Source organism: Nitrosomonas sp. Is37, assembly GCF_033063275.1.
Taxonomy (GTDB): Bacteria; Pseudomonadota; Gammaproteobacteria; order Burkholderiales; family Nitrosomonadaceae; genus Nitrosomonas.
In genome coordinates this window covers 57,672-146,197 of sequence record NZ_JAWJYP010000004.1, presented here as the reverse complement: position 1 = coordinate 146,197, position 88,526 = coordinate 57,672, and the positions used below count along the sequence as shown (strand labels likewise).

Annotated in this window: 81 protein-coding genes and 1 other RNA gene; 56 read left to right on the top strand and 26 right to left on the bottom strand. The window is 42.5% G+C overall.

All coding sequences use genetic code 11. The annotated features are described in order from the left end of the window. Positions 1–128: 128 nt before the first annotated feature. Together R2Q26_RS03415 and R2Q26_RS03410 are read left to right on the top strand one after the other, a co-directional pair. Positions 129–671 carry a hypothetical protein gene (locus tag R2Q26_RS03415; protein ID WP_317534982.1) on the top strand — a complete coding sequence of 181 codons (543 nt, stop codon included), beginning with the start codon at positions 129–131 and terminating at the stop codon, positions 669–671. Between the two features lie 72 nt (positions 672–743). Continuing rightward, a complete protein-coding gene (locus tag R2Q26_RS03410) occupies positions 744–1,019 on the top strand; it encodes a hypothetical protein (RefSeq protein ID WP_317534981.1) in 276 nt (91 codons plus the stop codon). Between the two features lie 90 nt (positions 1,020–1,109). Here R2Q26_RS03410 and R2Q26_RS03405 read toward each other — a convergent pair whose 3' ends face one another. Next, the gene (locus R2Q26_RS03405; RefSeq protein ID WP_317534980.1) at positions 1,110–1,574 is read right to left on the bottom strand and encodes a helix-turn-helix domain-containing protein; all 465 of its coding nucleotides are present in this window, start codon (positions 1,572–1,574) and stop codon (positions 1,110–1,112) included. A 126-nt stretch (positions 1,575–1,700) separates the two neighbouring features. Here R2Q26_RS03405 and R2Q26_RS03400 point away from each other — a divergent pair, with 126 nt between their 5' ends. The 5 genes from R2Q26_RS03400 to R2Q26_RS03380 all read left to right on the top strand — a co-directional run bounded on the left by R2Q26_RS03400 (position 1,701) and on the right by R2Q26_RS03380 (position 6,610). Then, positions 1,701–1,970 (top strand): hypothetical protein, encoded by a 270-nt coding sequence (locus tag R2Q26_RS03400; RefSeq protein ID WP_218132407.1) that lies wholly within the window; start codon positions 1,701–1,703, stop codon positions 1,968–1,970. Between the two features lie 40 nt (positions 1,971–2,010). Continuing rightward, entirely contained in the window at positions 2,011–2,844 is an 834-nt protein-coding gene (locus R2Q26_RS03395; RefSeq protein ID WP_317534979.1) for an NYN domain-containing protein, read from the top strand. Positions 2,845–3,029: 185 nt separating this feature from the next. After that, complete coding sequence (locus R2Q26_RS03390; RefSeq protein ID WP_317534978.1) at positions 3,030–3,203, top strand: hypothetical protein; 174 nt, start codon at positions 3,030–3,032, stop codon at positions 3,201–3,203. A gap of 300 nt (positions 3,204–3,503) precedes the next feature. Next, positions 3,504–5,435 (top strand): AAA family ATPase, encoded by a 1,932-nt coding sequence (locus tag R2Q26_RS03385; protein ID WP_317534977.1) that lies wholly within the window; start codon positions 3,504–3,506, stop codon positions 5,433–5,435. A gap of 326 nt (positions 5,436–5,761) precedes the next feature. Next, positions 5,762–6,610, top strand: a complete 849-nt coding sequence (locus tag R2Q26_RS03380; RefSeq protein WP_317534976.1) for a transposase — start codon at positions 5,762–5,764, stop codon at positions 6,608–6,610. Between the two features lie 316 nt (positions 6,611–6,926). On the opposite strand, the gene metE is transcribed toward R2Q26_RS03380, so the two are convergent. Further along, positions 6,927–9,224 carry a 5-methyltetrahydropteroyltriglutamate--homocysteine S-methyltransferase gene (gene metE, locus R2Q26_RS03375; protein ID WP_317534975.1) on the bottom strand — a complete coding sequence of 766 codons (2,298 nt, stop codon included), beginning with the start codon at positions 9,222–9,224 and terminating at the stop codon, positions 6,927–6,929. Positions 9,225–9,336: 112 nt separating this feature from the next. Between metE and R2Q26_RS03370 the strand changes: the two genes are divergently transcribed. Together R2Q26_RS03370 and R2Q26_RS03360 are read left to right on the top strand one after the other, a co-directional pair. Continuing rightward, the gene (locus tag R2Q26_RS03370; protein ID WP_317534974.1) at positions 9,337–10,227 is read left to right on the top strand and encodes a LysR family transcriptional regulator; all 891 of its coding nucleotides are present in this window, start codon (positions 9,337–9,339) and stop codon (positions 10,225–10,227) included. Positions 10,228–10,687: 460 nt separating this feature from the next. Then, positions 10,688–11,029, top strand: coding sequence for a YnfA family protein (locus tag R2Q26_RS03360; protein WP_317534984.1), 342 nt, complete (start codon positions 10,688–10,690; stop codon positions 11,027–11,029). A 342-nt stretch (positions 11,030–11,371) separates the two neighbouring features. Here the strand turns inward: R2Q26_RS03360 and ssrA are convergent. The 5 genes from ssrA to R2Q26_RS03335 all read right to left on the bottom strand — a co-directional run bounded on the left by ssrA (position 11,372) and on the right by R2Q26_RS03335 (position 15,327). Then, positions 11,372–11,733, bottom strand: a transfer-messenger RNA (tmRNA) gene (ssrA, locus tag R2Q26_RS03355). Positions 11,734–11,834: 101 nt separating this feature from the next. After that, positions 11,835–12,482, bottom strand: a complete 648-nt coding sequence (locus tag R2Q26_RS03350) for an HAD-IA family hydrolase (protein WP_317534973.1) — start codon at positions 12,480–12,482, stop codon at positions 11,835–11,837. Positions 12,483–12,492: 10 nt separating this feature from the next. Further along, the gene (gene ubiG / locus R2Q26_RS03345) at positions 12,493–13,200 is read right to left on the bottom strand and encodes a bifunctional 2-polyprenyl-6-hydroxyphenol methylase/3-demethylubiquinol 3-O-methyltransferase UbiG (protein WP_317534972.1); all 708 of its coding nucleotides are present in this window, start codon (positions 13,198–13,200) and stop codon (positions 12,493–12,495) included. Positions 13,201–13,222: 22 nt separating this feature from the next. Then, the gene (locus tag R2Q26_RS03340; RefSeq protein WP_317534971.1) at positions 13,223–14,545 is read right to left on the bottom strand and encodes a TRZ/ATZ family hydrolase; all 1,323 of its coding nucleotides are present in this window, start codon (positions 14,543–14,545) and stop codon (positions 13,223–13,225) included. Between the two features lie 83 nt (positions 14,546–14,628). Continuing rightward, a complete protein-coding gene (locus R2Q26_RS03335; RefSeq protein ID WP_317534970.1) occupies positions 14,629–15,327 on the bottom strand; it encodes an OmpA family protein in 699 nt (232 codons plus the stop codon). Between the two features lie 444 nt (positions 15,328–15,771). Between R2Q26_RS03335 and R2Q26_RS03330 the strand changes: the two genes are divergently transcribed. The 13 genes from R2Q26_RS03330 (at position 15,772) to R2Q26_RS03270 (ending at position 28,075) form a co-directional block, all read left to right on the top strand. Continuing rightward, positions 15,772–16,524: an ABC transporter ATP-binding protein gene (locus tag R2Q26_RS03330; protein ID WP_317534969.1), complete on the top strand. Its 753-nt coding sequence runs from the start codon at positions 15,772–15,774 to the stop codon at positions 16,522–16,524. A gap of 4 nt (positions 16,525–16,528) precedes the next feature. After that, positions 16,529–17,272 carry an ABC transporter permease gene (locus tag R2Q26_RS03325; RefSeq protein WP_317534968.1) on the top strand — a complete coding sequence of 248 codons (744 nt, stop codon included), beginning with the start codon at positions 16,529–16,531 and terminating at the stop codon, positions 17,270–17,272. Positions 17,273–17,308: 36 nt separating this feature from the next. Further along, the gene (locus tag R2Q26_RS03320) at positions 17,309–18,664 is read left to right on the top strand and encodes a GldG family protein (protein ID WP_317534967.1); all 1,356 of its coding nucleotides are present in this window, start codon (positions 17,309–17,311) and stop codon (positions 18,662–18,664) included. A 4-nt stretch (positions 18,665–18,668) separates the two neighbouring features. After that, positions 18,669–19,532: a DUF4340 domain-containing protein gene (locus R2Q26_RS03315; protein ID WP_317534966.1), complete on the top strand. Its 864-nt coding sequence runs from the start codon at positions 18,669–18,671 to the stop codon at positions 19,530–19,532. Beyond that, positions 19,532–20,347 (top strand): bifunctional DNA-formamidopyrimidine glycosylase/DNA-(apurinic or apyrimidinic site) lyase, encoded by an 816-nt coding sequence (gene mutM / locus R2Q26_RS03310; RefSeq protein ID WP_317534965.1) that lies wholly within the window; start codon positions 19,532–19,534, stop codon positions 20,345–20,347. Before R2Q26_RS03315 ends, mutM begins: the two co-directional genes overlap by 1 nt. An 80-nt stretch (positions 20,348–20,427) precedes the next feature. Next, entirely contained in the window at positions 20,428–20,634 is a 207-nt protein-coding gene (locus R2Q26_RS03305; RefSeq protein WP_090572107.1) for a DUF2905 domain-containing protein, read from the top strand. Positions 20,635–20,753: 119 nt separating this feature from the next. Continuing rightward, positions 20,754–21,566, top strand: a complete 813-nt coding sequence (gene proC, locus R2Q26_RS03300; RefSeq protein WP_317534964.1) for a pyrroline-5-carboxylate reductase — start codon at positions 20,754–20,756, stop codon at positions 21,564–21,566. Between the two features lie 39 nt (positions 21,567–21,605). Next, complete coding sequence (locus R2Q26_RS03295; protein ID WP_317534963.1) at positions 21,606–22,181, top strand: YggT family protein; 576 nt, start codon at positions 21,606–21,608, stop codon at positions 22,179–22,181. Continuing rightward, entirely contained in the window at positions 22,178–22,477 is a 300-nt protein-coding gene (locus tag R2Q26_RS03290; RefSeq protein ID WP_317534962.1) for a DUF167 family protein, read from the top strand. Before R2Q26_RS03295 ends, R2Q26_RS03290 begins: the two co-directional genes overlap by 4 nt. Positions 22,478–22,504: 27 nt before the next feature. Further along, complete coding sequence (locus R2Q26_RS03285; protein WP_317534961.1) at positions 22,505–23,113, top strand: hypothetical protein; 609 nt, start codon at positions 22,505–22,507, stop codon at positions 23,111–23,113. Between the two features lie 287 nt (positions 23,114–23,400). Beyond that, positions 23,401–24,744: an NADP-specific glutamate dehydrogenase gene (gdhA, locus tag R2Q26_RS03280; protein WP_317534960.1), complete on the top strand. Its 1,344-nt coding sequence runs from the start codon at positions 23,401–23,403 to the stop codon at positions 24,742–24,744. 212 nt (positions 24,745–24,956) lie between these two features. Then, positions 24,957–26,831, top strand: a complete 1,875-nt coding sequence (locus R2Q26_RS03275) for a lytic transglycosylase domain-containing protein (RefSeq protein ID WP_317534959.1) — start codon at positions 24,957–24,959, stop codon at positions 26,829–26,831. An 11-nt stretch (positions 26,832–26,842) separates the two neighbouring features. Further along, positions 26,843–28,075, top strand: a complete 1,233-nt coding sequence (locus R2Q26_RS03270) for a multifunctional CCA addition/repair protein (protein ID WP_317534958.1) — start codon at positions 26,843–26,845, stop codon at positions 28,073–28,075. Between the two features lie 157 nt (positions 28,076–28,232). Here the strand turns inward: R2Q26_RS03270 and R2Q26_RS03265 are convergent, their stop codons facing one another. Together R2Q26_RS03265 and dapF are read right to left on the bottom strand one after the other, a co-directional pair. After that, positions 28,233–29,939 (bottom strand): ABC transporter ATP-binding protein, encoded by a 1,707-nt coding sequence (locus tag R2Q26_RS03265; RefSeq protein WP_317534957.1) that lies wholly within the window; start codon positions 29,937–29,939, stop codon positions 28,233–28,235. A gap of 242 nt (positions 29,940–30,181) precedes the next feature. Continuing rightward, a complete protein-coding gene (dapF, locus tag R2Q26_RS03260) occupies positions 30,182–31,036 on the bottom strand; it encodes a diaminopimelate epimerase (RefSeq protein ID WP_317534956.1) in 855 nt (284 codons plus the stop codon). A 341-nt stretch (positions 31,037–31,377) separates the two neighbouring features. Here dapF and R2Q26_RS03255 point away from each other — a divergent pair, with 341 nt between their 5' ends. From R2Q26_RS03255 to R2Q26_RS03215, 9 genes are all read left to right on the top strand, one after another. After that, complete coding sequence (locus tag R2Q26_RS03255) at positions 31,378–32,775, top strand: TIGR03013 family XrtA/PEP-CTERM system glycosyltransferase (RefSeq protein WP_317534955.1); 1,398 nt, start codon at positions 31,378–31,380, stop codon at positions 32,773–32,775. A gap of 21 nt (positions 32,776–32,796) precedes the next feature. Next, positions 32,797–34,875 carry an XrtA/PEP-CTERM system histidine kinase PrsK gene (gene prsK, locus R2Q26_RS03250; protein ID WP_317534954.1) on the top strand — a complete coding sequence of 693 codons (2,079 nt, stop codon included), beginning with the start codon at positions 32,797–32,799 and terminating at the stop codon, positions 34,873–34,875. 258 nt (positions 34,876–35,133) lie between these two features. Next, positions 35,134–36,492, top strand: a complete 1,359-nt coding sequence (gene prsR, locus R2Q26_RS03245) for a PEP-CTERM-box response regulator transcription factor (protein WP_317534953.1) — start codon at positions 35,134–35,136, stop codon at positions 36,490–36,492. 422 nt (positions 36,493–36,914) lie between these two features. Next, complete coding sequence (locus R2Q26_RS03240; RefSeq protein WP_317534952.1) at positions 36,915–38,501, top strand: acyl-CoA ligase (AMP-forming), exosortase A system-associated; 1,587 nt, start codon at positions 36,915–36,917, stop codon at positions 38,499–38,501. Positions 38,502–38,506: 5 nt separating this feature from the next. Further along, entirely contained in the window at positions 38,507–39,733 is a 1,227-nt protein-coding gene (locus R2Q26_RS03235; protein WP_317534951.1) for a pyridoxal-dependent decarboxylase, exosortase A system-associated, read from the top strand. A gap of 817 nt (positions 39,734–40,550) precedes the next feature. After that, positions 40,551–41,345, top strand: a complete 795-nt coding sequence (locus R2Q26_RS03230) for a PEP-CTERM/exosortase system-associated acyltransferase (protein ID WP_317534950.1) — start codon at positions 40,551–40,553, stop codon at positions 41,343–41,345. Between the two features lie 12 nt (positions 41,346–41,357). After that, the gene (locus R2Q26_RS03225) at positions 41,358–41,810 is read left to right on the top strand and encodes a hypothetical protein (protein ID WP_317534949.1); all 453 of its coding nucleotides are present in this window, start codon (positions 41,358–41,360) and stop codon (positions 41,808–41,810) included. Beyond that, positions 41,800–43,020 carry a hypothetical protein gene (locus tag R2Q26_RS03220; RefSeq protein ID WP_317534948.1) on the top strand — a complete coding sequence of 407 codons (1,221 nt, stop codon included), beginning with the start codon at positions 41,800–41,802 and terminating at the stop codon, positions 43,018–43,020. The genes R2Q26_RS03225 and R2Q26_RS03220 overlap by 11 nt, the downstream gene beginning before the upstream one ends. A gap of 12 nt (positions 43,021–43,032) precedes the next feature. Next, on the top strand, positions 43,033–45,960 hold the full coding sequence (locus R2Q26_RS03215; RefSeq protein ID WP_317534947.1) for an EAL domain-containing protein: 2,928 nt from the start codon (positions 43,033–43,035) through the stop codon (positions 45,958–45,960). A 149-nt stretch (positions 45,961–46,109) separates the two neighbouring features. Here R2Q26_RS03215 and R2Q26_RS03210 read toward each other — a convergent pair whose 3' ends face one another. From R2Q26_RS03210 to purM, 3 genes are all read right to left on the bottom strand, one after another. Next, positions 46,110–47,366, bottom strand: a complete 1,257-nt coding sequence (locus R2Q26_RS03210; protein WP_317534946.1) for an RsmB/NOP family class I SAM-dependent RNA methyltransferase — start codon at positions 47,364–47,366, stop codon at positions 46,110–46,112. A 145-nt stretch (positions 47,367–47,511) separates the two neighbouring features. Further along, positions 47,512–48,150: a phosphoribosylglycinamide formyltransferase gene (gene purN / locus R2Q26_RS03205; protein WP_317534945.1), complete on the bottom strand. Its 639-nt coding sequence runs from the start codon at positions 48,148–48,150 to the stop codon at positions 47,512–47,514. Between the two features lie 13 nt (positions 48,151–48,163). Continuing rightward, positions 48,164–49,222 (bottom strand): phosphoribosylformylglycinamidine cyclo-ligase, encoded by a 1,059-nt coding sequence (purM, locus tag R2Q26_RS03200; RefSeq protein ID WP_317534944.1) that lies wholly within the window; start codon positions 49,220–49,222, stop codon positions 48,164–48,166. A 62-nt stretch (positions 49,223–49,284) separates the two neighbouring features. On the opposite strand from purM, the gene R2Q26_RS03195 reads away from it, so the two are divergent. From R2Q26_RS03195 to R2Q26_RS03175, 5 genes are all read left to right on the top strand, one after another. Further along, positions 49,285–50,343, top strand: a complete 1,059-nt coding sequence (locus R2Q26_RS03195; protein WP_317534943.1) for an AI-2E family transporter — start codon at positions 49,285–49,287, stop codon at positions 50,341–50,343. Positions 50,344–50,452: 109 nt separating this feature from the next. Next, positions 50,453–51,274, top strand: a complete 822-nt coding sequence (gene amrB / locus R2Q26_RS03190; protein WP_317534942.1) for an AmmeMemoRadiSam system protein B — start codon at positions 50,453–50,455, stop codon at positions 51,272–51,274. Beyond that, positions 51,264–51,842 (top strand): AmmeMemoRadiSam system protein A, encoded by a 579-nt coding sequence (gene amrA / locus R2Q26_RS03185; RefSeq protein WP_317534941.1) that lies wholly within the window; start codon positions 51,264–51,266, stop codon positions 51,840–51,842. Before amrB ends, amrA begins: the two co-directional genes overlap by 11 nt. After that, positions 51,835–52,926, top strand: a complete 1,092-nt coding sequence (amrS, locus tag R2Q26_RS03180) for an AmmeMemoRadiSam system radical SAM enzyme (RefSeq protein WP_317534940.1) — start codon at positions 51,835–51,837, stop codon at positions 52,924–52,926. The genes amrA and amrS overlap by 8 nt, the downstream gene beginning before the upstream one ends. Before the next feature lies 1 nt (position 52,927). Then, positions 52,928–53,566, top strand: a complete 639-nt coding sequence (locus R2Q26_RS03175; protein WP_317534939.1) for a dienelactone hydrolase family protein — start codon at positions 52,928–52,930, stop codon at positions 53,564–53,566. Here R2Q26_RS03175 and R2Q26_RS03170 read toward each other — a convergent pair whose 3' ends face one another. Then, positions 53,567–54,196, bottom strand: coding sequence for a phosphoribosyltransferase (locus R2Q26_RS03170; RefSeq protein WP_317534938.1), 630 nt, complete (start codon positions 54,194–54,196; stop codon positions 53,567–53,569). Positions 54,197–54,447: 251 nt separating this feature from the next. Between R2Q26_RS03170 and R2Q26_RS03165 the strand changes: the two genes are divergently transcribed. The 10 genes from R2Q26_RS03165 to R2Q26_RS03120 all read left to right on the top strand — a co-directional run bounded on the left by R2Q26_RS03165 (position 54,448) and on the right by R2Q26_RS03120 (position 64,401). Beyond that, entirely contained in the window at positions 54,448–54,963 is a 516-nt protein-coding gene (locus R2Q26_RS03165; protein WP_317534937.1) for a BCAM0308 family protein, read from the top strand. Between the two features lie 63 nt (positions 54,964–55,026). Continuing rightward, on the top strand, positions 55,027–55,533 hold the full coding sequence (locus tag R2Q26_RS03160; RefSeq protein ID WP_090567769.1) for an Hsp20/alpha crystallin family protein: 507 nt from the start codon (positions 55,027–55,029) through the stop codon (positions 55,531–55,533). Between the two features lie 72 nt (positions 55,534–55,605). Beyond that, positions 55,606–56,286 carry a DnaA regulatory inactivator Hda gene (hda, locus tag R2Q26_RS03155; RefSeq protein WP_317534936.1) on the top strand — a complete coding sequence of 227 codons (681 nt, stop codon included), beginning with the start codon at positions 55,606–55,608 and terminating at the stop codon, positions 56,284–56,286. After that, positions 56,283–56,945, top strand: coding sequence for an HAD family hydrolase (locus R2Q26_RS03150; RefSeq protein WP_317534935.1), 663 nt, complete (start codon positions 56,283–56,285; stop codon positions 56,943–56,945). The genes hda and R2Q26_RS03150 overlap by 4 nt, the downstream gene beginning before the upstream one ends. A gap of 1,439 nt (positions 56,946–58,384) precedes the next feature. Further along, positions 58,385–60,214, top strand: coding sequence for a fatty acyl-AMP ligase (locus tag R2Q26_RS03145; protein WP_317534934.1), 1,830 nt, complete (start codon positions 58,385–58,387; stop codon positions 60,212–60,214). A gap of 6 nt (positions 60,215–60,220) precedes the next feature. Beyond that, positions 60,221–61,141, top strand: a complete 921-nt coding sequence (locus R2Q26_RS03140) for an NAD(P)-dependent oxidoreductase (protein ID WP_317534933.1) — start codon at positions 60,221–60,223, stop codon at positions 61,139–61,141. Between the two features lie 25 nt (positions 61,142–61,166). Beyond that, positions 61,167–61,415, top strand: coding sequence for an acyl carrier protein (locus R2Q26_RS03135; protein WP_317534932.1), 249 nt, complete (start codon positions 61,167–61,169; stop codon positions 61,413–61,415). Further along, complete coding sequence (gene spt, locus R2Q26_RS03130) at positions 61,412–62,599, top strand: serine palmitoyltransferase (RefSeq protein WP_317534931.1); 1,188 nt, start codon at positions 61,412–61,414, stop codon at positions 62,597–62,599. The genes R2Q26_RS03135 and spt overlap by 4 nt, the downstream gene beginning before the upstream one ends. Before the next feature lie 80 nt (positions 62,600–62,679). Further along, positions 62,680–63,426 (top strand): peptidoglycan editing factor PgeF, encoded by a 747-nt coding sequence (pgeF, locus tag R2Q26_RS03125; protein ID WP_317534930.1) that lies wholly within the window; start codon positions 62,680–62,682, stop codon positions 63,424–63,426. A gap of 180 nt (positions 63,427–63,606) precedes the next feature. After that, positions 63,607–64,401 (top strand): ZIP family metal transporter, encoded by a 795-nt coding sequence (locus tag R2Q26_RS03120; protein WP_317534929.1) that lies wholly within the window; start codon positions 63,607–63,609, stop codon positions 64,399–64,401. A 49-nt stretch (positions 64,402–64,450) separates the two neighbouring features. Here R2Q26_RS03120 and R2Q26_RS03115 read toward each other — a convergent pair whose 3' ends face one another. The 10 genes from R2Q26_RS03115 to R2Q26_RS03070 form a co-directional block, all read right to left on the bottom strand. Continuing rightward, positions 64,451–67,039, bottom strand: a complete 2,589-nt coding sequence (locus tag R2Q26_RS03115) for a glycosyltransferase family 39 protein (protein WP_317534928.1) — start codon at positions 67,037–67,039, stop codon at positions 64,451–64,453. Positions 67,040–67,092: 53 nt separating this feature from the next. Further along, complete coding sequence (gene mltG / locus R2Q26_RS03110; RefSeq protein ID WP_317534927.1) at positions 67,093–68,103, bottom strand: endolytic transglycosylase MltG; 1,011 nt, start codon at positions 68,101–68,103, stop codon at positions 67,093–67,095. A gap of 15 nt (positions 68,104–68,118) precedes the next feature. Continuing rightward, on the bottom strand, positions 68,119–69,360 hold the full coding sequence (gene fabF, locus R2Q26_RS03105) for a beta-ketoacyl-ACP synthase II (protein WP_317534926.1): 1,242 nt from the start codon (positions 69,358–69,360) through the stop codon (positions 68,119–68,121). 35 nt (positions 69,361–69,395) lie between these two features. Beyond that, positions 69,396–69,641 carry an acyl carrier protein gene (gene acpP, locus R2Q26_RS03100; RefSeq protein ID WP_090567808.1) on the bottom strand — a complete coding sequence of 82 codons (246 nt, stop codon included), beginning with the start codon at positions 69,639–69,641 and terminating at the stop codon, positions 69,396–69,398. Positions 69,642–69,822: 181 nt separating this feature from the next. Then, positions 69,823–70,563, bottom strand: a complete 741-nt coding sequence (gene fabG, locus R2Q26_RS03095) for a 3-oxoacyl-ACP reductase FabG (protein ID WP_176969655.1) — start codon at positions 70,561–70,563, stop codon at positions 69,823–69,825. A gap of 42 nt (positions 70,564–70,605) precedes the next feature. After that, on the bottom strand, positions 70,606–71,544 hold the full coding sequence (gene fabD / locus R2Q26_RS03090) for an ACP S-malonyltransferase (RefSeq protein ID WP_317534925.1): 939 nt from the start codon (positions 71,542–71,544) through the stop codon (positions 70,606–70,608). A 3-nt stretch (positions 71,545–71,547) separates the two neighbouring features. Further along, complete coding sequence (locus tag R2Q26_RS03085) at positions 71,548–72,507, bottom strand: beta-ketoacyl-ACP synthase III (RefSeq protein ID WP_317534924.1); 960 nt, start codon at positions 72,505–72,507, stop codon at positions 71,548–71,550. A gap of 3 nt (positions 72,508–72,510) precedes the next feature. Beyond that, the gene (plsX, locus tag R2Q26_RS03080; protein WP_317534923.1) at positions 72,511–73,557 is read right to left on the bottom strand and encodes a phosphate acyltransferase PlsX; all 1,047 of its coding nucleotides are present in this window, start codon (positions 73,555–73,557) and stop codon (positions 72,511–72,513) included. An 83-nt stretch (positions 73,558–73,640) separates the two neighbouring features. Then, positions 73,641–73,823 carry a 50S ribosomal protein L32 gene (gene rpmF / locus R2Q26_RS03075; RefSeq protein WP_090567821.1) on the bottom strand — a complete coding sequence of 61 codons (183 nt, stop codon included), beginning with the start codon at positions 73,821–73,823 and terminating at the stop codon, positions 73,641–73,643. Positions 73,824–73,849: 26 nt separating this feature from the next. Next, the gene (locus tag R2Q26_RS03070; RefSeq protein WP_317534922.1) at positions 73,850–74,365 is read right to left on the bottom strand and encodes a YceD family protein; all 516 of its coding nucleotides are present in this window, start codon (positions 74,363–74,365) and stop codon (positions 73,850–73,852) included. A gap of 63 nt (positions 74,366–74,428) precedes the next feature. Between R2Q26_RS03070 and R2Q26_RS03065 the strand changes: the two genes are divergently transcribed. The 6 genes from R2Q26_RS03065 to R2Q26_RS03040 all read left to right on the top strand — a co-directional run bounded on the left by R2Q26_RS03065 (position 74,429) and on the right by R2Q26_RS03040 (position 82,597). Further along, the gene (locus R2Q26_RS03065) at positions 74,429–75,025 is read left to right on the top strand and encodes a Maf family nucleotide pyrophosphatase (RefSeq protein WP_317534921.1); all 597 of its coding nucleotides are present in this window, start codon (positions 74,429–74,431) and stop codon (positions 75,023–75,025) included. Between the two features lie 148 nt (positions 75,026–75,173). Then, the gene (locus R2Q26_RS03060; RefSeq protein WP_317534920.1) at positions 75,174–75,506 is read left to right on the top strand and encodes a hypothetical protein; all 333 of its coding nucleotides are present in this window, start codon (positions 75,174–75,176) and stop codon (positions 75,504–75,506) included. Between the two features lie 197 nt (positions 75,507–75,703). Continuing rightward, complete coding sequence (locus R2Q26_RS03055; protein ID WP_317534919.1) at positions 75,704–77,143, top strand: TolC family protein; 1,440 nt, start codon at positions 75,704–75,706, stop codon at positions 77,141–77,143. Between the two features lie 3 nt (positions 77,144–77,146). Beyond that, complete coding sequence (locus R2Q26_RS03050; RefSeq protein WP_317534918.1) at positions 77,147–78,682, top strand: efflux RND transporter periplasmic adaptor subunit; 1,536 nt, start codon at positions 77,147–77,149, stop codon at positions 78,680–78,682. Between the two features lie 33 nt (positions 78,683–78,715). Beyond that, on the top strand, positions 78,716–81,895 hold the full coding sequence (locus R2Q26_RS03045) for a CusA/CzcA family heavy metal efflux RND transporter (RefSeq protein ID WP_317534917.1): 3,180 nt from the start codon (positions 78,716–78,718) through the stop codon (positions 81,893–81,895). Positions 81,896–82,189: 294 nt separating this feature from the next. Beyond that, positions 82,190–82,597, top strand: coding sequence for a surface-adhesin E family protein (locus R2Q26_RS03040; RefSeq protein ID WP_317534916.1), 408 nt, complete (start codon positions 82,190–82,192; stop codon positions 82,595–82,597). A gap of 702 nt (positions 82,598–83,299) precedes the next feature. Here the strand turns inward: R2Q26_RS03040 and R2Q26_RS15455 are convergent. Together R2Q26_RS15455 and R2Q26_RS03035 are read right to left on the bottom strand one after the other, a co-directional pair. Beyond that, positions 83,300–83,482 (bottom strand): magnesium transporter, encoded by a 183-nt coding sequence (locus tag R2Q26_RS15455; RefSeq protein WP_411182316.1) that lies wholly within the window; start codon positions 83,480–83,482, stop codon positions 83,300–83,302. Then, positions 83,464–83,619, bottom strand: coding sequence for a hypothetical protein (locus tag R2Q26_RS03035; RefSeq protein WP_317534915.1), 156 nt, complete (start codon positions 83,617–83,619; stop codon positions 83,464–83,466). The genes R2Q26_RS15455 and R2Q26_RS03035 overlap by 19 nt, the downstream gene beginning before the upstream one ends. Before the next feature lie 193 nt (positions 83,620–83,812). Here R2Q26_RS03035 and R2Q26_RS03030 point away from each other — a divergent pair, with 193 nt between their 5' ends. The 4 genes from R2Q26_RS03030 (at position 83,813) to R2Q26_RS03015 (ending at position 87,847) form a co-directional block, all read left to right on the top strand. After that, the gene (locus R2Q26_RS03030; RefSeq protein WP_317534914.1) at positions 83,813–84,742 is read left to right on the top strand and encodes a chromate resistance protein ChrB domain-containing protein; all 930 of its coding nucleotides are present in this window, start codon (positions 83,813–83,815) and stop codon (positions 84,740–84,742) included. 14 nt (positions 84,743–84,756) lie between these two features. Beyond that, positions 84,757–85,935 (top strand): chromate transporter, encoded by a 1,179-nt coding sequence (locus tag R2Q26_RS03025; protein ID WP_317534913.1) that lies wholly within the window; start codon positions 84,757–84,759, stop codon positions 85,933–85,935. A gap of 25 nt (positions 85,936–85,960) precedes the next feature. Beyond that, on the top strand, positions 85,961–86,545 hold the full coding sequence (locus R2Q26_RS03020; RefSeq protein WP_317534912.1) for a Fe-Mn family superoxide dismutase: 585 nt from the start codon (positions 85,961–85,963) through the stop codon (positions 86,543–86,545). 387 nt (positions 86,546–86,932) lie between these two features. Beyond that, positions 86,933–87,847 carry a DUF1259 domain-containing protein gene (locus R2Q26_RS03015; RefSeq protein WP_317534911.1) on the top strand — a complete coding sequence of 305 codons (915 nt, stop codon included), beginning with the start codon at positions 86,933–86,935 and terminating at the stop codon, positions 87,845–87,847. Positions 87,848–88,079: 232 nt separating this feature from the next. On the opposite strand, the gene R2Q26_RS03010 is transcribed toward R2Q26_RS03015, so the two are convergent. Next, positions 88,080–88,430, bottom strand: coding sequence for a DUF3147 family protein (locus R2Q26_RS03010; RefSeq protein WP_317534910.1), 351 nt, complete (start codon positions 88,428–88,430; stop codon positions 88,080–88,082). Positions 88,431–88,526: the final 96 nt, after the last annotated feature.

The window sequence follows — 88,526 nt, the reverse complement described above, 5'->3', positions numbered from 1 at the left end:
GCATCGATGCGCTCGAGAATCATTTGGTTGGCGCTTTATATGATCTCGAAAATGTTCCTGCTTTAATCAAAAGTATAGCCGGCTGGGATTGGATTATTAATGCAGTTTCTAGCGCAAATTAGAATTACATGCATAACGGTGTGTTTACTAGCTTAAGAGAAGTAGTTGATTTTTATAACACGCGGGATATTGATGGAAAATGGCCTAAACCAGAAATTGCAGCAACTATGAACACTGAGGAATTAGGTAATCTAGGTTTATCTGATCAAGAAGTAGATGATATTGTTGCTTTTATGAGGACCCTAAGCGATGGTTACGAATCAGGTGAACATGCAAAGATCGAGTCGGCAGGTGCCATAAACTTACCTTATGTGCGTATTGAAGGGCAAGATGTTGCTAGCAAGATATACTCTGTTCGAATGGAACAAATTACTGCAGAGCAAAACTCTCTCCTGTATCATGTGACTCAACTTAAGGAGTTATCTTTAGCTGATGATGTTTATCTTAATGACATTCCATACTATTCGTTAGATACAGGTATATTAGAAATTCCAGCTATTAAAAAAGAACATGAGAATGGTAAACAATCAACTTATGTCGCACAGTTTAAACAGACAACCCCTAATGGGAATTTAGTCTTTGAGCTAAACTATTATAAAGAGTGGCAGTGAAAAACTACGGCGCTAGTCTCTTCCAATATGAAATGAGATTATTCCATCACCGATAATCCGATGCGCTCTACCATGGTGCATGATTTCGAAAATATCCAACATCATATGTCTCTGGAAGGTATTGGCACTGTCATTAATCTTGGTTTGCGTGGCACATCTTCATCAGTCAGTCCTTTTCTGGAGAATTATCTTCCTGCGACCTATTTGCGGCACTATTTGCCGCTTTCGATCTTTGTTGGACATGAGCGTTCTGTACTTGGCCACCTCAGTTCTGCCGCTGGCCGCTTGCTTGAGAACGTTGCGTATCCACTCATCGTGGATCATATCAGTCCAGCGCGCCCGGTATAAATCCGTCAAAGCCAGTCGCATCAGGAAGTCGTGTAATGGTGCCGGATAAAGTACGCACGCGTCGTAGATGACAGTGAAGTGCGAACTCATTCATTCGTACCCCATCTTGAGCACTTGAGCTTGTTCGGCCAGCGCATCGAGGGTTTTGCTGCGTTCTGCATCGATTCGCTCTTTGTAAGCGATTACATCCTGGTAGCGGACGCGGCGGTGTGTGCCGATCTTGTGGAATGGGATCTTTCCATGTTCTAGCAACTGCACAAGGAACGGACGCGAAACGTTGAGTACATCTGCTGCTTCTTGAGTAGTGAGTTCAGCGTGAATCGGAATGATGCTGACCGCATTGCCTTCACCGATTTCGGTCAGAACATCTACGAGCAGTCGCAGCGCTAACACTGGCACACGAACTGGATGGGTGGCACCTTTGTCGTCGACGATTTCGATCTGTTGGGTTTCTGCCCGGGTCTGCAAGTAGGAAGATAGTGCCCGGCCGCTTTCGCGAGCGATAGCAACCTCTTCGGCTGTCGGCAACGAGTGTGGGGGTGAAAGTGTGGTCATAGCAGTCTCCTGATAGATTAGAGCAGCATCATCACTCAATCTGTTGTCAAGTCACCATAATGCTTGATTCATAAGCTGAGCAGTACCTTTATAGAACCTTGCTAGCCCATTGAGAAGGAAACTAAAATGGAAGTAGTTCATCTCAACCAGAAGCAATTGACTGCTTGTTGGCACAGCAGCGAGGCAATCCTCGAACACCGACGTAGCAGGGGAATCGGTCCAAAGTTCCTGAAGTTGGGCGGTCGCGTACTCTACCACCAGGTTGACATCGAGACTAATGAAGAATCGTGCTTGTCCATTTCAACTGGCGTCAGCTTGTCGCTGACGCCAGTTGAAATATATGCCGTATTGCCAGTAAACTTTCACCTTCAGATAACTTCAGGAATTCTCCCATGAACATGTTCACTCCAGGTCTTGATTACCTTCGAACAAACCTATGAGCAACGAGAGCAACAATTTGAGATTGGCAGTACTGATTGATGCAGATAACACCTTCAAGGTGATTGACCTCATTGATGAATTGTTCGAGGAAATATCAAAATTTGGAGATGCGAGTGTCAGACGTATTTATGGTGACTGGACACAAAATCAACTGAGCCGTTGGAAGGAAATTCTGCCTAAACACGCCATTCAACCCGTTCAGCAATATGCTAACACCAAAGGCAAGAATGCAACGGATAGCGCGTTGATTATTGACGCCATGGATCTGCTCTACACAGCTCCACTGGATGGTTTTTGCATCGTTTCCAGCGATAGCGATTTCACCAGACTAGCAATTCGATTCCGCGAATCCGGTAAACTGGTCTACGGATTTGGTGAGAAAAAAACACCAGAATCGCTGCAAGCCGCCTGCAATGAATTCAAATATTTCGAAATTCTCTCGCAAAACAAACAGGTCGAAAGTGAAAACAGCCTTTCGACACAAACGGAAGACATTTCTAGCAAATCCAAAGCAAGCTCGAAAAAGAAAACCACAAAATCTGTGACATCTTCGAGCGAAGCTGCAGCCACACCCGACACCAAGAAAAGCTCCAGGGAGCTGGCGATGGATACCAAACTGGTATCACTGATCCGTTCTGCAATTGAAGCGCTTTCCGATGAAGACGGTTTTGCTCACATGGGTGAGGTGAAAAAACATATTGTGAAGAACTTCTCGGCATTCGACTCGCGCAATTATAGTTACGCAAAATTCAGCGACCTCATCAAGGCCATTGGCTTGTTCGAAGTAGACACTCAGAATCAGCGTATTAAGGATAAAAGGAAAAAATGAGCGAGACCCTGGTTTTCTGTATCGCTCATAAGCTGTTTCCTTCGCCTACTAATACTAATAAAAAACTAATTGATTAGTCCGATTTTAACTTATTGATGTTTAACAATGTTATTTTAATCCATTGCGGATTTCACACATTTCTTGGTAGCGACACTAGAGAGAAAAATGGTGCTAAGAGAGAAAAAATGAGCGAATTTGGAGGATTTCTTGAAACTTTAAAATACGCAAGAACCCTTAAGAATCCCTGCGAACCCGCGAGAGAAGGCAAAAAAACCAACCGGATGAAGGGTTGGTTTTTGGTGTTGGTGGAGGCGGCGGGAATTGAACCTTCAGTTATTTCTAATAAATCAATCATATAACTTTTACCTGTGCTAATTTTGTGTCAATTTGCTGCATTTTCTAGGGTATTTGGGAGTTATTAATCAACTATGAGATTAAACCTATTCAATGAGACAATCAAGCGTTGATTAGGTTATGAAAATTAGTATCTTGTATAATATTGCTTCTTTATGCATATTCCATAATTTTTAACTATTATTTTGATAGTTCTCAATATAAATAATATATTTATATCTATATATTGTAGCTTTACATGTTATTTGAACGGTATATAAGATAGTTTTTAATTAAGCATTCCTAACTTTGGATTCTCAAGAATAATGAAGTTATATCTGAGTACTGCAGTATTTTATAATCGAGCACCGTTTAAGAGTCTTAAGCTAAATTTCGATAAAAACGAAATTGCGGTTTTGACTGCAATTAATGGTCGAGGTAAGACAACCATCCTATCTCATATCGTTGACGCCTTTCATGAGATAGCAAGACCATTCTTTCTAAATGAATATGAGGGAAAAGAGAACGACCTTTATCGGGTTTCATCATTTATTGAGAATCTTGACTTCACTAAACCATCGCTTGCATATCTAAGATTCATAACGTCGAGCGGAGATATCGTCGATTACGCTAACGTAAGAAATGCATTAACCGAGGTTGAGTACAACGCTTTCGAATTGCCAGATAATAAAATTCCTTTCAGTGAACTGAAAAATTACTTGGATCAATCGAATTTTGTGAGGATGATTTTTCCAAAACTTGACCAAAAAAAAATTGAAGAGATTTTTAGATATAACTTATTAACATATTTCCCAGCATATCGACACGAGTCTCCTGCCTATCTGAACGATCCTTATAAAATAGAACTAAATTTCACGAAAAGATCGAGGTTTAACGGATATCTAGCAAATCCGATTGAAGTTGTATCAGGACTACCACAGCTCGCAAATTGGATCATGGATATTGTACTTGACATGAGAATTGACAATGAAAATGCTAAGGATCAGTTATTATTTCATAATTTAAACAAAATATTAACCAATTCAATTGTCTCAAAGGACTGTGATTTCTTGAGATTTGGAGTTGGCCCACGGGGATTAGGCAGCGTTAGGATACAGGTAGTTAAAAACTGCGAAAATGACCAAGAAACTCTATACCCGTCAATTTTCAATATTTCCTCAGGCGAGTCTTCTATGCTGTGTTTATTCGGTGAATTAATCAGACAGGCTGATAATATTTCTAAAGACAAGCCACTTGAAGCAATTTCTGGAATTGTTCTTGTTGACGAAATTGATAAACATTTGCATATCAGGCTACAAAAAGAAATTCTACCAACGTTACTCACATTGTTTCCAAATATACAGTTTATCATAAGCTCTCATTCACCGTTTCTAAGCATGGGTCTCGCTGAGATTGCATCAGAACGTGCAAAAATTGTCGATTTAGAAACTTTTGGAATATCTAAAGATCCGACTACGAACGAGCTTTATACTGAAGTTTATAGAATGATGATTGGCGAGAACGATAGATTCAAAGAGCTGTATTCTTCTCTAGAAGAAAAAATAAGAAACGGAAATGTTCCTCTTGTCATTACTGAAGGTAAAACAGACGTACAACATTTAAAGTCTGCAATGAGTCGATTGAATATTAATGATCTTGAATTTCAATTCTTCGTTCTCACTGAGAGCTGGGGAGACTCGAAGTTGAAGTCGCTATTGGAACAATTGTCAAAAGTATCTCAATCTAGAAAAATAATTGGGATTTTTGATAGAGATGTGGAATCCATAGTTGCAGATATAGAAAAGGATGGGAGAGCATATAAGATATATGGAAACAATGTGTTCGCATTTTGCTTACCTGTTCCACCTGGGCGAGAACAATATACTCAAATTTCTATTGAGTTTTTTTATCAAGATAGCGACCTTAAGAAGGAAAAAAACGGAAAACGATTATATTTTGATAATGAGGTGTATATTCATCAGAGTGCAGCAAAACCGAGTGAAAGAAACCTAGTTAAACGGAATAATGTTAATTTAAGTGAAGAAAATTCAAAAAAAATCTATGATCAGAACATAGGTCAGCATGACTGGATTCATTCTAAAGCAGAGTTTGCTAATTTAGTTGAGAGCGATCCAGGGTTCGCTAATAATTTTGACTTTTCTAGTTTTCATTCAATTTTCAGAAGACTTAGAGAAATAATAACTTCTACAAATTTTAATCCCGCATTCGTGAGCCTACCTGAGAATATCACTAAATAGGAAATCAGGGTATAGGCTATTTATACTTATTTTGAGCTAACAACTATCTAGCTTAATTAATGTTACAAATATATCATTGATTTCCAGTGACCAAGGTTTGTCTTATATCGCGATATCGCTAGCAATTAGGAATAGAAATTTGATCTATCCTAACAATTGCGGAATTCCTGTTCATAAATTTTTCTTTCTTGCCTTTAGTCTTTATGAATCTTCTATTGGGCTACCCAGATGGAGTTTTCGCCACGTGAGAGCAGCGTGGATGTGAAGATGCACAAAGAATGGGGTCAGGTCGCGAATCAAGAAAAATAAGTGTATACATACAAACTATGTCAAGACCACTCCGTTTAGAATTTCCGAATGCGCTTTATCACGTGACATCGCGTGGAGATCGCCGCGAAAACATTTATGAAGACGATGATGACCGGCTAAGGTTTTTAGAAATCCTTGGAACGGTTGTTGTTGATTACAACTGGTTGTGTCATGGCTATTGTCTGATGGATAATCATTATCATCTCATCATTGAAACGCTTGACGGGAATTTGTCAAAGAGTATGCGGCAGCTCAATGGCGTTTATACCCAGGCGTCGAATCGACGACATGGACGTAGCGGCCATCTTTTTCAAGGACGATACAAAGCAATCCTGGTGAATAAAGATCGTTATTTGCTCGAGCTTTCCCGCTATGTCGTTTTGAATCCGCTAAGAGCCAAAGGTATGGTCAATCGGCTTGAAGACTGGCCGTGGAGCAGCTATCTGGCAATGGTAGGAGATGTACCAAGACCTGAATGGTTAACAACGGACTGGATATTATCTTTGTTTGGCAAGCAAAGAATAATTGCAATGGAGCAATATCGGCAATTTGTCCTGAAAGGCGTGCAGCATCAACCTGAAATATGGTCGAATTTGAAAGGTCAGATTTATTTAGGGGATGAAGCTTTCGTAACTGAAATGCAGAAAAGAATTGGGAAGGAAAAAGACGATTTAAATATACCTCAGCAGCAAAAGCGACCGATTGCAAAACCTTTGTCTGAAATTGCTGCGCAACACAAAGATCGCAAAACGGCGATTGTCGCTGCTTACAAAACAGGTGCATACAGCCAGCGAGAAATCGGAGAGTTTTATCAATTGCACCCAACGACGATTGGGGTTATTGTTCGCAAGAACAAGAATTCTTGATTCTGGACCTGGCCCTTTTGTGCGTGCGTAAAAAGATCTTTTTGCTGCTGTATAAAATTTCTGATAAGAATGATTTTTCGGTTGACTTGCGCAACATTCTAAACGATTTACCATGCAACCTATACACTACATTTGGAACTCTGCCGCATTAACACTTCAGGTACTGATTCCCGGAACCACTGCATGTCCATATACTCAGGGCTGCCGTGACCTACCCGAAGAAGCAAGGTTACTTTAAAAGAATGTGCTTCTGGGACAAAAAGCACGACGATATATAATATGTATCGTCGTGTCTGTGCTGATAAAGTCAGTTGATCTAAATTAATCCAGTCGCACGCAAGTTCTTGGCGGCGTTAACCATATTGGTTAACGCCTGGGTGACCTCTTCCCATTGCCGCGTCTTGAGACCGCAATCCGGATTCACCCATAGTCGTTTGGCCGGGATGCGCTCGCCAGCCTTCTTCATCAGATTAATGATGTGTGATTCGGTCGGAATGTTCGGAGAGTGGATGTCATACACGCCCGGTCCAATCTCATTGGGATATTTAAAGCTGTCAAATGCATCGAGCAGCTCCATGTCGGAGCGCGAGGTTTCAATCGTGATTACATCCGCATCCATGCCAGCGATCGACGCAATGATGTCATTGAACTCTGAGTAGCACATGTGAGTATGGATCTGGGTTTCATCAGAGACACCATTGGCCGCTATACGGAACGATTCTATTGCCCAGTCGAGGTACTGCTGCCATTCCTTTTTGCGCAGTGGCAGGCCTTCACGCAGAGCGGCTTCATCGATCTGAATGATCCGCACGCCGGCCTTTTCCAAGTCCAATACTTCCTCGCGAATTGCCAGAGCAAGTTGATAACAGGATGCCGAGCGTGGCTGGTCGTCCCGCACAAAGGACCAGTTCAACATGGTTACCGGGCCGGTCAGCATGCCTTTCATCGGTTTATCTGTCAGTGACTGTGCGTATTGGATCCATTCAACGGTCATAGCCTTTGGACGGCGGATATCGCCGAACAGGATCGGTGGTTTCACGCAGCGTGAGCCGTAAGACTGAACCCAGCCAAATTGGCTGAAGGCATACCCTTCAAGCTGTTCACCAAAATATTCCACCATATCATTGCGTTCGGCTTCGCCATGCACCAGCACATCCAGGCCAAGTGCCTCCTGCTCGCGCACAGCATGGGCGATTTCAGCACACATGGCTGCTTTGTAGTCGGCTTCATCCAGTTCACCGCTTTTGAACTGGCTTCGCGCCCGGCGAATTTCGGCGGTTTGCGGGAACGAACCAATCGTGGTGGTTGGGTAGACTGGCAGATTCAGCAGGGCAGCCTGTTTTGTTGTTCGTATCGCATACGGGCTCTTGCGCTTGCCCAGTTCCGGGGTAATGTTGGCAGCGGCGGCCTTGACTGCCGGGTTGTTTACCCGCTGAGAGGCACGGCGTGAATCAATGGCGGTCTGGTTGGCTGCCAGTTCTGCCTTGACCGCATCACGACCCTGATTTAGCGCGATCGCCAACACTTTGAGTTCATCTTGCTTTTGCAGCGCAAAGGAGAGCCAGGAACGAATCTCGGTGTCAAGCTTCTGCTCGCTGTCGAGGTCCACAGGTACGTGCAGCAGTGAGCATGACGGTGCGATCCAGAGGCGATCGCCCAGCGTATCATGTATGGGTTTTAACCAATCGAGCACGTCATTCAGGTCAGTCTTCCAGATGTTGCGACCGTTGATTACGCCCAGCGACAGGACTTTATAAGAAGACAGCAGGTTAAGTAGAGGAATAACTTCATCGCGTGCATTGATAGCGTCCAGGTGAAAGCCTGCGACTGGCAGCGTGCTGGCGAGATGTAGATTTTCCTGTAACTGTCCGAAATAACTGGCAATGAGTAGCTTGACGCGGTTGGTTTTGAGGTGATGATAGGCAAGGGTAAAAGCATGCTGCCAATCAGGATCGAGTTCAGTGACGAGTACCGGCTCATCCATTTGTATCCATTCCACGCCCTGTGCCGCCAGTTGATCCAGCAATTCGGCATAGACGGGCAATAGTTTTTCCAGTAGAGCAAGCTTGTTGGAATTGTCCTTCGCCTTACCGAGCCATAAATAGGTGACCGGGCCGATGAGTACGGGTTTGGCTTTGATCCCCTGGTTCCTGGCTTCTATGATTTGTGCCAGCAGACGCGAAGCATCTAAAGAGAAAGTGGTTTCGGCGGTAAACTCAGGGACAATATAATGATAATTGGTATCAAACCACTTTGTCATTTCTCCTGCCTGTACACTGCTGCAGCAAGCACCGTGCTCTTCTGTCGTTTGGGCTGAGCGTCCGCGTGCAACACGGAAATAGTTGTCAAGCGCATTGCCATGGAAGCTTTGCACGCGCTCGGGTAGATTGCCCAGTATAAAGCTCATGTCCAGTATGTGATCATAGAAAGCGAAATCGCCGATCGGGACCAAGTCCAGCTTGGATTGATTCTGCCAGTGGCGTTGGCGTAGCTGCGTACCGACCATCTCAAGTTCTTCTCGGGAGGATTGTCCATTCCAGTAGGACTCAAGGGCAAATTTCAATTCACGTTTAGCGCCAATGCGTGGAAAGCCTAAATTATGCGTGGTGACCATATTACCTTTACCTTTTCTTTGAATCATTTGAAAAAAAGAAACATGGTAGATGCGTTAATTGATGAAGTAAAATGATAATATTTCAATAATCAATTAATTTTATTCATATACTATGCTCGAAAGAATTCACTTGGCTATTATTCGAGAGGTTGATCGACAAGGTTCCCTTACAGAAGCTGCGCGCATGTTGTGCTTGACCCAATCCGCCTTGAGCCATGCAATGAAGAAACTCGAGCAGAAATTCGGCACGAATATATGGTTGCGAGAAGGGCATCGCCTCCGACTAACCCAGGCTGGCCAGTATCTGTTGGCAGTCGCAAACCGGCTGTTGCCACAACTGGACCATGCAGAAGAGCGCATGCGTCAATTTGCAAAGGGAGAACGCGGTACGTTACGCATCGGGATAGAATGTCATCCTTGCTATCAGTGGTTGCTCAAGGTGGTATCGCCTTATTTGACACAATGGCCGGATGTAGATGTAGATGTCAAACAGAAATTTCAATTTGGGGGCATCGGTGCGTTATTTGGTCATGAGATCGATTTACTAGTTACGCCAGATCCGCTATACAAGCGAGGACTACACTTTGAGCCAGTGTTCAACTACGAGCAGGTGCTCGTGGTGAGTCGCCAGCATTTGCTCGCTTTGGCAACATATGTCGAGCCGCAACAATTGAGTAGCGAGGTATTGATCACTTATCCGGTAGAAACTGATCGATTGGATATCTATACTCAATTTTTACAGCCCGTTGGCATTACTCCTAAACGTCATAAGATCATTGAAACGACAGACATTATGCTACAGATGGTGGCCAGCTGTAGAGGTGTAGCAGCCTTGCCGCGCTGGCTGGTAGAAGAGTATGCAAGTAAAATGGACATTGTTCCTGTGCGGCTAGGGCAGCAGGGTATCACCAAACAGATTTTTCTAGGTATACGAGAAACAGACGCCGGGATTGATTACTTAACTGCCTTTGTCGAGTTGGCTCGTCAGCCAGTGTACCTGTAGCGTTGAGCGAGAAGGAATAACATTTTCCTATTGAAATCTTCAGACATTCAAATCCAGACCAAAGGGTTCGTTATTCTGCCAAAACGGAGTATCGTTGAAAGAACATTCATATGGCTCGACATTAACAGAAGGTGGGTTGTATCTTTTGAGCGTTAGCTTTCCTTATATCATCGAGTGAATCTGGATCAAGCGGTCATGAGTGCTCGGCAAATGATAAGACAAGCATGTTGCCAAACTTACCCTCCGCAACTGCGTCCTGTTTGGGGAAAATCTCTACTATTCCAATTCACCGCAACTGGCGCGATTATGAAAAAATTAAAAAGAATAAACAGCTCTTATATAATCAGCAAGACCTCTCTGTCCGCACGCATATCGAACGCGTGCTTAAGGATTATGTTGGCCGATGCTGTACCATGCTCGGGAGAGTGCGCTGTGTATTAGCCGCCATCTTATAGAAAGCATGATTGTGGAATTTTTAAGAATATCGTTATTGTTCGCTGTTACTGCCGTGGCTGAGATCTTGGGCTGTTATCTGCCTTGGCTAGTTCTTAAGCAGAATAAGTCGGCATGGTTGCTGATTCCGGCTGCTCTTTCGCTGGCGTTGTTTGCGTGGCTGCTGACCCTGCATCCGACTGCGGCGGGGCGCACCTATGCAGCCTACGGTGGGATGTATATTACCGTTGCTTTAGTGTGGCTTCACTTCGTGGAGGGGGTGGCTCTGACGCGCTGGGACGTAGCGGGAGCCTGTGTCGCGCTGATGGGCATGGCTATCATTGCGCTACAAACAGTGGTAGAGGCATAATCTGTATGTGTGAGAAGTTGCCTTAGTTGACGTGGCCCAGAGTTCCATTATCCACTCTGTGAATCTAGAAGGTTTCCTCCGCCTACCAATGCTGAAAATCAACCGTTTGATTAGTCCGAGCGTAATTATTTGATTTTTATAATCAAAAAAATTAGAACTTGCGGACTTCGCACTTGTATGACGGGCAGAGGTGGAGAGAATAATGGCGCGAAGAGAGAAAAAATGAGCGTATCTGTGGGATTTCTTGAAACCTCGAAGTCCGCAAGAACCCTCAAGAATCCCCGCGAACACGCGAGAGTAGGCGAAAAAAAACCAACCGTATGAAGGGTTGGTTTTTGGTGTTGGTGGAGGCGGCGGGAATTGAACCCGCGTCCGCAAGCCCTCTACAGACAGTTCTACATACTTAGCCAAGTTTATTTGATTTAACCTGTCATCCGCCAACCGGCAGGCTGATGAAAGGCGAGTTACCTATTTTTTAGTACTTTGCAAAGTAACCCTACAAAATACGATCCTCGTTAGTGACTCCACTGCCTGTTGCCAGACCCGGCGTTGAGGCCCACCGGTGTGGAGTTCAGCCGGATTAAGCGGCTAAAGCGTAATTTTCGTCGTTTGCGACTATTTTTTTTCAGATGTATTTACGAGGTAACTGATCCTCGGTATGCCCTGCACTGCTTTGCAACCCACGTCGAAGCCGAATCGCCCCCAAGATAATTTATACTAAATAATAAGATTGTGTTGATACGAAAAAGTTCAGTTCAAGTATATGATTCTAACAGAATCTTTGAATTGATTCTAACAAAATGCCCTAAATATATTTGAGCAAATCTTCAGGATGATCAATGAGATGATCTGCACCCCAGGATTCGGGTGGCGCATCGTTGCCCAGATAACCATAGCGGGCAACAATTGGTTTTATTCCAGCAGCCACACTGGCCTTAACATCACGAATGTCGTCACCGAGATAAATACAATTCTGTGGGGAAACATTAATTTGGTGACATGCAGTAAGCAGTGGTTCCGGATGGGGCTTGGTATTAGTCGTCTCATCGCCACTAATAATGCAGGCTGCCCTGTGATGTAGCCCTAATGCCTGCACGAGGGGTTGAGTGAAGCGAGCAGGTTTGTTGGTCACGATTCCCCAAGGCAGATTTCGAATATCCAGTTGATCCAGCACGTTGGTCATACCTGGAAATAAACAGGTATCGTGACATAAACGTTCGGCGTAAAAGCGGAGAAACTCATCGCGCATCATTTCATACTCTGAGTCAGTTGGCGTGAGATTGAAGCCGAGATGCAGTAATCCACGTGATCCAGCCGATGCTTGACGGCGAATAAGTGTAATGGGCAAAGGAGATAATCCCCTTGCTATGCGTTGCCGATTGAGTGCATGACCCAGATCAGGCGCAGTATCGGCAATGGTGCCATCAAAATCGAAAAGAATTGCCTCAATCATTTATCAACTTTTAAGCTCGGAATGCCATGATATAGTTGACACTCGTATCGGCTTCAAGTGCATAAACTTTAGTAATGGGGTTGTAGGTCATACCAATAATTCTGGCTTCGTTTAATCCTGCAGTTCGCGCCATGCGCGCAATCTCAGAGGGTTTGAGAAATTTTGCGTATTCGTGAGTGCCTTTTGGTAATAGTTTAAGGATGTATTCGGCGCCAAGAATGGCAAAGAGATAGGATTTCGGGTTACGATTGATAGTCGAAAAAAAGACCCAGCCATCAGGTTTAGTTAGGTGAGCGCATGCTCGTATTACGCTGGCAGGATCAGGTACATGCTCCAGCATTTCCATACAAGTGACGATATCAAAATGGTGTGGTTGCTCTTTGGCAAGCATCTCGACAGTAATTTTTCGATAATTAACCTGCTGTCCACTTTCGAGCAAATGGAGTTTAGCGACTTTCAGTGCTTTATCGCTCAAATCGATACCAGTCGTGTTTGCTCCGCGTGCAGCCATTGCTTCAGACAATATGCCGCCACCACAGCCAACATCTACCACAGTTTTTCCTTTCAACCCTCCACTTAATTGATCGATGTAATCCAGTCGTAATGGATTAATGTCATGCAGTGGTTTAAATTCGCTATTAGGATCCCACCAACGATGGGCAAGCTGGCTGAATTTCTCCAGTTCTATCGGATCTGCATTGATACTATCATTTTCCATGCGATTTTTTTTATCCTATATTTTAGCTATTGAGGCGTTTCTGCCATTGTATTGCTCGATTGATCAATTCCTTTTCGTTCAGAGTAACAAGTTCTCCGTCATCCAGCAATAGCTTGCCATTGACCCAGACGTGGCTAACATGTTCTTGGCCAGCGACATAAACAAGATGTGAAACAGGATCAAAACAAGAGGAGAGCGTTAGTCCGGAGAAATCAACGGCGGTGATATCTGCAGCTTTGCCAATCGATAAAGAGCCCGTGATTTTATCGAGCCCCAATGCAATGGCGCCGTTCAGAGTAGCCATGCGTAGCGCCTGATGAGCAGGAAGCGTCTCTGCCTTGTGACTACTGGCCTTGGCAAGCAAAGCGGTAAGTCGCATTTCTTCAAACATGTCAAGGCGATTGTTACTGGCGGCGCCATCTGTACCAACACCGACATTGATTCCATGGGCTAATAAATCAGTAACCGGAGCAAATCCGCTCGCTAGTTTAAGATTGGAAGAAGGGCAATGTGCAACATTGCAATTTTGTTGTTTGAGTAGCTTAATTTCTTTTTCGATCAAATGCACCATATGCACTGCAATTAGCTTGGGGCCAAGCAAGCCAAGTTGGTGTAAACGTGCAAGCGGACGAAGCCCGCAGGTATTTAGGCTGTGCGTAATTTCATCATGAGTTTCATGCAGGTGAATATGCACAGGTAAATCGAGCTGATCAGCGTAGGTCATGATATTGGCTAAGACTCTATCATTGACGGTATAAGGTGCATGGGGTGCCAAACAGAACGATAGCTGTGGGTGCTGAGGATACTGGTCACGCAGTGCCAGCCCTTTAGCCAGATAATCATCAGCATCACTGGCATAGGAAGAAGGAAAATCAATGACAATTAATCCAATAGCTGCCCGCATACCGGTTTCAATGACAGCCTTAGCAGTAACTTCCGGAAAATAGTACATGTCATTAAAACAAGTAATCCCTCCTTTAAGCATTTCAGCACAAGCTAGCTTTACCCCATCCATCACAAAATTTGCATCAACAAATTGTTTTTCTGTTGGCCAGATATGATGATTGAGCCATTCCATTAGAGGCAAATCATCAGCTAAGCCACGCAGCAATGTCATAGCTGCATGCGTGTGCAAATTGATTAAGCCTGGAATGATCACATGACGATTAAGAGCAATATGATTAAGAGAAGTAAATTGTATTCGTGCCTGTGAACTTGGTAGGATAGCTTTGATAATACCATCGTCAATCACTATGGCATGATCGATCAAAACAGTTTTTTCTGGTTCGACTGGAATGATCCAATGCGCTTCAATGATTGTATCAACGGTTACAGGACTGGTCATTTTTATTGCATTTTAAAAAAAAGCCCTGCACACATTGTGCAGGGCTTTTTATCTTGAATTTGAATGGAACGTAGAAACTAATCTTAGTGACCTTCTCGTGTGCCTGCTACTTCAATTTCTACCCGGCGATCAGGTGCCAAGCAATCAATCAGCCCCTTGGTTTTTTTCTCACCTATGCAACTTCCGCCTGTTACCGGATTAGCTTCTCCTTTACCATCCGTAAAAATACGATCTGGACTAATTCCATTGGAAGTTACCAGGTAATGCTTGACTGCTTCAGCACGTCTCATGGAAAGGTTTTTATTATAGTCTTCCGAGCCAATACGGTCAGCATAGCCAACAGCAATGATGAGGTCGTATTTAATACCTCTTAGTTTACTTGCAAAGATATCCAGAGATTCCTTTCCTTCAGGTTTAAGGACAGCTTTGTCAAAATCAAATAGTGCATCCGCAGAAAAGGAGATTTTTTCTGGCTCGGTTAGAGCAGGTACGGGAGCTGGTGCTACTGGTTTTGCAGCAACCTTTTCTTCTGGTTTTTTGACTAAATCTGGATCACATTCATAAACTGCCATGGCTGGTGTCCAGTAGCCTGTACGCCAGCATAAGCCTGTAGAATTTCGGGTTACGACTCCACGATCATCTGTATTATAAGCTTCTGCTTTGTTTGCATCGCTTTCGCCTTGTTTATAACGTGTTTCAGCAAAAGCCATTGTTGAAAGTAAGAATAGTGATAAAACGACTGCTTCTATTAGGTATTTTCTGGTCGACGTTATCTTTTTCATGCTATTGTCCTTTTGATAATTTTGCTTCACTCAAAAATAACCCCACAAAATCATTTGTTGCTGATGCGATCTCGTGACACTCATCAAAAAATTGATAATTAATGCGCTACTTGAGCGGATTATGAGTCCAGCTTTTTATTTTTGTCAAACCAGTTTGTTGCTATTATGCAACACTGTGGCAATCAATTGAACTGACCTGATAGAATAAGTCGATACAATATTATTTTAGACAGTTTCTAAATAGAATGTTCTATAGCTGGAATTTAAATCGTACTCAGAATAATTGATGATAACGTCTCGCCTATTTTTCGATGACATCGAGATACCTATAAAATGTTTTATTTGATTCTGAAGAATCAAGAGATGCTTATTAACCTACTGTTGTTACAGGATGGGGCATGAGCGGCTCATCTATCTATTCGTTAACGAACTTTGAAACCGAGTGTGCCAGTGAATGATTTCCCCAATGTGACTATTTCTGCTTATAACCTGAGTCGTAGTTTTGGTAAGCATATTGCCGTGCACAGAGTTGATCTGGAATTAAAGCGAGGCGAGGTATTGGGCTTGTTGGGTCCTAATGGTGCGGGAAAAAGCACGACCATGCAGATGCTAACTGGTAACTTAGCGCCAACAAGTGGTAGTGTGCAAATCTGTGGTATTGATTTGCTTAAAAATCCTCGTGAGGCCAAACGCCATATTGGTTATTTGCCTGAAAATCCACCATTGTATAAAGAATTGACAGTGGATGAATATCTCCAATTTGCTGCTAGATTGCACCATATCGATTTATCAAGAATCGATTCTGTATTGACTGAGGTCAAACAACGCTGCGGACTCAGTAATATAGGGAAGCGACTGATCAGTACATTATCCAAGGGTTATCAACAACGTGTAGGAATTGCGCAGGCGATTATTCATCAGCCTGAGGTTATCATTCTTGATGAACCCTCTGTAGGGTTAGATCCCAATCAGATACGAGAAATTCGTATTCTAATTCGTGAACTTGGTAAATCTTCCAGTGTTCTTCTTTCCACTCATATACTGTCGGAACTCGAAAGTGTATGCGATCGAGTGCAAATCATGAATCAGGGCATTATGGTATTTAATGCTGCGCTAGCAGAACTTAAACAAAAGAATCTCAGCCTTGAGCGAATTTTTGAGCAATTTACTCTAAGAAACGAAAATACTGGAAATTAATAAGATGATTTTGACGATTGCCAGGAAGGAATTGAAATTACTGTTTGTTTCGCCACTGGCCTGGACCTTTCTTGCGCTGATCCAGTTAATGTTAACTTGGATTTTTTTGGGGCGACTCGATGCTTTTTTAGAGCTGCAATCACAATTCATGCAGATTGCCAATCCGCCTGGGGCGACAGAAGTTATCATAGTGCCGGTATTTGCGGTGGCATCATTGGTATTGTTAATGGCAACACCCTTATTTACGATGCGCCTAATGGCAGAAGAGTGGCGTAATCACACTATGACCTTGTTAATTTCTGCGCCGATTTCCATGACGGCTATTGTGCTGGGTAAATTCCTAGGGCTATTGATATTCTTTTTATTAGTTACGCTACTTGCTGTGATGTTGTCCCTTTCTTTACTCATTGGGGGAACAATGGATCTTGGCTTACTATTAAGCAATGCCATCGGTTTATTACTGCTGACTGCCTGTTTTGTTTCTGTTGGACTATATATATCCAGCTTGACTTCCCATCCAGCAATTGCCGCGGTAGGGACATTAGGTGTATTGCTAGCTTTATGGATAGCGGATATTGTGGCAAGTGATGCAAGTAGTGTTATACAGAATTTTTCATTGCTCAGGCATTATGAAAGCTTCAATCGTGGTTTGATTGATTCATTCAGTCTCGTTTTTTTGGTTCTTTTTACCGTTACTTTCCTCATATTGACTATTCGTCGTCTGGATGGAGAACGGCTTCATGGGTGAGTCTGGGTTGCCAGTATTTTTTGGTGCATGATCTGAATGATTACAGTTAATAGAAAATTGCGACTCCATCTGCTGCTGCAGAATGGGCTATTTGTTGTACTGCTCTTGATACTGGCTGGTATGCTGGGTTATCTAGCGTTTGAGTTTCGTACGCAATGGGATATCAGTCAGAATAGTCGTAATAGCTTGAGTGAGGCAAGCCTGGAGGTGTTGCGAAAACTCAATGGCCCAGTGAATGTCACGGTTTATGCCACTAACCAGGATCCTCAGCTAGGCGATATCAGAAAAATTATCAGCGATTTTGTAGTTGCCTACCAAAGAATAAAACCTGATCTTGTACTTAACTTTGTTGATCCAGTTGAGCAGCCTCATCTTGCTCAAGAAGTGGGCGTGAGAATGAATGGTGAGATGGTGATATCCTTGAATGATCGAAGTGAACATATTACGACTATTAATGAGCAAACATTTACCAATGCATTGATGCGATTGGCTCGATCTGACCAAAGGCAATTAATGATGCTTTCAGGTCATGGTGAACGTAAGCTAGATGGCATTGCCAATCGTGATATGGGAGACTTTGGCAAAAAATTGGCAGAAGCTGGCTTTAAAGGCGAAGCGCTTAATCTTGCCAGTACACTGGAAATTCCATCCAACATAAGTGCGCTCATCATCGCTTCCCCACAAACTGATTTACTGGCTGGTGAAGTGGATAAACTGCTTGATTACATTGAGCATGGCGGCAATTTGTTATGGTTGGTAGATCAGGGATCACTATACGGCCTGTTACCGCTAGCCGAAAAATTAGGTTTGACTTTTACACCCGGTGTGGTGGTTGATCCACAGGCTAAACGATTGAGGGTGCCTGTCACATTTGCATTGGGAACAATTTATGGCCAGCATGTTATTACTGAAAATTTTGATTTCATTACGGTATTTCCTTTTGCACGGCAGATTATTTTCAATGAAAACGAGGAATGGTATGGTGTTTCATTGGTTGAGGTGGCGCCAGAAGGATGGGTGGAGACTGGAGAGTTGAATGATGAGGCTACTTTTAATGAAACTGATGATGTGGCAGGTCCGGTTAGCGTGGCGGTAGCACTGAATCGTACTATCGATGATCGCGAGCAACGTATCGTTATTGTCGGAAGTGGGCATTTTCTTGCAAATGCCTATCTTGGGAATGGCGGTAATATTGATTTTGGAATTAATCTAGTTAATTGGCTTGCAGGTGATGAGGATTTGATTACCATTCAACCTCGGGCAGCCATCGATAGTCAATTAATGTTAGACGAGTCTGCATTAACCGTGATCGTAATTAGCTTTCTCATTGTCCTTCCTTTACTATTCCTAATGAGCGGATTAATTATTTGGTGGTATCGGAGGAGAAGGTAATACCATGCATTCCCATTCCTGGCTTAATTTGATTATGTTTGCCACAGTCGTTGCGCTTGCAACGTTTCTCTATATCAAACCTTCATTGCAGGAAGAGGTATCCTATAAAATTTCATCGCTCTCTGCGGAAGCAGTGCAGCATATCCGTGTCGCAAGACAAGGTACCTTGATTGAATTGAGTCGATCTGATAATCGCTGGCAGATGAGAAAGCCTGTGCAAGGCAGAGTGAATGGAGTAAAAGTTGAACGCATTCTCGAAATTCTATCTGCGACAAGCCAGCATCTTTTACCATCGACGAATTTGAGTCACTATGGTCTGGCATCACCAGTTATTGAGTTGCAAGTTGATCAAGAATCGTTCAATTTTGGTGACCTGGCACCTATTACCAACGAGCAATATGTAGCAATTAAGCAGCAGGTATTTCTGATTTCACCACACTACGCAGCTACGCTGCCAGTATTACCCATCGATTTGTTAGATTCGAGATTATTTGCGGAAGATGAGATTCCAGTCGAGTTTGTATTGATGCATATTCATTTGAAGCATGGGGAGCATTGGCAAGTGAGTTCGCAGCATCAGGAACAAGCCTTAAGTCAGGATGAGTTGAATCAATGGATTCAGGATTGGCAATTGGCTCAAGCAACCTATTTGACACTGGATTCTGGTAAAGCAGATACGGATGGAGAAGAAATCAGTATTATGCTGCGAGATGGAAGAAAGATTAAGTTGATCGCTGAGCAGAATGAATCTGAGCTAACCTTACTGCGCGAAGACGAAGGTATACGCTACCATTTTCCGAGTAGTATCGGTAAGCGATTACTGGATCCCTTTTCGATTAATAAGGAACAAGCAGTCTTTGCTGAATAATGCCGGAATTACCTGAAGTCGAAGTCACCCGGCGAGGTATTGAACCTTATTTGTTAAATCAGCGTATCGCGCACGCTACAGTTAGAAATCCTCGTTTACGTTGGCCGATTCAGAGTAATCTTGAAGAGATTCTGGTGGGGCAGGAAATAACCGCAATAGTACGACGTGCAAAATATCTCCTGTTCATTTGCAACAAAGGGACATTGATTGTGCATTTGGGCATGTCTGGAAGCTTGCGCTTAGTATTTGCTCGAGTTCCCTCAGAGAAACATGATCATTTTGATCTGGAACTTACCAATGGTGTAATTCTTCGTTTCAGAGATCCTCGTCGTTTTGGAGCAATTCTGTGGAGTACAGGAGATGTCATGCAGTATCCATTGCTGGCGCGACTCGGTGCTGAACCATTGTGTTCATCCTTTGATGGGAAAAGCTTATATGAGAGGACACGGCATCGTATCAGCAGTATTAAGGAAGTACTTATGAACAATCGGATTGTGGTGGGTATTGGTAATATCTATGCTAATGAGGCATTATTTCGTGCCGGTATACATCCCAGAACACTGGCCGGTAAAATTGGTCTGAATCAATATGAGAAATTAGTTTGCTCCATCAAGGCAACTCTTAATGCAGCAATAGAAGCTGGCGGCAGCAGCTTAAGAGATTTTGTTAAGTGCGATGGTAGTCCGGGCTATTTCCAGCAGCAATATTGGGTATATGGCCGGGCAAACCAGCCATGTCGAATATGTGGCAGTATGATTGAACAGATTAAGCAAGGGCAGCGTTCAAGTTTTTATTGCCCAAAATGTCAAAAGTGAGCTTATTGTTTATTTATAAAGTCTGCCAGTAAGTTATTTCTAACCTTTCTAACACGAACGTTATTTTAGGTATGGATTTTATGGCACGGTGGATCATGATTGCTGGTGTAATACTGCTTATTCTGGGCGCAATATTGCATGTGGCTCCCTGGTTATTAAGCTGGTTTGGTAAATTGCCCGGCGATATCAGGATAGAAACAGAGCGAGTAAAGGTTTTTATACCTATTACTTCCATGATTATCGTGAGCATCGTGCTCACGATAATCATAAACATATTCAAGCGCTAAGACGGTTACTTAAGCCAAAGCAACGAGATATAACCTGAGAATGTTATTGGCGCTGATTTATTAAAACAAGCTAAATACGAGTAATTGCTTGCTTAGAAAAATATGAGTTTGGGAATAATATGAATATTACGTTTGTTGGTGGCGGCAATATGGCCAGCGCTTTGATCGGTGGACTATTGCAGCAAGACTATCCTAGAGCACAAATACATGTTGTAGAAATAAATCCAGAAAATCGGGACAAAATCAAACATCAATTTGGAGTAACAACTGGGACTGAGCTTGCAGCAGGTATTATCGATCGCGATGTTATCATTTTGGCAGTTAAGCCACAGCAGCTTTTTACCGTAGCAGAGCAACTCGCTCCCTTACTCACTGGTCAGTTGGTTATTTCTATCGCGGCCGGCATTCGTACGTCAGATTTATCTCGCTGGCTAGGCAGTTATAGCTATATAGTACGGGCCATGCCCAATACTCCTTCCTTGATTCGTGCTGGAGTCACTGGCCTGTATGCGTTACCTACCGTGACTAATCAACAGAAGGAAAATGCTACCTCCATTCTAAATGCGGTGGGATCGGTATTGTGGGTGGAGCAGGAAACGCTATTGGACGCCGTGACTGCTATTTCAGGGAGTGGTCCTGCTTATATTTTCTATTTTATTGAGGCGATGTTACAGGCTGGTGTGGAATTAGGTCTGAGTATAGAGCAAGCAAAACAACTAACTTTGCAAACCTTTTTAGGTGCGGTGCAACTGGCAAGTCAGAGTGAAGAAGATGTTGGTATCTTACGATCTCGGGTAACTTCGAAAGGTGGGACGACTGAGCAGGCACTACTAAAGATGGAGCAGGATGATATTAAAAATGCAATTGTGCGTGCAATTCATGTAGCCTTCAAGCGTGCTCAGCAAATGGGTGATGAATTGGGTAGCAAATAGCCTTTAACTTCTAGTACCAAAATCTTCAGGGAGCAATTGATGTCCAGTCAAATATTAATATTTCTTTTAGATACCGTACTTGGCCTATTTTCCCTTGCGTTACTGCTACGTTTCTATATGCAATTGTTGCGTGCGCCTTACTATAATCCATTATCAAAATTTCTTGTTGCCATTACCAACTTTATCGTTCGGCCGGTGCGTCGGATAATTCCCTCTTGGAGGGGTTTTGATCTTTCCACATTGGTGCTGGCTTGGCTTGCCCAATTTATTATCTTGGTGGGAGTGAGTATTTTGCAGGGGTATGCGCTCGATTCATCCGCTGTAAGCATATTCATAGGATTTGGGCTACTGGCATTGGTCGAACTTGTTAGAATGACGTTGTACATTGTTATGATCATGATTATTGTCCAAGCAGTACTTTCCTGGATTAATCCCTACAGTCCATTAGCACCGATACTTGATAGTTTTACTCGACCAATTTTAGGGGTTTTCCAACGCCGTTTCCCCCCTGTCGCCAATGTTGATCTGTCACCTTTGTTCGCCATTATCGTGGTGCAGTTGCTATTAATGATTGTGGCAGGTGTGCAACAGGAAATCTCAGTCATGTTCAGATGAGCTGGTATCAATGTGATGGCAATCACAATCTTATTTTAAGGCTTTATATTCAACCGGGCGCAAAGCATACCGAATCGGTCGGGTTGCACGGTGATGCGCTTAAAATAAAACTTTCCGCCCCAGCTGTTGAAGGTAAGGCAAATAAAGCGTTATTAAAATTTCTTGCTGAACGTTTCCAGGTACCATTGCGGCAGGTGTCCCTCAAGCAGGGAGCGCAATCTCGCTACAAGATAGTTGAAATCTATCAACCTTCTATGGGGATACAAGTACTTTTAGCAGATGATTGTTTAAAATAGGTTGTATCGATATCCGCTTATTGCTATTTGCCGAATGACGTAGGACGTGGTCGGCGTGACCATGTGGTTCGTGATCACCATATTGCCCGTCTGATTCAAGGCAAATGGACATCCCCTTCAGCACTTAGCCAGGAAGGTTGGTCGATTGATGGATGCCCGGTTAATGGTCCGGCATTAGCAGCCCGTAGAGATCATATTGTAGCAAGCTGGTTTACTGCGGAGGGAAGTCGTCCACGAGTGCGTGCTGCATTTTCCAGCGGCAACACATTGCAGTTTGATCAATACTTTGAGGTGGACGATGCCAAACCTTCCGGCAGAATAAGGGTTGAATGGTTAAATAATCACACGGCACTGGTCATGTGGTTAGCTGCAATGAATAGCGTGACCAGAAAAGCAAGTCTTGTTGCACGTAAAATATTTACAGATGGAACGATGGGACCGATAAAACAGTTGATTGACATCAGCCCAGGGCGGGATAGCGGTATTCCACAGCTGGTTAAAAATGATTCTGGATTTTTGCTAGCCTGGACGAGCGCAGCACCTAGTTATGGTGTGCAAACTGTTCAGTTCGAACTGGAATGCTGGAATAGTAAAAGATTGGAAGGCTCTTTCCTGCAAGGAGTCAGTATCATATAGCCATACATTATCATCTTGCGCTTTTTTCTACAAAAAATTCCTACCAATCCGTTTTTTTGCTTAGTATTTTATGTTTAAGTAAGGGTTAAGTAAAAAAGCTTATTCGTATGCCATTTATATCATTGAATGGTTTAATTTGTACTTTGTCGGCAAGCAAACAAAGTATCGTTTTCTTCATATATAAAAGATTTGCAATCGAATAAAAAATCAGTGGAATATTTGGATTGATGGCAGAATGCGTATAAATGGAATGGTTATTTATTTAATTTTAGAGGAGAAAATGTAGGATGAAGTATAAGAGTATTGAGGAATTCAGGAATTATGTTTCTGAACGTAACCCTGGTCAACCGGAGTACATGCAAGCTGTTACTGAGGTTATTGAGAGTTTATGGCCTTTTATTACCCGCAATCCCCGTTATGCTGAACATGGCTTACTGGATAGAATTGTAGAGTCAGAACGCATAATTATATTCCGTGTTTCCTGGGTCGATGATAGCGGTGAAGTAAGAGTTAATCGTGGTTACCGTATACAACATAACTCAGCGATTGGTCCATATAAAGGGGGTATTCGTTTCCATCCCTCAGTCAATCTATCCATTCTCAAGTTTTTAGCGTTTGAACAAACGTTTAAGAATGCTTTGACGACTTTACCCATGGGAGGCGGTAAAGGGGGCTCAGATTTCGATCCTAAAGGGAGAAGTCCCGGTGAAATCATGCGTTTTTGTCAGGCTTTTGTGAGCGAACTATTTCGTCACATTGGTGCTGATACGGATGTTCCTGCAGGCGATATCGGTGTTGGTGGTCGAGAAGTTGGTTACATGGCAGGCATGGTTAAAAAATTGACTAATCATTCAGATTGTGTGTTTACTGGTAAAGGAATCAGTTTTGGCGGCTCATTGGTTCGCCCAGAAGCTACAGGTTATGGTACAGTTTATTTTGTTGATGAAATGCTTAGATACGTCGGTCAATCATTAGATGGTCTTCGCGTTGCCGTGTCAGGGTCAGGTAATGTAGCGCAATATGCAGTAGAAAAGGCAATGACCTTTGGTGCAAAAGTAGTGACTATTTCAGATTCGAGTGGAACAGTGGTTGATGAGGCAGGGTTCACACCTGAAAAGCTCGCTATCCTGTCAGAAGTAAAAAATGTTCTTTATGGCCGTGTGAACGAGTATGCTGAGAGAATAGGAGCTAAGTTTCTTCCAGGAGAAAAACCATGGCATGTGCCTGTAGATGTTGCCTTGCCGTGTGCGACACAGAATGAAATCAGTGAAGACGACGCGGCATTTTTGATTAAAAATGGTGTGATCTGTGTAGCAGAAGGTGCAAATATGCCTTGTACCGCTGGTGCTGTGAAGCGTTTCGAGCATGCTAAAGTTTTATTTGCACCAGGTAAAGCAAGTAATGCGGGAGGGGTGGCTACATCTGGCCTGGAAATGAGTCAACAGGCAATGCGACTTTTCTGGTCACATGAGGAAGTCGATGCACGGTTACAGGAGATTATGAGAGCTATCCACCAAGCGTGTTTGCAATACGGCGAGCGGGATGATGGTCGTATCAATTATGTTGATGGTGCTAATGTAGCTGGTTTCGTTAAAGTAGCTGATGCAATGCTGGCTCAAGGAGTCATTTGAGGAATTGAGATACTAGAAATTTGATTATTTTAGTAGCAATAAAGCTATGTTGTTTCTAGTCTATGGATTATCGCAATAAGGTATTGCGATAATCCAAATCTAACTGACAAAGCCTTGATTCTCAATGATTCGTGCTCTTTTGTATTTTGGATTCAAAAGCTAATAATTCTGGCATGAGAAAATTTTTATTCAGTTTATTTCTGATCTGTTCCATGAAATCGCTTGTAGCTGGTCAAGGGGAAGATTTTTTGGCGATGCGAGAGGCTTTCAGGACAGGGGATGCCACACGTGTAACATTTTACGCAAGAAACTTGCAGAATCATGTGCTTGCACCGTATGTAGAATACTATCAATTGCGTTTATATCTGGGAACAACTGATATTGGCACAATTAGAGCATTTCTTGCGCGTCACCACGATAGCCTTGTTGCAGATAGATTGCGTGGAGACTGGTTAAGAATTCTTGGAAAAAAGCAACACTGGGCATTGTTTGCGGAAGAATATCCAAAGTTGAACAATAAAGATGATGATCTCATCTGTTACTCTCTACAGCAGCGTTTAGCTGCGAGAGATAGAGAAGCATCGGATCAAGCCCGATTACTTTGGTTTACTGAGCGTGATATGCCTGATAGCTGTACTTCCATATTCAATATATTGGTTACTACAGGGCAAATATCGTCGGAAGATATTTGGTCTCGAATCAGATTAGCACTAGAGGCAGGGAATACGAGAGTAGCAAGGCATATTAGCCGCTATTTGCCAGTTAACCAAGTACTAAACGAGCAGAGACTCAAGGAAATAGCCAGAGATCCGCAACATTATCTGGAGAAATACCAGCATGACTTTAGATCCCGGGTTGATCGTGAAATTGCATTGTTTGCTCTCTCCCAGCTACTGCGTAGCGGGACGAATCAGGCTTATGCGCGCTGGCACAAAATACACAAGCAGTTTCCAGAATCCGATCAATCCTATTTTTTGAGTACTCTGGCATACCGGGCAGCCCTTAAGCAAGATCCACGGGCCCTGGGTTGGTTTCTGGATGCTGCAAACAGCAAGCGGGTTTACCCCCTTACAGAGGCTAAACTTGCCTGGAAAGCTCGGGTTGCACTTCGAGAGGGAAAATGGGATCTCGTTATGCAATGTATAGAGAGTATGCCTTCTGCTATGCAGCAAGCTGATGTATGGCGCTACTGGAAGGCGCGGTCGTTAAAAACTAAAGGCGAACTAGTCGCGGCTAATGAAATTCTTGCACCGCTTAGCCATGAGCATAGCTATTATGGGCAGATGGCAAAAGAAGAGTTGGGGGTTATGTTTAGTGAACCAGCTGCTAATTATCAATCCAGCATGCAAGAAATCAGTGATATGCAGCGGGTGCCTGGAATTCAGCGTGCACTTGCGCTGTACCAGCTCAATCTGCGCGTGGAAGCAAATCGTGAGTGGGTTTGGACAATCCGTAATTTTAATGACGAGCAATTGTTGGCTGCTGCAGAGGTAGCCTATCGCCATGGTTTATATGATCGTGCGATCAATACAGCTATCCAGACTGTATCGCAGCATAACTTCAATTTGCGTTACCTTGCACCCTACCGTGAGCAGATGAGGGAAGTATTGCGATATCAAGAGCTTGATGAAGCATTTGTATATGGTCTGATCCGCCAGGAAAGCCGCTTTATCGCTGATATCAAATCGAGTGCTGGCGCCATGGGTTTAATGCAGTTAATGCCGGCCACTGCAAAATGGGTTGCAGGAAAATTGGGTATGCAGAATTTTCACAATCATCTTGTTACTGATATCAATACCAATCTCCGGTTAGGGACTTATTATTTAAAGCATGTATTAACTTTATTTAATAATCAACCGCTATTGGCTGCAGCTGCTTACAACGCAGGACCTGGTAGGGCCAAGCAGTGGCGCGATGATATGAGACCATTGGAAGGGGCAATTTATGCTGAGACTATTCCTTTCAACGAAACGCGTGATTATGTCAAAGTAGTCTTAAATAATTCAATGTATTATGCGAATAACTTTGGTCACCAGCCTATACCCACATTAACGCAACGCTTAGGAACCGTTTCTCCTAAGCAATAATCGTTCTTTTTATGAAGATTTATCGAGTAGGTGGTTCAGTACGTGATGAATTGCTGGGACTGCCGGTAAAAGATCATGATTATGTTGTTGTGGGTTCTAATCCGGAAGAAATGGTACGGCTTGGTTTCCGCCCTGTCGGTAAAGATTTTCCAGTTTTTCTTCATCCTCAAACTCAAGAGCAGTATGCATTAGCGCGTACAGAACGCAAGATTTCACGTGGCTATAAGGGTTTCGAGGTCTTTGCTTCCCCAGAGGTGACATTACAGGAAGATTTAGTCCGGCGTGACCTGACGATTAATGCAATTGCCAAGGATCAAAATGGAAATATTATCGATCCATTTAATGGAATTGCTGATCTTGAGGCGGGTGTGTTACGTCATATCAGTCCAGCTTTTGTGGAAGATCCGGTCCGGGTGCTGCGCGTTGCCCGTTTTGCTGCACGCTTTGGTTTTCATATTGCCCCTGAGACGCTAGATTTAATGAGAGAAATGGTGCATAACGGAGAAGCTGAAGCACTCGTGCCAGAGCGGGTATGGCAGGAAATCGCACGTGGACTGATGGAACATCACCCTTCCCGGATGTTTTATGTTCTGCGTGAATGCAGTGCGTTGTCACGCATCATTCCTGAGGTTGATGCGTTATTCGGTGTTCCTCAGCCAGTACAGTCTCATCCAGAGGTTGATACTGGTGTGCATGTCATGATGGCTATTGATTATGCAGCATCACGTCGGTATTCATTGGCTGTTCGTTTTGCTGCGCTTACTCACGATCTTGGTAAGGGAACAACACCTCCAGATGAATGGCCGCGGCATATTGGACACGAAATGCGTAGCGTAGCATTGGTGAAAGATCTGAGTGAGCGTATTAGAATTCCTAAGGAAGAACGTGATTTAGCATTACTTGTTGCTCGCTTCCATGGGGATGTGCACCGCGCTGAGGAGCTACGTTCTGCAACGATTGCCGATATGTTGCAGGCAATGGATGCGTATCGTAAACCAAATCGTTTTGTAGCATTTCTCGAGGCTTGTGCTTGTGATTTTCATGGTCGCCCAGGCTATGCTGATAAGCCCTATCCGCAATTTGAACGATTAATCAAAGCATTTACCGTCGCGAGAAGTGTTGACGCAGGTGCCATTGCTGTTGAGCTCAAGCGCAGCGATGTGGATCCGGCTGATTTGCCTAAGTTGATCAATGCTAGGGTACGTGAGGCACGTATTGCCGAAATAACGAACTGTTTTAGCTAATTCCATTTCCAAGTCAAACATGACGCAAAGGCGAACCATAGGCAGTATAAATAATACGGCAAGGGGAAACTGACAAAATCAGGTTTGATTTAGAAGTGGAATAGCCTGGAAACCGCGATCAGATGAGATAAAAACTTCCTGGTTTAATCGTCCCACGCTAGTAAGTATTTTTACTTTGTGTATGGGTTAATAGTTCTGCTTGACCATTGGAAAGAATAAAAACACGATCAGCAGCATTGATGACTGCAGGTTGATGGGATACTGCGACAATCGTGTAATCTCGCGCTAATTTTTGCAATGTTTCACAAATTGTTTTTTCACTTTCTGGGTCGAGCGCACTGGTTGGCTCATCAAGCAGCAGCAGGAGTGGTTGATGAGCCAATGCTCGAGCAATCGCGATGCGCTGACGCTGCCCACCAGAAAGCATACCCCCTCGCTCACCTACAATTGTTTGTAATCCTTCTGGAAAAGTACTGACAAAATCCCAAGCGCCAGCCTGTTGTAGCGCCCGCTCCGCATCAGCAGAATTAAGTGCAGGTGCGCCCACAAGTACATTGTTGAGTATTGTGTCATGGAGTAGCACTGTATCCTGAGATACATATCCGATTAAATGTCGCCACAGTCGCAGATCAATATTATGTAATGCAACGCCATCTATGAGAATTTCGCCAGACCTAGCTTCTGCAAGTCCGCATAACAGGTCAAGTAAAGTACTTTTACCCACACCAGAAGAACCGATTACTGCAGTAAAGGTTTTAATCGGTATATCAATATTGAGGTCGTTGAAAATAGACTTCCGATCATAATCAAAGGCAATATGACGAAGGCTGATACCTTGTTGAAGGGTTGGTGCCAAAGTACCGGTTGTTCTTTCAGCAGCAGCCTGTGCCTCTTCAGACGCTGTGCGCAGCGCCCAATAAGCACTTTCTTGAACTGTCAGTTGCTGGTAACGGCGTTGTATTTTATTGAGTAGACCAAGCATACGGGTTAACAAGAAAGCCATAACCATCACTTCTGGCAGAGAAAGATTCCACACAACTAAAGCGAGATATAAACCACTTGCTGTCAGTGTTGCGAGTATGGGTTCCTGTAACGCAAGTAATGCAGCCCTGCTGATAACTTCTTTGCGAGTGGCTTTTTCTAGTTTACACGATTGATCATGTAAAATTGCATCAGCCACATTGTCCCGTGCCATTGCCTTTAAGGATTTCACCGAACTTAACACATCGGATAAATAGCTCAATAAATGGCGCAGTAAGTGAGTTTGCTTCGTTCCTGCCCGTCGAGTCGCACGTACCAACCGATGCAGTACGATAAACAAGATGACTCCAATAAGGAGAGAGCCGATGGTTGCCTGCCAGGAAATGAATAGTGCAACAATAACATGTACGAGGGCCACAACGGATAACGCAAGTATATCGACGCTATGCTCAAAACCGTTTGCCGCACGATAAGCTTCTGTAGCAACCGAGTTGGCTAGTGCTCCAACCGGTTGACGTAGATAATATTGCCAGCGACTGGCAAGTAACGCTTCAATGAGATTTAAGCGCAGTGCAGTTGCGACATGTGCAACGGTATAGCCTACCTCTCGGTTCGTAAGAAGCAGGATCACTCCCTTAATAAGCATACCACTAACAATGATCAGCAAGATGATATCAATAGTAGGTTCAATACCAATACGTTGTAGGCTTTGAACCATGAATTGACCCATACTGGACTCATCTGTCTCGCCCACTGCGACGGAAAGAAGCGGGAGTAACGCTGTCAGGCTAAGCGCTTCGGCGACCCCTGCTAATAATAGAGCAATCAGTACGAATGCGCTGCGTCGGGGGAAAACCATAATATAGGTAAGTAATGTGCGCATAGACTGATTTCTTTGTTTTACCTAATTTTTATTTGACTGAGGGTTTGATGGCGCTGATAAATGCAACTGCAATAGATATATCAGTAATCTTAAACGTACGATGCTTCTTTCTTTGTAATAAAATGCTGATAAGAAATTATGATATTTCGTTTTAGAAATTTTATTATTTAGTTGAAATGTGACTCGGCTGATAGCAGACTCGAAATCTTATGCATTTTACGTCATTATTTTATATTAGTAATTCATTTCTCATTTCGATGCTCATTAGGGGGTAATTCGATCACTCCTTCAAATACTGTGGTTGCAGGACCAGTCATAAACACGGGTTGATCTTTTCCTTCCCACTGTACCCATAAATCACCGCCATGGGTACTGACTTTGACTTTAGATGCCAGTAGACCGCGTTCAATACCCGTGACCACTGCAGCGCAGGCACCTGTGCCGCAGGCAAGTGTTTCGCCCGCTCCGCGTTCATAGACTCGCAATTTAATGTGACGACTGTCGATGATTTGCATGAAACCTGCATTGACACGTTGAGGAAAGCGGGGATGCGACTCCATCAGTCTACCATCTGTCGATACCGCGGCATCTTCGATATCGGGTACAATCTGAACGGCATGGGGGTTGCCCATGGAAACAGCACTAATTTCTATTTGTTTATCATTGACGTTGAGTGTATATGTCAGGTCACGTTTCTCAACTAAAAAGGGAATATCTGCAGGTTCAAATCTAGGAATACCCATATTGACGGTCACTTCACCGTTTATTTCCAATCTGGGGAAGATTAAGCCGCCTGCTGTTTCAACACAAATTTCTCTCTTTTTAGTTAAACCATGGTCATGCACAAAACGTACAAAACAGCGCGCACCGTTCCCGCATTGTTCTACCTCACTGCCATCCGCATTAAAAATCCGGTAACAGAAATCTGCATTGCTGGTTGCTTTTTCAACTATCAACACTTGATCGCAGCCGATTCCAAAATGGCGATCGGCTAGCCAGCGAATGTTTTCAGGGGTAAGTGGGATCGTTTGGTTGATGCCATCAATGACCACAAAATCATTACCTAACCCATGCATTTTGGTAAATTTTAGTTTCATATAATTTTTCCATTGATTGTGATTTTAATAACCCTAACGGGTTTAATCCTGCCTCATTTAGATCGAGAGGTTAGCACGGGACTATCGAATTGATGTGCCATTACTTGCGGAGGGCAATTTCTTCTGTCAAATGGTAAAAAGTATCATAGGCATGAAACTTTGATTCAAGGCTGCAGCCTAATTCTCCTCGAGCAATGAAACAATAAAAATAAAGATACAAATAAATATACCCTTTGGAGAAATGATTAATTTTTTTTATTTAAAGTAGCATTGTGGAATTAGGAACAGTGAAAGCATATTGAGTTTATCTTACTTAAACTATTTTAATTAGGAAGAGTATTTTGATCCGTGTTTATAACCATTACATTTCTAAATTTACGATATTACTTATTAGCATAGAGATATGCTTGCTAATGATTGTTTTTTTCTTGGGGATCGGTGTTCGTTTTCATTATTTGGAGATTTCTTTCATTGATTTGCTACTTTCTTACTTGCCGGGAGCCATTGTTTTTATTTTTGTAATGATTACCTGTATGGCTGCGATGGGTATGTACCAGCAAGATTCAAGGCTGGATATTGAATCTACATTATTGCGTTTGATGCCATCATTAGCCATGGGTTTTGCAATCATGACTCTGATTTTTTATCTATTTCCGGAATTATATCTAGGTCGTGGGCTGTTGGCGATAGTGATATTACTCGCGTTATTATTAATTCTTATAACACGTATGATCTTTTTCCGATGGCCTAATCTGGAAGTTCTTCGGTCACGTGCTCTAGTGCTTGGAACAGGAAGTGTGGCGGGAGAGCTTTTGAGTTTAGCAGAAGATAACTCAATTTTACGTAATATAGATATTGTTGGTTTTGTTCCGTTTTATGAGGAAGATCGTCATGTACCTGCTTCGGTAGTATTGTCAAAACATAGCTCATTGCCATATCTGGTTAATCAGTACGATGTTAGCGAGATAATCATTGCAACACAGGAACGGCGAGGAGGAGGATTTCCTATTCAGGAGTTATTGGAATGTAAGATGCATGGTATTGAGGTAACGGATATTGCTACTCTCTTTGAACGTGAGCGTGGTCAAATTCGTATGGATTCACTTTATCCAAGTTGGTTAGTGTTTGGTGGTGGTTTTGATCAAAGTTTTTTTAGAGCTACGATTAAGCGTATTTTTGATTTGCTTGCAAGTCTACTACTTTTAATTGTAACACTACCAGTCATGTTACTGACGGTCATTCTTATTTTAATGGAAGATGGTAGACCTGTTTTCTATCGGCAGGAAAAAGTGGGAAAAGGGGGGAAGACCTTCCTGGTAATTAAGTTTCGCAGTATGCAAAGCGATGTGGAAAAAAGTGGTCAGCCGCAATGGGCGGTAACAGACGATCTTCGTGTTACTAAAATTGGGCAGATTATTCGGAAATTAAGGATAGATGAACTCCCTCAGATTATTAATGTGCTCAAAGGAGAAATGAGTTTAGTGGGACCTCGCCCTGAAAGGCCTTATTTCGTCGATATGCTTATTGGGGAGGTGCCCTATTACAATGTTAGGCATAGTATTAAACCTGGAATGACCGGATGGGCGCAAGTACGTTATCCGTATGCCTTTTCGGTAGAAGACGCAATCGAGAAGCTGCAATATGATCTCTACTACGTAAAAAATCACAGCTTATTTCTTGATCTCATCATACTTATAAACACTGTGGGTGTTGTTCTTTTGGGTAAAGGTGGCAGATGACAATCAAGTACTATTTCTATAATGTGGGCAACAATTACTGCGGTTAGCTATGCCACAACAGCTGTGGCTTATTTTTTCTTATTTGTCCTTTTGCTGGCGAATTGGCGTGGACACTTGTATGGGACGTTGCTGGCAATTGTTTGTATAGTTTCTGCTTTTTGGGCTGCAGCTATCGCAGGCCAATTATCCTGGGGTTTTTCATCAACTTTTCTTGTAAAAATTCTTGAAATTTTGCGCAATGCAAGTTGGTCTATATTCTTGATAGCTTTACTGAATCCTTTTCAGCAGAGGAAAGAAAATTCTGTTCCTCTGAGGATAAGGCCAGCCGTAGCAACCATAATGGTGCTTTATCTTATTTTTTTCATACTGTCTATTTTTTTTGATAGAAATAATGGCGTCGGATTTGCTCCACTTGGTCAACCCACTTCTTACAGCACCTTTTTTACAGGTGTGATAATGGCCGTAATTGGGATAGTTCTCGTTGAGCAATATTACAGAAACATGTCATCTGAACAACGCTGGAGGATAAAATTTATCTGCCTGGGGATGGGGGGTATTTTCGTATATGATTTTTACTTATTTAGCGATGCACTATTGTTTAGAAAAATAAATGTTGATATATGGGTTGCTCGAGGGTGGATAAACGCTTTGATTGTTCCTTTGATCGCACGCTCGGTTGCCCGTAATCCAAAGTGGATTGTAGGAATTTCCATATCACGGCATGTTTTGTTCTATACGTCTACCTTACTGGGTGCTGCCATATATTTACTTGTGATGGCGGCTGTCGGTTACTACCTCAGGCTTTCCGGTGGGGTTTGGGGAGGGATTTTACAGCTCACTTTTTTATTTGGCGCTGTTCTGCTTCTTATAATTTTACTATTTTCTGATACCCCTCGTTCTTGGCTTAAGGTATTCATTAGCAAGCATTTTTATAGCTCTAACTATGATTACCGTGAAGAATGGTTACGTTTTACACGAACTCTTTCAGAGGGTGAACTGGAACTAAGAGTGCGTGCAATCAAAGCGCTTGCTCAACTAGTGGAAAGTCCTGCAGGTGGATTATGGTTTAGACAGGAAAATGGAAGATATCATTTGATTGCTGGCTGGAACATTTTTCTAAAAAATGAAATTGTCGAAGCTGACAACAAATTTTGTAAATTTTTAGAAGAAAAAGCATGGGTGATTGATTTACGGGAATTTTACTCCGACCCAAGGAAATATTCAGCTTTGGTGCTACCAAATTGGTTATCTGACATTCCAAAATCTCGATTGATTGTGCCATTAATTTTGCATCGGGAATTGCTGGGATTTATCGTATTGATTGAACCTAGGAGTGCTATTAATTTAAATTGGGAAGTTAGGGATTTATTAAGGGTGGCGGGTACTCAGGCATCGAGTTATTTAGCACAATACGAAGCTACTAATGCACTCTCAATTGCACGTCAATTTGAATCTTTCAATCGTATGTCAACTTTTGTCGTGCATGATATCAAGAATCTAATTTTTCAATTATCTTTGTTACTTTCAAATGCTGAAAAGCATAAGGATAATCCTGAATTTCAGGAAGATATGGTTGAAACGGTGAGTTTTTCGGTAAGTAAAATGAAACGGCTGCTTGAAAAATTAAGCACTGAAAATCAATCTGAAAAATCGGAAATTCTTTCTGTTGATCAATTATTACAGCAAATCGTGGAGAGAAAATCCTTCAATATGCCCAGGCCTACGCTTGAAATTACTAATTCAGGTTTGATGGTAAAAGCTGATTATTCTCGCCTTGAGAGAGTGATTAGTCATCTAATTCAGAATGCAATTGAAGCTACTCCTAAGAATGGGCAAGTTTGGGTTCGACTCTTAGAAAAAGATGATTCTGCTGTGATAGAAATCGAAGATACTGGGCATGGCATGAGCGAACAATTTATTCAGAAAAAGCTATTTAAGCCTTTTGAGTCTACTAAAACAGCTGGTATGGGTATCGGTGTTTTTGAGAGTAAAGAATATATTAACGAACTCGGAGGGCAACTTGATGTTATTAGTCAGGAATCAGTAGGAACAACTTTCTCGATTATTTTGCCACTTTCTCAAAAAATATCAGGAAAATAAGATTATTATTTTCTAAGATTAATTGTGCTCTTTCTCTTATAGAATCTAGTGTTTAATTGCAAAAATAAGTTATTTTATTATCTTAGTTAACCAGTTGTTTTTTATAGATATAAACCTCAGAAAGCTTGTAATGAATTAATGCAATTAAACACTAGTTCAGTTTTTCGTTCTTTTTGATAAGTGCTAATAAACTTCATTTGATATCACGCGTATTGCTCTTTGGGTGGTAATGAACATGTCGAAACGTTATACAAAAAGATGAAAGCAAGTAGTAGCCAGAAAAAATTACTCATAATTGAAGATGATCTTGGGTTGCAGAAACAATTGCGCTGGAGTTTCGATAATTATGATATTTCCGTAGCTGCAGACCGAGAAAGCGCACTTGCACAAGTTCGTCGACATGAGCCTGCGGTCGTTACCATGGATCTCGGTTTGCCGCCAGATCCTGACGGTGCTTCTGAAGGATTAGCTACCTTACAACAGATACTTGCACTTGCACCAGATACCAAAATAATCGTTTTGACAGGTAATCAGGATCATAGGAATGCCTTAAAAGCAATTGAATTGGGTGCGTATGACTTTCATCAAAAGCCTTATGATCCCAAGATGCTGAGTTTAATTGTTGATAGAGCCTTTTATTTGTATGGCTTGCAACGTGAAAATCGCAATCTGCTACTTTCTCAGTTGGATTCTCCAATTTCTGGAATTATTACGCGTGATCCGGACATGATTAAAATGTGTCGTAACATTGAAAAAGTTGCGACCTCAGATGCTACAGTTATGTTACTAGGTGAAAGCGGCACAGGTAAAGAAGTCCTGGCTAGAGCACTTCATCAGCATAGTGCTCGCAAAGAAGGACGTTTCATAGCAATAAATTGCGCTGCTATCCCTGAGTCTCTGCTTGAGAGCGAGTTGTTTGGTTACGAGAAAGGGGCTTTCACTGGGGCAGTTAAGCAAGCACCAGGTAAAATTGAGTTAGCTCAAGGAGGCACTTTCTTTCTTGATGAAGTAGGAGATTTACCGATATCGTTGCAGGCAAAATTACTGCGTTTTCTTCAGGAGCGAGTGATTGAGCGTATTGGAGGGCGAGAAGAAATTTCCGTAGATGTACGTGTTGTCTGTGCAACTCATCAAAATCTTAAGAAGCTGATTGAAGAAGGTCGTTTTCGTGAAGATTTATTTTATCGGTTGGGTGAGATTCCCATTAAAATTCCTCCTCTTCGCAAGCGAGTAGGGGATACAGTACTGCTAGCGCATCATTTCAAGAATAAGTTTTGCGAAAAAGAGGGACGTCATTCACTGAGCTTTAGTCAGGAAGCGTTGACTGCAATTGAGACTTACCATTGGCCAGGTAATGTTCGTGAAATGGAGAATTATATGAAGCGCATCGTTATTATGGCAGAAGGACCGCAGATTACTCCGGCTGATTTAGGATTTCAGGAGTCAGAAATTCTATCGGAACCAATGAACTTACGTGAGGTTCGTGAAAGGGAAGAATGTAAAGCCGTGGTTAGAGCGCTAGCGAAGGTAGACGGTAATATTGCAAAGGCAGCCGAGTTGCTCGGTATTAGCCGTCCAACTTTATATGATCTAATGAATCGACATGGCCTCAAATGAGTAAGCTAGAGTTATTTTAAGATAATGGATAAATTGTTTATTACTCCTTAAATTTTAAAATCCTTGCTAGGGGTTCAGTAAATCTCTTCCCTTTAGTCGAAAGATGATATCTTGTCTGAATGAAAGATTTTTATAAGTATGGAAGCCATGTAGGGTAGGCAATACACTTCATCATATGTATTGGGGTATGGCATTTGCGCGAACTTTACTACGGTAGCATTTGTGAGCAAGAGAGTATTAGTTACATCAAAAATGATAATACCCCAGATGATGTTAGAAGGAGTATTTCAAGAATCAGAAGCCACAGTAATCGGATGATGATTTTGAAGGTGAAATGACGAAGCTAACGCCTGAATAATCGATTAATCCAGCTTTGAGCTGTAACCCGAGGTTACCGTCTTTTAGCCAGTAGAGTATTCACAATGCCGCATCTATTTCATGAATTGGTTTTTAATACTGCAAATCGTGGTGTTATTACTGAAGCGCTTGTGTATCAGCAGCAGAGATTGGATTATGCCACCCTGGCCCAAGAAATTGAGCTTGCAGCCGATGCTTTGCTGGCTTTGAGATTGGGGCGAGGGGAGCGTCTTGCTATTTATCTTGAGAAAAGATTTGAAACAGTAATTGCCATGTTTGGTGCTTCCGCAGCGGGGGGTGTTTTTGTGCCAATCAACCCGTTGCTTAAAGCAGCCCAAGTAGCTTATATCCTTAAAGACTGTAATGTGAGGATATTAGTCACATCAGTTGATCGATTCAATTTACTAATATCTGTTTTATCCGAATGCCATGATCTTCATGCAGTAATCGTTGTGGGATCAGCAGAAAATTTACCAGTCATTCCAGGTATGCATGTGATTTGCTGGCAAGAAGCCATGGCCATGCCAAGATCAATCCATCCGTATCGGTGTATTGATAGTGACATGGCTGCAATCTTGTATACTTCGGGGAGTACAGGCAAGCCCAAAGGGGTAGTACTTTCCCATCGTAATCTGGTCACTGGGGCAAAAAGTGTTTCCCAATACCTAAAAAATAATCAGGATGATCGAATTCTATCAATACTACCGCTCAGTTTTGATTACGGCTTGAGTCAATTGACGACTGCTTTTTATGTTGGGGCAACCAATGTGTTGATGAATTATTTGTTGCCGCGCGATATTATCGATGAAGCAATCCACGAAAGCATCACTGGTCTTGCGGCTGTTCCTCCACTGTGGATTCAACTTGCTCAGTTAAAGTGGGAAAAGGTTACATCACTGCGCTATATAACTAACTCGGGAGGAGCAATGCCCCGAGCAACGCTTGATAAACTTCGCTGTGCCCTCCCCAATACTAGTATATTTCTGATGTATGGTTTGACAGAAGCATTTCGTTCGACATTTTTGCCGCCGGAGGAAGTAGACAAACGTCCCGACTCTATTGGCAAGGCGATACCCAACGTTGAAGTATTGGTGCTGCGCGAGGATGGTTCGCAATGTGCGCCAGGTGAGCCTGGAGAATTAGTGCATCGCGGACCATTAGTATCCATGGGCTACTGGAATGATGCTGAGAAGACAGCAAAATATTTTAAACCGCTTCTTCTATGCCAATCTGGTTTGACCATTCCAGAAATAGCTGTATGGTCGGGTGACACGGTACGTATGGATGAGGAAGGCTTTTTATATTTTATAGGTCGTTGCGATGACATGATCAAAACTTCGGGCTACCGAGTAGGCCCTGCTGAAATTGAAGAAATTATCTACTCAACGGAGTGTATTGCCGAAGCAGTGGCAATCGGTGTGCCGCACCCCACTTTGGGTCAGGCAATTATTGTGGTGGCGATACCGCTTGACGGGGTTCATTTGGATCCTGAGACATTGCTATCAGTCTGCAAACGACATCTTCCCACTTTTATGGTGCCGAGTTTAATAGAGCTACGGCAAGGGCATCTACTACGTAATCCAAATGGCAAAATTGATCGTAAAAGTATAGCTCAGGAATTTCTACATACCTTTATGCCAGTAGAAATATGACGGCTATGCGTCCAAAACATGTTCCTATGACGCAATATCCTGTGCGGGATAATTGTCTTCATATTGGGGGTATTTCTCTTATACGACTCACCCAACGAGTAGGTAAGACCCCTTTTTACGCTTATGATAGACGACTGATTACTGAACGTGTCAGTTTGTTGCGTCACTGTCTGCCTCAAGAGATTCATCTTCACTATGCGATGAAAGCCAATCCTATGCCTGCTGTTGTTCAGCATTTGGCTGGGTTAGTGGATGGCATTGACGTGGCTTCTTTCGGGGAAATGAAAGTTGCATTAGACACGATAATACCTCCCGACAGGATTAGCTTTGCAGGTCCCGGAAAAAATGAGCATGAGCTTGCTTGCGCCATTGCCGCAGGTATTGTTATTAACATGGAATCTGAGCGGGAATTGGAGCGTATCGCGACGCTAGCTGAACAGATGAGTATTTGTCCTAAGGTAGCTGTTCGAATTAATCCAGATTTTGAGCTTAAATCTTCTGGAATGAAAATGGGCGGGGGAGCAAAACAGTTTGGTATTGATGTAGAACGCGTTCCTGCTATGCTTACTCGTATAAGCAAACTAGGATTGGATTTAGAAGGATTGCATATTTTCTGTGGATCACAGAATCTTAAAGCAGAAGCTATCCAGGATACCCATGAGAAAACGTTGCAGTTAGGTTTGCAACTTGCACAAGTCTCGCCTGTTCCGATTCGCACATTGAATATCGGAGGAGGTTTTGGGGTACCTTATTTTCCGGGTGAAAAGCCGCTCGATCTTGTTGCGGTGGGAAAGAATTTACAACGTCTATTATCTGAAGTGAAACGGGAGTTGCCCGGAACTCGCTTTGTGATTGAATTGGGACGCTACATTGTAGCAGAAGCGGGTATTTATGTATGTCGTGTATTAGACAAAAAATTATCAAAAGGACAGGTGTTTCTAGTGACAGACGGAGGGTTGCATCATCATCTCGCTGCTTCAGGAAACTTTGGTCAAGTCATACGTAAAAATTATCCTGTGATTGTTGGCAACAAAGTGGAAACTTCTGAAACAGAAATTGCATCCGTAGTGGGTCCATTATGTACACCACTTGATTTGTTAGCAGACCAGATGGAATTGTCCAAGGCAGATATTGGAGACTTAATTGTCATATTCCAATCTGGTGCATATGGTCTAACAGCAAGCCCAACAGCCTTTCTAAGCCACCCTGAGCCGCTAGAAGTATTAGTTTAATCCAGATTTTCCATACAGAGCTTTTACGCTGACGAAATGGACGCGGACCTTGACTGGTAAATCGAAAATTTTTGTCCTTTCATAATCCTTACATCCAAATCGGATACTGCACATTGTCATAGCTAAATTTAAAATGTGTTTTCGACTTTTGGCAGTGTTATAACTGATTCATACAAAAACAAATAAACAAACGCTCTGGATAGATTTACGCAAATTCAATTTGTGTCGTTGGCCTTTGCAGGTGCTGAAGAAGATTTATGCTCTTTCCACTCTCATTTTGTGTCAATAGTCTCAGATACTGGCTTGGTACAGGGTTTGTAAATTTGCTCGCAAATTGCCTCACCATCACCTTGCATCCTAGTCAAATATTCGGTTAATAATGTTGGAATATTAGTATAAATAAAAATATAAATTAGCGCGCCAATCCGCCTTTATGTTAATTAATTACTATTGTCTTATATTTTATATATATTTTTTTTTCATCATTCCATTTTATTTTAAATAAATATATTATTGCGTCGTATTTTTGCGACAAATTAATTTATTGTAAATAATATTAAGTATAAAGTTTCATCAATGCGTGGATAAATCCGACTAAAATTATCGCTTTTATTTTTTGGTTCTTTCAATCCCAAAAATATAACTAGATTGAAGCTTTTTATTAATAATGCTTAGATTTTTTAGTAAATATTAATTATATTGAAAAACAAAGTAAATTCCGAATTAATTCATTGATTTGAATCCGATGTTAACCATTAAAATAAATTTAGTTAATTATTTATCAAATATTTGATTAACTTGTTTGATAAGAATTGTCATGAATGATATTACTGCAGCATTTCATGAATATTTTGAAATTATTATTGCTGATACCCCAGCATTATTAAAAAAAGTATTTGATTTACGATACCAAATGCTATGTATTAATCAATGTATGCCAGGATTTGATGCAAGCAACTATCCTGATAAATTAGAGAAAGATGAATTTGATAAACGATCATTGCATTTGCTTTTAAGGCATAGACCTTCCAATACTTTTGTGGGGACTTTACGTTTGATTTTTTCTAAAGATACTGATCAAAAGCTTCCTCTCGAATTGCATACTCAATTCTACCCCGCATATACTAATATGAATGTGCCACGATGGCAGACGGTTGAGATTTCTAGATTTATTATTCTGAGTAACTTTTTCAGGCGAAAAGATGATTCCTATTTTTTAACCAATAAGATTGCAATGGAAAACTTTGTAAAAGAACGCAGGCGTTTTCCTCATCCTATGCTGGGATTGCTTGTTGGTCTCATTCAGATGTGTGCCAGATACAATATTTACTACTGGTTTTGCGTAATGGATCCCGCCTTAAATAGGCTATTGGGCTTTTATGGCATGCAGCTTGAACCTATCGGTCCATTAGTAAGTTACCATGGCTTGCGCCGTCCATACTATGTTTGTTTGCTTGATGTGCTGGAAAGGATGTACGCAAATCATCGAGATATTTGGGAGTTAGTGACTGATAATGGCAGAATCTGGCCGGTAAATCTAGAACATTTCAAGTCGATATGCGGGCACCAGCAGAGTGTACCAAATCCTGATACAAATATAGAGTCCTGCTAGAACGTTTTCAGCATGGTAGTACGCCTCACTGATTATTTGTGTTATTTGCTTTCGCTACTTTTATTAATCAGTGTGTTAGCCGTTGCAAGTACCTCACAAGCCAGTGATTCTGTTGAAGTAATTGTTCATCCCAGTGTACTCGTACGGAATCTTTCCAGAAACTCGTTACGTGCTATTTTTGGCATGCGCCTTAGAGTGTGGGAGGATGGTTCCCCTATCAGGGTATTCGTGTTGCCCGACGATGCGCCGTTGCATCAACTTTTTGCCAAAGAAAAACTCAATATCTTTCCATACCAATTACGTTCAGCTTGGGATCGTCTTATCTTTTCAGGGACAGGTCAAGCGCCCTTTCTAGTAAATTCTGAAGAAGAAATGCGCGTGCGGATTGCCAATACACCGGGCGCCATCGGTTATTTAAAGAGAGTAGATATAGATGACAGCGTCCAGATTCTTCATGTTGAATAGACCAAGTATTTTGAAAGGTTACTTAATACGAGCAGGGATGTTCTTAATTGTACTGCATTCCTCTTGGATTAATGCGTCAGATAAAAAAAATTTGAATGGCCTTCAGGTTCATGGTTTCCTGAGTCAGGGCTACATTAAGACAACAGACACAAAAAATAATGTGTTTGGCAATAGTAGCAGTGGTACAGGTAGCTTCGATTTTAGAGAGATTGGGGCAAATGCATCGCATCGGCCATTGACCAATCTCCAGTTCTCAATGCAATTGCTATCACGTCAAACAGGCGAAGCAAGTAAGGGTGGAATTCGTATCGATTATGGCTTTGTTGATTATGCTGCGTTCACGTCCGAGTCTAAAGAATTTGGGGTGCGTCTAGGGCGAACCAAGAATCCGTTTGGCTTTTATAATGATACCCGTGATGTCCCTTTTACCCGACCGAGTATTTTGTTGCCACAATCGATCTATTTTGATCGTGCGCGGAATTTAGCATTGGCTTCAGATGGTGTGCAATTCTATGGTGAATCACGTAAAGGTTGGGGAGATATGACTGCTCAATTCGGTGTATTTTTTCCACAAGTCGGTGATAAAAGTACCGAAGCAGCCATCTTGACGAAAAATCAGCCGGGAAAACTCACGCCGAAATTATCATATATAGGACGTTTAATTTATGAGCGAGATGGCGGTCGAATACGTTTAGCGGTAACTGGGGCAGAGGTTAATACCGGGTATGATCCGGGAGTGAAGGATCTATTGAGTGCAGGTTCATTCCAATTCCTTCCATTGATTTTTTCTGCACAATACAATGCTGAGCATTGGAGCTTGACCTCGGAATATGCATTACGGCATATCGAATTGAGAAATTTTCATGCTTTCCCCGATATGAGTTTTACCGGCGAAAGCTATTATTTCCAGGGTATTTATCGGTTTAATTCAGCGTGGGAGGCTGTATTGCGCTATGATGCTTATTATGCGGATAGAAAAGATCGTGATGGTAATGACTTTCATGCTGAAACTGGACGCCCTGCTCATAGCCGGTTTGCCAAGGATTGGACCGTGGGTCTACGCTGGAGTATTACTCCCTCGATTATGTTACGTGCAGAGTATCATCGCGTAAATGGTACAGGTTGGCTTTCTACGCTGGATAATCCAAATCCTGCTTTTACGGACCAACATTGGAATCTTTTTGCAGCTCAAGCTTCTTACCGTTTTTAAGCAGAAATCTGCATGAAACAAAGTATCTTTGGAAAAACGACTCAACTTGCTAGATTCGCTGATCGTGCATCATCCAAATTTGTTAGTTTGAAATGGAAAATTTCGTTATTCAGCAGCGTGATATTGCTGATAGTGGTAACGATATTCAGCATTATGAACTATAAGAGCCTTATCGATAATATTGATCAACAAAGTGATCTACAATATCAGCGTTATGTCCGCGAAGTCGGAAAGCTAATTGAGCAAGTTTCACATAGCTCGCATCAATTGATCGGGATGATTCCTTTTCTGAAAGGTATGGATGTAGCCTTATCTACACAAAATATTCAGCAAATTGTAGATGCATTCGAACATCACTGGCTATTATTACAGCTTCAGAGTGGAATTGAAGCGGTAAGATTTTATGATCAATCTGATCGCCTCTTGGTAGGCTGGGACAGTTTCGAGGAGGATATATATCAAGATACGCTTATTTTGGAGCATGTTCGTAAAGTCAATTTGTATGAACAACCTGCTAATCCATTAATATGCACGGAAACTTGTATTCAGTATACGATCGAGCCACTTCTGGTAGAAGGTGTTCGTGCGGGAACAATCGTTATCGGTGCTTCACTGACTGATGTTTTTTTGGGTTTTAGGCGAACATTTGGGTCTGATATTGGTTTATTTTTGAAAGAAAAAAAATACAAGATCACCCATAATGATATATGGTTTCCTGAGTGGGAGATACACCTTGCAGCATTGACCAATAGAGATAATAATCTTCGCATTCTTTATCAAACGGTAAAAGAGTATCCAGATCTTGTAACCCTCAAGCAAGGAATCCAAATTGAATGGAATAAACGCTATCAGCGCATAAAGCTCCTCCCATTACAAGGGATAGGCGTGATGGATCAGGCACATTTGGTCGTCATTACTGATATCACAGCCACCATTGAAGCAATTCGTGATTCTATTTGGCGTATCGTCATCATTGGTTTAATTGGTTTAATATTTTCAGGAATATTATTATTTGCCATTCTTTCTAAGCCACTTTCACAGCTTAAACATATTGTATTTACCTTGCCGCTTTTAGCAGGGGGAAGCTTTGGAATTTTCCGCGCTACGCTTTCCTCCGTTGGTAGGAAGCAATGGCTAAAGGATGAAATTGATCTTCTTTATGAAGCGACAGTAACACTATCTCATAAGCTTGAGAAGCTGGAGGATAAAGTCGTTTATCGTACCAAGCTACTGGTACAGCAACGGGATGAATTAAGTAAAGAGAAAGATTTTATTGCAAATTTGCTTGATACAGCGCAGGTCATCGTGCTGACCCAGAATGTTAAAGGCAAGATAATGATGTTGAACGCATATGGTGAAATGCTGATGCGTTATACTGAAGAAGAGATTCGAGGTAAAACTTTTCTTGAGTTACTGTTGCCTGACGAGGAGCAATATAATCTTAACGAGTATTTAGAACAGGTATGTCACGGTCAACGTGAACAATTGAGGCATGAGACTATTACTTTATGTAATGATGATTCCAAAAGACATATTGTTTGGTTGCATTCCCGATTGTTGTGGAAATCTGAAGAAGATTCATCAGTACTTTCGGTTGGCCTGGATATTACAGAATACAAGCGTGTTGAGGGTCATTTGGCATGGCTGGCCAATCATGATCCATTGACAAACCTATACAATCGGCGCCGTTTCAGTGAAGAACTCGAGCAGATGATCATTTGGGCGGAGAGATACCAACATTCGGGTGCATTGTTATTTTTTGATCTCGATCGATTTAAGTATATTAACGATACCAGCGGGCATCAAGCAGGTGATTCATTACTCAAGAAAGTTGCCGATATGCTGTCTCATACAATCCGGGCAGCAGATGTTACGGGGCGTTTGGGAGGAGACGAGTTTGCAGTTATCCTGCCAGAAATTACGGCAAGTGGAGCTATTGAGGTCGCAAAGAAAATTCTACTTCACTTAAGTGAAACTCAGTTGACCGTAAATGGTAGAACACACAAAATTGCGGCAAGTATCGGGATAGCCCTTTTCCCAGAGCATGGTAGCACTGTGCACGATTTATTGGCCGCAGCCGATCTTGCTATGTATCAGGCCAAGGAAAAAGGACGGGGAACTTGGTATCTTTTTTCCAATGACGATCAAACAAGGGAACGAATGTACACCCTCGTACATTGGAAAGAAAAAATCGAGTATGCCAATTTATATGATAAGTATTTGCTCTATTTCCAGCCGATAATGTCGCTACGTGATAGAGCAATCACCCATTATGAAGTATTGTTGCGTATGCGTGATAAGGACGGCACAATCCATTCGCCTGCGGCTTTCATTGCTGCTGCGGAACATACCGGTCTAATCCATGAGATTGATCATATGGTATTGCACAAGGCCATTGCACAAGCAGCTAAGATCAATAAATCGGGTAATCGAATTCGCTTGTCAATAAACTTGTCCGCCCATGCTTTCAATGATCCAGAATTACTCCCAGTGATCAGAAAGGAACTCATGTTTCATGGTGTCGACCCCACTCTTTTAATGTTTGAAATAACAGAGACTGCAGCCCTGGATAATTTGCCTGGAACGCGAAATCTACTTCGAGAAATTAAGAAACTTGGCTGCGGTTTTGTACTGGATGATTTTGGTGTTGGTTTTTCATCTTTTTACTATTTGAGAGAGTTGCCTGTAGATGCTGTGAAGATAGATGGTTCATTTGTTCGGAATCTAGCAAATAGCCCTGCTGATCAAATACTGGTTAGAGCCTTATGCAGCGTGGCAAGGGGGTTTGGTAAGAAAATTACTGCTGAATTTGTTGAGAATGAGGAGGTACTTATACTGCTGGAAAAAATGGACGTTGATTTTGTGCAAGGCTATCATATTGGCAAGCCATCTGCAGAGGATGAAATCTTCAATTACTTGAAATTTGATAGTAGCCGTTAATAAATTATTCCATTTCTAAATCAAACCTAACTTTATCGCTTCTCCTTACCGTATTATTTATGCTGTCTGCGACTCGCCTTAGCATCGTGTTTGATTTAGAAATGGAATTAGATATCTCCTTATTCTGACAAAGAAGTAAGTAAATCAGGTTAATTTTTTCGCTCCAGAACTGCAGCAAAGAAGCCATCAGTTTGGTGAAGTGCGGGTGATAGTTGCAAATATTCCCCTGTATCAAGCGGTATTTTTTGTTGGGCCAGTAGATCCGCACAATTTAATCGAGCGAAATGAGGATTGTCAGAAAGAAAGAGTTCTACAATTTCTTGATTCTCTTCGGGCAGAAGGCTGCAGGTAGCGTAAACCAGTCTACCACCTGGTTTAAGTAAATTGGCAGCAGAAGAAAGAATGGCCGCTTGTTTGTGTTTTAATTCTTCGATACTCTGTGGTGTTTGTCGCCATTTCAGATCCGGGTTGCGGCGTAAAGTTCCTAACCCACTGCAGGGTACATCAACGAGTACTCGATCTATTTTTCCATACAGACGTTTTATCCTGACATCATTTTCACTGTTGATACGTTGAGGGTGCAAATTGGACAAACAAGAGCGCTTAAGTCGTGGCTTCAGATTATTGAGCCGCTTCTCAGAGATATCAAAAGCATAAATACGGCCCTGGGAATGCATGAGCGCTCCCAGCATCAGTGCTTTGCCACCAGCACCTGCACAAAAATCAACAACCATTTCACCGCGTCGGGGTGCCAGCAGGTAGCCTAGAATCTGACTGCTTTCATCCTGTACTTCTATTTTGCCAGAAAGAAACAGCGGATCTCGATTAATGGCAGGTTTACCCGTTAGACGAATACCGATAGGTGAGTAGGGTGTAGCGTGTGCCTTAATACCTTCCTGATTTAATATATTAAGTACCTCGTGACGTTTTGCAAGCAGTGTATTAACGCGCAAATCTAAAGGAGCTGGATGCTGAAGTGCCTGACCTAGTCTAAGAATCTCAGTATCAGATAAAAATTTTTGTAACTTTTCCATTAACCATTCAGGAAATTCTGCTTGAATAGCAAGAGGCTGTGAGACTAATTTGACTGCTTTAATGTGCGTGAGCCATTTAGCTTCAGCTTCATTGATGAAGGTGGCTAGTTCGCGCAAATTCATGCCTTCAAATTTGACGAGGTAAGCTAGAAGCAGGGCGCGGGGGGTTGCTTTCTCCGCCAGGTATTCCAGGAAAAATCTATGACGTAAAATACCGTACACAATCTCTGCAACTACAGCTCGATCATTCTGACCTAACATTGGATGATCACGGAAAAACAGGCGCAGCAGGGTATCAGCGGGAGATTCCAGCGGTAATATAGTGCGTATGGCTGCTATCGCCATATCGAGTTGAGCAAGCGTTGGGCGCATGATTAATTATTAAAGAGAAAATGATTCGTCAGCGCTTCTGATTGACCTATGAGAGTATTCGGTTTTTTTACAATTGGTGTAACACACTGATTAAAGATTCACCAAGATTTTATTTCGGAACTATCAATGCGTTTGAAGCAAATTTTCATTGATCTAAATGGGGAGAATATAAAACACGTTGTTTTACAGTCGCTGCCCGAATTTTTACACAATCATTTGTGAGCATAAGTCGATCTTCCAAAAACCAGCGCACAGCTTGCGGATAAATCAGATGCTCCTGTTGGAGAACCCGCGCAGCCAAGGTTTCAGTGGTATCTTCTGCCAGCACAGGTACCGCGGCCTGAATAATAATGGGGCCATGATCGAGTTGAGAAGTAACAAAGTGTACCGTACACCCATGGATTTTTACACCTTCTTTTAGTGCGCGTGCGTGTGTATTCAAACCGGAGAAAGCAGGTAATAAGGAGGGGTGAACATTGATTAATCGATTCTGATAACGACTAACAAAACTGTCGCCAAGAATGCGCATGAAGCCAGCAAGTGCCACTAAATCGGGTTGGCAGGCATCAATTTTTTCTGCGAGTGCAGCATCAAATGTTTCACGATTGGGATAAGCGCGATGATCTACCACATGTGTTTCGATATGGCGCAATCTAGCAATTCCTAATCCTGCTGCAGCCGGATTATTACTGATCACGGTAATGGCTTTAGCCGGGAGTTTTGCATCGAGTAGCACCTGCATGTTGCTACCCCTACCAGAAATAAGAATAACCAGGGATTTCATGAGGTATTACTGATCAAGCAATTACAATAGCTGGTTCATTAGCATAACGTTGCTTGATATGACCGATTTGCCAGACCGTTTCTCCGTGGGTATGTAAAACGGCTATTGCTTCATCAGCAAACTCAGGCGCAACCACCAGAACCATTCCTATGCCGCAATTGAAAACCCGGAACATTTCTTCATCGGCAACGTTGCCTTGCTGTTGTAGCAAATCAAATAAGGAAGGAATCTTCCAAGATTCTTTGTGAACATAGGCCATTGTTTCCCTAGGCAGAATGCGTGGAATATTTTCTAATAACCCCCCGCCGGTAATATGGGCTATACCTTTTACCGGCAATCGCCTGATTAGCTCTAGTACAGGTTTTACATAGATACGGGTTGGTGTCATGATGGCTTCTATCAGAGTGCCATCCCCAAACTTGGTGCTCAAATCAATAGAATGTTTTTCGATAATTTTGCGGATCAATGAAAAGCCATTGGAATGCACACCATTGGAAGTGATTCCGAGAATGACATCGTTTTCCGTAATGGAAGATCCATTAATAATGCTATCTTTCTCTACGACTCCCACAGCAAAACCGGCCAGATCGTATTCGCCTTCTGGGTACATGCCGGGCATTTCAGCTGTCTCACCACCAATTAAAGCACATCCAGCTTGCTCGCAACCTGCTGCAATACTTTGAACAACCCGAGCGGCAGTATCCACGTCTAGTCTGCCACAAGCAAAATAATCCAAAAAGAACAGAGGTTCTGCACCTTGCACGAGAATATCGTTGACGCTCATGGCAACCAAATCAATTCCAATGCCGTCATGCTGGTTAAACTGAAAAGCAAGTTTTAATTTGGTGCCCACACCATCAGTTCCCGATACTAATACAGGATTACGGTATTTCTGGGGGACTTCAAAGAGTGCACCGAAACCTCCGATTCCGGCGAGTATTTCCGGACGCCATGTGCGTTGAGCAAAAGGTTTGATCTTCTCAACCAGAAGATTGCCTGCATCAATATTTACACCGGCGTCGCGATAGGATAGCTGATCTAATTTAGGATCTTGGGAATTAAATGAAGTCAAGTTGAGTTCTCACTTGGTTACAGATAGAGTGACACTTTTAGGAAAATGTAATTTTACCGCAAATGAACACTAAACACTCTGAAGATCAACATTCTCTTTGGTGGATCATTTTGATCGGAGTGCTTGGAGGGCTGATTTATCTCCTAAGCCCAATACTAACACCTTTTATATTGGCTGCAGTGATTGCCTATATCTGTAATCCTCTCGTTTCCTGGTTATTAATCAAAAGAATTTCCCGAACTTTGGGAACGGTACTGGTTATGCTCCTATCACTAGGTGCATTTATTGCCTTGATTTTAGTTATGGTGCCATTGTTTGAGAAGGAGATCATGCGGTTGGTTGAACGTGCTCCAGATTACCTTGAAATCGTTAAGGAGCTATGGATCCCCAGTTTGAAGACAACGTTGGGAATCGATCTGCAGCTAGATGTGGCCATGCTCAGACAAGCCTTGGTAGAGCACTGGAAGAGTGCTGGGGGGGTTGCTGCTAAGATGTTGCCTTCACTAACGAGTGGTGGCATGGCAGTATTGGATTTTTTAATGAATTTACTGCTTACACCAGTTGTGTTGTTTTACCTGCTCCGTGATTGGAATTCCTTAATTTCCCAAGTCAATGAGTGGATCCCGCCAGCCTGGCGAAAGCAGCTGTATCCGCTTGTGTATGAAACTGATCGTGTACTGGCAGAGTTCTTACGTGGTCAGATTGCAGTCATTATCCTGATGAGTGGTTTTTACGTGACGGGTTTATGGATGGTTGGACTAGAATTTGCTGTGCCAATTGGACTCTTGGCGGGAATTTTGGTATTTGTACCTTATCTGGGTGCAATCGTAGGTTTGGCACTTGCGACATTCGCCGCAGTGATGCAATTTCAGGAATGGAGCGGCGTGATCACAGTTTGGCTCGTGTTCGGTATAGGTCAATTACTTGAAAGTTTGTTGATTACTCCTTGGCTAGTGGGTGAGCGCATTGGCCTGCATCCAGTCATGGTGATTTTTGCATTACTTGCCTTTGGTCAGCTATTTGGATTCATCGGTATTTTATTAGCGCTGCCGATCAGTGCTGTATTACTGGTATGGCTCAGGCATTTACATAAGCAATATTTGGATACGATGCAATCTTGATTGGTTTTATTATTTTTATCCCGCAATGACTTAGTTCTAATTGATATTTCATTGATTTTACAGAGATTACCGCTTATGTTGGTGGTTATCTAATTTAGAGAAATTTTCCATGGTTACCGTCCGTTCCCCTGCTGTGGCAGGGCTATTTTATCCAGCCGATTCGCAGAGACTGGCTGAGAATATCGAGCAATTGTTGAGTGCTGTCCAGACGCATAAATCAATAGTCAAAGCATTGATTGTGCCGCATGCAGGCTATATCTATTCGGGTGCGATTGCAGCGTCAGCGTATGGAACACTTTGCTCCTTTGCTGAGTGCATTCGGCGTGTCATCTTGCTAGGTCCCGCGCATCGTGTTGCGGTACGTGGTTTGGCATTGCCTAATGTAGATGCTTTTACCACACCTCTGGGTCGGATGATGATCGATACAGCCGCCATCACTGACATCATACATTTACCCCAGGTAACGGTTAGTCCGCAAGCGCACGCGCTGGAGCATTCATTGGAAGTGCAATTGCCATTTTTGCAAAGTACTTTAACGGATTTTTCGATTTTGCCTTTGGTGGTGGGAATGGCCTCGGCTGAGGAAGTGGCTGAAGTGTTGGATTATTTGTGGGGGAGTGAGGAAACCTTGATTATTGTCAGCTCTGATCTTTCGCACTATCTGCCATATGCTGTCGCACAACGTGAAGATCGCAAGACCGTCTCGTCCATTCTTCAATTATACCAATTCATCGATCATGAACATGCCTGTGGAGCGACACCCATTAATGGTTTGATGCTGGCTGCACGCAAATATCACTTGACTCCGCATTTGCTGGATTTACGCAACTCGGGTGATACCGCTGGTCAACGCGGGCAGGTAGTGGGTTATGGTGCATTCGCTTTTACATTGCCCCATTCAACTTCAGGGAGCATTGAGTATGCTACCTAATCAAGGAAAAGAATTGTTATCGATTGGACGGTCTGCGATTGCGTGCGCTTTGAATATTCCTTATCGGTCTAAGAGCGATGAGCATGCACCTTGGTTGCAAGAGTTGAGCGCGTGTTTTGTTACGTTAATGCAGGATGGGAGGTTGCGTGGTTGTATCGGCTCACTTGAGGCGCAACGATCATTATTAATGGATGTCAAAAGTAATGCGGTGTCTGCTGCTTTACATGATCCGCGTTTTGTACCTTTGCGTGCTGCTGAGTTTGATGATATTCATATCGAAATTTCATTGCTATCACCGAGGCTGGCGATGGCAGTCCAGGACGAAGCGGATGCGCTGGCGCAGCTGCGGCCAGGAATAGATGGCATCGTGTTTGAATATGGTTGCTATCGCAGTACTTTTTTACCCCAAGTATGGGAGGAGCTTTCGCAACCTCTTCAATTTCTGGCTTTGTTGAAGCGGAAAGCAGGGCTACCTGCAGATTTTTGGGCAGAAGGGGTTAAGCTGTCTCGTTACACTGTAACCAAATGGCGTGAAATTGATAATGTAGAGGAATACCCAAATGGATGAACCGATTAGTAGTGCAGAACGATATCCTGCTAAATATTGGCATTGGTTGAGTGATGGACGTATCCAATGTGACTTGTGTCCACGTGATTGTAAATTGCATGAAGGGCAGCGTGGAGCGTGCTTTGTACGTGGCCGGCTAGGCGATGAGATGGTGCTGACGACCTATGGTCGTTCTTCGGGTTTCTGTGTGGATCCCATCGAGAAAAAACCGCTGAATCACTTTTATCCAGGCAGCAGCATATTGTCGTTTGGTACTGCAGGTTGCAATCTTGCCTGTAAATTTTGTCAGAACTGGGATATTTCCAAATCACGTAGTTTCGATAAACTTGCTGATCAGGCAAGCCCAGAGGCCATTGCGCGAACAGCCGAGCATTTGGGCTGTAAAAGTGTCGCGTTTACCTATAACGACCCAGTCATTTTTGCAGAATATGCCATGGATGTGGCCGATGCGTGTCATGAGCGGAATATTAAGACCGTGGCAGTCACTGCTGGTTATATCCATGCTGAACCTCGACGCGATTTCTTCACTAAAATAGATGCCGCCAATGTCGATCTAAAAGCATTTACCGAGGAATTTTATGTCAAGCAAACCGGTTCGCACTTGCAGCCGGTGCTCCAGACCCTGAAATATCTCAAGCACGAAACTCAGGTATGGCTTGAGCTAACAACATTATTAATCCCTGGGCTCAATGATTCTACAGAAGAATTGCAGGCCCTTAGTGAATGGGTGGCTAGAGAACTTGGTGTGGAGGTGCCGATACACTTCACGGCATTTCATCCCGACTACAAAATGATTAACATACCAAGTACTCCAACCAGTACTCTTATTCGGGCGCGTAAAATTGCCCACACGGCAGGACTCAAGTACGTTTATACGGGAAATGTGCATAATGAAGAGGGAGATACCACCTTTTGCCCATCATGTGGTGTAACCTTGATTGAGCGTGACTGGTATGAAATTGCTCACTATCATCTCACTCCCAACGGACATTGTCCTGATTGCAGTGCCGCTATTGCCGGGCGTTTTGGTGAATATGCCGAGACATTCGGCAGGCGGCGTATTCCAGTTGCTATAGGAGGTTAGTATGAGTGCAGTGTTTATTCAGGATGGCGCTGCCCAACTAGGTGGTGAATTGGTGTTACCGCCTTCTGCAGCGGGTGTAGTGTTATTTGCGCATGGCAGTGGCAGTAGTCGCTTTAGTCCACGTAATACCTATGTAGCCAAAGTGCTGCGGGATCATGGTGTGGGCACGCTATTATTTGATCTGCTGACCCAAGAAGAAGATCGGGATTATGCAACACGCTTTGATATCGAATTACTTACACGACGTTTGCTTGCCGCAACATCATGGTTGAAAAGTGAACCGAAGACGCAATCATTGCGAGTAGGATATTTTGGTGCCAGCACAGGCGCTGCCGCTGCACTGCAGGCAGCCGCAAAATTGGGGAATAAAATTACTGCTGTCGTGTCGCGCGGTGGGCGCCCTGATCTCGCTGGTGAGCAAGCCCTAAGAGAAGTTAATGCTCCTACTTTGCTACTTGTTGGTGGAGCAGATTACGGCGTGATTGAATTAAATCAACAAGCCTATTCACTATTGAATTGCGAAAAGCAGTTTACCTTGATTCCAGGAGCAACCCATTTATTTGAGGAACCTGGCACGCTGGAACAGGTTGCGCGCCATGCAGCAGACTGGTTTGTTCGGTATTTTAGTATTCCGAAATAATTACTCGTCGTTTTTTCTCAATAGCGCAATCACTTCCTCATCACTAACTTGGGGAAATGACTGGTAAAATTGCCCTACTGAGTAAAATAGTTCTGGCGCCTGAAGGCAAACCATCTCATCGGCATAAGGTGTAACTTTAGCCAAAGTTTCGGGTGGCGCAACAGGTACAGCACATATCAATTTTTGTGGATGTTTAGCGCGCAAGGCATGCAGGGCAGCAATCATAGTGGATCCGGTTGCTAAACCATCATCTACCACGATGACGATGCGTCCTTTGGGATCAAAAGGTGGGCGAATCGGTGTGTAGCTATTACGCCGTTCACGCATGACTTCGAGTTGGGTGGCTTTCTCTTGTTCAATATAAGTTGAATCGCCTACCACTTGATGGGCATATTCAGCAAGATATGTCCAACCTGTTTCATCTATTGCGCCAATTGCAAATTCTGGGTTGTCAGGGGCGCGTAATTTACGTACAAGCACGATATCCATATCGCCATCTAGCATATCGGCAATAATTTTTGCCATTGGCACTGCACCACGTGGAATCGCAAGCACTAATGGGCGTTGACCATGATACGGATTCAATTTCTTTGCCAATAAGACGGCTGCTTCATTACGATCACGAAACATTTTCCTCTCCTCCTTTTTGGTCTGTTACTCAAATCATACGCTTAAATAAATAGTGGCAGTCAGTTTTATAACAACAATCTGGTTAATCATTTAAAAGAGAGGTAGGATATGAGACTTGAGAATGCAGGATTCGTAGTTTTGATCACTTAATAAGCAATTATGATCTATATTGAACCTTGTGCCTTACCTTGTGCCTTATTAAATCAAGTCATGACACTTATATTTCATATTTATTAAAGGAGGCATGTGCTATGAGTCATTCTAAAGGGTATTCCAAAATTCCTCTGGGCTATCATACAATTACTCGTCACGATGGTATTTTTCAGGAAAAAGTGCACGATGCTTATAAGGCCAGAGGTAAGTTACATGAACCGACCTTGTGCCCGGAATGTAATGCGGTCTTCCATCAGGGGCGCTGGCAGTGGTTGCCCGCACCAGCTAATGCACATCAACAAATTTGCCCAGCTTGTCATCGTATCCATGATCACTATCCTGCGGGTTTTTTGACTCTGGAAGGACCGTTTTTTTTAGCGCGTCGCGATGAAATCATGCATCTAGTGCACAATGAGGAAAAGCACGAGCGCGCAGAACACCCTCTTAAGCGTATCATGGAGATTGAAGAAGAACCTGATTCCACGTTAATTACTACCACAGATATCCATCTTGTTCGTGGGATGGGTGAAGCGATTCATCATTCTTTCCAGGGCGAGCTTGAGTTTCACTATAATCCGGAAGAGAACTTATTGCGAGTGCATTGGTCACGCTGATGGTATCATTGTTTATAACACAATGATTAATGTATTTTTTAATGATGAAATAGGAGAGCAATTATGTTGGAGTCATTAAAAGAGGCAGGGAAAAACATTGGTCGTGAATTGGGTCGCGCATGGGAGAATCTCTCTGAAGGTTGGCGCGAATTGCTTAGCCGGGGTGGAGAAGCGTTAACCCATTTTGGCCGCGGTAAAGATGAGGTGGCCGCAGAAGGTGAAAGTCAACTGCCCGTTCTTCCGCGATGGAGTTTACTAGCAGGAGAGGTAGAGGAAACAGATAAGGAAATCATTGTGCGCATGGAGGCGCCTGGTATTGAGAAAGAAGATTGGCAAATTACCATTGATGGAAATAGACTCTATTTAAGCGGAGAAAAACGCTTCGAAAGGGTTACCCATGATAGTACTTACCATATCATGGAACGTGCTTATGGAGCTTTTCAACGATCGATTCCGTTGCCACGCGATGTGGATATTGACAGAGCAGAGGCTAATTACAAGAATGGTGTATTGACTGTACGTTTACCAAAAGTTGGGAACAGCAAGCCTAGAACGGTTAGTTTGCCCTGAAATAGATATTGATGATTGTGTCGATAAGTAAATGATGCAGGATTGTTCCTGAAATGATTCCGGCGTGCGTCCATGAAGCAGCTATTACTTGATATTTCGTCACCACAGCCTCCCACACTGGAGAACTATATTCCAGGACGTAATCTTGAATTGCTGCAAATACTTAAAAATACTTTAACAAATCAGAATCCAGAGCGCTTTATTTACGTATGGGGTAATTCTGGATGTGGTAAAAGCCATTTGTTGCAGGCGGTGGTTGAGGCGTTTGTTCAACAGCGACTCAAAGCAATTCATGTTTCATGCGAAATTAATAGTGAATTTGCATTTGATGCGGTTTCTATTCGCTGCATGGCGATTGATAATGTAGAGCGATTGGGATCAGCTGCACAAATCAGATTATTTAATTTTTATAACCAAGTACGAGAGGAAGGAGATGCATTGTTTTTGGTAAGTGGTGAAGTATCCCCTGCGCGACTGACTTTACGGCAAGATTTAGTTACGCGTCTTGCCTGGGGATTGGTTTATCAGATACATGAATTAAACGATGAGGAAAAAAGAGAAGCTATGAAAAATCATGCAATCAGCTGCGGATTTGAGCTGCCTCATGAGATTTGCGATTATTTGCTACAGCATGAGCAGCGCAATTTACCTGCTCTGATCAGAGTAATTGATGCATTGGATCGTTATTCTCTTGCCAAGCAACGGCAAATAACACTTCCTTTATTGCGCGAATTATTACAGGTTGCCTCATGAAGTTGGCTTTATTTGATCTAGATAATACTCTTCTTGCTGGGGATAGTGATTTTCAATGGGCACAATTTCTAATTGAACAGAAAGTGCTCGATCGTGAAGTGTATGAAGCGCGCAACATCGAGTTTTATGAGCAATACAAAGCGGGCACACTCGATATTCATGAATTTCTCGATTTTCAGCTAAAGCCATTAGCACGTCACCCACGAGAGCAGCTTGATGCATGGCGCGGTGAATTCATTCAAAAAAGAATCGTACCACTAATTGCGCCTGGTACGCATGATTTGATTGCTAAGCACAAACTTGAACGTAATTTATGCATCATCATCACAGCAACCAACAGTTTTGTAACTGCCCCAATTGCGCGGATATTAGGTATTGATCATCTAATTGCAACCGAGCCGGAACAGAAAGACGGTCAATTCACAGGCCGAGTATCAGGAATACCCAGCTTCAGGGAAGGGAAAATCACACGATTGGAGCAATGGTTGGATAAGCATAATCTCACTTGGCTCTCTTTTCTGGAAAGCTGGTTTTACAGTGATTCACTGAATGATTTGCCGCTTCTGAAGAAAGTGACGCATCCTGTTGCTGTTGATCCTGATGCCACCCTTGAAGGGTATGCACAACGAAATGGATGGCCAATTATTAGCTTGCGATAGTTTTTGTGGTGTAGTAAGTCCATACACTTCCTGATACACGCGTAACAAAGTAGATGGGGTCATGGCGCATGTATTGAGTAACTACTGTCTTTTTCTACCACTACTTCGGAACAAATAAAAGGTTCTGTATGACAAGTCTGTATCGATAAACAATAACTGATCACATTTAGTCACATCCGTTACATGCTCAATCTGAAGCTGCATATCACTTTGGCATTCAGCGTGACTGAGTCTTAATAATGAAACATGATCGATAAGACTGGGACTAAGTGCGCGTTATCGCCACGACCTAGATTACCGTAGCCAAATAGCAGTAGTCTGTACATGAGTGATGTCAAGTATACTGCTTGGAGAAATACCGGAAAAGAAAATTCAGGACTCGCTAGCTTCTTATGGTTATTCGTCGTTAGCTATCTGATATGCTGTATCACAATCCGTAGCAGTGATTTTAACAGCTTGGAGGAATGTGAGAAAATGAATCGTTTCCAGCAAAGGGAAAACGTGGCAGCTCAGGGTAATCGATTTTATTGCAGCTTTCAATAATTTTGCATCCATGATGTTGATTAAAATCACAAGTATCTCAAAATTATTGATAAACGCGATCCAGTTTCACATTACGTCATTCTGAACACCAAACTGATCTCCCTCCAGTTGCCTCTTGTGGCGGTTAAATCAATTCGGTTACTTGCCGGTGAATACTGAATTGATTAATGCTGAGGTTCAGGTTTTACAGATATAAAGAATCAGAGAGCAGTATCGTGTTATACCCAATATTTATCTAATCTATTTTTTCCTCTGAGAGCAATATTCCATTTTTGCATCCACGATATCCAACTCCGACACTCAGAACAATTCCTTTTCGAGTATTTAAGGGATGGATTGTATTCCAATACATTATTGCCTACCTATTTGCTATTCTTTAGTATCGTCTTGCAAGCTAAACAGATTCAGTGTGAATTATTGCAGTGGACACTTTAAAATCCGACACTGCTGATTTGTAAAATTTCCTGTTTATTTGTTTTATCAAACTTTGTTTCTAGATCAAATTAAAGATTCTGCTTATTTTAATTTTCTTAAAGAAAGAATAACTTTTAATGTGGCAAAGTGAAGTCTAGTATAACTAACCATTGTAGCATTACTAATACATCAAATTTATGATTATAAAATTTAGATTAAAAGTTAAAATTTTATTGGAATGGAATCAATAATATGACTGTTGTTATAAAACAACACGTAATTAATATAATCTTGACAGGAAAATCACCCTTACTATAAGCTCCTTCGTCAACGGATATGAGACAGTTGTATTTTATAAGCAACGAAAAATAGAAGCGTATGGATGATTATCTAACGCATTGATAAAGAATGTCTTTGGGGATTATTGCGTTAAAATGGTTTTAGAATAAGATGACCAGCACCATTACTTCGAGGGGAAGATCTTGAGTTCGACAATAATTACGCTGGGGGATCCGCTAATGCAAGAATCTGATACTCAGCCTTCAAACAAATTGTCAATGGCAGCGACGCCTACAGCTAATACGCTGCCTCAGCGATTAGCAGATTTTGATACGCTGACTGACGCGTTGGAGTATGCAGCAAACGGAGCGACAGGATATAATTTTTATGATGCAAAAGGGGGGCTACGATCAGTACTTTCCTATAGTGCACTTAAACAACGCGCGCGTACGGCTGCTCGTCGCTTATCTAGTTTGGGGTTGGTGCGCGGAGATCGTGTAGCACTAATTGCTGATACAACACCTGAGTTTATTGAGTTGTTTTTTGCATGTCGTTATGCAGGACTCGTTCCTTTTGCAATGCCAATACCAGTTAACCTTGGTAGTCATGCAATATATGTTCGACAATTGCGTAGTATGCTTGAAAGTAGTCAAGCAAGTATTGCAATAGCTAATCTTGATTTTGTTGGTTTTCTTGAAGAAGCTGCTGAAGGTTTAAGCACTGATCATTTGCAATGGGTCGGAACACCAAGTCAACTTGATTTGCTCCCAGAGATAGAAGTGACTTTTCAACCCAACTATCCGGAAGAAACTGCTTATTTACAATTTACTTCAGGTAGTACACGAATGCCCCGCGGAGTCGTTATAACAGAACGGGCTTTGATGTGTAATCTTCGTGGGATAGTACGCAACGGATTAGAAGTGGGCGCAAGTGATCGTTGTGCTTCTTGGCTTCCGTTTTATCATGATATGGGTTTGGTAGGTCTCGTATTGTCACCAATGGCTGCACAGTTATCAGTGGATTATCTGGCAACACGAGATTTTGCAATTAGACCACTGCAATGGTTGAAATTGATTAGCCGTAATCGATGTACTATTGCTTTTAGCCAGCCGTTTGGCCTTAAACTTTGTGCATTAAGAGTTCGTGAGTCAGATTTGAAGGAGCTTGATCTAAGCTGTTGGCGTGCAGCGGGTATCGGGGCTGAAATGATTCGGCCAGATATTTTAAGAAACTTTGCAGATAAATTTTCTGCAGCAGGTTTTGATGAGCGTGCCTTTTTACCTTGTTATGGTTTGGCGGAATCCACTCTTGCTGTATCTTTTTCGAAGATTAACCAGGGTGTGATAAGCATACAAGTCGATACCAAAACATTGGTAGAAAAGAAAATGGCAGTTCGGGTACAAGCAAAAGGTAGAAAATTTAATGAGTTTGTCAATTGTGGCCAACCACTTCCTGAGCATACAGTTAAAATTGTTGATGATAATGGGGAAGAGTTACCTCAGATGATGGTTGGAAGTGTTTTAGTCCGGGGGGATAGCATTATGACCGGGTACTTTAATAACCATGAAGAAACCAATAAAGCACTAAAGCCAGGAGGCTGGCTTGATACAGGTGATATTGGATTTATTCTGGAAGGCGATTTGTATATTACGGGACGTCGCACTGATGTCATTATTGTTAACGGCCGAAATATTCGCGCTCAAGATATAGAAGAACTTGCTGAACAACAACCTGAAGTAAGATCACGCGAAGCATCAGCTTTTGGAATTAGTGGATCTGATGATACAACAATCGTCGTATTAGTTGTTGAGTGCCGTTTAACCTCAGTGGAGGAAAGGCAATCACTCATGAGTCGACTACAACAAATGGTTTATATGGCTTTTGGTGTTAACTGCCTGGTTGAGTTAGTGCCGCCTCACACGCTGCCAAGAACATCATCTGGTAAACTGTCACGTTTTGCAGCACGTCAAGGGTTTCTTCAACGTGCAAATATAACTGATCAGATATCCGTAGTTCAGTCTGGAGACAGATAATCTTAGATGTCACAAGTAGTGGCAGTAACGGGCGCTACTGGGTTTATTGGTCGAGCATTGCTTGATGCTCTACTAGAAAATAAGTGGAAAATTCGCGCATTAACTCGGAAGTTCTCATCTGTAGAACGAGAAAATCTAGAGTGGGTACATGGAGACCTGGATAACTATAAGTCGTTACAACGACTTGTTACAGGGGCATATGCAGTTATACATTGTGCTGGTGCGGTAAGAGGTAGCTCTTTAGAAAGTTTTTTACATAATAACGTAGTGGGTACAGATAATCTACTGCGTGCAGTCATTGAGCAAAACTCAACTCCTCGTTTCCTTTTTATATCATCTCTGGCGGCAAGAGAATCAAAACTCTCATGGTATGCAGCTAGTAAATTTAAAGCTGAGCAACTAGTTAATAATTATTTAGACAATATACCTTGTACGATCTTCCGTCCTGCAGCTGTATATGGTCCCGGTGATAAAGAGCTTCGACCACTCTTTAAGGCAACTTACTATGGAGTACTACCATCAATCGGTGATTTGACTAATCGTTTCGGAATGTTGCATGTTAATGATTTAGTAGCAGCAATCCATTACTGGTTGAGCATTGATAAACCTATTAGAGGAACCTTTGAGATTGATGATGGTACACCGGGTGGTTATAGCTATCGATTAGTGGCGGCTATTGCACAAGATATTTTAGGGAGACCTGTTAGATGTATTAGGTTGCCTGAATCAATGCTCCAATTAATTGCTAATGCTAATTTGTGGATATCCCGATTATTAGGCTATTCACCGATGTTGACTCCTGGAAAAATATGCGAATTACAGCATCCCGACTGGGTTTGCGATATAGCACCTCTGAAGCGAGCCCTAGTGGGCTGGTATCCTAATTATCGTCTCTGTGATACATTGCCACAATTGATTAAACTCTGAGTTTTTTAATTAACCAATGGTAGAAATGAGCCAAGAAGAGATTCTGCATTTATTATGTCAACGCTTAGCAAGCTTTACAAATACGAAAGTGGAAATTACGCCAGAGACAAATCTTATTACGCAATTGGCAATCGATTCCATAAAATTATTGAATCTTATTATGGAATTAGAAGATAATTTTGATATTTCTATACCGCTAAATGCACTCACAGATGTGCTCACTGTGCGTGATCTTGCTAATTTGATTTACAAAATCAAGTCTGATTCAAAATGAATTTATTAGAAAAACTTGATACAGCTGCCGCAGCGAGAAAAGCACAATTACCAACTGGATTAAGTGCTTTTGGAATACCTATAGAAGAAATCTATTCTCCAACAGAAGCAAGAATAGGTGAGCGTCGGATTCTGCTTCTTGGCACCAATAATTATCTGGGGCTTAGCTTTGCCCCGGAATGTCGAGAAGCAGCGCATGAAGCCATAGATACTGAAGGGACAGGGACCACCGGTTCTCGAATGGCAAATGGAAATTATTCGGGACATCGTGCACTTGAAATGGAGTTTGCAGAATTTTACCAATGTCGATCATGTATCGTTTTTACAACAGGGTATCAAGCTAATCTTGGAACGATTTCAGGATTAATAGGTGCAGGTGATGTAGCACTTATTGACGGTGATTCTCATGCAAGTATTTATGATGGATGTATTCTAAGTGGAGCCGACATCATTCGCTTCCGGCACAATGATATGGTAGATTTAGAAAAACGTCTTCGACGATTGGGCGATCGTAGCAAAAATACACTCATTATTGCTGAAGGTATCTACAGTATGCTCGGTGACCAAGCACCTTTAGCTGAAATTATAAACTTAAAAAAAACTTATAATAGTACTTTGCTCCTTGATGAAGCGCATTCACTTGGCGTTTTAGGTGAAACTGGGCAAGGTTTGGCTGAAAAGACCAAACTTAGCAGTGAAGTTGATTTTATTACAGGTACATTTAGTAAAAGTTTATGTGGCATAGGTGGTTATTGTGTCAGTAATCATCCACAACTTGATCAGTTGCGTTATGTGAGTCATCCTTATATTTTTACAGCTTCACCTTCGCCAGCTACCATCGCAGCAACACGTGCGGCTTTAAGATTGGTCCGTAATGGCAGTAAATTACGTGAACAGCTTTGGAAAAACGCACAGCAACTCTATTCCCATCTAAAAATGGTCGGTTATCAAGTTGGTCCAGAACCTGGGCCTGTAGTAGCAACTATATTAGATAATCCACAGCAGGCATTAGCTTTGTGGAACGGCTTGTTGGAGAATAATATTTACGTCAACCTGATTCTTCCTCCAGCTGCACCTGAAGGTAAATCATTAGTTCGGTGCAGTGTAAATGCAGCGCATACTACCGAGCAAATTGAGCATGTTTGTCAAACTTTTTCTATGTTGCATGCATCAATTATTCAGTGAAGAATTTCTTAGAACTATTTAGCATGCTGCAGAACAATATGCTATCTTCCGATTGGCTATAAATTAGTCCTTCTCACTTTATGCATGACTGGATTACTCCAAATTGGCCATCGCCCTCAAATGTTAAAGCAATTTTTACTACCCGAAAGGGCGGCGTAAGTAGAAACAGAAATGGTACTTACGCAGAATTAAATTTAGGTGATCATGTACATGATGATTTTTTATCAGTACAACAGAATCGCGCATTGCTACGTCAATATTTGCCGAATAATCCATGCTGGTTGAAACAAGTTCATGGAGCAAGGCCAGTATGGGTGGACAAGAATGTAGTAGAACCTGAAGGTGACGCGGCATTGAGTCGTTGTAGCGGGAAGGTGTGTGCAATATTGGTGGCAGACTGTTTACCAATATTTCTATGTGATACAGCAGGCACTGTTGTAGGTGTTGCCCATGCCGGCTGGCGAGGGTTAGCTAGCGGAATAATCGAAAACTCTATTTCGGAAATGGCTTGTAAGAGCTCTGAAATTATTGCGTGGCTGGGTCCCGCAATTGGTCCTAAGCATTTTGAAATCGGAGAAGAAGTACGGGAAATATTTTTGAAGCAAGATAGCAAATCTAGTTTCGCTTTTACTCCTGGTCAAAGTGGTAAGAAATGGTTTGCTGATTTATTTATATTAGCGCGGCAACGATTAACAGATGTTGGTGTTACTAAAATTTATGGCGGTTATGAATGTACTTTTAGTAATCCATCAAGGTTTTATTCTTATCGCCGGGATGGCCAGACAGGTAGAATGGCAGCACTGATTTGGCTAACCAATATAGCTTGAATCAGAAGAAGCCACTTGGGGTGTAGGTGTGGAAAAAGTGACTCAAACACTGAGTAACTTATAAATAAATCCATAAATCAATATTCTTTAAGAAAAACTGTCTTATTCCTTGGATTGGAAAGCACTATAACACGAAGTGCCTCGCATTCATCTTCCATAATTTTCTGCAAAATAATTTATATGTCGACTCTCGCTTGGATCATTTTGGCCAGCCTACTTGGTGGTTTAATAAGTATACTTTTAGCGGCTATATTGACCTTGAATACCCGTAACTCTTGGGTATCTATGCTAGTTTCATACGCTATCGGGGCATTGCTAGGGGCAGCGTTTTTAAACACTCTCCCCGAGGCTCTCGAGCTTTCTGAAGATCCAAAACAAATAACGATTATCGTTCTGCTAGGCATACTGCTTTTTTTTATCCTGGAGAAACTCGTATTGTGGCGGCACTGTCATATGGATGAATGTGAAGTGCATGATCCAGAACATGGTCGTTCGATTTATGAGATCCAAGGTGATCATGGTCGTAGTGGCATGATGATTACTTTAGGAGACACATTTCATAATTTTGTGGATGGCATACTAATTGCTGCAGCCTTTATGGTTGATATCCAGCTTGGCATTGTTACTGCTATTGCAATTCTTGCCCATGAAATTCCACAAGAGGCCGGTGATTTTATTATTTTGCTCAATTCTGGTTACAGTCGCACTCAAGCACTTTTACTTAATTTACTATCAAGTACTGCGACCTTAGTGGGGGGAGTATTAGCCTATTTTATGCTGCATCAACTCAATCATCTCGTCTTGCCAATGCTCGCAATTGCAACAGCGTGTATGATTTATGTAGCAATGGCAGATCTGATTCCGGGTTTGCATAAACGGCCTGAAATAGGTGCCACGGTTCAACAAGTAGTACTCATTAGCTTAGGAATTGGCTCTATTTGGCTAATTGAGAGTATGCTCAAGCACAGTCATTAAAAGTGGTAAAGTGTAGTTTAGGATGGCTTACTTCCTTACTTTTGTATCTTTAGATAGATCTACCACGGTATCCTAGTGCAGTACGGTAGTATAAGCGACGTAAAGGCGCACCATCCCGGGTCACTGTTCTATATTGCACAGTGCTAGGTTGAATAAGCAAGCGGTCAATTTCGTTTCCTGCTCGATCTTGTTCGAGCGTATGGTGTTTCATTCCTATTAAAATAATAGGTCGGTCAGTAGCGGGGTGCGATGGATACCAGAAATCATACATGGCACTATTGTCCCCAAACATATTTCGCGAGCGAATATCCATTTTGTTACTATCTTTAGTGTAAAAAGATAAAGCACTTGCAATTGACCATTTGTTCATTCCTACTACAATGGGAGTTTGTCCATTTTGAGACCGGATTTCTTCAGCTATTTTCTCGACTTCAATAGCTGCTTCTTTCCAGAAATAATGCTCGGCAAGAAATTGATAGGGTATTCCAGGAATACCTAATACAGCATAATGGAGTATAAATGCATAGGCAAGCAGCGAAACAATAATAGTTGGTTGCCATATCGCTCGTAAACGGTTAGAGACTGTATGTAGAGCACTATTTTGTCCTAACATCCAGGCGATAGTCGGTAAAACTGCAAGCCACAGAGGACAAGTCCAATGAAATCGTGGTGTATCAAATGTACTAATACCCAAAAAAATTATCAGTGGAATGCCCGTAAATACGCACACAAATAAATTGCGTCTACGCTCACATTTATCATGCTTGCCCTTAGTGCAAACATGCCATAGTGCATGCAAGGCGGCATACAAGCCTATCGGAGTTAGAATAATTGCGACATAAAAGATAAGGTAATGAACAGAGAATACATGACCACCTCCTCCAAGTCGTTCAGTTTGAAATAAGAAAGAAACCCAGTCGTTCTGAAAATTCCAAATAATAACGGGTAAAAACAACAAGAGAGCGAGGAATGCTGAGAAATAAGGATGAGGCCGAAGCAGCCAGCGGCGCGCAGTTGGATCTAAGATAACAAAAGTTAGAGCGGCAATACCTAATAATCCAACCGTATATTTAGATAATAGGCCCAGGCCAAAAGCGATTCCCATGCCTAACCAAGCTATCTTTCGATCAGCTATAAGTGCGCGCTCCATGTAGTATAAAGTAGCAGCCCACGAGGCAATCAAAGGTGCATCAGGTGTCATAATTAAGCCAGAAGCAAAGCCGAATGGCAGTACAGAGAACAGCATGATTGCACGCATACCTGTTGATTTATCATATAAATTACGTGCAAATGCATATAGGTAGCCCATTGTTATCAAACCACAGATAAAGGCTCCAATTCTCACACCAAACTCATTTTGACCTGCTATTGCGGTACCCAGCCAGATTAACCAGGCAACCATTGGGGGATGATCGAAGAAACTCAAGTCCATGTGCTGACTATATTGCCAATAATAAGCCTCATCAGGAATGAGTTGAGCAAGACCAAGGTATACAAGGCGCAATAAAATAACAAAAAGTACAATTCCAACTGCGGCCACTTGCCAGCGTACATTTAACGGTGGGCAATTTTTATTTTCTGGAAAAACATAAAAAGCTGAACCAAGATAATTAATTATTGCCGTTGCTGCAATTGCTGGGAATATTGCTAACTCGGCCGATAAATGCCAAGTATAGACAAGCAATGCAAGCACGCCGCCACGTAAGAGCAGTGCTAACAATCCTACAGTTAAGAAGCGGCCAAATTGATGCCAGTCGAGGCTGCCTTTAAAGTGCGGTCGAAACGACCACTTAGAATTAAGTATATAATTTATAGTAACTGCTGTTAAAAAGCTTGTGATATGAGCCAATGCGAGTCCAGAGCTCGAATTTATCAGCCATTGGAATACCAAGGCATCGACAAAAACACCCACAAATCCAACAATTGCGAAACGGCTAGCAGTGCCGATAGATACTGTGCCTCCGGCCAGTGTAATCAGTCGTTGTAAATAAATTAGATTATGTGAAAGAGATAATTTCGAAGTGCCATGCGCTCGGTCATGAAAAGAGATAGGTATTTCTATGACCCTAAGTTTTTCATGGCTTGACATTAACAGCTCAAGAAGAATTTTGTATCCACGAGCCTTTTCTGGAATATTAACAATAAGCTCGCGACGGAACGCAAAGAAACCAGAAGTGGCGTCGCTGACGTCACAAATGGGGCGAGCAAGTAAGCCGCCTGCACGTGATAGCCATTGCCGGTATAAAGGCCAGCCATGAGTGCTTCCACCTGAAACATATCGACTACCTACCGCAACATCATATTTCCCAGACAATACAGGTGCAACAACAGCAGGAACTTGTTCAGGTAAATGGCTTAAATCCGCATCCATTACAAGGATAGTATCGCTTTTAGCAATAGATGCACCTGCCAGAATTGATGCTGTCAGATCTGGTTTCTCTTGCCTCTCAATAAGATGAATATTCTTATTGTGTGCTTTCCATTCACGTATTTTATTTGGAGTTCCATCCTTTGATCCATCATCAACAAAAATGATTTCAAAGCTTCCCGGTAACAAATCAAGAGCGAATAAACGTGATAACAGTAAATCTACATTTTCTGATTCATTAAGCGTGGGAATGACAATAGAAAATTGCATTATTTTACTTTATAGGAAATATGAATTCAGAAGTGTGAAGTGTTTATGATTACCTACTGTTTCTGGTATTTATGCACTGCACGGTTATGGTCTTTCAGATTAGTTGAGAAATGCGATTCTCCATTTCCCTTCGCAACGAAATAGAGGGCATCAGTTTCTGCTGGATTAAAAGCTGCTTGAATTGAGGCTAATCCCGGTATGGCAATAGGTGAAGGAGGGAGTCCGGTCCGTGTATAAGTATTATATTCCTGGTCAGTAAGCAAGTCCTGTTTGCGTAAATTTCCATCAAAATCATGCCCTACCCCGTATATAACAGTCGGATCAACTTGGAGTTTCATACCTAAACGTAGTCGATTAATTAGAACGCCTGCGATAATACTACGGTCACTTTCCTTACCAGTTTCTTTTTCAATGATCGAAGCTAGGATCAATCCTTCATATTCTGACTTTAATGGAAGAGATTCTTTTCGAGAAGACCAAGCCACTTTTAGGCGATTTTGCATTGTTTGATAGGCACGTTTTAGGATACTGACATCACTGCTATTTCTTGGAAAAAAATAAGTATCCGGAAAAAATAAACCTTCTGCTTTTAATTCGGAAGCACCAATTAGCTGCAGAATCTCTTGTTCACTAAGATTAAGTGTATCGTGCCGAATCGCTGAATGTTCGTCTAATACTTTCCTAAGTTGAGAAAATGTCCAACCTTCGATAAACCGAATTTCATTTTGCCTTATATCCCCTTTAACAAGATATTCCAGTAATTGCAGAGGAGAGGTCTCTTCAACAAGTACATATTCACCTGCTTTTATCAATGACTCATAACCAAACGCCTTTGATAGCAAGATAAAAGACCAAGCATTTGGGAGTAGATGATCTGCAACTAATTCATTGGAAATACTCTTTAGATTACCACCTGATTTAATCGAGAATTCATATGGGGTAAATGGCAGCTTGGTTGCAGTATTAACAAGGTAATAAAACCAACTGATAAAGAGAATGATTCCAATGAGAGTGAATAAAAAAAGTACCTTCAGTTTCCGAGATAGGCGTTTTAGTACCCACATACGCCAGAGATGTAGCTAAATTTTACGAAATACCAAAGTTCCGTTAGTTCCCCCGAACCCAAAAGAATTTGATATTGCTAAATTTATTTTCATATCTCTGGCAGTATTGGGAACATAATCCAAATCGCATTCTGGATCAGGCTCAAATAGATTAATAGTAGGGGGTACGACTTGATGATAGAGCGTTAGCACAGAAAATATTGCCTCTACTCCCCCGGCAGCACCTAATAAATGTCCAGTCATTGATTTGGTAGAATTGATAACAAGTTTCTTCGCATGATCACCAAAACATCGTTTGACCGCAATTGTTTCTGCAATATCGCCTAAAGGAGTTGATGTACCATGAGCATTGATATAATCAACTTCATCAACGTTAACACCTGCGCTCTTAAGAGCGTTTGACATACACCGAGCGGCTCCTTCGCCATCTTCGCATGGGGCGGTCATGTGATGTGCATCCGCACTCATACCAAACCCAACAAGTTCCGCGTATATTTTTGCGCCCCGTCGCTTAGCATGCTCCATTTCTTCCAAAACTAAAATGCCTGCCCCTTCGCTTAAAACAAAACCATCTCTACCTTTATCCCAAGGACGGCTGGCTGAAGCTGGATCATCATTTCGCGATGACAGAGCCCGTGCTGAAGAAAACCCTCCTATCGCAAGTGGAGTTACACATGATTCTGCGCCACCGCAAACCATAATATCTGCATCACCATATTCAATCATGCGCGCGGAGCTACCAATAGTATGAGTAGAAGTAGTACATGCAGTAACAATGGCTAAATTAGGACCTTTATACCCGAACATGATAGATAAATTGCCAGATATCATGTTAATAATAGTACTGGGTATAAAAAATGGAGAGATTTTCCGTGGACCACCAGCATGATAAGCAGAATCAGTATCTTCAATCATTGGCAAGCCACCGATTCCAGAGCCAATATTAATGCCTATACGTTCTGGATCAAGCCCAGCTAAATCTTCTATAGCCGCATCTTTTATTGCTTGGATTGCTGCTGCCATACCATAATGAATAAAAATATCCATTCGCCGTGCATCTTTGGCTGATATATACTGCGTAATATCGAAGTTTTTAACTTCACCAGCAATTTGTGAAGAAAAAGGGGATGCATCAAAGCGAGTTATTTTAGTAATACCAGATTTTCCGGCAACAATGTTCTGCCAGGTATCAGAAACATTATTTCCTACGGGTGAAACAATACCCAGCCCTGTAACCGCTATCCTACGTTTGGACAAAAAATACTCCAGTAGATAAAGATAAAAAAGAAAAGTTAGTGAGATGTATGTTGATTAACGTAGTCAATCGCTTCTTGAACAGTGTTGATTTTTTCAGCTTGTTCATCAGGAATTTCACATTCAAATTCTTCTTCCAATGCCATAACAAGTTCTACGGTATCAAGCGAATCAGCGCCTAAGTCATTCACAAAGGAAGATTCATTTTTGACATCGGCTTCATTTACACCCAATTGTTCAGCTACAATTTTTTTGATGCGTTGCTCTATATTAATATTTTCCATCTATGCACCTTTCCTTTCTACGTGAGAAGAACTAAACAATTTTAACAAATTTCCTATACTAACAAAACTAACACCTTTACTGCATCCAGGTTATTTTAAAAGCTATTTATTAATAAAATCATTTGACATAAAGATTAATGCCGTAATTTGAAAAGATTTTTCCAAAAATTTCTAATTTCAATTAATCCATATACATTCCACCATTCACGTGTAAAGTCGTGCCTGTAATGTAACTTGCTGCTGGGGAAGCTAGAAAGACTACTGCTGATGCTATGTCTATCGGACGCCCCAATCTTCCTAATGGGATATGCTGGATTAGATTTTGCTGCTGCTCAGCAGTAAGAGATCGTGTCATATCAGTATCAATAAACCCGGGGGCAATACAATTAATTGTGATATTTCGACTTCCTACCTCACGCGCTAGTGATTTACTGAAACCGATCATACCAGCTTTGGCTGCAGCATAATTTGTTTGTCCAGGATTGCCCGTTACTCCGACTACAGACGAAATATTAATAATACGTCCTGCACGTGCTTTCATCATGGAGCGCAGTACAGCGCGACTCAGGAAGAATACCGATTTAAGATTGGTCTCCATAATTTCATCCCATTCTTCATCTTTCATTCTAGCCAGTAAATTATCGCGAGTGATTCCTGCATTATTGACCAATATGCTAATCTCACCAAATGTTTCTCGAATAGTTTCAATGGCGTTATTAATTTGGGCAATGCTGTTGACATTCATTGCCAAGCCCATTCCTTTTATTTGGGCTTCTTTTAGATACTGATTGATAATCTCTGCGCCATTCTGAGTGGTAGACGTGCCTATTACAATAGCGCCATGCTTGCCTAACTCAGAAGCTATAGCTTGTCCAATTCCTCGACTGGCGCCTGTAACTAAAGCTACTTGAGTGCTTAACATTATTTCTCCATTTGATAATATATTGGATGTATTGGATGCAATTTATTTCAATATATCTATTGCTTGTTTGAGAGCATTACTATCTGTCAATGATAAGCTTTTTAATTTTCCATCGATACGCTTAGTCAAGCCGGTTAGTACCTTGCCTGGTCCACATTCGATAACATGATCTACGCCTGCTGATGCAAAAGAGCGAATGGTTTCTGTCCATCGCACTGGACTATATAGTTGCTTTGCCAATATTTCTCTGATAGACACAGCATCATGATGCTGTTGAACATCCACATTATGCAAAATGGGAATTGTGGGTGATTCAAATGATATTTTCTCAAGCAATTGATGCATTTTCTCGGCCGCTGGTCTCATAAGCGAGCAATGCGACGGAATACTCATTGGTAACAATATGGCTAATTTTGCACCTTTTGCTTTGGATAGCTCCATAGCATGCTGGACCACATTCTTGTGACCTGCGATCACTATTTGGCCAGGTGAGTTGAAATTAGCAGGTTCTAATGATATTCCATCGTAACTAATCATAATTTCAGCACAAACTGCTCGCACCTCATCATCGTCTAATCCCACTATCGCTGCCATGCCGCCCACTCCTTCTGGAACGCACTCTTGCATGATTTTTGCGCGATAGCTAACCAGTTTTAGCGCATCAGGGAAAGTTAAAGCTCCTGATACTACGAGTGCTGTATATTCTGCTAAGCTGTGACCAGCCAAGTAATCCGGTTTCTTCCCTCCCAGATTTTCCCATGCACGATAAACTGCAACCCCTGCTGTCAACATAATCGGTTGCGTATTGACTGTTAAGTTGAGATCTTCGGCTGGTCCTTGATTAGCTAATGACCACAAATCCTGTTTAAGAATATCAGCAGCTTCAGAAAATGTTTCGTACATCAAGGGTAGATCCGCATAACCTTTCATCATGCCGACTGATTGCGAACCCTGTCCAGGAAAAATAAATGCAGTTTTCATATATCACCAGCGTAGTAGCACTGCACCCCAAGTGAAGCCGCCACCTACGCCTTCTAGCACGACGCATTGATCTGATTTAATGCGTCCATCACGCACAGCGATGTCCAAAGCTAACGGCACAGAAGCGGCCGATGTATTCCCGTGCTGATCGACGGTCGTAACCACTTTTTCCATCGGGATTCCAAGTTTCTTGGCAGTAGATTTTATAATACGAATGTTGGCTTGATGGGGAATTAGCCAGTCAATATCCGATGCTTGTAAATTATTAGCTGTGATAGCCTCAGATACGGCTTCTTCTAGAACTTTAACTGCAAACTTGAATACAGTGTTTCCTTCCATAGTAATGAAGGGCGAACCTTGTATCTTACCACCACAGATATTCCCTGGTGCAGCAAGTACTTTGTTATAACTTCCACTGGCATGCAGGTGGCTTGAGAGTATTCCAGGTTGATTACTTTGCGTCAACACGACAGCGCCAGCGCCATCGCCAAACAAAACGCAAGTGGTACGGTCAGTCCAGTCAAGAATTCGTGAATAAACTTCGGTTCCTACAACCAGCGCATTCCGGCACTTACCAGAACTTACAAACATATCAGCTGTAGCGAGAGCGTATATAAAACCGCTACATACTGCTTGTACATCAAATGCTGGGCCACCACCGCTAATACCCAGCTTATCTTGCAGAATGCAAGCCGTGCTTGGAAAAATCATATCCGGGGTTGTCGTGGCTAGAATGATCAGATCAATGTCTTGAGCCTGGATGCCAGCAGCATCTATGGCTCTGCGACTTGCTTCAAGCGCGAGGTCACTGGCCATTTGACCATCAGCTGCAATATGGCGTTGAATGATACCCGTGCGAGTACGTATCCATTCATCACTGGTATCTACCATGCGTTCGAGATCATGATTAGTTAGAATTTTTTCAGGCAAATAACTGCCTGTTCCAATGATTTTTGAATACATGTTTTATTCCACAGTTGCTGAATTAAATTTACTTTTTTGAGCATTGTGTTGTAATTCTGCTATATGCTCACTGATATGACGCAACATCCCACCGCGTACTTCCTCTGCACCTCGCTTGATAGCCGCACAAAATGCATGCTTATCAGCAGATCCATGACTTTTTATAACAATGCCACGTAATCCAAGCAAACTGGCACCATTATACTCGCGATGATCAACTCGTCGTTTGAATGCGTTGATAACGGGTAAAGCCACAAGCCCTGCAAATCTCGTAAATATATTTCGCTTAAATTCCTGACGCAAAAAAGTAGCGAGCATTTGTGCCACACCTTCTGATGTTTTCAAGGCAACATTACCCACAAAGCCATCACAAACTACAACATCTGTTGTTCCTTTATAAATATCATCACCTTCGATATTTCCATAGAAATTTAATCCACTATCTCGTAGTAGTTCTGCAGCTTGCTTGACCACTTCATTACCTTTGATATCTTCTTCGCCTATATTGAGCAAACCAATGCTGGGATCTTTCTTATTTTCAACAGAAGATACTAGCGTGGCGCCCATCATACCAAATTGTAGTAAATGTTCAGCAGTGCAATTGACGTTTGCACCTAAATCCAATATGTAAGTGTGTCCTTTAATGGTAGGCAAAACAACTGCAAGTGCTGGTCTATCAATACCCTGGATAGTTTTTAGAACAAAACGCGAGGTCGCTAACAATGCTCCAGTATTACCAGCGCTGATACATGCCTGAGCTTCACCATTTTTAACCAAATTAATCGCAACGCGCATGGAAGAGTCTTTTTTATTTCGCAATGCAAGCGCCGGAGGTTCATCCATATTCACGACTTCACTTGCCGCATGTAACCTCATTCGTGGACTAAGAGGCATATCCAGTGAGCGTAATTCAGCTTCGATTACATCAGGGATTCCGACTAAAATAATATCAACCTCGGGATCGCTATGTAGGTACTTAATTGCCGAAGGAACCGTAACATGTGGGCCATGATCACCGCCCATACAATCAATTGCCACAGTAATGTTCACTTTAGGTTACTCTTAATAGTGCGCTATGACAGTTCTAGGCGGTGTTTGATGAAATCAAAGATGTAGATATAGAGATAAGGAATCTATTCGTCGTTTTTAGTTTTGATAACTTTCCTGCCGCGGTAGTATCCATTCGGACTGATATGGTGACGTAAGTGTACTTCCCCGGTAGTAGGCTCTATGGCTAAAGGTGGATTGGTCAAAAAATCGTGGGAACGATGCATTCCACGTTTGGATGGGGATTTTTTATTTTGCTGAACAGCCATGTTATGTTGACTCCAAAAATTAAACTTTAGTGTGCTTGTTTCTTCAATGACTTCAGTGCAACAAATGGATGTTTCTTGATCACTTTTGTTATTTCTGAAGTATTAACAGTATTTTTACTGAATGAACATTGATCTTCCTCATGACGGGGAGAAATAGGCAAACTCAGAATGATCTCATCTTCAATGAGTGTTAGTGCATCAATATCAGGAGATGCTAGAATGGCATCGACCGAAATATCTTCATCATAATATGAGAATTCATCTTGATTTCTTGCTATCAGCAAGCTCGTTTCTATATTCAAGGTATGTTCCAGTTTACCGAGGCAACGTTGACAACAAAGACTAATCATTCCTGTGATCATTATTTTGAGTGCTGGCCTACCTTTTTCGTCAAAAATACCACTTATCGAGTAAATGATCTCTCCAGAATGATCAGACAAATATTCGCGTAGACGTTCCAATTCAGCGGGCAGAATTTTACCATGATGTACATCGGTATTGCGTACAAAATTGAGAGAATCTATGATAAAACGTTTACCCATAATTTTTGCATGCTATATTTTTTATAGTTAAGTGTCAAAAGCTATTACAAACATTATAACATTTTGAAAACACAGTACGTTCACCCACGAATTATTTTGGGATCCAGTTCATTATATCGCCGTGAACTTCTCCAGCGTCTAAAACTTCCTTTTGAAACAGCAAATCCAGCCATTGATGAAACGCCCTTACAGGATGAAACACCTGAGGCCACCGCTCTTAGATTAGCTGAAAATAAAGCCCATGCTATTGCGGCAATTTATAACGATGCACTTATCATAGCTGCGGATCAGGTAGCTGTTCTGGAAGGTATTCAATTGAGTAAACCGCTGAATTATGCTAATGCAGTCAAGCAATTGCGTTTAATGCGAGGTAAAGAAATTGCTTTTTACACAGCACTATGTCTGTTAAATAGTCATACTAATCGACTGCAAACATGTGTTGTTCCATATTTTGTTAAATTTCGCGAGTTAAGTGATCAACAAATCGAGTGTTATCTTTCCAAAGAGCAGCCTTATCATTGTGCAGGAAGTGCCAAATCAGAGGGACTCGGGATTGCTTTGATCGAACGGATGAAGGGTGACGACCCTAATGCTTTGATCGGATTGCCGCTTATTGCATTGGTGAACATGTTGTTAGCAGAAGGGGTAGAAGTTATTTAATTTTTTCTTTACAGTTACCAGAAGATCAATTAGCCTAATTTTTTTTACCTCCCATAAATTCCGTAAGCAGTGTAATGAGCAATGATTGATTTCTAATATGCATAAGCGATTAACCATTAATTCTGTCATCCTGATGTTTTTCGTGAGCATGCTCACAAATACATTAGGTTGGTCGTTTAATGATAAGGTTTTTGCACATGAGCTGGATCATCACTACCATGCGACGCTGTTTTCCGCTGATCCACAAAAGCATCTCGATCTACATCACGCTCTCGGCGATAACGGTGAGTTGGATGCAGCAACACATTTATGTCTTCATGCCGCGGGTCAATATCAGCCTTTTTTCTTAAATGCATCTTTTTTGATAATGGCTTCGGTTTCCGAAGCAGAGGCTTTGACGGTATTTGTATCTAAAATTATTCCTGAATCTATTCCAGATTCTCTATTTCGCCCTCCGAAAAATTTCTGGCACGTTATCTAGTTAGCTGGATCTTTAAGCACTCGAGTAGTAGCTCATTATATTGTTTGGGTGTAATACGCCCATCATAATTTAAGCAAGAAATAAGCTGTATTAAGCAGCTTTCGTGCTACACATCTGGCTTAATTCAACCATGCTAGCAATCTGCTCATCATTGTGAGCACAAGCTATAAGTATTTAATGCTTTTGCAGAGGATGCTATGAAAATTAAATTATGGTGCAAGCCGCGGTGGTATTTCTTAGCGCATAAAACGCAGATCTTGATACTCATTTTAATCATTTCTAATTACTCGTTTCAGGTTACAGCAAGTAATGATTTAATCAATAAAAATCCTGAAAAATCATTGAGTTATCATAGTTCATTGTTTTCTGCTGGAAAAAATGATTTGACCTTGCGAGATGCAGTGAATCTTGCATTGCATCATAACCCTGAGTTGGCGGCTTTTGCTAAGGAAAAGGATGCTTTGGAGGGGACAACACAGCAAGCTGGGTTGTTTAAAAATCCAGAGTTATCCGTGAATGTTGAAAATGTTGGAAATATTCAAAAGCTTACAGGCGATATCAATTCACCTCAGGCAGTTTCGCAGGAGGTAGTGCAGCAGATTACAACGATTCGGATTAGTCAATTATTCGAGTTAGGTGGAAAACGTGCTGCACGAACTGCTGCTGCATTGCTAAATGAAGAGTTAGCAAACAAGGATTATGAAACTAGGCGAATAGAGATCATTGCAAGGGTTGCCAATGTTTATACGGATGTACTTGCGGGGCAAGAGCGATTGAAACTTGCTGAGGGAAGTATGCAACTTGCGCAAAATGTAGTGAATACAGTTATCAAGCGGGTGCAAGCTGGCAAAGTGCCACCTATTGAGGAAACAAGGGCAAAGATAGGGTTATCAACTACTCGAATTGAACTAGAACAAGCGCAACGAGATTTGGTAGCTGCGCGTAAACGTCTTGCTTTGTTATGGGGAGATCCTTCTCCGCAATTTAATCAAGCATTAGGGAATCTTGAATCAGTGACTCCTTTGCCAAGTGTAGAAAAGCTAGAGGAGCGCGTTCTTGGAAGTCCAGCAGCACTTCGTGCCTTAAAGAATATAGAGCAGCGTAAGGCATTGCTGGAGGTAGAGAAAACACGTCGTATACCTAATCTTATTGTTAATGCTGGAGTTGTTCATCATGCTCAACTCGGGGGCAATACTGCGGTAGCTGGCCTAGCAATACCGCTACCATTATTTGATCGCAATCAGGGTAATCTCAAAGAAGCGCATCAGCGTGTCAATAAAGCTATGGATGAAAAGGCGGCCACTGAGTTGAGATTAAAAACCGAGCTTGCGCAAGCATATGAAGTTTTATCAGCAGTATGGAATGAAATCAACATACTGCGTGATGAAATATTGCCTGGAGCTAGAAGCGCTTTTGAAGTTACAAAGAAAGGATACGAATTGGGAAGATTTGGATTCCTGGAGCTACTTGATTCTCAGCGTATTCTTTTTCAGAACCAGGTTTTGTACGTGCGTGCACTTGCAAATTATCAACGTTTGGTCAATGAAATCGAGCGTTTAATTGCTGCACCGATCGATGAGCTTTCAGACATGAGCAGCACACGTCATTCTGGCGATAACGAGGAATACAAGGAGTAAGCAATGGATAAAACACGATGGTTACCTATTATGATCGTGATCATTATTGGTATTGTCCTCGGTGCACTCATTTTGACCTGGGGCAATAATTCAGCTGGTTTGCGTGATGCGACAAGTGGTGAGGAAAAGGAGGTGGTTGCCATTGATTCTGCATCTGCAGAAAAGGAGAAGAGTGATCAGTATGAACCGCCTCAAGGTCCTAGAGGAGGAAAGCTTTTTACGACAGATGATTTTAGTGTGGAGGTAACTATTTTTGAAAAAGGAGTGCCTCCTCAATTTCGGCTTTATCTTTACAGTAAAGGCAGATTGATTTCGTCCACTGAAGCTAAGGTCAGTCTTACCTTGACAAGACTGGGTGCACCTGCCCAATTGTTCCGATTTACGCCTGAAGGTGATTATCTGATTGGTGATCAAGAGGTAGAAGAGCCGCACTCTTTTGACGTGGCGATTATCGCTGATTGGAAGGGCAGAACTTATCGCTGGGGATATAGCCAGGTTGAAGCCAGGGTAGAAATGTCGGATGAGACAATGAAGAGTTCCGGCATTCAAATTGCTACGGCTATCCCCGCAATTATAAAACCAACACTCAAATTACCCGGCGAGATCATTTTTAATGAACATACTATCTTACAAGTTGTGCCGCGTATTCCCGGTATGGTTACAGCTGTTATGGGTCATCATGGACAACATGTTCAAAAAGGAGATGTTCTGGCGATTATTGAAAGTCCTATGTTGGCTGATTTGCGTAGTCAATACCTGGTTGCCAGGAGAAGACTGGTGCTAGCGCAAACTACCTATGAACGTGAAAAGCAATTATGGGAAGAAAAGATTACGGCCAAGCAGGAGTATCTCACGGCCCAGCAGCAATGGGATGAAGCCAAAATTGCACTGCAGCTTGCGTCAGAGAGGCTGCATGCGCTTGGGGTAAGTCCGCAATCCAGTCTTTCTGAAAAAAATCTTTCCCGTTATGAAATTCGTACCCCCATACCAGGGATCATTACTGCCAAAGCCATCGTCCTCGGAGAGTCTGTCAAAGAAGACACAGCGGTTTATACCGTTGCTGATGTCTCGACGGTATGGGCAGCGATCACGGTTTATCCAAAGGATTTAAATGTGGTTAAAGTTGGACAGGAAGCGACAATTAAAGCGACTGCGTTTGATTTGGAAGGGGAAGGAACTGTCACGTATATCACCACGTTGATTGGTGGGCCAACACGTGCTGCTACAGCGCGGGTTGAACTGGATAACCATGAGGAGAGATGGCGGCCTGGCATGTTTGTCACTGCCGAGCTAGTCGCAGAAGAAATACAGGTACCGGTCGCTGTATCTGTAGAAGCGATTCAGACATTGCGTGATTGGTCAGTCGTATTTGGTCGTTACGGCAATTATTTTGAAGCACGTCCACTGGAGCTTGGTCGCAGTGATGGCACGATGGTTGAAGTGCTCAAGGGATTATCTGCCGGGGAACAATATGCGGTGGGTAACAGCTTTGCCATCAAATCTGAGCTGGGTAAAGCCGGTGCGACTCACGATCACTAAATCATCCAGCCATCTAAGCGGGAGCTATTAATCATGTTTGAACGTATTTTACAGATATCCATCTATCATCGTGGATTGATACTCGCAGCAGTGCTGCTGATAGCTATGGTAGGCATTTACAGCTACCAGAGACTTCCCGTTGATGCCGTGCCAGATATTACTAATATTCAGGTGCAAATTAATACGGCTGCACCTGGCTATTCACCAGTTGAGGTGGAACAGCGTATCACTTTTCCGGTTGAGATCATCATGGCTGGTCTACCCAATCTTGATTATACCCGTTCTCTTTCTCGCTATGGCCTGTCTCAGGTGACAGTCGTCTTCAAGGATGGAACCGATATCTATTTCGCTCGCCAATTGGTCAGTCAGCGAATTCAGGAAGCCAAAGGCAGGTTGCCTTTAGGAATAGAGCCTACCATGGGACCGATTTCTACTGGCCTTGGAGAAATTTTCATGTGGACGGTAGATGCCACGGAAGGAGCGCGCAAAGCAGATGGTACTGTCTATACATCAACCGATTTGCGTGAAATCCAGGATTGGATCATTCGACCCCAGCTACGCATGGTTCCAGGTGTAACAGAAGTGAATTCAATTGGCGGATTTGCCAAGCAATTCCATGTTGCACCTTATCCAGAGAAACTGATCGCTTATGGCCTGACCATTCAGGAGGTGATGGTTGCTTTAGAACGTAACAATCTCAACGTAGGGGCGGGTTATATCGAAAAAAGTGGTGAGCAATATCTGGTCCGGTTACCAGGTCAAGTCACCAATCTGGATGAAATTGGCAATATTACACTCGGCTCTCGGCAGGGTGTTCCAATACGCATTAAGGATGTAGCCGATATTCTGATCGGTAAGGAATTGCGCACAGGCGCTGCTACACAAAACGGTCACGAAGCAGTATTAGGTACGGTGCTTATGCTGATCGGTGAGAATAGCCGGATCGTTTCCCAGGCGGCTGCTAAGAAGCTGGCTGAGATCAATCGCAGCTTACCGGAAGGTGTCATCGCGACACCTGTTTATGACCGTACTACGCTTGTAGACAGAACGATTCATACTGTCGCTACCAATCTGCTGGAAGGCGCTGTGCTGGTCATTGTGGTGTTGCTTCTGTTTTTGGGTAATCTGCGTGCAGCCCTGATCGCTGCATTGGTTATTCCGCTTTCAATGTTGTTGACGTTCAGCGGGATGGTGACCAACGGTGTCAGCGCTAACTTGATGAGCCTGGGGGCGCTTGATTTTGGCATTATCGTGGATGGCGCGATTGTGATTGTCGAGAACAGTATCCGCCGCTTGGCGCATGAACAGATGCGGTTAGGACGAACATTAACCCCTGCGGAACGTCTTGCGATGGTATTTGATGCAACCAGGGAGGCTCGGCAGGTGCTGATTTATGGTGAGCTGATCATCATCATCGTCTATTTGCCCATTTTCGCGCTAACGGGGGTGGAAGGTAAAATGTTTCATCCTATGGCTTTTACAGTGGTGACAGCGCTGGTAGGAGCAATGATTCTGTCCATCACATTTGTGCCGGCAGCTATAGCGCTTTTTCTATCCGGTAAAGTTATGGAACAAGAGAGCTCAGCGGTAACTTGGGCGAAACGAATGTATATGCCCATGCTAACCGCATCAATGCGTAATCGTGAACTTACAGTTACCATTGCTGTGGTCATTGTTGTGCTTTCAGGATTATTGGCAACACGCATAGGAAGTGAGTTTGTGCCCAGCCTTAACGAAGGGGATATTGCGCTGCATGCCATTCGTATCCCGGGTACTAGCCTGACGACAGCAGTTGAAATGCAAAACGAACTGGAAGAAACCATCAAATCATTTGCCGAGGTGGATCGAGTGTTTTCCAAGATCGGAACTGCCGAGATTGCCACAGATCCCATGCCACCAAGTGTTGCAGATGTTTTCATTATGCTTAAACCGCAATCGGAATGGACCGGACCCTATCACACTAAGGCGGAGTTGATCGCTGCGATGGAGCATGCTGTGCAGAAAGTGCCCGGCAATAACTATGAGTTTACCCAGCCGATACAGATGCGTTTTAATGAATTGATATCAGGCGTGCGAGCAGATGTGGCGGTAAAAGTATTTGGCGATGATATGAATACGCTATTTGCTCTGGGTGAACAAATCGAAGAGCTGCTTGGAACTGTTCCAGGTGCATCGGATGTAAGAGTTGAGCAAGTTACCGGGCTACCCGTACTTTCCATCCAAATGGATCGAGAAAAAATGGCTCGATTTGGATTGAATGTGACAGATATACAGGATGTCGTTGCGATTGCGGTAGGCGGACGTAATGCAGGACTTATTTTTGAAGGTGATCGCCGTTTTGATCTACAAGTAAGGTTGCCAGAGCATTTGCGTGGTGATATTGAGGCGCTCAAACGTTTGCCAATCGGCATACCTGTCGTAAATATGGGAGAGGCTGCTAATACGCCTCAAGCAGCCGTTGCTCCTGGGTATGTGACACTGGGCGAATTGGCTGACATTCATATTGTTCAAGGTCCCAACCAGATCAGTCGTGAAAATGGCAAACGAAGAGTGGTTGTGACAGCAAACGTGCGTGGCCGTGACCTGGGTTCTTTCGTCAGTGAAGCTGAAGCACTCATTGCTGAAAAAATACAAATTTCCACTGGCTACTGGCTGACATGGGGCGGGCAGTTTGAGCAAATGATTTCCGCAGCGCAGCGTCTTCAAATCGTGATCCCGGTCGCACTTGGATTGATTTTTATTTTGCTTTATACCATGTTTGGCAATTTCCGTGACGGACTGTTGATGTTTACAGGTGTTCCATTTGCATTGACGGGTGGAGTGGTGGCGCTATGGCTGCGCGATATTCCGTTGTCTATTTCTGCTGGAGTAGGCTTTATTGCGCTCTCTGGTGTGGCAGTATTGAATGGTCTGGTAATGCTGGCCTTTATTCGGAATTTACGAGAACAAGGGCTGGCTTTAGATGATGCCGTTCAGCAAGGTGCGCTCACCCGCCTGCGCCCTGTGCTCATGACAGCGCTGGTAGCCGCGATTGGTTTTGTGCCGATGGCACTGGCTACCGGTACCGGCGCAGAGGTGCAGCGGCCCCTGGCCACCGTGGTGATTGGAGGTATTCTATCATCGACGGCGCTGACGCTACTGGTTTTGCCAGTGCTCTATCAATGGATTTACAGAAAAAAAACAGTTACTGAGATAGTTCATAGTGGGCCATGATTAGCGAATCTAGTTTAATATGTATATGTTTTACTGAGACTAAATACTAGATATAAAATACATCATTTGCATTATATACGCTTCCCAGTCTATTTTTTATAATTGTTACGCTGTTAAACATTAAAAATGAAATCAAAAATTGCAAAAGTATTTCATAAGACGATTTTGAATAAAGTCTCTGGGTTTACTTTTTATCTTCTTTTGCAACTAGAGAAATCATTTAAAGTAAGAACAGCAAGCGATCAAATATTTGTGTTTTGATAAAGATCAATTATCTTAATTAGGAGGTAGGCCATGAAATATAACATTTTATTTTTCATATTTGTACTTTTCAGCGGTAGTGCATTGGCCGATTGGGCTTCGATTCGGGTTCCGGCCGAATGGAAGCCCGTGAAAGGGGAAAAGGATTTTTATATCGAGCCAAGTAGTATTAAAAAAAGTGGTGACAGAGCAACAATGTGGTCTTTAATCAATTATGGCACCCCCATGCAAGTAGAGAATATGAAACATTTATCATCAACAGAATTAGATGAATATGATTGCAAAGATAAGAAATATAAAACACTTGCTTTCTATTGGTATCCAGATCCTAATGCGAAAGGAAATGTAACATATTCTGAAACTACTTCCTCCAATTGGGAGGCAGTTATTTCAAATTCACCTACCGAAGTGGCATGGAAAACTGCGTGTGGCATACAATAGCAAAGAATCAGAAGGGTCGGATTTTTGATGATAGCTGGAAATTTCATAGGAATTTAACTGAATCCACCCTTATCGATTTTTAATCGAAATTGAACACTGAATTAACTATCATTCCATTCTTTTGTCACTAACTGCAACAAAGTTGTTAGGTTTGTTAGGTTTGTTAGGTTTGCTAACTAACTGTATATCAGCCTATATGAACCGCTATGAGACTTCTGCATAACTGGTTTTTGGGATAGTTTGGAATTTTTAAGTGATTGATTTTATGAGCTAGATATATACGGAAAAAACTCTAAAAATACGGTTATGCAGAAATATCTTTAATTTGTAGGCTATGTAACCGAATAGTGTGGAAATTTTTTATCTACTGAATTTATCATGGTATGGTGATGCCAATTGATAGGTATAGAAATTATATATTTCAAGAGGTTAAGAAATTTAATTATATTTTTCAGCATAGTTTGATGACATAACCTTTTATTTTACTTAACACGCAGAATAGGGGTCAGGTCGCGAATCAAGAAAAAAAAGTGAAAAAGGTATCAGTCATTGTATAGTGTTGACTACTTCTCTGATCGATTGTATTCAGAATTTTCTCAATCATAAATCATTCCCAGCTTATGCCAGTGATAGGGTGTCAGCGTAGAGTCTTTTTAATGTCTACTGCTTACAATTGCCATTTAATAGTTGTTTCGGGATTGCTCATAATAAAAAAAGCGTAGCGAGCCCCAGAAAAATGAAGAAACCACCGCTATCGGTGACAGCGGTGATCATGACGCTGGAGCCAATGGCTGGATCGCGACCCATTTTTATTTGAGCATGAGGTTTTTGGCTAATCGTGATTTTAGCGATCTCTTTTTGATCTTTTAGGCCAACAACTGATATTTTTTCCCCTCAAAGTTGGTCACATAGGCACAAAGTCGCAGCTCAGCAGCTTGAGCGCTGAAAGAGCTCGCTATGGAGTAGAGTAACGTAAGGCAGAAAATCCCGACACCAACTATCACCGAGTGTAGTTTGCTCATGGATTGCCTTCTTGTGTACTGAAGTAAGCTGGTTAATAAACTTTTAGCTGAGCCCAATCTTGGCCAGACAAATATCATTCTTATTTCACTTATTTGTAAACTATTCTACAATATTTGTAATGTCAGTAACTAAATTATATTAGTTATGAATTCTGCAACGAATCAATGGCTTCTTTTGATCGTAAGTCTGCCTATGAACAGTGCGACAGCCCGCATGCGTATCTGGCGTGCCCTGAGATCCCTTGGTTGCGGCTTGTTGCGCGATGGTGCTTACCTGCTCCCCTACAGTCCACTGCAACAACAGGTTTTGAAGGTCTTATCCGCTGACACTGTGCGCGAGGGTGGTAGCGCCTGGTTGCTGATCGTGCATGCACAGTCCGAAGATGAGAACGATGCCTACCGTGCGCTATTCGACCGTACTGGCAACTATCTCGAGTTATTTAAAGCGTTGGCAACGGCTCGCAAAACCCTTACAAAGCTAGCGCCGCAGGAAATTACAAAATCGCTGCGTAAGCTGCGCCGTGAGTATGAAGCAGTTCGGGAGATCGATTACTTTCCTAACGATACCAGCGCCCAGGCGGAAGCAGTCTGGATGGATTTTGTGAGTGCGGCAGACAGTCTATTGTCACCGGATGAGCCGCATGCCATAAGCGCAGCAATTGCGCGTTTGGAATTAAGTGATTACAAGGGTCGTACCTGGGCGACGCGCCGCCATCTTTGGGTAGACCGCGTTGCCAGTGCCTGGCTCATCCGTCGTTTTATCGATCGAGAAGCACATTTCCTGTGGCTGGAATCGCCCAGCCATTGCCCGGCTGACGCCCTCGGCTTCGATTTCGATGGTGCTACATTCACGCACATTGGTGATCGCGTGACCTTTGAAGTATTGCTTGCCAGTTTTGGATTAGAACAGGATCGTGGCTTGTTGCAGTTAGGGGCAATGGTACATGCGCTGGATACCGGGGAGGGTTTCGTGCCTGAAGCTAATGGCTTTGAAGCCATGCTGGCTGGTGCACGGCAACGTACCGAGGACGATAATCATTTATTGAACGAGATTAGCGTTGTTCTCAATTTGCTGTATGCGCATTTTTCAAATGATCTGCAGAGTTCAGAAATACAAAAATAAGGGAAAGGATGGCGATGGATATTCAGTCAACTACTTCAACACCCAGCTATACGCTATGGCAACTTATTCTCTACATGCTACGACTTGGCACCTTGGGATTCGGCGGTCCAGTGGCGTTAGTGGGATACATGCATCGTGATTTGGTGGAGGATCGCAAGTGGATTACTGAAGTTGATTACAAAGAAGGGCTGGCGCTCGCGCAGCTTGCACCTGGACCGCTTGCAGCGCAACTTGGCATTTATATGGGATTTGTGCATTATCGCATCCTCGGTGCCACGCTGGCCGGCCTTGCGTTCGTTCTCCCATCGTTTTTAATAGTAATAGCGCTTGGCTGGGCTTATGTGCAATATGGTGGCTTGGCCTGGATGCAAGCGGTGTTTTATGGCGTAGGCGCAGCAGTCATTAGCATCATCGCGATCAGCGCAAAAAATTTAACCATCAAGAATGTCGGCAAAGACAAATTGCTCTGGGCGATTTACCTGCTATTGGCCACCCTTACCGTAATTACTGAATCGGAAATTGCGTCGCTATTCATAATTTCCGGCATTTTTGTATGGCTCTGGCGCGCACCACCGAAATGGTTTCACAAAGGTGATCTCCATGTCGCCACTTTCACTCAGCTACCCATAATCAGCGGGCTATTTGCTAGCGCAGATGTCTCCTTGTTGACACAAATTGCTTTGTTTTTTGCAAAGGCTGGCGCTTTCGTATTTGGTTCGGGTCTTGCCATCGTGCCATTTCTGTATGGAGGCGTAGTAACAGAATACCAATGGCTCAACGACAAGCAGTTTGTTGATGCAGTCGCTGTGGCGATGATCACCCCTGGGCCGGTAGTCATTACTGTCGGCTTTATCGGTTACTTGGTTGCGGGCTTGCCTGGTGCATGCATTGCTGCACTGGCAATTTTCTTGCCATGCTATCTATTTACCATCATCCCGGCACCTTACTTCAAAAAATATGGCAGGGTGCCAGGCGTTCTTGCATTCGTGGATGGCATTACCGCTGCCACGATTGGCGCCATTGCCGGTGCAGTGATCGTACTGGCTAAGCGTTCCTTGATTGATATTCCAACCATCCTGATCGCTGTGGTAACAATTATTTTGCTGTGGAAGTTCAGAAAGCTGCCAGAGCCTGTCATTATTGCCGGAGCAGCGATTACTGGGCTGATTATTTATCCGATGATGCATCATTAAAAAGGAGTATCTGATGACTTATCAAATGAAGCCACTAACCTGCGATCCTGCAAAACTCAACGGTTTGTCCGAGAAACTGATCGTCAGCCATTACGAAAACAATTATGGCGGTGCGGTAAAACGCCTGAATGCGATTACCACGCAACTGGCTGAGCTCGATTTTGCCAATGCACCCGTGTTTGTGCTAAACGGGTTGAAACGCGAAGAACTGATCGCCGGCAATTCGATGATTTTGCATGAAGTCTATTTCGATAGCCTTGGTAACAGCGGAGTATTAAGTGGCGATTTGAATGCCGCACTAGTACGCGATTTCGGTAGCATCGAACGCTGGCGTGCTGAGTTCACCGCAATGGGCAAGGCACTCGGTGGCGGCTCCGGTTGGGTATTGTTAACCTATTCTCCGCGCGACGGCAAGCTTGTTAACCAATGGGCATCGGATCATACCCATACGCTGGCAGGTGCTACACCGATTCTTGCGCTCGACATGTATGAACATTCTTATCACATGGACTACGGTGCAAAAGCCGCTGCGTATGTTGATGCTTTTATGCAAAACATTAATTGGGAAAAAGTAACAGAAAGCTATATGCACTGCCAAAAACAGCTTTGAACGAGTGACTTTGAGTAGACTGCTGGTGCTGAACGCCACATCGGTCGCTCAAAGAATGAATCAATGTAACAAAAAAGCGAGGTGACATTATGAAATGGATTACCCGCGAACATCCAAAAATCGACTAAATCGCATGCCCGTGGTTGATTACAAGATTCATCGACCAGGGTTAGGCAGAAATACGAGCTGGCTGCATGTAATGAAATCAAATTTACTATTAGGAATCTAAATATTTGATTCCTTAGAATACTCCCACTAAGGAGCATTAAATTAATTTGTTGATTCTAATGAACCTAAAGCGGTTTTAGGATGAATTATCAAATTCTAATAGAAAATCTGGGACAAAGTGATTTTTCCTCTTACTTTTTACTTTAGGAGGCACACAAAATGTTACGTTCTCTTTTCCTACAGCATTCCCTACTGGTTGTTGCATTGATTTTGAGCTCGGCTGGCGCGCATGCTACTGATACAAAAACTGCTCTGGATACTGTCAAGATTGAGCAATTGACTGGCCTGAAAGGCAAATTTTCTCAAGAAGAAAATGTCTTCAAAATCGGTAAACCGCGTACCGATGTCAAAATTCAGGTCGATAAATGGATGATGCCTCTCTTTATGGGATTGGGATCCTGGGCTGCGTTTACACCTGCCCAAAATGGAGAGGTCATCATGACGGGAGACACAGTACTGTTTGAGGATGAAGTAAATCCCGTCATGAGTGTCGCACTCGATTCGGGTCTGGAAGTCACGGCTTTGCATAACCACTTTTTCTTCGATCAACCTAAGGTTTATTTCATGCACATCGGTGGAAAAGGCACAGTGTCGCAACTCGCCACCGGCGTCAAGAAAATGTATGACAAGGTTAGTGAAATCCGCGCTGCAAAACCAAACCCAATGATGGAATTTCCTGGAAAGATTACCCAGGAAAGCAAGATTACAGCTGCCCCATTGGAAGAAATCTTTGGTATGAAAGGAGAGTCCAATAACGGCATGTTTAAAGTTACTATAGGCCGTGAAGCAACCATGCATGGTGTAAAGGTCGGCAAAGAAATGGGCGTTAACACCTGGGCGGCATTTGCTGGTTCTGATACGCAAGCCGTAGTGGATGGTGATTTCGTGCTGCTCGCAGACGAGTTACAGTCAGTTTTAAAAATTATGCGGGGGGGTGATATTAACATTGTTGCGATTCATCAGCACATGACTCAAGATCAGCCACACTATTTATTTATACACTATTGGGGCAAGGGCAGCGCGCAGGATTTAGCAAAAACAGTTAAATTCGCCTTGGATAAACTTTCAAAATAGCGTTAGACCAATCAATGTCTGCCAAGGTACTCCCTGAAAAGTGCTTATATAGAATTTCCTCGGCTTATCCTTTTGCAGACCTCTATGAGGTAGGTTCGATGCACTAAAGCAGAAAGTCAAAATAGATTAACTTGATCATTCGCTTGCTCACAGCAGCTGATTAGGCGGAAAGAAACTTTCTTTATCAGTAATTTAAAGCATTTAATTCTTGACTGTTATGGCAGGGCTTTTTTCATAGCTGTACCCCAAACCGGCGCAGAAGAGGCAAGAGAGCAAAATAACAGACGACGGTAGCTGCAGCGGAGAGGCTGAGACTAAGCCAAAATCCAAGTCCCTGCTTAAGTAATATGGGGAATAGCAAGAACAGCAGGAGTGAAGGCAGCACCAGCCAGAAAATTTGGTATGAAAGATCAGCTATCTGCGATAACGGAGAACCCTCAACATAGAGCCAAACAAACGCCAGTAAAGCTGTAAATGGCAGAGATGCCACAAGCGCAGCTATTCCTGTGTTTCGTTTAGTAATTTCGGTGATCGCTACGATTAATATAGCGGTGACAAGTAGTTTGATCGTGTAATAAAGCATTAGACCTCACTTTAATCAGAATTCTAAGGGGAACAACAGTTAAGTGTGATGAAAACACTCTCTTCTGTCACCCTTGGATAATTTGAGGTTGTAGTT

Bases quoted from the DNA above. Each gene is read 5' to 3' on its own strand.
- R2Q26_RS03415 (WP_317534982.1), top strand. From the start codon at position 129: ATGCATAACGGTGTGTTTACTAGCTTAAGAGAAGTAGTTGATTTTTAT.
- R2Q26_RS03410 (WP_317534981.1), top strand. From the start codon at position 744: ATGGTGCATGATTTCGAAAATATCCAACATCATATGTCTCTGGAAGGT.
- R2Q26_RS03405 (WP_317534980.1), bottom strand. From the start codon at position 1,574: ATGACCACACTTTCACCCCCACACTCGTTGCCGACAGCCGAAGAGGTT.
- R2Q26_RS03400 (WP_218132407.1), top strand. From the start codon at position 1,701: ATGGAAGTAGTTCATCTCAACCAGAAGCAATTGACTGCTTGTTGGCAC.
- R2Q26_RS03395 (WP_317534979.1), top strand. From the start codon at position 2,011: ATGAGCAACGAGAGCAACAATTTGAGATTGGCAGTACTGATTGATGCA.
- R2Q26_RS03390 (WP_317534978.1), top strand. From the start codon at position 3,030: ATGAGCGAATTTGGAGGATTTCTTGAAACTTTAAAATACGCAAGAACC.
- R2Q26_RS03385 (WP_317534977.1), top strand. From the start codon at position 3,504: ATGAAGTTATATCTGAGTACTGCAGTATTTTATAATCGAGCACCGTTT.
- R2Q26_RS03380 (WP_317534976.1), top strand. From the start codon at position 5,762: ATGTCAAGACCACTCCGTTTAGAATTTCCGAATGCGCTTTATCACGTG.
- metE (WP_317534975.1), bottom strand. From the start codon at position 9,224: ATGGTCACCACGCATAATTTAGGCTTTCCACGCATTGGCGCTAAACGT.
- R2Q26_RS03370 (WP_317534974.1), top strand. From the start codon at position 9,337: ATGCTCGAAAGAATTCACTTGGCTATTATTCGAGAGGTTGATCGACAA.
- R2Q26_RS03360 (WP_317534984.1), top strand. From the start codon at position 10,688: ATGATTGTGGAATTTTTAAGAATATCGTTATTGTTCGCTGTTACTGCC.
- R2Q26_RS03350 (WP_317534973.1), bottom strand. From the start codon at position 12,482: ATGATTGAGGCAATTCTTTTCGATTTTGATGGCACCATTGCCGATACT.
- ubiG (WP_317534972.1), bottom strand. From the start codon at position 13,200: ATGGAAAATGATAGTATCAATGCAGATCCGATAGAACTGGAGAAATTC.
- R2Q26_RS03340 (WP_317534971.1), bottom strand. From the start codon at position 14,545: ATGACCAGTCCTGTAACCGTTGATACAATCATTGAAGCGCATTGGATC.
- R2Q26_RS03335 (WP_317534970.1), bottom strand. From the start codon at position 15,327: ATGAAAAAGATAACGTCGACCAGAAAATACCTAATAGAAGCAGTCGTT.
- R2Q26_RS03325 (WP_317534968.1), top strand. From the start codon at position 16,529: ATGATTTTGACGATTGCCAGGAAGGAATTGAAATTACTGTTTGTTTCG.
- R2Q26_RS03320 (WP_317534967.1), top strand. From the start codon at position 17,309: ATGATTACAGTTAATAGAAAATTGCGACTCCATCTGCTGCTGCAGAAT.
- R2Q26_RS03315 (WP_317534966.1), top strand. From the start codon at position 18,669: ATGCATTCCCATTCCTGGCTTAATTTGATTATGTTTGCCACAGTCGTT.
- mutM (WP_317534965.1), top strand. From the start codon at position 19,532: ATGCCGGAATTACCTGAAGTCGAAGTCACCCGGCGAGGTATTGAACCT.
- R2Q26_RS03305 (WP_090572107.1), top strand. From the start codon at position 20,428: ATGGCACGGTGGATCATGATTGCTGGTGTAATACTGCTTATTCTGGGC.
- proC (WP_317534964.1), top strand. From the start codon at position 20,754: ATGAATATTACGTTTGTTGGTGGCGGCAATATGGCCAGCGCTTTGATC.
- R2Q26_RS03295 (WP_317534963.1), top strand. From the start codon at position 21,606: ATGTCCAGTCAAATATTAATATTTCTTTTAGATACCGTACTTGGCCTA.
- R2Q26_RS03290 (WP_317534962.1), top strand. From the start codon at position 22,178: ATGAGCTGGTATCAATGTGATGGCAATCACAATCTTATTTTAAGGCTT.
- gdhA (WP_317534960.1), top strand. From the start codon at position 23,401: ATGAAGTATAAGAGTATTGAGGAATTCAGGAATTATGTTTCTGAACGT.
- R2Q26_RS03275 (WP_317534959.1), top strand. From the start codon at position 24,957: ATGAAATCGCTTGTAGCTGGTCAAGGGGAAGATTTTTTGGCGATGCGA.
- R2Q26_RS03270 (WP_317534958.1), top strand. From the start codon at position 26,843: ATGAAGATTTATCGAGTAGGTGGTTCAGTACGTGATGAATTGCTGGGA.
- R2Q26_RS03265 (WP_317534957.1), bottom strand. From the start codon at position 29,939: ATGCGCACATTACTTACCTATATTATGGTTTTCCCCCGACGCAGCGCA.
- dapF (WP_317534956.1), bottom strand. From the start codon at position 31,036: ATGAAACTAAAATTTACCAAAATGCATGGGTTAGGTAATGATTTTGTG.
- prsK (WP_317534954.1), top strand. From the start codon at position 32,797: ATGTGGGCAACAATTACTGCGGTTAGCTATGCCACAACAGCTGTGGCT.
- prsR (WP_317534953.1), top strand. From the start codon at position 35,134: ATGAAAGCAAGTAGTAGCCAGAAAAAATTACTCATAATTGAAGATGAT.
- R2Q26_RS03240 (WP_317534952.1), top strand. From the start codon at position 36,915: ATGCCGCATCTATTTCATGAATTGGTTTTTAATACTGCAAATCGTGGT.
- R2Q26_RS03235 (WP_317534951.1), top strand. From the start codon at position 38,507: ATGCGTCCAAAACATGTTCCTATGACGCAATATCCTGTGCGGGATAAT.
- R2Q26_RS03230 (WP_317534950.1), top strand. From the start codon at position 40,551: ATGAATGATATTACTGCAGCATTTCATGAATATTTTGAAATTATTATT.
- R2Q26_RS03225 (WP_317534949.1), top strand. From the start codon at position 41,358: ATGGTAGTACGCCTCACTGATTATTTGTGTTATTTGCTTTCGCTACTT.
- R2Q26_RS03220 (WP_317534948.1), top strand. From the start codon at position 41,800: ATGTTGAATAGACCAAGTATTTTGAAAGGTTACTTAATACGAGCAGGG.
- R2Q26_RS03215 (WP_317534947.1), top strand. From the start codon at position 43,033: ATGAAACAAAGTATCTTTGGAAAAACGACTCAACTTGCTAGATTCGCT.
- R2Q26_RS03210 (WP_317534946.1), bottom strand. From the start codon at position 47,366: ATGCGCCCAACGCTTGCTCAACTCGATATGGCGATAGCAGCCATACGC.
- purN (WP_317534945.1), bottom strand. From the start codon at position 48,150: ATGAAATCCCTGGTTATTCTTATTTCTGGTAGGGGTAGCAACATGCAG.
- R2Q26_RS03195 (WP_317534943.1), top strand. From the start codon at position 49,285: ATGAACACTAAACACTCTGAAGATCAACATTCTCTTTGGTGGATCATT.
- amrB (WP_317534942.1), top strand. From the start codon at position 50,453: ATGGTTACCGTCCGTTCCCCTGCTGTGGCAGGGCTATTTTATCCAGCC.
- amrA (WP_317534941.1), top strand. From the start codon at position 51,264: ATGCTACCTAATCAAGGAAAAGAATTGTTATCGATTGGACGGTCTGCG.
- amrS (WP_317534940.1), top strand. From the start codon at position 51,835: ATGGATGAACCGATTAGTAGTGCAGAACGATATCCTGCTAAATATTGG.
- R2Q26_RS03175 (WP_317534939.1), top strand. From the start codon at position 52,928: ATGAGTGCAGTGTTTATTCAGGATGGCGCTGCCCAACTAGGTGGTGAA.
- R2Q26_RS03170 (WP_317534938.1), bottom strand. From the start codon at position 54,196: ATGTTTCGTGATCGTAATGAAGCAGCCGTCTTATTGGCAAAGAAATTG.
- R2Q26_RS03165 (WP_317534937.1), top strand. From the start codon at position 54,448: ATGAGTCATTCTAAAGGGTATTCCAAAATTCCTCTGGGCTATCATACA.
- R2Q26_RS03160 (WP_090567769.1), top strand. From the start codon at position 55,027: ATGTTGGAGTCATTAAAAGAGGCAGGGAAAAACATTGGTCGTGAATTG.
- hda (WP_317534936.1), top strand. From the start codon at position 55,606: ATGAAGCAGCTATTACTTGATATTTCGTCACCACAGCCTCCCACACTG.
- R2Q26_RS03150 (WP_317534935.1), top strand. From the start codon at position 56,283: ATGAAGTTGGCTTTATTTGATCTAGATAATACTCTTCTTGCTGGGGAT.
- R2Q26_RS03140 (WP_317534933.1), top strand. From the start codon at position 60,221: ATGTCACAAGTAGTGGCAGTAACGGGCGCTACTGGGTTTATTGGTCGA.
- R2Q26_RS03135 (WP_317534932.1), top strand. From the start codon at position 61,167: ATGAGCCAAGAAGAGATTCTGCATTTATTATGTCAACGCTTAGCAAGC.
- spt (WP_317534931.1), top strand. From the start codon at position 61,412: ATGAATTTATTAGAAAAACTTGATACAGCTGCCGCAGCGAGAAAAGCA.
- pgeF (WP_317534930.1), top strand. From the start codon at position 62,680: ATGCATGACTGGATTACTCCAAATTGGCCATCGCCCTCAAATGTTAAA.
- R2Q26_RS03120 (WP_317534929.1), top strand. From the start codon at position 63,607: ATGTCGACTCTCGCTTGGATCATTTTGGCCAGCCTACTTGGTGGTTTA.
- R2Q26_RS03115 (WP_317534928.1), bottom strand. From the start codon at position 67,039: ATGCAATTTTCTATTGTCATTCCCACGCTTAATGAATCAGAAAATGTA.
- mltG (WP_317534927.1), bottom strand. From the start codon at position 68,103: ATGTGGGTACTAAAACGCCTATCTCGGAAACTGAAGGTACTTTTTTTA.
- acpP (WP_090567808.1), bottom strand. From the start codon at position 69,641: ATGGAAAATATTAATATAGAGCAACGCATCAAAAAAATTGTAGCTGAA.
- fabG (WP_176969655.1), bottom strand. From the start codon at position 70,563: ATGTTAAGCACTCAAGTAGCTTTAGTTACAGGCGCCAGTCGAGGAATT.
- fabD (WP_317534925.1), bottom strand. From the start codon at position 71,544: ATGAAAACTGCATTTATTTTTCCTGGACAGGGTTCGCAATCAGTCGGC.
- R2Q26_RS03085 (WP_317534924.1), bottom strand. From the start codon at position 72,507: ATGTATTCAAAAATCATTGGAACAGGCAGTTATTTGCCTGAAAAAATT.
- rpmF (WP_090567821.1), bottom strand. From the start codon at position 73,823: ATGGCTGTTCAGCAAAATAAAAAATCCCCATCCAAACGTGGAATGCAT.
- R2Q26_RS03070 (WP_317534922.1), bottom strand. From the start codon at position 74,365: ATGGGTAAACGTTTTATCATAGATTCTCTCAATTTTGTACGCAATACC.
- R2Q26_RS03060 (WP_317534920.1), top strand. From the start codon at position 75,174: ATGCTCACAAATACATTAGGTTGGTCGTTTAATGATAAGGTTTTTGCA.
- R2Q26_RS03055 (WP_317534919.1), top strand. From the start codon at position 75,704: ATGAAAATTAAATTATGGTGCAAGCCGCGGTGGTATTTCTTAGCGCAT.
- R2Q26_RS03050 (WP_317534918.1), top strand. From the start codon at position 77,147: ATGGATAAAACACGATGGTTACCTATTATGATCGTGATCATTATTGGT.
- R2Q26_RS03045 (WP_317534917.1), top strand. From the start codon at position 78,716: ATGTTTGAACGTATTTTACAGATATCCATCTATCATCGTGGATTGATA.
- R2Q26_RS03040 (WP_317534916.1), top strand. From the start codon at position 82,190: ATGAAATATAACATTTTATTTTTCATATTTGTACTTTTCAGCGGTAGT.
- R2Q26_RS03035 (WP_317534915.1), bottom strand. From the start codon at position 83,619: ATGAGCAAACTACACTCGGTGATAGTTGGTGTCGGGATTTTCTGCCTT.
- R2Q26_RS03030 (WP_317534914.1), top strand. From the start codon at position 83,813: ATGAACAGTGCGACAGCCCGCATGCGTATCTGGCGTGCCCTGAGATCC.
- R2Q26_RS03025 (WP_317534913.1), top strand. From the start codon at position 84,757: ATGGATATTCAGTCAACTACTTCAACACCCAGCTATACGCTATGGCAA.
- R2Q26_RS03020 (WP_317534912.1), top strand. From the start codon at position 85,961: ATGAAGCCACTAACCTGCGATCCTGCAAAACTCAACGGTTTGTCCGAG.
- R2Q26_RS03015 (WP_317534911.1), top strand. From the start codon at position 86,933: ATGTTACGTTCTCTTTTCCTACAGCATTCCCTACTGGTTGTTGCATTG.
- R2Q26_RS03010 (WP_317534910.1), bottom strand. From the start codon at position 88,430: ATGCTTTATTACACGATCAAACTACTTGTCACCGCTATATTAATCGTA.